The organism is uncultured Tateyamaria sp. (assembly GCF_947487805.1).
Taxonomy (GTDB): Bacteria; Pseudomonadota; Alphaproteobacteria; order Rhodobacterales; family Rhodobacteraceae; genus Tateyamaria.
Genome location: NZ_CANKXW010000004.1, coordinates 227000 through 339563, shown reverse-complemented (window position 1 = coordinate 339563; position 112564 = coordinate 227000). Strand labels below are relative to the sequence as shown.

At 61.8% G+C, this 112564-nt stretch carries 115 protein-coding genes (1 of these 115 only partly in view); 61 read left to right on the top strand and 54 right to left on the bottom strand.

What is annotated here, in order from left to right; all coding sequences use genetic code 11:
- Positions 1–186 precede the first annotated feature (186 nt).
- The 4 genes from Q0949_RS12870 (at position 187) to Q0949_RS12860 (ending at position 3832) form a co-directional block, all read left to right on the top strand.
- Positions 187–960 carry a hypothetical protein gene (locus Q0949_RS12870; RefSeq protein WP_299372752.1) on the top strand — a complete coding sequence of 258 codons (774 nt, stop codon included), beginning with the start codon at positions 187–189 and terminating at the stop codon, positions 958–960.
- Positions 961–1129: 169 nt separating this feature from the next.
- On the top strand, positions 1130–1762 hold the full coding sequence (locus tag Q0949_RS20620) for a tyrosine-type recombinase/integrase (RefSeq protein WP_366524032.1): 633 nt from the start codon (positions 1130–1132) through the stop codon (positions 1760–1762).
- Between the two features lie 280 nt (positions 1763–2042).
- Positions 2043–3311 (top strand): HD domain-containing protein, encoded by a 1269-nt coding sequence (locus Q0949_RS12865; protein WP_299372749.1) that lies wholly within the window; start codon positions 2043–2045, stop codon positions 3309–3311.
- Positions 3308–3832, top strand: a complete 525-nt coding sequence (locus Q0949_RS12860) for a hypothetical protein (protein WP_299372746.1) — start codon at positions 3308–3310, stop codon at positions 3830–3832. The genes Q0949_RS12865 and Q0949_RS12860 overlap by 4 nt, the downstream gene beginning before the upstream one ends.
- 236 nt (positions 3833–4068) lie before the next feature.
- On the opposite strand, the gene fliP is transcribed toward Q0949_RS12860, so the two are convergent.
- From fliP to fliF, 4 genes are read right to left on the bottom strand one after another with little or no spacing between them, the layout of a single operon-like run.
- Positions 4069–4794 (bottom strand): flagellar type III secretion system pore protein FliP, encoded by a 726-nt coding sequence (fliP, locus tag Q0949_RS12855; protein ID WP_299372743.1) that lies wholly within the window; start codon positions 4792–4794, stop codon positions 4069–4071.
- 3 nt (positions 4795–4797) lie between these two features.
- Positions 4798–5091, bottom strand: a complete 294-nt coding sequence (locus Q0949_RS12850) for a FliM/FliN family flagellar motor C-terminal domain-containing protein (RefSeq protein ID WP_299372740.1) — start codon at positions 5089–5091, stop codon at positions 4798–4800.
- Entirely contained in the window at positions 5084–5683 is a 600-nt protein-coding gene (locus Q0949_RS12845; RefSeq protein WP_299372737.1) for a hypothetical protein, read from the bottom strand. The genes Q0949_RS12850 and Q0949_RS12845 overlap by 8 nt, the downstream gene beginning before the upstream one ends.
- Positions 5683–7308, bottom strand: coding sequence for a flagellar basal-body MS-ring/collar protein FliF (fliF, locus tag Q0949_RS12840; protein WP_299372734.1), 1626 nt, complete (start codon positions 7306–7308; stop codon positions 5683–5685). Before fliF ends, Q0949_RS12845 begins: the two co-directional genes overlap by 1 nt.
- Before the next feature lie 122 nt (positions 7309–7430).
- Between fliF and Q0949_RS12835 the strand changes: the two genes are divergently transcribed.
- From Q0949_RS12835 to Q0949_RS12795, 9 genes are all read left to right on the top strand, one after another.
- Positions 7431–7919, top strand: coding sequence for a flagellar basal body-associated FliL family protein (locus tag Q0949_RS12835; protein WP_299372731.1), 489 nt, complete (start codon positions 7431–7433; stop codon positions 7917–7919).
- Positions 7920–7928: 9 nt separating this feature from the next.
- Positions 7929–8306 carry a hypothetical protein gene (locus tag Q0949_RS12830; RefSeq protein ID WP_299372728.1) on the top strand — a complete coding sequence of 126 codons (378 nt, stop codon included), beginning with the start codon at positions 7929–7931 and terminating at the stop codon, positions 8304–8306.
- A complete protein-coding gene (locus tag Q0949_RS12825) occupies positions 8303–8908 on the top strand; it encodes a hypothetical protein (RefSeq protein ID WP_299372725.1) in 606 nt (201 codons plus the stop codon). The genes Q0949_RS12830 and Q0949_RS12825 overlap by 4 nt, the downstream gene beginning before the upstream one ends.
- Before the next feature lie 67 nt (positions 8909–8975).
- A complete protein-coding gene (motA, locus tag Q0949_RS12820; protein WP_299372722.1) occupies positions 8976–9845 on the top strand; it encodes a flagellar motor stator protein MotA in 870 nt (289 codons plus the stop codon).
- Entirely contained in the window at positions 9842–12148 is a 2307-nt protein-coding gene (locus tag Q0949_RS12815; RefSeq protein ID WP_299372719.1) for a hypothetical protein, read from the top strand. Before motA ends, Q0949_RS12815 begins: the two co-directional genes overlap by 4 nt.
- 128 nt (positions 12149–12276) lie before the next feature.
- Positions 12277–14373 carry a flagellar biosynthesis protein FlhA gene (gene flhA, locus Q0949_RS12810; RefSeq protein ID WP_299372716.1) on the top strand — a complete coding sequence of 699 codons (2097 nt, stop codon included), beginning with the start codon at positions 12277–12279 and terminating at the stop codon, positions 14371–14373.
- Positions 14370–15137, top strand: a complete 768-nt coding sequence (locus Q0949_RS12805; protein ID WP_299372713.1) for a flagellar biosynthetic protein FliR — start codon at positions 14370–14372, stop codon at positions 15135–15137. The genes flhA and Q0949_RS12805 overlap by 4 nt, the downstream gene beginning before the upstream one ends.
- The gene (locus Q0949_RS12800; protein ID WP_299372710.1) at positions 15137–16225 is read left to right on the top strand and encodes a flagellar type III secretion system protein FlhB; all 1089 of its coding nucleotides are present in this window, start codon (positions 15137–15139) and stop codon (positions 16223–16225) included. Before Q0949_RS12805 ends, Q0949_RS12800 begins: the two co-directional genes overlap by 1 nt.
- A 20-nt stretch (positions 16226–16245) precedes the next feature.
- Positions 16246–16632 (top strand): hypothetical protein, encoded by a 387-nt coding sequence (locus tag Q0949_RS12795; RefSeq protein WP_299372707.1) that lies wholly within the window; start codon positions 16246–16248, stop codon positions 16630–16632.
- On the opposite strand, the gene Q0949_RS12790 is transcribed toward Q0949_RS12795, so the two are convergent.
- Genes Q0949_RS12790 through Q0949_RS12750 form a run of 9 tightly spaced genes read right to left on the bottom strand, consistent with a single transcriptional unit; the run spans position 16626 to position 21179 of the window.
- On the bottom strand, positions 16626–17111 hold the full coding sequence (locus Q0949_RS12790) for a flagellar basal body-associated FliL family protein (protein WP_299372704.1): 486 nt from the start codon (positions 17109–17111) through the stop codon (positions 16626–16628). The two genes, Q0949_RS12795 and Q0949_RS12790, sit on opposite strands and share 7 nt — an antisense overlap.
- Positions 17112–17120: 9 nt before the next feature.
- Positions 17121–17846 (bottom strand): flagellar basal body L-ring protein FlgH, encoded by a 726-nt coding sequence (flgH, locus tag Q0949_RS12785; RefSeq protein ID WP_299372789.1) that lies wholly within the window; start codon positions 17844–17846, stop codon positions 17121–17123.
- Positions 17847–17869: 23 nt separating this feature from the next.
- The gene (flgA, locus tag Q0949_RS12780) at positions 17870–18286 is read right to left on the bottom strand and encodes a flagellar basal body P-ring formation chaperone FlgA (protein WP_299372701.1); all 417 of its coding nucleotides are present in this window, start codon (positions 18284–18286) and stop codon (positions 17870–17872) included.
- Positions 18283–19068, bottom strand: coding sequence for a flagellar basal-body rod protein FlgG (flgG, locus tag Q0949_RS12775; protein ID WP_299372698.1), 786 nt, complete (start codon positions 19066–19068; stop codon positions 18283–18285). Before flgG ends, flgA begins: the two co-directional genes overlap by 4 nt.
- 10 nt (positions 19069–19078) lie before the next feature.
- Complete coding sequence (locus tag Q0949_RS12770; RefSeq protein ID WP_299372696.1) at positions 19079–19798, bottom strand: flagellar hook-basal body complex protein; 720 nt, start codon at positions 19796–19798, stop codon at positions 19079–19081.
- 2 nt (positions 19799–19800) lie between these two features.
- On the bottom strand, positions 19801–20070 hold the full coding sequence (locus tag Q0949_RS12765) for a flagellar biosynthetic protein FliQ (protein ID WP_299372693.1): 270 nt from the start codon (positions 20068–20070) through the stop codon (positions 19801–19803).
- Between the two features lies 1 nt (position 20071).
- Entirely contained in the window at positions 20072–20356 is a 285-nt protein-coding gene (gene fliE / locus Q0949_RS12760; RefSeq protein ID WP_299372690.1) for a flagellar hook-basal body complex protein FliE, read from the bottom strand.
- A 26-nt stretch (positions 20357–20382) separates the two neighbouring features.
- Positions 20383–20775 carry a flagellar basal body rod protein FlgC gene (gene flgC, locus Q0949_RS12755; protein WP_299372687.1) on the bottom strand — a complete coding sequence of 131 codons (393 nt, stop codon included), beginning with the start codon at positions 20773–20775 and terminating at the stop codon, positions 20383–20385.
- A gap of 11 nt (positions 20776–20786) precedes the next feature.
- Positions 20787–21179, bottom strand: a complete 393-nt coding sequence (locus Q0949_RS12750) for a FlgB family protein (protein ID WP_299372684.1) — start codon at positions 21177–21179, stop codon at positions 20787–20789.
- A gap of 100 nt (positions 21180–21279) precedes the next feature.
- On the opposite strand from Q0949_RS12750, the gene Q0949_RS12745 reads away from it, so the two are divergent.
- Positions 21280–22629, top strand: coding sequence for a FliI/YscN family ATPase (locus tag Q0949_RS12745; RefSeq protein ID WP_299372786.1), 1350 nt, complete (start codon positions 21280–21282; stop codon positions 22627–22629).
- 46 nt (positions 22630–22675) lie between these two features.
- Here Q0949_RS12745 and Q0949_RS12740 read toward each other — a convergent pair whose 3' ends face one another.
- The 6 genes from Q0949_RS12740 to Q0949_RS12715 all read right to left on the bottom strand — a co-directional run bounded on the left by Q0949_RS12740 (position 22676) and on the right by Q0949_RS12715 (position 26421).
- Complete coding sequence (locus Q0949_RS12740; RefSeq protein WP_299372681.1) at positions 22676–23464, bottom strand: DUF1217 domain-containing protein; 789 nt, start codon at positions 23462–23464, stop codon at positions 22676–22678.
- 3 nt (positions 23465–23467) lie between these two features.
- Positions 23468–23869 carry a flagellar biosynthesis repressor FlbT gene (gene flbT, locus Q0949_RS12735; protein WP_299372678.1) on the bottom strand — a complete coding sequence of 134 codons (402 nt, stop codon included), beginning with the start codon at positions 23867–23869 and terminating at the stop codon, positions 23468–23470.
- Positions 23866–24243, bottom strand: coding sequence for a flagellar biosynthesis regulator FlaF (flaF, locus tag Q0949_RS12730; RefSeq protein WP_299372675.1), 378 nt, complete (start codon positions 24241–24243; stop codon positions 23866–23868). The genes flbT and flaF overlap by 4 nt, the downstream gene beginning before the upstream one ends.
- 72 nt (positions 24244–24315) lie before the next feature.
- Positions 24316–25593, bottom strand: coding sequence for a flagellin (locus Q0949_RS12725; protein WP_299372672.1), 1278 nt, complete (start codon positions 25591–25593; stop codon positions 24316–24318).
- 203 nt (positions 25594–25796) lie between these two features.
- Positions 25797–26153: a flagellar biosynthesis protein FlgN gene (locus Q0949_RS12720; RefSeq protein WP_299372669.1), complete on the bottom strand. Its 357-nt coding sequence runs from the start codon at positions 26151–26153 to the stop codon at positions 25797–25799.
- On the bottom strand, positions 26146–26421 hold the full coding sequence (locus Q0949_RS12715; RefSeq protein ID WP_299372666.1) for a rod-binding protein: 276 nt from the start codon (positions 26419–26421) through the stop codon (positions 26146–26148). The genes Q0949_RS12720 and Q0949_RS12715 overlap by 8 nt, the downstream gene beginning before the upstream one ends.
- Positions 26422–26536: 115 nt before the next feature.
- Between Q0949_RS12715 and Q0949_RS12710 the strand changes: the two genes are divergently transcribed.
- Both Q0949_RS12710 and Q0949_RS12705 read left to right on the top strand, forming a co-directional pair.
- Positions 26537–28723 carry a flagellar hook-length control protein FliK gene (locus Q0949_RS12710; RefSeq protein ID WP_299372663.1) on the top strand — a complete coding sequence of 729 codons (2187 nt, stop codon included), beginning with the start codon at positions 26537–26539 and terminating at the stop codon, positions 28721–28723.
- A 4-nt stretch (positions 28724–28727) separates the two neighbouring features.
- Positions 28728–29387, top strand: a complete 660-nt coding sequence (locus Q0949_RS12705; RefSeq protein ID WP_299372660.1) for a flagellar hook capping FlgD N-terminal domain-containing protein — start codon at positions 28728–28730, stop codon at positions 29385–29387.
- A 3-nt stretch (positions 29388–29390) separates the two neighbouring features.
- On the opposite strand, the gene Q0949_RS12700 is transcribed toward Q0949_RS12705, so the two are convergent.
- The 5 genes from Q0949_RS12700 to Q0949_RS12680 are packed head-to-tail and all read right to left on the bottom strand — an operon-like array spanning position 29391 to position 34652.
- Entirely contained in the window at positions 29391–30704 is a 1314-nt protein-coding gene (locus tag Q0949_RS12700; protein WP_299372657.1) for an FAD-binding oxidoreductase, read from the bottom strand.
- Positions 30701–31519, bottom strand: a complete 819-nt coding sequence (locus Q0949_RS12695; protein WP_299372654.1) for an ABC transporter permease subunit — start codon at positions 31517–31519, stop codon at positions 30701–30703. The genes Q0949_RS12700 and Q0949_RS12695 overlap by 4 nt, the downstream gene beginning before the upstream one ends.
- Positions 31516–32391: an ABC transporter permease subunit gene (locus tag Q0949_RS12690; RefSeq protein ID WP_299372651.1), complete on the bottom strand. Its 876-nt coding sequence runs from the start codon at positions 32389–32391 to the stop codon at positions 31516–31518. Before Q0949_RS12690 ends, Q0949_RS12695 begins: the two co-directional genes overlap by 4 nt.
- Positions 32388–33509, bottom strand: a complete 1122-nt coding sequence (locus Q0949_RS12685; RefSeq protein WP_299372648.1) for an ABC transporter ATP-binding protein — start codon at positions 33507–33509, stop codon at positions 32388–32390. The genes Q0949_RS12690 and Q0949_RS12685 overlap by 4 nt, the downstream gene beginning before the upstream one ends.
- A gap of 60 nt (positions 33510–33569) precedes the next feature.
- Positions 33570–34652 carry a polyamine ABC transporter substrate-binding protein gene (locus Q0949_RS12680; protein ID WP_299372645.1) on the bottom strand — a complete coding sequence of 361 codons (1083 nt, stop codon included), beginning with the start codon at positions 34650–34652 and terminating at the stop codon, positions 33570–33572.
- Positions 34653–34801: 149 nt separating this feature from the next.
- Here Q0949_RS12680 and Q0949_RS12675 point away from each other — a divergent pair, with 149 nt between their 5' ends.
- A complete protein-coding gene (locus Q0949_RS12675; protein ID WP_299372642.1) occupies positions 34802–36199 on the top strand; it encodes an aspartate aminotransferase family protein in 1398 nt (465 codons plus the stop codon).
- A gap of 245 nt (positions 36200–36444) precedes the next feature.
- Here Q0949_RS12675 and Q0949_RS12670 read toward each other — a convergent pair whose 3' ends face one another.
- A complete protein-coding gene (locus Q0949_RS12670) occupies positions 36445–37596 on the bottom strand; it encodes a M24 family metallopeptidase (protein ID WP_299372639.1) in 1152 nt (383 codons plus the stop codon).
- Between the two features lie 189 nt (positions 37597–37785).
- On the opposite strand from Q0949_RS12670, the gene Q0949_RS12665 reads away from it, so the two are divergent.
- From Q0949_RS12665 to Q0949_RS12645, 5 genes are all read left to right on the top strand, one after another.
- Positions 37786–38886: an ABC transporter ATP-binding protein gene (locus Q0949_RS12665; protein WP_299372636.1), complete on the top strand. Its 1101-nt coding sequence runs from the start codon at positions 37786–37788 to the stop codon at positions 38884–38886.
- 79 nt (positions 38887–38965) lie between these two features.
- On the top strand, positions 38966–40075 hold the full coding sequence (locus Q0949_RS12660; RefSeq protein WP_299372633.1) for an extracellular solute-binding protein: 1110 nt from the start codon (positions 38966–38968) through the stop codon (positions 40073–40075).
- A gap of 95 nt (positions 40076–40170) precedes the next feature.
- Positions 40171–40458, top strand: a complete 288-nt coding sequence (locus Q0949_RS12655; RefSeq protein WP_299372630.1) for a DUF1330 domain-containing protein — start codon at positions 40171–40173, stop codon at positions 40456–40458.
- 3 nt (positions 40459–40461) lie between these two features.
- Entirely contained in the window at positions 40462–42096 is a 1635-nt protein-coding gene (locus tag Q0949_RS12650) for an ABC transporter permease (protein ID WP_299372627.1), read from the top strand.
- A gap of 6 nt (positions 42097–42102) precedes the next feature.
- Entirely contained in the window at positions 42103–42987 is an 885-nt protein-coding gene (locus tag Q0949_RS12645) for an ABC transporter permease (protein ID WP_299139989.1), read from the top strand.
- Positions 42988–43103: 116 nt separating this feature from the next.
- On the opposite strand, the gene Q0949_RS12640 is transcribed toward Q0949_RS12645, so the two are convergent.
- Positions 43104–44471, bottom strand: coding sequence for a lytic murein transglycosylase (locus tag Q0949_RS12640; protein WP_299372624.1), 1368 nt, complete (start codon positions 44469–44471; stop codon positions 43104–43106).
- Between the two features lie 57 nt (positions 44472–44528).
- Positions 44529–45248: a YafY family protein gene (locus Q0949_RS12635; RefSeq protein WP_299166189.1), complete on the bottom strand. Its 720-nt coding sequence runs from the start codon at positions 45246–45248 to the stop codon at positions 44529–44531.
- 87 nt (positions 45249–45335) lie between these two features.
- Between Q0949_RS12635 and Q0949_RS12630 the strand changes: the two genes are divergently transcribed.
- On the top strand, positions 45336–46028 hold the full coding sequence (locus Q0949_RS12630) for a glutathione S-transferase family protein (RefSeq protein ID WP_299372621.1): 693 nt from the start codon (positions 45336–45338) through the stop codon (positions 46026–46028).
- Here the strand turns inward: Q0949_RS12630 and rnr are convergent.
- From rnr to dapE, 4 genes are read right to left on the bottom strand one after another with little or no spacing between them, the layout of a single operon-like run.
- Positions 46025–48277: a ribonuclease R gene (gene rnr / locus Q0949_RS12625; protein ID WP_299372618.1), complete on the bottom strand. Its 2253-nt coding sequence runs from the start codon at positions 48275–48277 to the stop codon at positions 46025–46027. The genes Q0949_RS12630 and rnr overlap by 4 nt on opposite strands.
- A 31-nt stretch (positions 48278–48308) precedes the next feature.
- Positions 48309–48878, bottom strand: a complete 570-nt coding sequence (locus Q0949_RS12620; protein ID WP_299372615.1) for a TIGR04282 family arsenosugar biosynthesis glycosyltransferase — start codon at positions 48876–48878, stop codon at positions 48309–48311.
- Positions 48875–49297, bottom strand: a complete 423-nt coding sequence (locus tag Q0949_RS12615) for a GNAT family N-acetyltransferase (RefSeq protein ID WP_299372612.1) — start codon at positions 49295–49297, stop codon at positions 48875–48877. The genes Q0949_RS12620 and Q0949_RS12615 overlap by 4 nt, the downstream gene beginning before the upstream one ends.
- Positions 49294–50439 carry a succinyl-diaminopimelate desuccinylase gene (dapE, locus tag Q0949_RS12610; protein WP_299372609.1) on the bottom strand — a complete coding sequence of 382 codons (1146 nt, stop codon included), beginning with the start codon at positions 50437–50439 and terminating at the stop codon, positions 49294–49296. The genes Q0949_RS12615 and dapE overlap by 4 nt, the downstream gene beginning before the upstream one ends.
- Before the next feature lie 243 nt (positions 50440–50682).
- Here dapE and Q0949_RS12605 point away from each other — a divergent pair, with 243 nt between their 5' ends.
- Both Q0949_RS12605 and Q0949_RS12600 read left to right on the top strand, forming a co-directional pair.
- Positions 50683–52284, top strand: a complete 1602-nt coding sequence (locus tag Q0949_RS12605; RefSeq protein WP_299372606.1) for a Hint domain-containing protein — start codon at positions 50683–50685, stop codon at positions 52282–52284.
- A complete protein-coding gene (locus tag Q0949_RS12600; protein ID WP_299372603.1) occupies positions 52281–53357 on the top strand; it encodes a Hint domain-containing protein in 1077 nt (358 codons plus the stop codon). The genes Q0949_RS12605 and Q0949_RS12600 overlap by 4 nt, the downstream gene beginning before the upstream one ends.
- Here the strand turns inward: Q0949_RS12600 and Q0949_RS12595 are convergent.
- Positions 53354–53710: a hypothetical protein gene (locus Q0949_RS12595; protein ID WP_299372600.1), complete on the bottom strand. Its 357-nt coding sequence runs from the start codon at positions 53708–53710 to the stop codon at positions 53354–53356. The two genes, Q0949_RS12600 and Q0949_RS12595, sit on opposite strands and share 4 nt — an antisense overlap.
- Before the next feature lie 157 nt (positions 53711–53867).
- Between Q0949_RS12595 and Q0949_RS12590 the strand changes: the two genes are divergently transcribed.
- Entirely contained in the window at positions 53868–54923 is a 1056-nt protein-coding gene (locus Q0949_RS12590) for a transporter substrate-binding domain-containing protein (protein ID WP_299372597.1), read from the top strand.
- Between the two features lie 15 nt (positions 54924–54938).
- On the opposite strand, the gene dapD is transcribed toward Q0949_RS12590, so the two are convergent.
- Positions 54939–55766: a 2,3,4,5-tetrahydropyridine-2,6-dicarboxylate N-succinyltransferase gene (gene dapD / locus Q0949_RS12585; RefSeq protein ID WP_299372592.1), complete on the bottom strand. Its 828-nt coding sequence runs from the start codon at positions 55764–55766 to the stop codon at positions 54939–54941.
- A gap of 122 nt (positions 55767–55888) precedes the next feature.
- On the opposite strand from dapD, the gene Q0949_RS12580 reads away from it, so the two are divergent.
- From Q0949_RS12580 to Q0949_RS12570, 3 genes are all read left to right on the top strand, one after another.
- Positions 55889–56731, top strand: coding sequence for a TIGR00730 family Rossman fold protein (locus Q0949_RS12580; RefSeq protein WP_299372590.1), 843 nt, complete (start codon positions 55889–55891; stop codon positions 56729–56731).
- Between the two features lie 70 nt (positions 56732–56801).
- A complete protein-coding gene (locus Q0949_RS12575) occupies positions 56802–57722 on the top strand; it encodes a 2-oxoglutarate and iron-dependent oxygenase domain-containing protein (RefSeq protein WP_299372587.1) in 921 nt (306 codons plus the stop codon).
- Positions 57719–58495: a creatininase family protein gene (locus Q0949_RS12570; RefSeq protein ID WP_299372584.1), complete on the top strand. Its 777-nt coding sequence runs from the start codon at positions 57719–57721 to the stop codon at positions 58493–58495. Before Q0949_RS12575 ends, Q0949_RS12570 begins: the two co-directional genes overlap by 4 nt.
- Here Q0949_RS12570 and Q0949_RS12565 read toward each other — a convergent pair whose 3' ends face one another.
- The 4 genes from Q0949_RS12565 to Q0949_RS12550 form a co-directional block, all read right to left on the bottom strand.
- Positions 58496–58708, bottom strand: coding sequence for a hypothetical protein (locus Q0949_RS12565; protein WP_299372581.1), 213 nt, complete (start codon positions 58706–58708; stop codon positions 58496–58498).
- A 123-nt stretch (positions 58709–58831) separates the two neighbouring features.
- Complete coding sequence (rlmN, locus tag Q0949_RS12560) at positions 58832–60007, bottom strand: 23S rRNA (adenine(2503)-C(2))-methyltransferase RlmN (RefSeq protein WP_299372578.1); 1176 nt, start codon at positions 60005–60007, stop codon at positions 58832–58834.
- Between the two features lie 165 nt (positions 60008–60172).
- Positions 60173–60742 (bottom strand): carboxymuconolactone decarboxylase family protein, encoded by a 570-nt coding sequence (locus Q0949_RS12555; RefSeq protein ID WP_299372575.1) that lies wholly within the window; start codon positions 60740–60742, stop codon positions 60173–60175.
- 134 nt (positions 60743–60876) lie between these two features.
- On the bottom strand, positions 60877–61407 hold the full coding sequence (locus Q0949_RS12550) for an invasion associated locus B family protein (protein WP_299372572.1): 531 nt from the start codon (positions 61405–61407) through the stop codon (positions 60877–60879).
- A gap of 176 nt (positions 61408–61583) precedes the next feature.
- Here Q0949_RS12550 and Q0949_RS12545 point away from each other — a divergent pair, with 176 nt between their 5' ends.
- Positions 61584–62576 (top strand): asparaginase, encoded by a 993-nt coding sequence (locus Q0949_RS12545; RefSeq protein ID WP_299372569.1) that lies wholly within the window; start codon positions 61584–61586, stop codon positions 62574–62576.
- Positions 62577–62581: 5 nt separating this feature from the next.
- On the opposite strand, the gene Q0949_RS12540 is transcribed toward Q0949_RS12545, so the two are convergent.
- Both Q0949_RS12540 and serB read right to left on the bottom strand, forming a co-directional pair.
- On the bottom strand, positions 62582–62896 hold the full coding sequence (locus Q0949_RS12540) for a YciI family protein (protein WP_299372567.1): 315 nt from the start codon (positions 62894–62896) through the stop codon (positions 62582–62584).
- 67 nt (positions 62897–62963) lie between these two features.
- Positions 62964–63842 carry a phosphoserine phosphatase SerB gene (serB, locus tag Q0949_RS12535; protein ID WP_299372565.1) on the bottom strand — a complete coding sequence of 293 codons (879 nt, stop codon included), beginning with the start codon at positions 63840–63842 and terminating at the stop codon, positions 62964–62966.
- A 159-nt stretch (positions 63843–64001) separates the two neighbouring features.
- On the opposite strand from serB, the gene Q0949_RS12530 reads away from it, so the two are divergent.
- The 4 genes from Q0949_RS12530 to Q0949_RS12515 all read left to right on the top strand — a co-directional run bounded on the left by Q0949_RS12530 (position 64002) and on the right by Q0949_RS12515 (position 68393).
- On the top strand, positions 64002–65168 hold the full coding sequence (locus tag Q0949_RS12530; RefSeq protein ID WP_299372562.1) for a phosphoserine transaminase: 1167 nt from the start codon (positions 64002–64004) through the stop codon (positions 65166–65168).
- A gap of 84 nt (positions 65169–65252) precedes the next feature.
- Entirely contained in the window at positions 65253–66848 is a 1596-nt protein-coding gene (gene serA, locus Q0949_RS12525; protein WP_299372559.1) for a phosphoglycerate dehydrogenase, read from the top strand.
- Positions 66849–66963: 115 nt separating this feature from the next.
- Positions 66964–67584 carry a LysE family translocator gene (locus Q0949_RS12520; protein WP_299372556.1) on the top strand — a complete coding sequence of 207 codons (621 nt, stop codon included), beginning with the start codon at positions 66964–66966 and terminating at the stop codon, positions 67582–67584.
- Between the two features lie 74 nt (positions 67585–67658).
- Entirely contained in the window at positions 67659–68393 is a 735-nt protein-coding gene (locus Q0949_RS12515; protein ID WP_299372553.1) for a metallophosphoesterase family protein, read from the top strand.
- A 227-nt stretch (positions 68394–68620) separates the two neighbouring features.
- On the opposite strand, the gene tdh is transcribed toward Q0949_RS12515, so the two are convergent.
- From tdh to Q0949_RS12500, 3 genes are all read right to left on the bottom strand, one after another.
- The gene (tdh, locus tag Q0949_RS12510) at positions 68621–69658 is read right to left on the bottom strand and encodes an L-threonine 3-dehydrogenase (protein WP_299372549.1); all 1038 of its coding nucleotides are present in this window, start codon (positions 69656–69658) and stop codon (positions 68621–68623) included.
- A complete protein-coding gene (locus Q0949_RS12505; protein WP_299372547.1) occupies positions 69658–70842 on the bottom strand; it encodes a glycine C-acetyltransferase in 1185 nt (394 codons plus the stop codon). The genes tdh and Q0949_RS12505 overlap by 1 nt, the downstream gene beginning before the upstream one ends.
- Positions 70843–70939: 97 nt before the next feature.
- Positions 70940–71500 carry an XRE family transcriptional regulator gene (locus Q0949_RS12500; protein WP_299372545.1) on the bottom strand — a complete coding sequence of 187 codons (561 nt, stop codon included), beginning with the start codon at positions 71498–71500 and terminating at the stop codon, positions 70940–70942.
- Positions 71501–71595: 95 nt separating this feature from the next.
- On the opposite strand from Q0949_RS12500, the gene Q0949_RS12495 reads away from it, so the two are divergent.
- Positions 71596–72777 (top strand): acetyl-CoA C-acyltransferase family protein, encoded by a 1182-nt coding sequence (locus Q0949_RS12495; protein WP_299372543.1) that lies wholly within the window; start codon positions 71596–71598, stop codon positions 72775–72777.
- A 39-nt stretch (positions 72778–72816) separates the two neighbouring features.
- On the opposite strand, the gene ubiB is transcribed toward Q0949_RS12495, so the two are convergent.
- Both ubiB and ubiE read right to left on the bottom strand, forming a co-directional pair.
- Positions 72817–74349, bottom strand: coding sequence for a 2-polyprenylphenol 6-hydroxylase (ubiB, locus tag Q0949_RS12490; RefSeq protein WP_299372541.1), 1533 nt, complete (start codon positions 74347–74349; stop codon positions 72817–72819).
- 64 nt (positions 74350–74413) lie between these two features.
- Positions 74414–75160 (bottom strand): bifunctional demethylmenaquinone methyltransferase/2-methoxy-6-polyprenyl-1,4-benzoquinol methylase UbiE, encoded by a 747-nt coding sequence (ubiE, locus tag Q0949_RS12485; protein ID WP_299372539.1) that lies wholly within the window; start codon positions 75158–75160, stop codon positions 74414–74416.
- A gap of 91 nt (positions 75161–75251) precedes the next feature.
- Between ubiE and mutM the strand changes: the two genes are divergently transcribed.
- The 12 genes from mutM to Q0949_RS12425 all read left to right on the top strand — a co-directional run bounded on the left by mutM (position 75252) and on the right by Q0949_RS12425 (position 87364).
- The gene (gene mutM / locus Q0949_RS12480) at positions 75252–76103 is read left to right on the top strand and encodes a bifunctional DNA-formamidopyrimidine glycosylase/DNA-(apurinic or apyrimidinic site) lyase (protein ID WP_299372536.1); all 852 of its coding nucleotides are present in this window, start codon (positions 75252–75254) and stop codon (positions 76101–76103) included.
- Positions 76104–76166: 63 nt separating this feature from the next.
- Positions 76167–76943 carry an enoyl-CoA hydratase gene (locus tag Q0949_RS12475; protein WP_299372533.1) on the top strand — a complete coding sequence of 259 codons (777 nt, stop codon included), beginning with the start codon at positions 76167–76169 and terminating at the stop codon, positions 76941–76943.
- 81 nt (positions 76944–77024) lie between these two features.
- Entirely contained in the window at positions 77025–77288 is a 264-nt protein-coding gene (gene rpsT, locus Q0949_RS12470) for a 30S ribosomal protein S20 (RefSeq protein ID WP_299139909.1), read from the top strand.
- A gap of 496 nt (positions 77289–77784) precedes the next feature.
- Positions 77785–79143: a chromosomal replication initiator protein DnaA gene (gene dnaA / locus Q0949_RS12465; protein WP_299372530.1), complete on the top strand. Its 1359-nt coding sequence runs from the start codon at positions 77785–77787 to the stop codon at positions 79141–79143.
- A 178-nt stretch (positions 79144–79321) separates the two neighbouring features.
- Positions 79322–80440, top strand: coding sequence for a DNA polymerase III subunit beta (gene dnaN / locus Q0949_RS12460; protein ID WP_299372526.1), 1119 nt, complete (start codon positions 79322–79324; stop codon positions 80438–80440).
- A 48-nt stretch (positions 80441–80488) separates the two neighbouring features.
- The gene (recF, locus tag Q0949_RS12455) at positions 80489–81589 is read left to right on the top strand and encodes a DNA replication/repair protein RecF (RefSeq protein ID WP_299372523.1); all 1101 of its coding nucleotides are present in this window, start codon (positions 80489–80491) and stop codon (positions 81587–81589) included.
- Entirely contained in the window at positions 81586–82206 is a 621-nt protein-coding gene (locus tag Q0949_RS12450; protein ID WP_299372520.1) for a LysE family translocator, read from the top strand. Before recF ends, Q0949_RS12450 begins: the two co-directional genes overlap by 4 nt.
- An 80-nt stretch (positions 82207–82286) precedes the next feature.
- Complete coding sequence (gyrB, locus tag Q0949_RS12445; protein ID WP_299372517.1) at positions 82287–84704, top strand: DNA topoisomerase (ATP-hydrolyzing) subunit B; 2418 nt, start codon at positions 82287–82289, stop codon at positions 84702–84704.
- Positions 84705–84827: 123 nt separating this feature from the next.
- Complete coding sequence (locus Q0949_RS12440; protein ID WP_299372514.1) at positions 84828–85517, top strand: nitroreductase family protein; 690 nt, start codon at positions 84828–84830, stop codon at positions 85515–85517.
- A 3-nt stretch (positions 85518–85520) separates the two neighbouring features.
- Positions 85521–86234 (top strand): extensin family protein, encoded by a 714-nt coding sequence (locus Q0949_RS12435; RefSeq protein ID WP_299372511.1) that lies wholly within the window; start codon positions 85521–85523, stop codon positions 86232–86234.
- A gap of 73 nt (positions 86235–86307) precedes the next feature.
- Complete coding sequence (locus Q0949_RS12430) at positions 86308–86838, top strand: PRC-barrel domain-containing protein (protein ID WP_299372508.1); 531 nt, start codon at positions 86308–86310, stop codon at positions 86836–86838.
- Between the two features lie 184 nt (positions 86839–87022).
- Positions 87023–87364, top strand: coding sequence for a DUF2853 family protein (locus tag Q0949_RS12425; RefSeq protein WP_299372505.1), 342 nt, complete (start codon positions 87023–87025; stop codon positions 87362–87364).
- A gap of 233 nt (positions 87365–87597) precedes the next feature.
- Here the strand turns inward: Q0949_RS12425 and Q0949_RS12420 are convergent, their stop codons facing one another.
- From Q0949_RS12420 to tsaD, 5 genes are read right to left on the bottom strand one after another with little or no spacing between them, the layout of a single operon-like run.
- A complete protein-coding gene (locus tag Q0949_RS12420; protein ID WP_299372502.1) occupies positions 87598–87996 on the bottom strand; it encodes a DUF1761 domain-containing protein in 399 nt (132 codons plus the stop codon).
- Between the two features lie 60 nt (positions 87997–88056).
- A complete protein-coding gene (locus Q0949_RS12415) occupies positions 88057–88476 on the bottom strand; it encodes an EVE domain-containing protein (protein WP_299372499.1) in 420 nt (139 codons plus the stop codon).
- Positions 88473–88748, bottom strand: coding sequence for a YciI family protein (locus tag Q0949_RS12410; RefSeq protein ID WP_299372496.1), 276 nt, complete (start codon positions 88746–88748; stop codon positions 88473–88475). Before Q0949_RS12410 ends, Q0949_RS12415 begins: the two co-directional genes overlap by 4 nt.
- Before the next feature lies 1 nt (position 88749).
- Positions 88750–89688, bottom strand: coding sequence for an NAD(P)H-dependent glycerol-3-phosphate dehydrogenase (locus tag Q0949_RS12405; protein ID WP_299372493.1), 939 nt, complete (start codon positions 89686–89688; stop codon positions 88750–88752).
- Complete coding sequence (gene tsaD, locus Q0949_RS12400; protein WP_299372490.1) at positions 89685–90779, bottom strand: tRNA (adenosine(37)-N6)-threonylcarbamoyltransferase complex transferase subunit TsaD; 1095 nt, start codon at positions 90777–90779, stop codon at positions 89685–89687. The genes Q0949_RS12405 and tsaD overlap by 4 nt, the downstream gene beginning before the upstream one ends.
- Positions 90780–90828: 49 nt before the next feature.
- On the opposite strand from tsaD, the gene Q0949_RS12395 reads away from it, so the two are divergent.
- The 4 genes from Q0949_RS12395 (at position 90829) to Q0949_RS12380 (ending at position 95711) form a co-directional block, all read left to right on the top strand.
- Positions 90829–91533: a uroporphyrinogen-III synthase gene (locus Q0949_RS12395; RefSeq protein ID WP_299372487.1), complete on the top strand. Its 705-nt coding sequence runs from the start codon at positions 90829–90831 to the stop codon at positions 91531–91533.
- 98 nt (positions 91534–91631) lie between these two features.
- Entirely contained in the window at positions 91632–92981 is a 1350-nt protein-coding gene (locus tag Q0949_RS12390) for a hypothetical protein (protein WP_299372485.1), read from the top strand.
- 14 nt (positions 92982–92995) lie between these two features.
- Positions 92996–94465 carry a heme biosynthesis HemY N-terminal domain-containing protein gene (locus Q0949_RS12385; RefSeq protein ID WP_299372482.1) on the top strand — a complete coding sequence of 490 codons (1470 nt, stop codon included), beginning with the start codon at positions 92996–92998 and terminating at the stop codon, positions 94463–94465.
- A gap of 133 nt (positions 94466–94598) precedes the next feature.
- Positions 94599–95711 carry a polysaccharide biosynthesis/export family protein gene (locus Q0949_RS12380; RefSeq protein WP_299372479.1) on the top strand — a complete coding sequence of 371 codons (1113 nt, stop codon included), beginning with the start codon at positions 94599–94601 and terminating at the stop codon, positions 95709–95711.
- A 97-nt stretch (positions 95712–95808) separates the two neighbouring features.
- On the opposite strand, the gene ahcY is transcribed toward Q0949_RS12380, so the two are convergent.
- Complete coding sequence (gene ahcY, locus Q0949_RS12375; RefSeq protein WP_299372476.1) at positions 95809–97197, bottom strand: adenosylhomocysteinase; 1389 nt, start codon at positions 97195–97197, stop codon at positions 95809–95811.
- 74 nt (positions 97198–97271) lie between these two features.
- Positions 97272–97571 carry an S-adenosyl-L-homocysteine hydrolase gene (locus Q0949_RS12370; RefSeq protein ID WP_299372473.1) on the bottom strand — a complete coding sequence of 100 codons (300 nt, stop codon included), beginning with the start codon at positions 97569–97571 and terminating at the stop codon, positions 97272–97274.
- Positions 97572–97642: 71 nt separating this feature from the next.
- Between Q0949_RS12370 and Q0949_RS12365 the strand changes: the two genes are divergently transcribed.
- Entirely contained in the window at positions 97643–98239 is a 597-nt protein-coding gene (locus Q0949_RS12365) for an HD family hydrolase (protein ID WP_299372470.1), read from the top strand.
- The gene (locus Q0949_RS12360) at positions 98236–98724 is read left to right on the top strand and encodes a GNAT family N-acetyltransferase (RefSeq protein WP_299372467.1); all 489 of its coding nucleotides are present in this window, start codon (positions 98236–98238) and stop codon (positions 98722–98724) included. Before Q0949_RS12365 ends, Q0949_RS12360 begins: the two co-directional genes overlap by 4 nt.
- A gap of 4 nt (positions 98725–98728) precedes the next feature.
- Here the strand turns inward: Q0949_RS12360 and Q0949_RS12355 are convergent, their stop codons facing one another.
- Both Q0949_RS12355 and Q0949_RS12350 read right to left on the bottom strand, forming a co-directional pair.
- A complete protein-coding gene (locus Q0949_RS12355) occupies positions 98729–99283 on the bottom strand; it encodes an ActR/PrrA/RegA family redox response regulator transcription factor (protein ID WP_299372464.1) in 555 nt (184 codons plus the stop codon).
- 83 nt (positions 99284–99366) lie between these two features.
- Positions 99367–99984 (bottom strand): SCO family protein, encoded by a 618-nt coding sequence (locus tag Q0949_RS12350; protein ID WP_299372461.1) that lies wholly within the window; start codon positions 99982–99984, stop codon positions 99367–99369.
- Between the two features lie 79 nt (positions 99985–100063).
- On the opposite strand from Q0949_RS12350, the gene regB reads away from it, so the two are divergent.
- The 8 genes from regB (at position 100064) to trxA (ending at position 111928) form a co-directional block, all read left to right on the top strand.
- A complete protein-coding gene (gene regB / locus Q0949_RS12345) occupies positions 100064–101461 on the top strand; it encodes a sensor histidine kinase RegB (RefSeq protein ID WP_299372458.1) in 1398 nt (465 codons plus the stop codon).
- 84 nt (positions 101462–101545) lie between these two features.
- Positions 101546–103054, top strand: coding sequence for a PAS-domain containing protein (locus tag Q0949_RS12340; protein WP_299372455.1), 1509 nt, complete (start codon positions 101546–101548; stop codon positions 103052–103054).
- Positions 103055–103099: 45 nt separating this feature from the next.
- A complete protein-coding gene (gene tsaE / locus Q0949_RS12335) occupies positions 103100–103573 on the top strand; it encodes a tRNA (adenosine(37)-N6)-threonylcarbamoyltransferase complex ATPase subunit type 1 TsaE (protein WP_299372452.1) in 474 nt (157 codons plus the stop codon).
- Entirely contained in the window at positions 103566–104585 is a 1020-nt protein-coding gene (locus Q0949_RS12330) for a phosphotransferase (protein WP_299372449.1), read from the top strand. The genes tsaE and Q0949_RS12330 overlap by 8 nt, the downstream gene beginning before the upstream one ends.
- Complete coding sequence (locus Q0949_RS12325; protein ID WP_299372446.1) at positions 104561–105253, top strand: nucleotidyltransferase family protein; 693 nt, start codon at positions 104561–104563, stop codon at positions 105251–105253. Before Q0949_RS12330 ends, Q0949_RS12325 begins: the two co-directional genes overlap by 25 nt.
- Positions 105246–108179: a double-strand break repair protein AddB gene (addB, locus tag Q0949_RS12320; protein ID WP_299372443.1), complete on the top strand. Its 2934-nt coding sequence runs from the start codon at positions 105246–105248 to the stop codon at positions 108177–108179. The genes Q0949_RS12325 and addB overlap by 8 nt, the downstream gene beginning before the upstream one ends.
- Positions 108176–111466, top strand: a complete 3291-nt coding sequence (gene addA, locus Q0949_RS12315; RefSeq protein ID WP_299372440.1) for a double-strand break repair helicase AddA — start codon at positions 108176–108178, stop codon at positions 111464–111466. The genes addB and addA overlap by 4 nt, the downstream gene beginning before the upstream one ends.
- Positions 111467–111607: 141 nt before the next feature.
- Positions 111608–111928, top strand: coding sequence for a thioredoxin (gene trxA / locus Q0949_RS12310; protein WP_299372437.1), 321 nt, complete (start codon positions 111608–111610; stop codon positions 111926–111928).
- A 36-nt stretch (positions 111929–111964) separates the two neighbouring features.
- Here trxA and Q0949_RS12305 read toward each other — a convergent pair whose 3' ends face one another.
- A protein-coding gene (locus tag Q0949_RS12305; protein ID WP_299372434.1) for a hypothetical protein crosses the window boundary here: on the bottom strand, positions 111965–112564 show its 3' portion. Its footprint extends 312 nt past the window's final position; 600 of the gene's 912 nt are visible here — the last part of the coding sequence; its start codon lies beyond the right edge, outside the window; its stop codon occupies positions 111965–111967.

Below are 112564 nucleotides of genomic sequence, written 5' to 3'. Positions count from 1 at the left end.
GCTCTCTGCTTTGCCCGATTTTCTACCATAAAGTGAACGGCGCGCCGCACATTGTAACAATTTCGTGATGCTTCGGGCATCTGAGAATGTGACAACGCCTGATGGCCTATCAACTGTTTGGGGGCCTTGATGCATGAAGTTTAGTGTGTAAAAAGATGCGCCGGGGAATGTGACTGGACGAATGGAATGAATAAAAAAAATAGCTCTCGCCGACAGGGGTGGGTGGATCGCTGGCAATCGGTTATCGAATGGAAAGAACAACCGAGTGTAAAAGTAGCTTTCTATGCTGTAATAAGTGCACTGGGTTATGGGTTGGCAGTGTCGGCCTACTTTACCATCGTTTCAGCTATGGGCGGTGAAGCAACCCTTAGCGGTGCAGTAGATGTTATGAAATTGGCATCGTTCAGCGTGATACTTTGGGCTGGAGGGGAGTTCGTTTGGCGAGAGCAAGATCTCTCATCATTGAGCCCGTTTGTTTCTGACACAGTTTTTCGAAATATTAGGCGGCTACTCCTGGCATTAGTCGTATTTGTTTTGGTGGGTATGGTTGTCAAGTTCGGCATATCAAAAGGCATAGTGCTGCTTTCTGATGCGTGGAAAGATACTTGGATCTCATGGTTTTTAGATGCGTTACCTTATCTGGCAACTTTTCCAATTTTTTCATATGCGATTTTTCACTTTGCGATTGCTGTATCTAGACCTAAAAATTTCGGCAGTATGTCAAGCCGAGAAGTACAATCGATCTGGCGGATGAAGAAAGCTGCATCAAGGTACTGCGTTATTTCGAGCCTACCTGCAATTGTATCTCTTGCTTGGCTTTTTTGCCTGCTTTCGCTCGAAAATTTCGATGCGTCAAAGTATGATAAGAATTTGTTTCTGAGCGGCGCAATCGTCGTAGTCTTGATTACTGGTTCAATTACCGCCAAGGCGGTTGAAGAGTACTATGACTTTGGTGAGTGATCAAATGCCAAGCATACAATTTCGGAACTGAATCTTCCTTCGAAAATCTCTAGAATAACTAGTTTGAAGGTATCTTCGGTGATGTCCAACTTACGTCAGTCATCTGCTCTATACAGCCAATAACATGGCCGTTTCTGTATAGAACCGGCCATGTTACACTTTGGGGTGTATGGAAAATCAACGCTCAAACCAGGACGCAGCCCAAACCCCCAACAGCAGTTTTCGGCCATGTTTTGACCCAACTGGCCCTGTTGATGCCCACGCGCGTCCAAAGATTGATTACCTGACAGAGAACGAGGTGATGAAGCTGATCGCCGGTGCGAAGGCATCGCGGAACCCGGAACGTGACCAGCTCCTGATCTTTATGGTCTTCCGTCATGGCTACCGTGAAAGCGAAGCGATCATGGCGCGGCGCGATTGGGTTGATCTCGAGAAAGCGGTGATCTGGGTGGAGCGCCTGAAGCGTGGCATGAGCCGATATCATCCAATGGCTGGTGACGAACTCCGTCGGATGCGAAAATACCTGAGGTCGCGGAACGACGACTTGCCCTGGCTGTTTGTGTCCGAGAGGTGCCAACCTCTGTCGCCTCGTTCAGTTCGGAGGGTCGTCGCGGATGCGGCCCGGGCAGCAAAGCTGCGGCACGTCCATCCACATATGCTAAGGCACTCGTGCGGGTTTCACTTGCGTGAACGAGGTCACGACATCCGTATGATCCAAGAGTATCTAGGTCATGCTTCGATCACTAGCACCCAGTTGTATACGAGGTTGTCTGCGAGGGCGTTTGATGGGTTGTGGCGGTAGATTTAAGCTGAATGGCTTAGCCAATACGTTCACAAGGCTACACAACTGGTGCTGCATTGCACCATATTTTGTGTGCATACACACAAGGCACTTCACATGTCGTTCGGCAGTTAGTAGTGTCGTATAACTGAGCAGTTGAACAAAACAAGAACATATGGCAAAGTACTCTCCTCAACGAATACGAGACCCGCTGCATGATCTCGTTGAGTTTAACGATGACAAGTTCGAAAACGTGCTTTGGGAGGTCTTGCAAACTCGCCCGTTTCAAAGACTTAGGAGAGTGAAGCAGCTTGCATTTTCTGAGCTTGTATTTCCTGGCGCAACGCATACTCGCTTCGCACACAGCGTGGGCGTCTTCCACATTGCGCGTCAACTGATGTCGATTATTAGAGATCATCTGGGCAACGATATTGACGATGACCGGGCGAAGGTCGCGCTTGCCGCTGCATTGGTTCATGACATTGGCCATGGCCCTTTCAGTCATTCCTTTGAAGAGGCTGGGGAAAAACTAGACATTCCCTATTCAAAGCACGAAGCTGTTAGCGCTGACTTAATTAAGAATAGCGAAGTTGCTGAGGTTCTAGCGAAAGTTCACAAGGGTTTTCCTGAAGAAGTTGCAAACCTCATAGCAATCGATGGACCAACTGACATCTACAGCGCGGTCGTATCCAGCCAGTTTGATGCTGATCGATTGGATTATATTCAACGCGACCCTCTAATGGCGGGAACCCAGCACAGCCAGATTGATTTTACCTGGCTTCGGTCAAACCTAGAGATTGGCACGCTACAGTATGGTGTGGATGATGAACCAGTTGGAGAAACGGAAACGTTTGTTCTTGGTTCAAAAGCATTTTTTGCGGCAGAGACCTATATTCTTGGGCTCTTCCACTTGTACCCTACGGTTTACTTTCACAAGGCCACAAGAAGCGCTGAGAAGCTGTTCACATATCTAATGGTGCGCCTTCATGATCTAGTGAAGAACGGTGACGTTGACCGGACCGGCCTGAACTCTCAGCACCCTTTGGTAAAGTTCTTGGAGCATTCAAACCAAGAAAACTTCTTACCGATGGATGATGCTCTCATCTGGGGAAGTATCCACCAAATGGTTGACGCCGAAGATAAGTGCTTACAGGAAATTGCACAAAGGCTGCGCGACAGAAAGCTCCTAAAGTGCATTGATGCTAGGGGCGACCGCTTCCCACGGCATCTTTCCGTGCACGTTACCGACGAAATTCTAGATGTTGCTTGCGCTGAGCTCGTCAAAGCCGTCGATGTGTGGAACTTAGAAAATGAAACGATTACGCCCCGTATCATCTTGGATGACGGCAAGCGGCCAACCTACAAGCGGTTTTCGGAGGGCAAAGGTCCGCTCAATCGTATCCACATTAACATGAACGATGAACTGGTCGATGTCAGCGAAGTATCGCGTGCCGTGAACGCGAGCGGGACATTTAAATTCCTTCGCGCATACATTGATGAAAACGATGCTGACGCGCGAAAATTTTTAGAACAGAAGATCGAAGATATCGCCAAGGGAGTGAAGACATGACTTCAGCCAATGTAGTTGATAGTGTTGCGGAGCTAGTTGACATTGTAGCTTCAGCAGGCGGAGAGTTAATCGGTAGAACTCGCCTACAAAAAACAGCATTTCTTTTGTTAGCCACTGGATTGGGTGCGGAACAGTTCAAGTTCCGCTACAAGCACTATGGACCTTACAGTGAGAGCCTCGCTTCAACTTCCGACATGTCGAAGATACTTGGCTCGTTGACGGAGGAACAGCGCCCTTCGACTTGGGGTGGCACATTTTCGGTTTTTCGAACTGAAACCGCGCCGCAATTTGAAGGCAGTTCGCCCCGCGTGAAGCTGATCAAAATTGCAAAAGCAGCAAACCCTATTGACCTTGAACTGGCGGCAACATCCGCATTTCTTGCCTTCGAAGGTCATTCTGATCCGTGGAAGGAAACCGCTGCAAGAAAACCCGATAAGGCAAGCCGCATTGACAGCGCCAAGAACCTCTATGCTGAGCTAATGAGCGTCAACACGCCCAAGAAGCTTCCAAGCATAGTGTAATTGCGACCTCGTCCTTCGCTTTGATTTAAGGCTCATAGCAAGGTGGCCCAAAGGGTGGTCTGAAAAAATAGCAATACCTCTTTTATATTGCTATTATTGTATTTTTTCAGCTTTCATTGTGCCTCTTCTGGGCACCAATTTTCTTCGAAAAAATCGACCGACTGACACCGCTTTGCGTGACCCCGTGCCTTTTGCCGTGCCGCTGCGATTCCAGATGGTGCAGCACCGCAATCCGGTCAGAAATAACTACGGACGAGGCTGCCTGCGATCAGACTCCAGCCGTCGGCGACCACGAAGAACGCGAGCTTGAAGGGCAGGGAAACGATCGCTGGAGGGACCATCATCATGCCCATGCTCATCAGCACCGCGGCGGCGACAAGGTCGATGATCAGAAATGGCAGGAAAATCAGGAACCCGATCTGAAAGGCGCGCGAAATCTCAGACAACAGGAAACTGGGAATGAGGACCGACAACGGCGCGTCAGGTGTGAGTGGAACCCCTTGGGTATCGGGGCGCAGATCTGCCATCGCAGCGAACGTGTCTGCGTCCAGACGTGCCGCCATGAAGTCACGAAAGGGTGCCAAGGTACGAATGAACGCGGTTTCCGGGTCTATCTCTTCGTTGGTGAGCGGGCGCAAACCTTCTGTCCAGGCCTGCACGAAAACCGGCTCCATCACAAAATACGTCAGAAACAGTGCCAGACTGACAATCAACATGTTTGGCGGCGACTGCTGGAGGCCGATGGCCTGTCGCAAGATGGACAATACGGTCACCAGAAACGGAAAACAGGTGACCATGATGGCCAGCCCCGGTGCAAGGCTAAGCACCGTGATCAGCGCAATGAGCTGAAGTGTCCTGGCGCTGATCGAGTTTTCATCACCCAACGATATAGCGATGTCCTGCGCAAAGGCGGGCAGCGGCAAACAGAACAAAACCGCGAGAAGGATCAGCCGTAGCGCCATGAGCTAGATACTGGATCCCAGATCAAGAATTTCCGTGAGTCGCACCACAAGCTGCCCATCGTCAGCCCCTTCGGCTTCTTCCAGCTTGCCGCGCGCGATCAGCTTTTCTCCGACGAACAGGTCCACCGGATCATCCACACGTTTGTCCAATGTCAGCACCGCATTGGCGCCGAGCATCACGAGGTCCCGCACCAGCGGACGCGCACGGCCAACCGATACCGTGATTTCGATGGGAACAGCGGTAAACGGATTGTGGGCATCCGATGCCAGGCTTTGTGTGTCAGGCAGGTCAGCCATCGCGCACCTCCAGGTTTTGCGTGTGGAAATAGGCTTCGATCGCGGCCGCGATCTCCGCGATCATCTTGTCGAGGTTGATCTCGGTTTCCTTGTCGCCCAGGCGCAGGAGGACCTGGCTGGGCGCCAGAAGCGGGTCAAGCGACAGTTCGAACGGATCTTTCAACTGCTCCCCCAGAAGACCGGTAACGGCGGCCTCGGCCTCGGGAGCGACCACGACCTCGATGGGACGGTCCAATGCGCTCCGAGACGCGGCCGTGATCTGTTCGCAGATATGGGCACCAAGGCTGGCGCGGGCCATTTGCGGAAGCAGGACCGACACGACCCTGTTCAAAATGGTCTGCACCGATCCGTTCAAAGATGAGCGCATTTCGTGGTAGTCAAAACTCGCCTCCTGCAGGCTGGTGGCGAGGCCGGAAGACACATGGGTCAGCGTACTTGCCTGCGCTTTTACCGCATCGTCCCACCCGGCCTGATAGCCGTTTTCGAACGCCTCCAACTTCAAGTCTTCAAGCTCTTCCGCGCTTTTGACCAACCTGTCTGTCTTGACCGGCTTGGCGGCGCCGAAATCCTGAAACAGTTTCTCGGCACACATCACGCGCGCTCCTCGGACTCTTCAAGCCAGCTTCTGAGGATTTCGACGGTTTCCTCCTGCCTGTCTCCGATCATCGCGCGCAGTCGGTCAACCGGATCATCGGACACCGCAGCCGAGCCGCCGGACATGTCGCCAAAGCTCAACGCCGGGAGGGTTTCGTCGCTGCCCCCCATCATGGGGATGTCTGGGAACTCATCCGATGCCGACGCGATCTCTCCAGACAGGCTGGCAGGGGTTGCGGCATCTGGCGCGGCCGGCGGCAAACTGATTGTGGGCTGCGCGCTTTCAGGCGGCCGGGACAGAACCGGGCGGACAACGAACAACCCGAGCACCAGCGCGACGACTGCGAGAACTGCCATCTGGATTGCCGACATGATGTCGAGGTTCACACTGTCCAAGAGCGATGACTGTGCTTCGGTTCCGGCGGGTACAACGGATTGCAATGCCATCGACTTGATGGTGATCACATCGCCCCTGCTTTCGTCGAACCCCACGGCTGACGCCACCAGTTCACGCAACGCGTCAATCTCTGCATCGGGCCGAGGCTGCGATGCCTCGCTGCCTTCGGTTTCCACCACCGCTTCGTTGACCAGCACCGCGACCGTCAGACGTTTGATCGCACCCGCCGATCGGGTGATGGCGCGTTCGGTTTCCGACACTTCGTAGTTGATGCGTTCGCGTGTTTCCGAGTTTTGCGACGAGGCGCTGTCCGATCCTCCGGCCTCGCCATCGGGGAGGTTGGACGCCACTGTGACGTCGCCATTGCCCGCCTCGTTTGAGTTGCTGGTGCGCTCTTCGGTATCCGTGCTGATCACCACCCGCCCTGCCGGATCGAACCGCCTTTCGCGGATTTCCTCGGACTCCGTGACGGTATCCACGCTGACTTCGACAATAGCGTTACCGTGGCCGACGCGCGCTTCGAGAAGCCTCTCGACCCTTTCGCGCAACATTTGCGCCTTGTCATCGGCACCAGAAGCTGGTGCAGCCTCGTCGGCCGCGCCAATCAAGGTACCGTTTGAATCGATCACCGCCACATCATCCGGCGACAACCCAGCCACCGCAGAAGCCACGAGAAAGCGGATGGATTTGGCCTGTTGCGCGGACAGACCTGCACCATTGGGCGTGACCGCCACGGACGCAGTCGGCGTCACACTTCGCTGAAACGGGTTGGATCCCGTCGAGGCAATGTGCACGCGCGCGTTCGAGATATTCGGGCTGGATACGATTGTGCGCGCCAGCTCACCTTCCTTGGCGCGCCAATAGGCTGCATCAAACATCTGGGAGGTTGTGCCAAAGCCCGACAGGGTATCCAACAGTTCGTAACCGCGACTGCTGTTGGCAGGCAGCCCCTCGCTTGCCAATGTCATCCGCAGTTCATCGCGGTCCTGCGCATCAACGAAAATCGATCCGCCCCGCACGTCGAAGGGCACGCCACGTTGTTCGAGCGAACGCACAACTTCGCCCGCCGCACCATTTTCCAAACCCGCATAAAGCAGTGTCATCGACGGTGCCGATGCGATTCGAGACATCGCCAGAACGGCGAGAAAGACCGCCACGGTCGCGGCCACGACCGTAATCTGACGTTTCACATCCAGTGCCATCCAGACATTTAGTAATTGCTGCACAATCGCCTCCGTCCTGTTGCGCGTTCTACGCAACCTTGGGCACAGCAATGACCGAACAGCCTTAACAATCGGTTAGTTCATCTGTGCCAATCTTCATTTCGACATCAATGGATGAGTTGCACATGACAGACGCCGTGGCAGATGCCCCAGAAGAGGGACAGAAGTCGTCAAAGCTACCGTTAATACTCGGTCTTTTGGCCGCGTCGATCGGTGCGGGCGGCGGATTTTTTGCGACCTATTCCGGCATGATACTGGGCAGCGAATCGCATGGCGAAGTATCTGCCGAAGTGCAGCGTCCGAACGCGATTCCCGACGTTGCCTTTGTGGCGGTTGATCCGATGGTTGTCTCGCTTAGCCCGGCTGCGCAGGGTCGGCATCTGAGGTTCCGCGCGCAGCTCGAGGTTCCGTCGCAATATGCGTCGGATGTCGAAACATTGCTTCCACGTGTTGTCGATGTGCTCAACAGTTATTTGCGCGCGCTGGAGACGAAAGACATCGAGAGCGCGTCCGCTCTGACACGACTGCGCGCACAGATGCTGCGTCGCGTTCAGATTGTTGCCGGGCCTGGCCGCGTCAACGATCTGCTTATCATGGAATTTGTACTGAACTGAGGGTGAGACATGGAATTGATTGCTGACATATTGCTCGCTGCAGGTGCGATCGGGGCCGGCTTTTATTGTTTTGTCCTTGGTCGCCGGCTGAACCGGTTCAACAATCTTGAAAAAGGGGTGGGCGGTGCGGTTGCCGTCCTGTCCGCGCAGGTCGACGACCTGACCAAGATGCTTGCTGCGGCGCAATCAACGGCGTCCCAATCAGCGGAAACGCTGAGTGACCTGACCTTTCGGGCCGAGCAGACGGCAAAGCGCCTGGAACTGCAGATGGCATCGCTGCATGATATTCCCGATGTGCCGAAGGCCAGGGTTGATGCGCCACAACCCGCGCCGGAATCGCCATCCGAGCCGATGTTCACGCGGCGCACTGTCGGAGCCCGCAAATGACCAAACGAAAAAGTCTGAAACGACGACTGGTCGGACGTGGATCCGTCTTGTTGATCGCCACGCTGCTTATCGGGTCCGCCGGCATCCGGATCGCCATCGGGGCAGGTGCCGCGTTTGCAGAAGCGGATGCGGAACCGGAATTGATGCTGCCTCAGGGCACCACGCCTTTGAAAACAACCGAAGGCAGTCATGAGATCGAGGTCAGGTCCTTGCTTGACGCGCTGCAGGCCCGTGAAAAACGTGTCGAGGAACGCGAGATGGCCGTTGCCACGCGCAACAAGGCACTTGAGGTCGCACGCAGCGAAATTGACCGCAGATTGGCCGCTCTGGAACAGGCGGAAAAAGACCTCGCTGCGACCTTGGCCCTGGCGCAAACGGCCGCAGAGGACGACCTGGCGCGTCTGACCACCGTGTATGAGAACATGAAGCCGAAGGACGCCGCGGAATTGTTCGGCGCAATGGAGCCGGAATTCGCGGCGGGGTTCCTTGCCCGGATGCGCCCTGAGGCAGCGGCCAAGGTGATGTCCGGCCTTGATCCTCAGGCCGCGTATTCGATCAGCGCGATCCTTGCCGGGCGAAATGCCCGCGCACCCAAGAGCTGATCAGGCAACAGCCTTTGTTAACCGGTATCTGCGAGATTGCAGCCAACAGTCATGAGGGATTCTCAAAATGGTCGGTATCATCGGGATCGTCACAATCTTTGTCATGGTGTTCGGCGGTTATCTCGCCGCTGGTGGCAAGATGGGAATCATTCTCAAATCGCTCCCCTTCGAGATGACCATGATCCTGGGGGCGGCGGTTGGCGCCTTCCTGATCAGCAACTCGATCTCCGAAGTCAAACAGACGATCAAGGATCTCGGCAAGGTTTTCAAAGGGCCTAAATGGGCCCATGAGGACTATAAGGACTTGCTGTGTCTGCTTTTCGAGTTGATCCGGCTCGCCCGCCAAAACCCTGTGGCCATCGAAGAACACATCGAAGACCCGGAAAATTCATCAATTTTTTCCCGGTATCCAAAGATTGTGGCAGATAAGGAAGCGACCGCCCTGATCAGCGATACAATGCGATCTGCATCGATGAACTATGATGACCCACACCAGGTCGAAGAGGTGCTTGAAAAGCGCATGGATGCAAACATGCACCACGCCTTGCATTCCAGCCATGCTTTGCAGACCGTGGCCGACGGCCTGCCCGCTCTTGGCATTGTTGCGGCGGTACTCGGCGTCATCAAAACCATGGCTTCGATCGATCAACCGCCTGAAATTCTCGGCAAACTCATTGGTGGCGCCCTTGTCGGCACCTTCCTCGGCGTGTTCCTCGCCTATGGGTTGGTCGGCCCCTTCGCCGCCAAAGTCAAAGCTGTCGTTGAAGAAGATGGACATTTTTATCAACTGATCCGCGAAGTGTTGGTGGCCAACCTGCACAACCATGCAACCAATATCTGCATCGAAGTTGGCCGGCAAAACACACCCTCGCACTGCCGCCCGTCCTTCTCCGAACTCGAAGAAGCATTGAAAACCGTGAAGCAAAACGCCGCATGAGGATTCTGTCCGCTCTCACGGCGTTCATTTGCCTCGCCTGCGCGGCAAATGCGCAAACGATCAACGTACGTTCGGGCGCGCATGACGGCTTCGCGCGGCTTGTTCTGGACACCGCGATTGAACGGGACTGGTCCCTGCAGCCAACACGAAACGGGGCTCGGATCACCATCGCCGACCACAACGGCGGTTTCGACGTCAGTCGAGTGTTTGAGCGGATAGATACCAGTTTCATCTCTTCTGTCTCCGCCGATACTGGCAGTATTTCACTGGCATTTTCCTGTGACTGTACTGCTGACGTTTTTCGGCAAGGCGCGCGGATGATCGTGATCGATGTGTCGGAAACCGCAGTGACGGACGCAGCAGCGCCAGTTAAGGCCCCTGATCGCTTTGTCGGCAGCGCGCCGCTTCGTTTTCAATTGCGAGACGCCCCGACGCCCGTGACATCCAGAACGACGTCCCCGCTGCCATTGACAACGCGGGAGGCAGACGCAGTGCCGGCCGAGGTACAACTACCGCTTCTCGCGCCGCGCACACCTGTGGTGGACCGCGGCGAGGACGGGATCGCGCGACTGCAACAGGCGCAACAGAAAATCTCTGAACAGATCGGGAACGCGGCAACGCGCGGGATATTGCGGACGACGCCAGGCACGATGAATTTGCCACTTGGCAACCAGTCACCTCAGATCGACACGACCATCTTCGATTCGTCCGCAGGTGAAACGCAGGTGAGCATTGGCGCGAAACCCATTGGCGGAAATGTGCGTGTCACGAGCAGTTCCGATATTCCCTTTGTAGAGAATTTGTCCACGTCACCGTCGACCACGCTTGGCGTGCGTTGCATCGATCCAGCCCGGGTAGCAGTCGCGTCATGGGCGCCGGAATCGAACTTTACCACCCAGATCGCGCGCATGCGGGGTGACCTGTACACCGAATTTGACCGGTTGGACAAAGAAGTCGCAGTCCAGTTGGCCCGCACCTACCTGTATTTCGGGTTTGGCGCCGAAGCACATCAGGTCCTGCTACTGGACGACGCATTGATGGACCAGCAGCCGGAACTGGCAAGTCTGGCCAGAATCATGGAGTTCGGAGACGAGAGGGACACGGAGTTTCTCGCACATTTTGTGGATTGCGATTCTGACTTGGCCCTCTGGGCCGTTCTGGCCCAAAAGAAAATTGACCCCGCGCGTTCCATCGACAGTGATGCGGCACTGCGCGCGCTGACCGGATTGCCGATGCATCTGCGAAAATTCGTTGCGTCCGAGCTTAGTCGGCGTTTCCTCGACTACGGCGACGAACGCGCCGCCGCCAGCGCATTGCGGAGCCTTGAACGAACGGATCAGCCGCTGACGCCTGCGGCCAATCTCGCAAAGGCCAAGCTTGAAATCAGGCAGGGTGATGTTGAGCGTGCACAGGAAAGGTTGGCTGACGTTGTGTCATCCAATGCCGAGCAGTCAGCAGAGGCACTGATCGCGTTCGTCGATTCGCAGCTGAATGAAACCGGGCAGATTGGTCAGGACGTTGCAACGTTGGTCGAGGCCTATGCCCACGAGATGCGCGATGATCCTTTGGGCGACCAGCTGAGCCGGACTCATGTTCTGGCGCTGGGCAAATCAAATCAGTTCGACAAGGCGTTCGAGACGCTTGCACGCATTCGAAGTCGCGCGGAAGCCCCTGAGGAAGATAATCTACGCTCTTCTGTTCTGGATCTGATGACCTCGAACGCAGACGAAATGGTATTCTTGCGCCACAGCTTCGAACAGATGTCGAATGCACCGGGCTCAATACTTCCAAAAACCCGGTACCGTATGGCGCGTCGGCTGGTGGATCTTGGCTTTGATGGTCAAGCGGAAAGGATCATGACTGCGCAGGATGACATTCCCCGCACGACCGATGAGAGGCTTCTCCGCGCCGAAATCGCCCTGAACCTGTCACGCCCATACGAGGCAATTGCATTGCTGTATGGCGAAGCAGGAGAGCCTGCGAACAGACTGCGCGCGAGAGCAAAGGAGCGGGCAGGTGACTTTGACGCGGCGCACGTTCTATTTTCGGAGATCGGTGACGCCGAGAACGGCAACCGCGCGGCGTGGTTGTCCGAGGACTGGATAAATCGCGTTGATGAAACCGGCACTGTTTTTGCGCCCGTTGCGCAGGTTGCACAAGCGACACTTGACCCATCCACAAGCCTCGAAGGCATGTTGTCCCGGGCGTCCGAGGCCCTGACCGAAAGCGCGCAAGCGCGCGAGACCCTGGAAGCCCTGCTTGCAGATCCGAGCCTTGACGACACACAATTGGAGACGCGGTAACCCGCGCTTGGTTACCGGATGTAAACCATACCGGGCTTAACACTGTCGCATCACAGAACGTGATGAGGACACAGAGTGGAACAAGACCATCCCAACCGTAAATCCGGAACATCGGGCGCTGCGCGACCATGACTGGTAAATCGATTTCCATGAACGCACAGGCGCTGTTCAACCCGACCGTCCTGCTCGCCGTGGCGTTGATGGCGATTATTGTCATGATGATCCTTCCCATGCCAGCCTGGGTACTGGACATTGGCCTCGCAGCCTCATTTGCCTTGGCTATCCTGATCTTTACCATCACGCTGTTCATCGAGCGGCCCCTCGATTTCTCGGCATTTCCGACGATCTTGCTCGCGTCGCTCATGTTGCGTCTGTCGTTGAACGTGTCCTCAACCAAGCTGATCATTGGCCAGGGGCATACGGGTACTCAAGCCGCTGGCGATGTCATCCAGGGGTTCGCCCAATTCATCATGGGTGGAAGCGTTTTTCTCGGTCTGGTTGTGTTTTGCGTTCTGCTGATCGTCAATTTCATGGTGATTACCAAAGGTGCGACCCGCATGGCCGAAGTGGGCGCGCGCTTTGCTCTGGACGGTATGCCCGGCAAGCAACTGGCCATCGACAGTGACATGTCGGCCGGCGCGATTACCCACCAGGAAGCCAAGGAACGCCGGGAGCTGGAGCAGGCTGAAACGACGTTTTTTGGCTCGTTGGACGGCGCTTCCAAATTCGTCAAAGGCGACGCGATTGCCGGGCTCTTGATCACTTTGCTCAACCTGGTCGCCGGGCTGGTCATGGGCATCGTCGTGCATGGTATGCCCCTGGCCAACGCGTTTGAGACCTATGCGATCCTGACGGTTGGCGACGGGTTGGTATCGCAAATCCCAGCCGTCGTGATCTCCATTGCATCCGCGCTGTTGCTGGCACGCGGCGGCGCAAAGGGCGCGACCGATACAGCCGTTTTCGACCAGCTTGGCAAGCACCCCGCCGCCCTCGCGACGGTTGCGGTCCTGATGATGATGCTGGGCCTTTTCCCCGGGCTGCCGTTCTTGCCTTTCATGGCAGGCGGTGTCGGCTTGGGTGTCGCATCGTTCCTGATGCGCAGGGCGCTCAAACACAAAACCAATGCGGCGGCAGAAATCGTTGAACCAGAAGAGCAACCGATGGAAAAGTCACTGGGCGACGTTCTCGAGCTGGACGACATCCACGTTGAATTTGCGCCGGACCTGGTCAACCTTGTCCTTGATCCGGGCACGGGGCTGGACGCCCGTATTGCAAATATGCGGACACATGTCGCTTCGGTCTTTGGCCTTATCCTCCCGGAAATCCGGCTGACCGACAATGCAGGTCTCCCGACCGGCGGATATGTCATCCGCATTCAAGGTGTCGAACAGGCCAAGGGAATACTGCGGTCGACGGACATCCTCGCTTTGACGCCCGAAGACGACCGCAACCTGCCGATGGGAGAAGACACGACCGAGCCGGTCTACGGTGCTCCGGCGCGCTGGATCTCCAAGGCAGATCAGGAGACTGCGGCGTTGTCCGGTGTGACCATGGTCACACCGACGGAGATTCTGGCCACGCATTTGCTGGAGGTGGTGAAGCAGAACTTCAGCCGGTTGCTCACTCTCAAATCCTTGCGCCGTCTGCTTCGGGAAATGACCAATATCAGCGATCCGGCCCGCGCGGAGGCGAACCAGAAACTGCTTGATGAGTTGATCCCGGACAAGGTTCAGATCGATATTCTTCACGCCGTTCTCAGGTTGCTGCTCGATGAACAGGTCTCGATCCGGAACCTGCCTCTCATCCTCGAAGCCACAGCCGAGGCACGCGCCGTCAATGCGCAACCCGAAGCCATTTGCGAACATGTAAGGCAGCGTCTCGGCTTCCAGCTGGTGGCCGAGATCCGGCGCGGAGACGGAAGCCTGCCCTTGGTGCAACTGGCGCCAGAATGGGAAGATACGTTTGCAAATTACCAAGTGGATGCCGAACGCGGGCTCGATGTCGCGTTGCCCCCGGATCTGTTCAACCGCCTCGCGGAAAACATGTCCGAGAAGTTGCAGGATGCAAGCGAACAAGGCGTCTACCCGGCCGTGGTAACCAATACGCGCCGTCGGCGATTTGTGAAAACCCTGATGCGCGCCAAGGGCATTTCCAATCCGGTTCTGTCGTTCGAAGAGATCGGAATTGACGCCCGTCCCGCGCTTGTCGGGGTCGTCGCGGCATGAGCGATGCCGCCCAGCTGCTGTCGAGCATCCAGGACAGCCTTTGGCTGGGTTTCATCGTCTTTTTGCGTGTTGCCGCAACGGCTTCGCTGCTGCCCGGTTTCGGAGAGCAAAGCGTGCCGAGCCGGATCAAGCTGGTGATCGCCATCGCCTTTACGTCGATTGTTGCACCTGCCCTGTCCGTCGAACCACCGGCCTATTCCCTCAGTGTGTTGGCCCAGGTGGCGCTGACGGAGGTTCTGGTGGGCGCCTTCCTTGGGATCGGCATTCGTCTTTTCATTCTGGCGTTGCAAACGGCCGGATCGATCGCGGCACAATCGACATCGCTGTCCCAGATCCTCGGCGGCGCTTCGATCGAACCCTTGCCCGCCATGGGATACGTCCTGACCGTTGGCGCGGTCGCCTTGGCCGTGATGGCCGGATTGCATGTCAAGGCGGCGCAGCTTTTGATCCATTCCTACATACTTTTCCCAATCGGGCTGTTTTCCAGTGGCGCGGATCTAGCGGACTGGGGTTTGGCACAGGTTGCACGTGCCTTCGAGCTGGCATTCGTGTTGGCCGCCCCGTTCGTGTTGATGTCCATTCTCTACAATCTGGCCCTTGGCGTCATCAACAAGGCCATGCCCCAGTTGATGGTAGCCTTTGTCGGTGCGCCCGTGATCACCTTGGGTGGATTGTTCCTGTTGTTTCTCGCCGCGCCGACAATGCTCGAAGTCTGGCTGGCGGCGCTTGACCGGTTCATCGCAAATCCAACTCAGGTGCCATGATGAGCGGGCAGGACGAAGATACCGACAAGTCATTTGACCCCACGCCGCAGAAATTGCTTGACGCGCGCAAGAAAGGGGAAATCGCGCGGTCGGTGGATCTGCAAACGGCGGCGGGATATGCCGGTTTGACCGTCGCGCTGCTTGCCGTCGGCACGCAATCGGTCGTTTCTCTGGGCACGCATATGCAGGTTCTGCTCGACCAGTCTTCTGGTTTTGCCGATGCCTTGTTCAATGGCGGCACCACCGCCGTCATGGGCGGTGTCCTTTGGCAAACCGTCTTGTCGATGATCCCGATCTTTGCATTGCCGGCCCTCGCCGTATTGGGTGCAATCCTGGCGCAACGCGCCTTCGTCGTTGCCCCTACCAAGCTTCAACCGAAACTCTCCCGCATTTCGCTTTTGCAGAACGCCAAGCAAAAATTTGGACGCGGCGGATTTTTCGAATTCGGAAAAAGCTTTACCAAGCTCATTCTCTACTCCGCATTTCTGGCGATCTTCCTGGAAAGCCGTCTGCCGGAGATGGTGACGGTGATTCACAGCAGTCCCGGCACGGTGGTCGCCTTGCTGGCAGAGCTGATCGTCGCCTTCCTGCTGGTGGTCGTATTGATCAGCTTTTGCCTCGGTGCCATCGATGCGGTGTGGCAACATCAGGAGCACATCCGAAAAAACCGTATGTCGCGCAAGGAAATCATGGATGAAACCAAGAACTCCGAAGGCGACCCACACCTCAAACAGGAACGACGTGCCCGCGCGCAGGCCATCGCCACGCAACAAATGATGGCCGAGGTGCCGAATGCGGACGTCATTGTCGTCAACCCGACACATTACGCGGTTGCCCTGAAATGGACGCGCGCCGCCGGCACTGCTCCGACCTGTGTCGCAAAAGGTGTTGACGAAATTGCGCTGCGCATGCGGGAAGTCGCCGCCGAGGCGGCCGTTCCCATCCACAGTGACCCTCCGACAGCACGAGCGCTGTTCGCCACAACTGAAATCGGCGCCGAAATTTCACCGGATCACTACCAGGCCGTGGCGGCCGCGATCCGATTTGCCGATGACATGCGCGCGCGGGCGAAGCGAGGGTTTCAATGACTGACCTCGAGGACATCAAGGTGTTGAGCGCGCTCAAATTCCAGAAGCGCCAACAGCAATTGGCCGATCTCACCGCGCGGGAATCTGCATTGCGCGCAGAGCTCGCGCGACTGCGTGAGTTGGCCTTCGAAACGCACGCGCAACCGGCAGACCAGGCGCAGTTGCGTGCCATCGGAGGGGATGTCATCTGGTTGCGATGGCTGGGGCAGGCACGGCAACGCCTGAACCTGGATCTGGCACAGGTTCTGGCCCAGAAGGAAGCCTACATGGCGCAGTTCAAGCGTGAGCATGGCAAGAAACTGGTGTCCGAAGCCTTGTGCGACGCGGCGACAAAGGAAAAAGCCGCACATCGAAATCAAAAGCAGTTGGACGAAGCCATTCGCGGAGCGCTTGGGCGCAATCAGTAGTCCTGACGCGCGATTTCGACAATCAATACGTCCGTCACAGTGTCGCCCATGTCTTTCTGAGCGACTTCTCTCAGCGCCCCGCGCAGGACGGCAAGGTTGTTGGCATTCGTGAAGGCTCCGTCAAAGCCGCCGATATTGGCGTGGTCGAACAGAACCTGCAGAAACGAGTCCCGCAGCTTTGGCTCGCGTGCATAAATCGCGTCTTTCTGACCATTCGCGACCTCCAGGCTCAGCGACATGACCACCAGGCCCTGGACGTGCTCCCCGTTCACGATTGGCACGACAAACTGGTTGTTCATCTTGACATATTCGCGGTCCAGATTGGGCGCCTCGTCCGGCGCCTTGTCGACGACCATGGCCGGTTCCGCCGTGACATTTGCGGATGACATCTCCGGCGCCGGTCTCATAAAGATGCCTGCACCGACACCGGCACCAAGACCGATCAGGAGCAAAACAAGCGGCAGAAGTTTTTTGATCATCTCGGTTTCCTAAAAGGGGAGAACAGCGTCCAGTACCTGCTGTCCGAGCCGGGGTTGCTGTACGTCCGTGATCTGTCCGCGACCGCCATAGGACACACGCGCGGAAGCGATCTTGTCATAGGTGATCTCGTTTTGGCGCGAGATGTCTTCGGGGCGCACGTACCCGGAGACCAGCAATTCACGCATCTCGAAATTCACGCGCAACTCTTGTGAGCCGGAGATCGACAGAACGCCATTCGGGAGAATGTCGACAATTGTGGCGGCGACCCTCAGTGTCAATTTCTCGTTCCGCTTGACCGATCCATCCCCGCTCGAACTGCTGTTCGAGTTGATCGAAACCAACTCGGAGGTTGACGCCCCGTCCGGCAATTTCTCATCCAGCCTTTGCGGCAATCCGCCCAGCTGGGGGATGCCAAGTGTTTCGGACCCGCTGCGCGACCGATCTGTCTCATTCGAAATTTCGGCTCGTTCGTCGATTTCAATCACGACGGTTAGGATATCCCCCTGCCGTACCGCGCGCCTGTCGCCCAAAAGCGAGGACCGTTGACCGCTCCATAGGGACGCTTCGTCCAACGGCGTCCTGGTTTCGATGACCGTTGGAAGGGCCGTGGACACCATCGCCGAATGTTCCTGCGTGGCAAGCGGGTTTGAAAACGACGGTGCTTTTCCAAGGTGATCGGACCGTCCGCACGCGCTTGCCATGGCAAGGATGGCAATAAGGCCCACGCTGCGCATGGCCCGACTGTTCAGGGAATGTGTCATTGTCTCACCTCTATTGATCCGTCTTCCTGAACAAATCCGAACAGAATGGATCGCGAACTCAGGTTCATGATGCGGACCCGGTCGCCGATGCCGCCCCGTTCGAGCGACCTGCCTTCGGACGTGATCGTCAAAACTCCGGTTTGAAACCGCAGCGGCACGATCTGGTTGCGATCCACCAAAGCCGGCGGGCCGATATTTTCGTAGGGGATGGGCCGCCCGGCAAAAAGGGCCACACGCGCTTCCTGACCGACCAGATCCTGAACGCGGTCAAACATTCCCGCTTGGGTTCCTGCACGCAAAGTCAGATCCGCGGGGCCGATCAGCGTGCCAGGCCGCAAGGTGCGCGTCGGCACAACGACGTCCGCCATCGCCATCGGCGCGGTCACAAGAAGAATGCAAAGCCACTTCATCATCGGATTTGCGTCATCGCGCTCATCATCTGATCTGCGGCTGAAATGACCTTGGAATTCATCTCATACCCTCGTTGCGCCGCGATCAGATGGGTGATTTCGCGCACCGCATCCACGGAGCTTTCCTCGAGAAACCCTTGACGCAGCGTGCCCAGACCGTCCTGACCAGGCGTCGAGACGATCGGCGGGCCCGACGCTTCGGTTTCGACAAACAGGTTGCTGCCCACCGCTTCGAGACCTTTGGAGTTCGTGAACCCTGTCAGGTTGAACTGCCCGATCAACTGGCCCGCAACGGCTTCGGCGAAATAGGCATAGATCTCACCATCACCATTGATGGAAATGCTGCGCGCATCCGCGGGAATAACCACATCAGGCGCGACCGGGTACCCATCGGATGTCACGATCAGGCCTTCACCGGTGCGTTTGAGGCCGCCATCGCGGGTATAGGCCGTCTGGCCAGACGGCAGCGTCACCTCGAGATACCCGTTCCCGTCAATTGCAACATCCAGATCGCCGCCCGTCGCGGCCAAGGACCCCTGGGCAAGGTGCACGGATACCGCTGCAGGCCGCACCCCAAGGCCAAGCTGTACGCCTGTCGGCAAAACCGTTCCGTCAGAGGCGTTGATCGCGCCCGGCCGGGTCATTTGCTGGTAATGCAAGTCCGCAAATTCGGCGCGTCGGGTGTTGTATCCGGTGGTGCTCATATTTGCGAGGTTGTTCGAAATCGTCTCGACCCGCATCTGCTGGGCAAGCATCCCGGTGGCTGCAATTTTCAGGGCGCGCATTGGCGTCTCCTCAGTTAGATTTCAACATGGCGTCCATGGCGCGGCGCACCCGTTCGTCTTCGGAATCAAGAAAGCTCTGGCCCATTTCATAGGCCCGCTGGATTTCGATCATGCGGGCCAACTGTCCAATCGGGTTCACATTCGATTCTTCGACGAACCCCTGCATCATCCGCGCCCCTTCGGCGGGTTCGAACCCACCAGCCGCGTCAAACATCAGGCCCGATTGCCGCGTCATGTCACCGGACTCAATCGGACGGACAAGCCCGATCTGCCCAACCAGATTTCCGTCCGCGCTGATCATTCCGTCCGGCGAAACCGAGATGGACCGCGCGTCAGGCGGCACAAAAACCGGGGCGCCACCGGCGTCCAGAACACTGTGCCCGTCCGGTGTCACCAGATCCCCCGCGGCGTTAGGCGTGAAGCTGCCGGCACGGGTCAATCGCTCACCCTGCGGCGTGTCGATCAGGAAAAATCCGTCACCCTCGATCGCAAAATCGAAGGTGCCGCCGGTCTGGGACAACGTACCCTGATCAAACAGCGTGCGCCGCACATTGCCCTGCCCCATGGAAAGCGATGCGCCACCTTCGATCCCCTGCACATATTCGGAGAATATGATCCCTTCCTGGCGATATCCGGTGGTGGCGGCGTTGGCGATGTTGTTGGCGACAACCTGCATCTCGCGCATCAGGCCAGATTGTCGGGTGAGCGTGATATATCCGGTGCTGTCCAAGGTTAACCTCCGATGATCAGGGGAATGATGCGGTCGTGGAAAAACGACACCATCGTTTGTGTCATGAAGCCCATCGACATCCAGAAGACGATCATGATCGCCGCCAGCTTGGGCACGAAGGTCAGCGTCATTTCCTGGATGGACGTCAGGGCCTGAACCAAACCGATCGAGACACCGGCAACAAGCGCCATGGTCAGGATCGGGATGGACACGATCACCGCGACCCAAAGGCCCTGACGCATCGTGTCGAAAAAGATGACCTCATTCAGCATCTCAGACAGGCATCCGCAGGATTTCCTGATACGCTTCAACGACCTTGTTGCGCACGGTCACCGCCGTCTCCACGGCCAATTCTGTCTGCGCCAGTGCCTGCACCAACGCATGCGGATCGGCATCGCCCACCATGGCCTGCTGGGCCACATGCTCACCTTGGGCAAGCGTTTGCGCGAAATCCGACACGACGCGGCCAAACATGCTGTCCCCCGGCGTGGTCCCCGGGCGGGTTGCAGATTTGGATGCGGTATAGTTCTGGACGGCTGAAAGTGCTGCTGAATCCATTCTGGATCTCCTGGGTAACGCGTCGCTTAGCGACGCAACAACTGCATGAGCCCGGACGACATCTGCCGGGCCTGTTCAAACATCTTGAGGTTGGCTTCATAGCTCCGCTGTGCTTCGCGGGCGTCGGCCAGTTCGATCAACAGATCCACATTGGATCCGTCAAAATGACCCGTGTCATCGGCCATGGGGTGCGAGGGGTCATACACCCGCTCCAAAGGCCGGTCATCCAAGGACATGCGCCCCACCTCGACCCGCGCCACCCCTTGATCCGCGTTGAATGCGGTTTGGAAAGGAATGGTCTTGCGCCGATATCCCGGCGTGTCCGCGTTGGAAATATTCTCGGACAGGTGCCGCAACCGCGATGCCTGCGCCTGAAGCGCACTGGTCGAGACGGACAGGGCTTTGGAAAACTCGTTCATTTCAATCGCTCCTACTGTCGGCCAAGGCTTGATCGAAGGATGCTGAGCGCGGATTTGTAGATCGCCAGTGACCGGTCATGTTGCCGCTTGGCTTCGGTGGCGCGCATCATTTCCGTCTCGATCGAAACGGTGTTGCCATCGGGTGCTGCAAAACTGCGATCTTCGCGCATCATGCCATCGACGCCGTCGGCCGTAACGCCATGCAGGTGCCCAGGCCGCGTCGCTCGCTGCAGCGTGCCTGTGCCATCCTTGGGCGCGTATATATCCTGAAAGCTGGGCAGATCGCGGCCGACGAATCCGGGTGTATCCGCATTAGCCACGTTCTGAGAAATCACGGCCTGGCGCTGTCCTGCATGGACCGCCATCGCGTGTGCCGTTTCAAAAACGGTGAGGTTCTGGAACATCGGGGCTTCTCCCTCGAGCAATTTCAACCAAGGCTTAACTGTGATTCCCTAAGAATTTGTTTGCAGCCATCAGGAGGATCCGATGCAGCAATCCGCACGCATGAAATCGCTGGAACAGCATTTGTCAGGTTTGACGCATGTGCGCCCGATCGGTCGCGTCATCTCGGTTCAGGGTGGCACGATGACCGTATCCGGCCTTGGACACTGCGCGCGGATTGGCGACCGTGCGGAGGTCACGCGTGCCGACAACACCACGCTTCTTGGCGAGGTGGTGCAACTCTCTGATACATTTGCCATCATTCTGCCGGACGCGCCTGTGGCCGGCATCGCGCTGGGCGACCGTGTGACATTGGACCGGAACGCGGGGATATCGCCTGATTTTTCATGGTTGGGGCGTATCGTGGATCCCGATGGTACGCCGTTGGACGGAAAGCCATTGGTTCAAGGGTTCGACCTGCGCCCGCTTCAATCGTCCCCGCCGCCAGCCGCGGCACGCCGACCGCTGGGTGCGCGACTGGATTCCGGGCACGTGATATTCGACACGATGCTGCCCATTGTCCGCGGTCAGCGTATCGGCCTGTTTGCCGGGTCCGGTGTCGGAAAATCCAGTCTCATGGGCAAACTCGCCACGACCGTGACCGCCGATGTCGTGGTGATTGCCATGGTCGGGGAACGCGGACGGGAGGTGCGCCATTTCGTTGACAACACGCTGAGCCCCGAGGGCCGCACCCGCACGATCGTCGTCGCCGCGACGTCTGATCAGGCACCTCTGGTCCGCCGACGTTGTGCATGGTCGGCCATGGCAATTGCGGAATATTTTCGGGATCAGGGCCTTTCGGTGCTGTTCCTGGCTGATTCCATCACACGGTTTGCCGAGGCGCACAGGGAGATTGCCGTCGCCGCAGGAGAAGCACCCGTTCTGCGCGGATTTCCCCCCTCAACGGCACATCTGATCATGTCATTATGCGAACGGGCAGGCCCCGGCATGTCAGGACAGGGAGACATCACCGCAATCTTCAGCGTTCTGGTTGCAGGTTCGGACATGGACGAGCCCATCGCCGATATTCTGCGCGGCGTTCTCGACGGCCACGTCGTCCTTGATCGCGACATTGCGGAACGAGGGCGCTTCCCCGCAATCGACGTTCTAAAGTCCGTCTCGCGCAGTCTGCCCGATGCCGCCAGCGCAGACGAGAACAGCGCGATCGCCGAGGTGCGCAAGCACCTGAGCATCTACGAAAGAAACAGGATGATGATTTCGGCTGGCCTCTATTCGGCTGGCACAGATGCCGACATCGACACGGCCATCGCGATCTGGCCGGCGCTGGATGAGCTGATGGCACAGACACATGGTCATGGATGTGCGCACAGCTTTGATCAGTTGCGCCTTGCACTTCGACGCGGCAAGGCAGGCGCGTCCACGCATCGCCAGCCATCGGTGCGGCCACGCTAGTGCGATCTGTATTCCGCGACCATGGCCGGGTCTGTCCCGGTCTTGGTCAGCCCCCCAAGAGCGTCAATGCGATGGCAGCACCGGACGCGCCAGCGCCGCCGTTCTGTAACTGTGTTCGCGCAAAATATGTTGTGACCAGGCGGTCAAGGACTTCCGGGTCGGCGAACTCCGCCGGATCACTGACACCAAAGGTGCGCTGGGCCCGTTCCTGAAACACGGTCAACTGCAAATCGATATCCGCCTGGCCAAAGGACGACGGCAATCCGAATGCGGTTTCAAACAATGTCCGCAAAGGCGGCTGACCCATGATCGAGAACCATTTCTGAGCCTCGCTGCCCGTGCCGCCGACAACGTCGGACAGGGTCCGCTCGGCGTATAAAGCGACGCGCATGGTATCATCCTGCGCACCGGCGGCGACTTCGAAACTGTTGGCTTGGTATTTCGCAATGATCTCATCCGCGAAACCGGGTCGCAGACTGCCGCGGATCTCGCCGGGTCCCAGCCCGAAAGCGGCGGAAAAGTCGCTGTACCGCTCGTCCGTGAACCGATTGGCGAGCGCGTCGTCAGCAGTTGTGCCATCTTCGAGCATCTTCTGAATGAAGAACCGGTTGTCGATGTCGTCTTGCAGCCCAAACGCACCCAGGGCCACCGTCAACATCTGCCGGTCCGCGACAAGGTCCTCGGCACTGGTCACGGATTGGATATTTTCGCGAAAGTGATCAGTGTCTCGTTTCTGCACATTGGACTCGGAGAACGTCGCCAATTGCTGATCGTATGTGCGCTGCAGAAACTGCCATCCGACCAATCCCGACGAGACAAGAACAGGTTGAAACATCGCTCAAGCACCCGCCGCCAACAGCCGTTCTTCGCGCGGTAACAGGCACCGCAACGCCTTGAGACAGCGATAATGATCGTCCTGGACAAGGGCATGTGAGGCGATATCAAGGTGCTTGCGACTGTCCGGGTCGACAAAAACCTGGCTCAGCTCTTCGATATTGCGCAGCAGAGCAGTTCGCACGTCGTCTTTTGGACTGTCCCCGGACAAAACCAGTTGCACGGCATAGCAGACACGACGGACAGGAGTTTTCGCATCCTCCGGGTGGATAGCGTCCCGTAGACGCAAGATATTGGCATCCGGCGTCATGATAGCCAGCCGGCTCCGCCGGTCGCCGTTTTCGATGACCGCGCCATTGATCAATATCCGCTCTTTCGGGCTCAGTTTCAGGACAAGGCCGCTCATGTTGCACCGCTTTCCGTTTTGAGGCCGCGCAAAAGCGCCATATTCACTTCCAAAAGGGGAAGCACCGACGCGTTCTTTCTCAGGATCTGACCCGTCTGATGCCGGGTAAAGTCGGACAAATAGACGATGCGGGCTTTCAGATCCGGCGGCAGCGGGTTTGCATCGTCGAGGACGTCCACAACAAGGGCCGTCCACAGTTTCTGATTGGTGTGCAGGGCCGAAGCAAAAGCCGAGAAGTTTGACTTGCTGTTCACCGCGGCATCGCGCAGTTGCTGGGTCACACGCGCGATGACCTCGTATTCTGCGCGGCGATCACTGCGTGTCGACGCTGCATGTTCTGAGTAACCGCGAAGGGCTTGGGATGTCGCGTTCACGCTGTCACCTGTATGATTTGGGGCCTCAATGGGGTGGTGGGGCGCAAGATTTCAGCGCCCCACCGTTTCAGATTACCGGAACAGCGACAGGATGGTCTGCGGCGCCTGGTTCGCAATCGAAAGCGATTGCACACCCAGCTGCTGCTGTGTCTGCAGCGCCTGAAGCCGTGCAGACACTTCTTCCATGTCCGCGTCGACCAGCGAACCGATCCCCGATGTCAGCGAGTCGGTCAGCTTGCTGACGAACTCACTCTGGGTCTCGATCCGGCCTTCGACTGAGCCAAAGGAGGCAGCGGCATCGATCGAAATGTCGATCAGCGCTTCAATCGATGTCAGCGCAGCGGTTGCACCGGAGTCGGTCGTTACATCAATGGCTTGCAAGGCCGCCAAACCGCCGGAGCTGGTGCCAGCAGTGTTGCCGGTCGTATCCGCCTCAATCGTCACTTCCAGCTCGTTACCGGCATTTGCACGCGTCAGGCGCACCGTGTCACCGTCGAGCGAAACGGTATAGTTCGTCTCGTTTGTCGCGGACAGGAATGTGTTCACCTGGTTGTAGAGGTTGTTTGCAACGTCCTCGGTGCTGTCATTGGCGTTGGCCACATACTCGAATGTACGTGTGCCAAGGCTGTTTGCGTCAGCCGTATCATCCAGAACCAGCTGATAGCCGAACCCATCACCAACCGATGCAATTGCGACGTCGACATAGGACGCTGTACCGGTTGTCGGCACGCCGGTGCCGGAAACAACCGCCGAACCGCCTTCGGCTGTTGCGTTCACGATGTTGGTCGATGTGTCTGCGCCTGTGGCACCGTCATAGACCTGTGTGGTGACCGAGCCGGACACCGACAGGTTCTGGCGTTCGACCGTGATCTCGGACGCGGTCACGTTGCCAGAGGAATCGCGGTCCAGAGACGACAGGATGGTCACATCGGTCGAGGACGAACCATCAACGAGGTTCAGGCCGTTGAACTGCGCCGCGCCGACCACGCTTTCGATCTGTTCGCGCAGGGCCGTGATATCCGTCTGGATCTTGTCGCGGTCCACGTTGCTTTCCTGTGCCGCAGTGATTTTGCCTTTGATATCTGTCAGAAGGTCGGTGACCGTCTCGGCCGCGTTTCGTCCGACCGCCACAGTCGATTCACCAAGGCTCAGGCTTTCGGAAATGGCCTTGAACCCTTTGACGTCCGACTCCATGACCTTGGAAATCGCCCAAACCGCCGAATTGTCCTTTGCGCTGGAAACGGATTTACCGGTCGAGATCTCGTTTTGAGTCATCGCCAGGTTTTTGTTGATCCCTTTGAGGGTTTGCAGCGCAACCATTGCGCTGTTGTTCGTAAGAATGCTCGACATGTGCATGTCCTTTTGTCACGGCGCTTTGCGCCAGGGGTTTGTCTGACCCGGTCGGGGCAGATCGGGTGCCGTTCTGACAAATGCACTCCCTTTGGCAGGGGCATGCGCCACTCGTTTTGAGTGCCTGCACACCATGCCGTCGATAGACTAACTGAAACCTTAACCGCCGCGGGCAGCTTGCGTAGGATTTGATTCAATCCCTATCACGCCCGCTTTTCGACCGATGTTTCGGAGCGAATCTCGACCGTGCGTTTTTCACCCTTGGCGTCATAGGTCTCCAGCGATTTGCGCACGCGCCGGATCGCCGCCAGACGTCGTGCAACCGACCGCACACCCTCCAATGCCGAATTCAGCAGGTCCTGATTGCGCTCGACCTTGTCTTTCAACGGGGCCAAGGCCGCGCGATCCAGGGCGTCCGCTTTGTTCAACGCATCGATGAGCCGTTCCTTGCGGTCGTGCAGACGTGTGACGTCATCCAGATCACCGCGCAGCAGCGCAGTGCGCTCCGCTTCGAGCAGATCATCGAGACTGTCTATGATATCGCCAATTGCTTCAGACATTTTCCTGCCGCTCCTTCAATGCATCAAACAACGCCTCGGCCAGACCGATGCCGCCGGCCTCGACCATTTCCGTGGCCTGCGCCTGTACCAGAAAGGACGAAAACTGGTCCTCGCCTGCACCACCGCCAAGGCTTTCCCGAGATTTTCCGAAACCCGCAGATTTCAGCATCTCGGCAAGGAACGTGGCCTCGAGCTTCTTTGCGGCATCCATGAGGGCCGCATTCTGCACCTTCGCTTGCGGGATCGGCCCGGCATTCACGACATCCATTCCAGTTCCTCTCAATTCGAATGATTTTTCCCAGCATGGCGGACGTTTGGTAAAGAACCGGTAACCACCATGGCGCCATGTTCGGTCAAACGCGGAAGAAATCCCGGAGACTTGTATGGATCTGCCACTTGCCACTGATCTGAAATCCACGGCCGTACCGCCGCCAAAAGATACGCCAATCGTGCATGTGTCGGAGCCGGTCGAGTTTCTGGCCGTCTTCTCAGGTCAGGATCCCGCGGCGCAGGTGATCAACCCGCCACTGCCGAAAAGCGCCGCGCCTACGCCGCGCGCATCGGAGAATGCGGACACCGAACGTGCGGCTCCCGCGGATGACACGGCCGTCCCGCACGTCAAATCCGACACTGCCCCTGGTACGGAACACCCCACATACGCGCCCGCGCAAACCCGCCCCAGAGACGGCGATCCGATTGCGTTGCCCACGCGTTCCGACGGCGACACGCCAAATGAACCGGCGGCGCAGGACGATGCCAGACGCGTGGCGGCCGACAGAACCGAAATTGCCGAAACACCGGCGCGGGTTGTGCGGCGGTCCGTTGACGAAATTGCGGTCATGGCCCGGTCCGAATATCGCGCCGCATCGCAAACCGACACGGCACCCTCAGGCGTTGTTGTCGACACCTCAGGGCATAAGGAACACGCTCGGCAGGAATCCGTCACACGCGACAGGTTACCAACCGATCTCGCGGCGGCCACGGTGCGACGTGAAACCGGCCCGCCAGACACGCCGGTCGGACGCGCACCTGCTGCGGCTCAACCCGACGGGACACCGCCTCTCACCGGACCAGCCGACAAGGCAACACCCCAACCCGTCGCGAGCCCGCTTGGGCAGACGCCTGCGATGTCACGAGAACAGCCAGTGGGCCGTATTCTGACCGCCCCGCCCAATTTGCCTGTGCAGTCCGAAGTGCCGCAGCCGGAATACGGAAAACCAGCCGATCAACCGCCCGCCGTTTCGTCAACGCCGGCGCGCAATCAGACTGTGCCCGCCGCGCCGAACCACCCGTCGGCCAAGCCGGATATTCCGTCGCAAGGGGTCGCACGACATGCTGAAACCGCCGTGACGCATGTCCAAGCTCCCGGTTTCCGAAACGACCCGACACACCTTGCGGAGGCACCTGCGACAGACACAGCGCGCGCTCCAAGTGCCACCGCTGTCCCGTCCGACCGGCAACTTGGCGTGGTCAGGCATGACCCGGATCAGGGGGCACACCCACCGACCGTCTCACCTGCGCCAGCGTCAAGAACTGACCTGTCGCCAGAGCCTCAACTCTGGTCCAAGGGGACGATTGAGCCAAACGGTGACAAGCACACACCCGCGTTGCAAGGCGGGCCCGCAGCCTCTGTTATCGATCGCCATCTGTCGGGGCAGCCGATCTTGTTGCAACCGGTGGCCGCGTCAATGGGCCCCGCGACGCTCCAGAACATGTTCGATGTGGCCATGCCAACCGAAGCCGCGCAATCTCCCTTGGTCGTCAAACGATCCGCCGGGCAGAATGCGGATGGTGATCTGCTGCGCTGGAACACGCCGCAAAACAAATCGAAGACGACCCTGTATCAAACCGTCCACGTCGCCAGCCTGACCCCACATGCGCCAGAGACAGCCGCGTCAACGCCAGCGCGCGCGGTTCCAACAGAGCCGCACATGGGGTCTCGGATGACCAGCGATACTCACGTGATGTCCACGCCGCAAAACGCGGCGGTTCAGGTCAGCCCGTCCGTCGTTCTGCACAATCGGGTCCAGTCGCAAGCCATGTCTGCCGGGATGGACATCACAGTTTCGGAACGGACCCAGACGCTGGCCGAGCCGGATGTGATCTGGGACCTCAAGGTCACCCCCAATCAACCGGCAACGCCTGCACAAGCGGCACGGGTTGAAACCGCGCCCCCTCTCCCGCCTCAGATCGCCGAAGCGTTGGTCAAAACTCCGCACAAACCGATCGAAATTGCATTGAACCCCGCAGAGCTGGGGCGCGTGCGCATGGTGCTTGCCCCCTCCGAGACGGGCATGGTCGTCCTGATCCAGGCAGACCGTCCAGACACGCTCGATCTGATGCGGCGCAACGCGGATGACCTGGGGCAATCGCTGGCCGATCTGGGATACGAGGACGTGTCGTTCTCCTTCGACCAGGGCCAGCAACAGGAAACGTCCGAGGATCCATCGCCGCATGGGTCCGCGCAGGAAATGCCCCCTGACCCCGGCGCGCCCGGCGCAATCGACAGTGCCATCCCCCCTGCCCCACGTCTGGCAATCGCGCCCGACGCAATCGACATGAGGTTCTAGTGTCATGCAAATTCTACCTTCAGCCACAGCCGCTTCCGGCGGGGCCGCCTCGGCTTCCAACAATGCCAGCGTGCTCAGTTCCGATTTCGAGGTTTTCCTCCAGATGTTGACCGCACAGGCGGAATACCAGGATCCGCTGGAACCCATCGATTCCTCGGAATACGCAGCTCAGCTGGCGCAGTTTTCCATGGTCGAACAGCAGGTCAACACCAACGACCTGATGGAACAGATGTTGCAAGCGCTTGGCGCGAACGACATGGCGAGTGCCGCGAACTGGATCGGCATGGACGCCCTTGTCCAGGGCCCCGCGAAATTCGATGGCGACGCGGTCACAATCGCGCCCAACCCACCGCTTGCCGCTGACGAGGTATCCTTGATCGTCACCAATGGCCAAGGCACCGAGGTCCAGCGCTTGCCCCTGCCGGTCAGCCCGGATTTGTACGACTGGGACGGCAAGGCCACGGACGGCTCGTCCTTGCCTTATGGCGAATACAGCTTTCAGATCGAAAGCCGCGCCAATGGCCAGGTGCTGCTGACCGAACCCGCATCGGTTTATTCCCGCGTGACCGAAGCCCGCATCGACGGCGGTACGACCCTCCTGCTGTTGGACAGCGGGTACATGATCGGGGCGAACAATGTCACGGGGCTGCGCGCGCCTATCTAGGGCTCAGCGATCCAGCACGTTCAGCGCCGCATAGACGGGTGGCATGACAATGCGCCGTGCCGCGCCAAACGGAAACCTGCGCGCAGGCGTACGCATCGCCTGCGGATAGAGCGCCGGCGCGCGCCCCAACGCAAGATCCGCCAGGATCGAGCCTGAGAACATGCCCATCGCCACCCCGTTCCCGTGATAGGCAAAGCCCGCCAGCACACCAGACTGCCCCGGCAAGGCCCCGACAAACGGCAGGAGGTTGCGCGCAAGGCACACCATCCCCGACCAGCAATGAGTAACATCGACACCTGCCCACTCTGGAAACATAGCGCGAAAGTCGCGCATCAGCGCGCGCCGCGCGGCATCCTCTGCCGCCGGGGATGACCGCAGCCCGCCCCGCATCCCGAACAGGAACCGCCCATCCGGCATCAGCCGGAAATAATGCAACAGGTTGCGACTGTCATAGGCCATCTGATCACTGGTCCACCCCTGTTGCGCGCGCTCTTGCGCTGTGATGGGCCGGGTGACCAGAACGGTGGATTGCGCGGGCATGTAGCGCGCCGCCATCGCCGCAGGGATGTCTTCGCTGGAATACCCGTTGGTGGAGACAATCACGCGGTCGGCATGCACCCGGCCACCGGGCGTCTCGACCGTCGTGCCAGCGACGCGGGTCGCGGGGCTTTGATCATAGATCTGCGCGCCTGCGGACAGCGCGGCGGACAGAACGCCACACAGCAACTTGCCCGGGTTCAGGCCAAAGCCGACGGGAATTGTCATCGCCCCGTGAAAGGGCCCGGCCATGCCCGCATCGCGCATCTGATCGGCACCCAGAAACGTCGGCACCACACCATAATTCTCTTCAATCCGCGCCGCTTCGCCTTCAAACACCGGCAACAGGCCGGGCTTGTGCAATACGCAGGTTTCACCTTGCGAATGTCGGTCGATGTCCAGACCGAGGGACGCCGCCAATTGCCCCACATACGCGACCGCCGCAACCTCGGCGCGACGCCACTCCAGACGCCCCGCGCGGCCAAACCGGCGATCAAGGCTGGCGTCAGACGCCATCCCGCCGCCGAGGCAGCAGAACCCGCCATTGCGCCCCGATGCCCCCCACCCGGCACGGTTGGCGTCCAGCACAACAACCGACGCGCCCGCGCGGGCCAGCGTCAGTGCCGCCGACAGGCCCGTGAACCCGGCCCCGACGATGGCCACGTCGCATCGGACGTCCCCGCGCAGCACGGGATGTTCAACCGGCGCGACGGTCTCGTCCCACCAGCACCCGGCCCGCGGGCCATCGCCATAGGCAAAATCGGGAAAAATCCGCTTCATGCGGTGCGGGCGGCGGTCTGTTCGTCCCGTTTGGCCCGCAGCGCCGCCTGCTTGCTGCCCAGCGACGCCGCGATGACACCCACCGTCACCAGCCCGATCAGGATCGTACTCAGCGCGTTGATCTCCGGACTCACACCCAGCCGTACCGACGACCAGATCTTCATCGGCAAGGTCGTCGCCGACGGCCCCGAGGTGAAGGACGCGATCACGAGGTCATCAAGGCTGAGCGTGAAGGCCAGCAGCCACCCGGAAATGACCGCAGGCGCAATGATCGGCAAGGTGACAAGGCGGAACGCGTCAAAGGCCGAGGCGCCAAGGTCAAGTGCTGCCTCTTCGAGCGACCGGTCAAAGGTCATCAGGCGCGAAGACACGACGACGGACACGAAACACATGGAAAAGGTCGTATGCGCCAGAACGATCGTCAGCACCCCGCGATCCAGACCGATGCCAATGAACAGCAACAGCAGCGACAGGCCGGTGATCACCTCGGGCATCACAAGCGGGGCATAGATCATCCCCGAAAACAGCGTCCGGCCAAAAAACCGCCCCCCGCGCACCAGCACATAGGCGGCCATCGTGCCCAGTACTGTGGCAATCGTGGACGAAATGACCGCCACCCGCAGCGTCACCCACGCCGCGTCCAAAAACGCGTCGTTGGACAACAGCTCTCCGTACCACTTGGTCGAAAACCCGGCCCAGACGGTCACCAGCTTGGATTCGTTAAAGCTGTAGATGATCAGAATCAGCATCGGCACGTAGAGAAACACAAACCCCAGCGTCAGCGACACGACATTGAAAGGGCTCAGCCGGGTCATTGCTCGGCCTCCGCCTGCCGCTGTTCATTACGCTGGAACAGCACGATGGGGATGATCAGGATCAACAGCAGGATCACCGCCACCGCCGACGCCACAGGCCAGTCGCGGTTGGAAAAGAACTCTTCGAACAGGACCTTGCCGATCATCAGTGTCCCCGACCCACCCAAAAGCGACGGAATGACAAACTCGCCCAGCGCCGGGATAAAGACCAGAAAACAGCCCGCGATAATCCCGTTCTTGGACAGCGGGATCGTGATCAGCCAGAACGCCTTGATCCGCGAACACCCCAGATCTTCCGCCGCCTCAATCAGCGACCCGTCCAGACGGTCCAGGGCGGAGTAGATCGGCAGGATCATGAACGGCAGATAGGTATAGACGATGCCGATATAGACGGCCGTATTCGTGTTGAGGATGGTCAGCGGGTCACTGATCACCCCCGTCCACAGCAAAAACTGGTTCAGGAACCCTTCGCCCGACAGGATGCCCACCCACGCATAGACGCGGATCAGGAACGAGGTCCAGAACGGCAGGATCACCAGCATCAGCAAGGTGGGCCGCCATTCACTCGGTGCACGCGCCATGGCATAGGCCATCGGGTATCCCACAATCAGCGTCAGGATGGTCGAAATCACCGCGATCCGCAGCGAACTGACATAGGCTTTCCAATACAGATCGTCCTCGGTGAGGAAGACAAAGTTCTCGAAATCCAGCTGCGTCAGCATCGTCCAGATGCCGTCCTTGGCCGTCGGCGTATAGGGCGGGATCGCCAGCGCGATGTCGGACAGCGAAATCTTGAACACGACCGCAAAGGGGATCAGGAACAGCGCCAGCAGCCAGACATAGGGCACTGATATGAGAACGGCGCGCCTCATTGGTCCAGCAGAACCCCCGCGGTCTTGGTCCAGCTGATCCAGACGGTGTCTTCCCACGTGATATCACGACGCGACAGGCGGCGGGTGTTGGCGGTTTGCGCCTTGATGATCTGACCGCCGGGCAATTCCACGTGATAGGTCGACAGATTGCCGAGATAGGCAATATCGAGCACCTTGCCCTGCAACAGGTTGTCGGTACCCTCGGGGGCGGTTGTGTGGATCGCAACCTTTTCGGGCCGGATGGCCAGATGGGCGGTCTGCCCGTCAGAAAACGGTCGTTCCGACATGGCCGTCACCGTGCCGTTCTCAACCCCCAGCGCATAGGTATGGTCGCCCGTTGCCTTGACCGTCCCGGCCAGGATGTTCACGTCACCAATGAAATCCGCCACATAAACGGACTCCGGCGCTTCATAGATCCGGTCCGGCGTGGCGACCTGCATCACACGCCCCTCGTCCATCACCGCGATGCGGCTGGCGACGGTCATCGCCTCTTCCTGATCGTGGGTGACGATGACAAATGTCGTGCCGGTCTTTTCCTGAATGTCCATCAGCTCGAACTGCGTCGCCTCACGCAGCTTGGCGTCCAGCGCGCCCAGCGGTTCATCCAGCAGCAGCAACTTGGGTGCCTTGGCCAAGGACCGGGCCAGCGCCACACGCTGACGCTGCCCGCCCGAGATCTGGTGCGGCTTGCGGCGGGCAAATTTCTCCAGCCGGGTCAACTTCAGCATCTCTTCGACACGGGCGGAGATGGCCGCCTTGTCACTGCTCTCGCGGCGCAGACCAAAGGCGATATTGTCCCAGATCGACAGGTGCGGGAACAGGGCATAGGACTGGAACATCATGTTTACCGCCCGCTTGTTCGGCGGCACACCCGCGATGTCTTGGCCCGCCAGTTCAATCGACCCATCGGTGGGGTTTTCAAACCCCGCCAGCATCCGCATCATCGTCGTCTTGCCACAGCCCGATGGCCCCAGCAGGGCAAAGAATTCGCGCTCAAAAATGTCGAGGGTCAGATCGTCAATCGCGGTGAAATCGCCAAAGCGTTTGGTGACGTTGCGAAACCGGATCAGCGGCGTCTCGTTCGGGTCGTCCCAGGGGGCGAAAACAGTCTCTGCCAAAGGGGAATCCGTTCAAAATGAAAAGGGCGCAGGGGATGTCCCTGCGCCCGGATATCAGGCTCAGGTGCCCGACTTGACCTTGGTCCACATGCGCGTGACCGTCCGCTGAACGCGGGCCGGATAGGGCGTTGTGGTGTACAGGTTTTCCAGCGTCGCGGCATCCGGATAGATCGCCGGATCGCCGATCACATCCTCTACCAGGAATTCCTGGCTCGCGAGGTTGCCATTGGCGTAATAGACATAGTTCGACGCCTGCGCCATGTTCTGCGCATCAAGGATAAAGTTCAGGAACTTGTGCGCCCCCTCGGGGTTGGGCGCATCGACCGGAATGGCCATCTGGTCGAACCACATCAGCGCTCCTTCGCTGGGCGCATTGTAGGCCACCTCGACACCGTTCTCGGCCTCTGCCGCACGGTCCCGCGCCTGCAGAATGTCACCGGACCAGCCAAAGGCCACGCAGATATCCCCATTGGCCAGCGCGTTGATATATTCCGAGTTGTGGAACTTTTGCACATACGGACGCACCGCGGTCAGGATCGGCTCCGCCTTGGCCAGAACGTCCGGGTCATGACTGTCGGGGTCCTCGCCGATGTATTTCAGCGCGGCGGGAATCATCTCGGTCGGGGCGTCAAGGAAATGCACGCCACAGGCTTGCAGCTTTTCCATATTGGCCGGATCAAAGATCAGGTCGAGCGAGCCCATGGGCGCGTCCTCGCCCAAAATCTCCTGCACCTTGCCGACATTCACACCAATGCCCGTGGTGCCCCACATGTAGTTGATCGAATACTCGTTGCCGGGATCGTATTGCGCCGTGCGCGCCTCGACCACATCCCACAGGTTTTCCGCATTGGACAGTTTCGAGGTGTCCAGTTTCTGGAACGCGCCCGCGCTGATCTGGCGTTGCAGGAACGTGCCCGACGGTACGACAACGTCATAACCCGAGGATCCGGCCAGCATCTTGGTTTCCAGAACCTCGTTGCTGTCGAACACGTCATAGATCAGCTTCAGGCCGGTCTCTTCTTCGAACTTGGTCAGCAACTCTTCGTCGATGTAATCGGACCAGTTGTAAACGCGCACTTCGTCGGCCATCGCCGCACCCGTCAGGGCCACGATCGCCGCAGTGCTCAGCATCATCTTCTTCATGGTGTACTCCCGTATCACGCCCGGTAGGCCCGGGTCAGCGTGCATGAAATCAACTTTTGTCTCACGCGTCCAGCGACATTGCAGATGCCGGATTGACGGCGACGCGGTTGCCCATATTCTCGGCATGTTCTCAAACACCCGAGGTTTCCATGGCCACCATCACCAACCATCTGCCCACGTCCGAGCTTCAGGCGCTGGATGCGGCACATCACATGCACCCGTTCACCGCGGGCGGTGAGCTGGCGGAAAAGGGCGCGCGCGTCATCACGCGGGCCAAGGGCGTGTACCTGAACGACAGCGAAGGGAACGAGATCCTCGATGGCATGGCGGGCTTATGGTGCGTGAACATCGGCTATGGCCGCACCGAACTGGCCGACGTCGCCGCGCGCCAAATGCGCGAGCTGCCCTATTACAACACGTTCTTCCAAACGACCCACGTGCCCGCCATCGCACTGGCGCAAAAGATCGCGGAACTGGCACCGGGTGATCTGAACCACGTGTTCTTTGCCGGGTCTGGGTCCGAGGCGAACGACACCAACATCCGCATGGTCCGCACCTATTGGGCGACCAAGGGCAAGCCCTCGAAATCCATCATCATCAGCCGCAAGAACGCCTATCACGGATCCTCCGTCGGCTCAGGCAGCCTGGGTGGCATGACCCCGATGCACGAACAGGGCGGCATGCCGATCCCCGACATCGTGCACATCGACCAACCCAACTGGTGGTCCGAAGGCGGCGACAGCACGCCAGAGGCGTTTGGTCTTGCCCGCGCGCAGCAGCTGGAACAGACGATTCTCGCACATGGCGAGGACCGCATCGCCGCCTTTATCGCCGAACCCATTCAGGGCGCAGGCGGCGTCATCATCCCGCCCAGCACCTATTGGCCGGAAATCCAGCGCATCTGCGACAAGTACGAAATCCTCCTGATCGCGGACGAGGTCATCTGCGGCTTTGGCCGCACCGGCAACTGGTTCGGCGCGCAAACCCTTGGCATCAAACCGCACATCATGACCATCGCCAAGGGTCTCAGCTCCGGCTACCAGCCCATCGGCGGATCCATCGTCTGTGACGAGGTGGCCGAGGTCATCGGCTCGGGCGAATTCAACCACGGCTACACCTATTCCGGCCACCCGGTTGCGTCGGCAGTGGCGCTGGAAAACCTGCGCATCCTCGAAGAGGAACACGTGCTCGACCACGTCCGCGACGTCGCCATGCCCGCGCTGCACGAGATGTGGCACGGGCTGGCCGATCACCCGCTGGTGGGCGAGACGACAATCGTGGGCATGATGGGATCGCTGGCCCTGACGCCGCACAAGGACAGCCGCGCCAAGTTCGCCATGGACGCAGGCACCGCAGGGTTCATGTGCCGCGAAAGATGCTTTGCCAACAACCTGATCATGCGCCACGTCTATGACCGCATGGTGATTTCGCCGCCGCTGGTGATTACCCCCGAAGAAATCGCCGAACTGGGCCGCCGCGCCCGCACCGCGCTGGACGAATGTTACGCCCAGCTCAAGGACGGCGACATGCTCAAACCGGCCGCTTGAGCTTTCTGTCAGGCAGCGAGGGGCCAGCCCCTCGCGCTCCCCGGGATATTTATAGCCAAGAGAAAGGAATTATTAAGGTTAATCGCTTGAACTGAACGCACGGTACAGGCGGGGACGCCGATGACCGTGCCGGGAGAAGTGATTGCTTCTTTCTTGTGGGAAGCACCCTTGGCGGCGCTTCCCACATTTCTTTCGGCCTAAAATATCCTCGGGGGGAGGCGAAGCCGGGGGGCAGACAGCCCCCCTCAGCCCTTCACAATCATCCCCCGCGGTCGATCACAAAGGCACTCCGCCGCGCCGGTCTCCGTGATCCGGATGCTTTCCGTAATGGCAAGGCCCCACCCGTCCATCCAGAGCCCGGGCATGAAGTGGAACGTCATGTTGGGCTCCAAGACCGTTTCATCCTCTGCGCGGAATGACATGGTCCGCTCCCCCCAATCAGGTGGATAGCTCAGGCCAATGGGGTAGCCGCAGCGGGCCTCTCGTGTGATGCCGATCCTGTTCAGCGCACCGTTCAGCGCCGCCGCCACATCGCGCGCCTGGTTGCCTGCCCGCGCGGCGTTCAGCCCGGCCTCCAACCCTGCGATAATCGCGTCCTCTGCGCGCTTCATCTCGTCGGGCGGCGTGCCAAGGAACACGGACCGGCACAGCGGCGCGTGATAGCGGCGGTAACATCCTGCAATCTCGATTGTGGTCGCCTCGCCGCGCTGGAACGGGCGGCCATCCCATGTCAGGTGCGGGGCCGCCGCATCGGCGCCCGACGGCACCAGCGGCACGATGGCCGGGTAATCCCCCCAATCGTCGCCAACACCCGCGATGGCCTCGCGGAAGGCTTCGGCGACAACCGTGTTCTTGGGCACATCCGGCGCGATCCGTTCGGCCATGCCATCCACGACCTTTTCCGAAATCCGCGCCGCCTTGCGCATATAGGCGATCTCGGTCTCGGACTTGACCGCCCGGCACCAGTTCACGAGGCCGGTGGCATCCACACTGTCCACCCCGCCTTGCACCAGCACCGCGTGGGCCTTGGCCGAGAAATAGTAATTGTCCATCTCCACGCCGCACCGGCCCGACAGATACCGCGCACAATCCTCCATCGGGTGGCGGAGCGGCGTCTGGATGTAGTGTTCGGCATAGCCAACCGCGCGATCCTGCGCCATCCACATGGTGCGGTGCGCGCCTGCTACATCCTGCATCCGGCCCCACCACAGCGGGTCGGCGTCATGGGTCACGATCACCCCCTGATGCACGTAAAAGGACCAGCCGTCATAGCCGGTCAGCCAGCACATGTTCGACGGATCCGTGATCAGCAAACAGTCGAGGTCGGCGGCCCCCATCGCCGCACGCACACGGGCCAATCGATCCACATATTCACTTTTCCCAAAGGCAGTCTGCATGATTCCCAAACCTTTTTCCCGTTTTGCTGCAATACAATGACCCACCGCGCGCTGATTTCGCAGTGAAATCGACCAGATTGCGCTATCGGGCCGCCAAATCACACCTTCTGTGTTGCAACATGGGGATCGTCCCGTTTTACATGTGGCGAACGGCAATCAACTGCCGACGATAAAAACGGGGAGCCAGATTTGGCTGATACTGCGACCGACCAGGCGTTCGTCGAATTCGAGCGCGTGCAGAAAAGCTATGATGGCGAGATTCTCGTCGTCAAAGACCTGAACCTGTCGATGCCCAAGGGCGAGTTCCTGACGATGTTGGGACCATCGGGGTCGGGCAAAACAACCTGTCTGATGATGCTGGCCGGGTTCGAAACCGCCACGCACGGCGATATTCGGCTGGGTGGGACGTCGATCAACAACATCCCGCCGCACAAGCGCGGCATCGGCATGGTGTTCCAGAACTATGCGCTGTTCCCACACATGACGGTGGCCGAAAACCTCAGCTTTCCGCTGGAGGTTCGCAAGATCGGCAAATCCGAGCGCGAGGAAAAGATCATGCGCGCTCTTGGCATGGTGCAAATGCAGGATTTTGCCGGGCGGCGCCCTGCGCAGCTCTCCGGGGGGCAGCAACAGCGCATCGCCCTGGCCCGTGCGCTGGTGTTCGAACCGGAACTGGTGCTGATGGACGAACCGCTGGGCGCGCTGGACAAACAGCTGCGCGAAACCCTGCAATTCGAGATCACGCGCCTGGCGCATGATCTGGGCATCACCACCGTCTACGTCACGCACGACCAGACCGAGGCCCTGACCATGTCTGACCGCGTCGCCGTGTTCGACGATGGCCGCATTCAGCAACTGGCCCCGCCCGATCAGCTCTATGAAGAGCCGCAGAACAGTTTCGTCGCCCAGTTCATCGGCGAGAACAACACGCTGTTGGGCGTCATCGAAAAGATCAAGGGCGACACCTGCGAGGTCCGTCTGGATGATGGCAGCATCATCGACGCCAAGCCGATCAACGTCACCGAAGTGGGCCAGCGCACGCGCGTGTCCATCCGCCCCGAACGGGTCGAGATGGACAAGTCGCGCCTGAACCCGGACGCACACACGCTCAAGGCCGAAGTGCTGGAATTCATCTACATGGGAGATATCTTTCGGACACGGTTGCGCGTGGCCGGCAACGATGACTTCGTGATCAAGACACGCAACGCACCCGATCAAGTGCGCCTGACACCGGGCACGCAGATCGACATCGGGTGGATGCCGAACGATTGCCGGGCGCTCGACGCCTGAGCACGTCAAGAAGGCCGGGGCGACGCCCGCGTCTGGCCTTCCACACTCAAATCCGGGCGTAAACAGTGGGAGTAATACCATGCAAATGACCAAGACACTCTTGGCAACCACGGCACTGACGGTCGCCTCAGGCACCGCATTTGCCGACGGCCACATGGCCAGCGACATGACACTCGTCAGCTGGGGCGGCGCCTATCAGTCCAGCCAGCAAAACGCATATGTCGCGCCTTACATCGAAATGAACCCCGGCGTCACAGCCGTTTGGGACGAAAGCTCGGCCGAAGCCGTGGCCAAACTGCGCGCCATGAACGAAGCGGGCAATGTCACATGGGACGTCGTTGACGTTGTGGCCGCCGACGCGATCCGTCTGTGCGACGAAGGCCTCGCGCTGGAAATCGACGCGGACGAACAACTGGCCGCAGCCCCTGATGGCACATCCGCATCCGATGACTTTGGCGACCTGCTGGTCTCCGACTGCTTCATCCCGCAGATCGTCTATTCGACAACATTCGGCTACCGCACCGACCTGGTGGGTGACACAGCACCGACATCCGTCTGCGCCGTGTTCGACACCGACGCCTACCCCGGCAAGCGCAGCCTCGAAAAGCGCCCGATCAACAACATGGAATGGGCCCTGCTCTGTGACGGCGTCGCCAAAGAAGACGTCTATGACGTTCTGGGCACAGCCGAAGGTCAGGATCAGGCTCTGGCCAAGCTCGACACAATCAAGGACGACGTGATCTGGTGGTCCGCCGGTGCCGACACACCCCAGCTGCTGGCTGACGGTGAAGTTGTGATGGGCTCGACCTATAACGGTCGCCTGTTCGCCGCCATCGAAGAGCAGAAGCAGCCCATCGGCATGCTCTGGGACGCGCAGGTGTTCGACCTCGACGGCTGGATCATCCCCACGGGCCTGAGCCCCGAGCGTCAGGCACGCGCACTGGACTTCGTCAAGTTCGCGACCGACACGCAGCGTCTGGCCGATCAGGCCAAGTACATCTCGTACGGTCCGGCCCGCCTGTCCTCCGCTCCGCTGGTGGGCAAGCACGAATCGCTGGGCATCGACATGGCACCGCACATGCCGACCGACCCGGAGAACGCCAAGAACACGTTCCTCTACAACTACGAGTTCTGGGCGGACTACCGCGACGACATCGACGCCAAGTTCCAGGCGTGGCTGGCTCAATAAGAACCAAAGGTGCGCCGTAAAGGCGCACCCTACCCCCCCTTTGCGTAGGGTGCGCGCCTGACGCGCACCCTATGCCAAACCGAACGAGGCGCGCGATGCCCAAGGGCTACATCATCGGTCACATCACCGTAAACGACCCCGAGGCGTATAAGGAATACGTCGAAAAGGACACGCCGATCCTGTTGTCCCATGGCGCGGTTCCGCTGGTGCGTGGCGGCGATGCGCATTCCATGGAAGGGCCAGAATTCTCCCGCCACGTCGTATTCGAATTCCCCACTTACGAAGCCGCATTGGCCGCCTATTACGACCCCGCATACCAGGAGGTCATGAAGATCCGCCACCGCACAGCGACGTCCATGATCGTTGTCGCAAAGGGAGCCTGATCCATGGCCGAGACGATGCTGGCCGCCGACGGCACCCCCCTCAAACGCAGCCTTGCGCGCGCACTGCGCCGCCAGAAACTGCGTGCGCTTGCGCTGATCGCGCCGCTGCTGATCTTCGTGCTGATCACCTTCATCGTCCCGATTGCCTCGATGCTGTTCCGTTCGGTCGAAAACGAGATCGTCCAGAACACCCTGCCCTACACGGTGCAGGAACTCGCCTCCTGGGACGCGGCCACCGGCGAGGTCCCGGACGAACCTGTGTTCGAGGCGATGTATTTCGACATGTTCATCGCCGCCGAGGCCAAACGGCACACCCGTCTCGGCACCCGCCTGAACTATGAACAAACCGGCCTGTCGTCCCTGTTCCGCCAATCCGGGCGCAAGCTGGACGATCTGGGCAAGGACATCCAGAAACCGCTCGAAAAACTGAACAGCGACTGGAAAGACGGCGAAACCTGGTACGCCATCTTCAACGGCGCGCCCGCCGACACCGCGCTGCTCGCCACCCAACGGGCTCGCGTCGCCGCGTTGACCGACAACCCGACCGAAGGTGACGTCAACTTCGCACCGCGCGCGGACATCGCACAGCTTCTGCCAAAAACCGCTCGCGCCTACACCGCCTGGGCCGTGTTCGAGGCCACCCAGGATGGCCGCGATCCCGCCACCCGCGATCCGTGGGAGGCCCTGCCCGTCGCCCTCGCCACTGACCTGCAAACCGCCGACCTGTCCGCCTATTCCGGCCCCGGCGCCGACCTGCTGCGCGCCGCACAGTCCGCCGACCTGCCGACGCCCGACTTTACCGCGGCCTTCACCGATATGGACGAAGACTGGGCAACCATCATCCCGTGGCAAACGATCCAGACCCATTCCAGCACCTATACCGGCGGCTATTTCCTGAACGCCGTCGATGCCCAGAAAACACCCGAAGGCATCGCCTGGCAGCCGGATGACAAGCAGATCCTGCTCAAGCTCTTTGGCCGCACCATCTGGATGTCGCTGCTGATCACCTTCTCCTGCATCGCGCTCGGCTACCCCGTCGCGTGGCTGCTGGCCAACCTGCCGATGCGCAAGGCCAACATGCTGCTGATCCTCGTCCTCCTGCCCTTCTGGACCTCGCTCCTCGTGCGGACCTCCGCGTGGAAGGTCATGCTGCAACAACAGGGCGTCATCAACGACGTGCTCGTGTGGATCGGGCTGGTGGATGACGCCAACCGGCTGATCATGATCAACAACCAATTCGGCACAATCGTCGCCATGACGCACATCCTGCTGCCCTTCATGATCCTGCCAATGTACTCGGTCATGCAGACGATCCAGCCGTCCTACCTGCGCGCCGCAAAATCACTGGGCGCCACCAACTGGACAGCCTTCTGGCGGGTCTACTTCCCGCAATCGGTGCCCGGCATCGGCGCGGGGTCCATCCTCGTCTTCATCCTCGCCATCGGGTACTACATCACCCCCGAAATCGTCGGCGGCACCAAGGGTGTGTTCATCTCGAACCGCATCGCCTACCACATCTCGTCCTCGCTCAACTGGGGCCTCGCCGCTGCCTTGGGCTCGATCCTGCTGGCCGCCGTGCTGGTGCTCTACTGGGCCTATGACAAGATCGTGGGCATCGACAACGTCAAGCTGGGATAACAGACCATGGGCCTTCCTCCATACGCCACGCTGGGTCAGCGCATCTGGTACTACAGCTTCCGGGTGATCTGCGGGCTGATCTTCTTCTTCCTCGTGGCCCCCATCGTGGTGGTCATGCCCCTGTCCTTCAACGCACAGGATTTCTTCACCTTCACGCCGGAAATGCTGCGCCTCGATCCCGCGGGCTACAGCCTCAAACACTACGAGGATTTCTTCACCAACCCGCAATGGCAACTGGCGCTGAAAAATTCGCTGATCATCGCCCCCATCGCGACGGTCATCTCGGTCAGTCTCGGCACCCTCGCCGCCATCGGCCTCAGCCAATCCCACGTGCCGTTCAAAGGCACAATCATGGCCATCCTGATCTCACCCATGATCGTCCCACTGATCATCTCGGCCACGGGCATGTTCTTCTTCTACTCGTCCTTAGGCAACTGGATGGAAAGCGTCCTTGGCCTGAACAAGGGCTTCGTGGGCTACGTCAAGGTCATCCTCGCCCACGCGGTCCTCGGCATCCCCTTCGTGATCATCACCGTTACGGCCACACTGGTGGGCTTCGACCGCTCCCTGACCCGCGCCGCCGCAAACATGGGTGCAGGCCCGGTCACAACCTTCTTCCGCATCCAGATGCCACTGATCCTGCCCGGTGTGATCTCGGGCGGCCTCTTCGCCTTCATCACCTCCTTCGACGAGGTGGTTGTGGTCCTCTTCGTGGGCTCCGCCAGCCAGAAAACCCTGCCCTGGCAAATGTTCATCGGCCTGCGCGAACAGATCAGCCCGACAATCCTCGCCGTCGCCACCATCCTCGTGGTGATCTCCATCGCCCTGCTCACCACGGTCGAACTCCTCCGCCGCCGCAGCGAACGCCTGCGCGGCATGTCACCGGGCTAACCCTTCCTTTCGCCGAAAATACCTCGGGGGAGTCCGTAAGGACGGGGGCGGAGCCCCCTAAAACATGACGTCGCCCGGCACGGGCGCCCGTCAGGTCACGAAAGGCGTCCGCCGGATCACCGCAACCGCTTGAGCAGGCTCAAGGTCGCAAACCCGTCCGCAGGCAGGCCAAGGCTCTGTTGGTACGCCCGCACCGCCTTCAACGTGTTCGGACCCACTTTCCCGTCCACCCCTTGGGTGTCATAGCCCGCGCGGGTCAACCGCCGCTGCAACTCCTTGCGCTCACGCAGGGTCAATGGACGCTCGCCCTCGGGCCAGTTTCCAACCAAAGGCGCACCGCCCTTGATCCGGTCACTCAGATGCCCCACGCCAATCACATAGGCATCCGCCGCATTGTACCGCTCGATCACGGCAAAGTTCCGGAACACCATGAACGCCACACCGCGCCCGCCCGCCGGCAACAGGATCGACCCCGCACCATAGTTCGGCACCGCGCGCCCATCGACACCGCGCACACCCAGATTGGCCCATTCCGCCGGCGACTTGGTGATCTTGCGGCTGGCCAGACCATAGTTGAACCCCTGCGGCAGCTTCACTTCCACGCCCCAGGGCTGACCCTTCTGCCAGCCGAACCGCTTGAGATACGCTGCCGTCGACGCCAGCGCATCCGTGGGATCATCCGACCAAATGTCGCGCCGCCCGTCCCCGGTGAAATCCACCGCATAGGCCAGGTAAGACGTCGGAATGAACTGCGTATGCCCCATCGCTCCAGCCCAGGATCCGGTCATGTTGCGCGGGCTGGTATCACCGTTCTGCAAGATCTTCAGCGCGGCCACCAACTGCCCCTCGAAAAACTTGCCGCGCCGCCCGTCATAGGACAGCGTCGCAAGGCTCTGGATCACATCATCCTTGCCGCGAAACTCGCCATAGCCGCTCTCAAGGCCCCAAACGGCCACGACGACCTCTTTCTCCACACCGTACCGCGCCTCGATGGCGTCCAGCGTGCGGCGATGCTTGCGCAGGGCATTCTTGCCATTGCGCACCCGTTTGTCAGACGCGGCACTGGCCAGATAATCCCAGATCGTCTTGGTAAACTCGGACTGGTTGCGATCCCGCTTGATCACCTCGGGGTCGTACCGCACCCCGCGAAAGGCGCGGTCGAACACCGCCGGGCTGATCCCCTGCGCCAGCGCACGGCCCCGAAACCCCTGTATCCAACGCTGAAACCCCGCATCGGCGGCCGTCTTCTGCACCGGCGGCGGCGCAGGCTCGGCAATCTCAAGGGGGCGCAACTGCGGGCGCATCACCGGCGCGCTGGCAAAGGCCAGAACAGGCGCCGGATCGGCGCGCGTGACATCCCCGAAACCGGGCCGCAACTCGGGCCGTTTCGACTGGCTGACGGATTGCGCCGCCACGGTCTGTGCAAGGAAAACGGCGCTGCACATCGCGCCAAGGGTGACTGCCCACCGCATATTGTGCCTCATGGTCGCTTGTTTCGCGTTGTTTCCAATCTAGCGACAATAGTGCTGCCACGAAAGGGATCAATCCGCGCGCGCGCGGTCCTTCGCCACATGATCCACCTCTTCCCGGATCCGTGCCAGATGATCGCGCAGCAATGGCACCCGGTGCGGGCGAAAGCTGTCGTCGGTCACAACCAGATCATCCATGCGGTCCAACCGGAACATCCGGAAATCCTCGCGCAGGTGGCACCACGCCAACAACACGTTGGTGTTTTCCATGTACACGATGCCCAGCGGCTTGACCTTGCGCTCGGTCTGGTCGCCCTTGGCGTCCTCATAGGCAAAGCGCACGCTGACCTCGTCCCACGCCGCCTGCCGCAGGTCCACGACATCAATGCGCGGCGGCTCGGGCCGCCAATACCGGCGCGCATCCAGCACCGCGTGTTTCAGCCGGTGCGCCTGTTTCGGCGGCACCCGCGCCTGTATCTTGGCCAGCGCGGATGTCGCCGCCTTGGCCAGCGCCGGATCGGCAATCACCGCCACATCCCGCAGGCCCAGAACCAACGCCTCCAGCTCGTCATCCTCGAACCCCAAGGGCGGCAGCGTCGCATCCTCGATCAGGGTAAACCCGAACCCCGCCTCCCCATCAATCACCGCGCCAAGCCCGCGCAATTCGTCAATGTCGCGGTAAATCGTGCGCAGCGACACATCCATGTCATGAGCCAGCGCCTGCGCGGTCACGGGCGGCGTCATCCGGCGCAGGGTTTGCATCAACTGGAACAGGCGGTGTGTACGTGTCATGTCCTCACCATAGCACAGGTACTGTCAGAAATTGACAACAGGCATCGTTAATCACTGGGTCCACAGTTTTCTCATACGGAGACACCGATGCTTACCCTGGTCACCTATCCCCCCGCATTTGGCCAACCCAGCGGCAGCCCCTTCTGCGTCAAGGCGCTGTACCTGCTGAACCTGTCCGGCCTGCCCTGGCAGCGCAAGGACACGCCGGATCCCCGCAACTGGCCCAAGGGCAAACTGCCCGCGCTCTGGGTCGATGACGAGATCATCGGCGACAGCGACAACATCCGCACCTGGCTCGAAGAGCACGGCGCCCGCTTTGACGAAGGGCTCAGCGATCTCGACCGCGCCACCAGCCGTGCCTTTATCCGCATGGCCGAGGAACACATGTACTTCCACATCGTCATGGACCGTTGGGGCGACAAGGCCGTTTGGCCCTTGGTCAGAGACACATATTTCTCCGCCATCCCCGCCCTGATCCGCAACTGGATCACCCGTGGCATCCGCCGGATGCTGCTCAAAGGGATGGACACCCAAGGCCTCGGGCGGCTGACAGCGGGCGAACGTCTGGACCGGATCGAACCGGATTTGCAGGCAATCACCGACCGTCTGTGGCACGGGCCGTTCCTCTTCGGACCCACCCCCACAGCGGCAGATGCCAGCGTCGCGGCAATGCTGGGCGCCATGGCAGGCACACCGGGTGGCACCGCCCTGTCGCGTCGTGTGCGAGAGGATCTGATCCTGACCCAATACATGGCCCGCGTGGCCGAGGCCCTGGGCTAACGCTTGCGGCTGACCTTGCGCTTGGCCTTGTCACTGCGCCGCTTGGACTTCACCGCCTTGCGGCGCGGGCTGCGCCCCGCAGGCGATTGCCGCCCCTTGGGCAGCGATTGCCCATCCAGCGCCAGCAGCTCCAGCGCGATCCCACCCGTCACCGGCACCGCCTCGGCCAGACGCACGGTGGCGCGCTGACCCAGACTGATGATCATGCCCGTGTCCGACCCCATCAGCGTATTCGCCTCGCGGTCATAGTGGAAATACTCCGCCCCGATCGCCCGCATCGGCACCAGCCCGTCGGCCCCGCTGTCATCCAGCTTCACAAAAATCCCGAACTTCGCGATGCCCGAGATGCGCCCCTCCATCTCGTCGCCCACCCGTTCGCTCAGGTACGCGGCAAGGTAGCGGTCGGTCGTGTCCCGTTCGGCCACCATCGACCGGCGCTCCGTGTCCGAGATATGCGTGCCGGTCTTTTCCAAGCCCTCCACATCCTCCGCTCGCAGCCCATCCTTGCCCCAGCCATGGGCGGTGATCAGCGCGCGGTGCACGATCAGGTCGGCATAGCGCCGGATGGGCGAGGTGAAATGCGCGTAACTCTTCAACGCCAACCCGAAATGCCCGAAATTCTGCGGCCCGTAATAGGCCTGCGTCATCGACCGCAGGGTCGAGATGTTGATCAGCTCCGCGTCCTCGGTCTCGGACGCCTGCGCCAGCAACCGGTTCAGATGGGCGGTCTTCAGCACCTGACCCTTGGCCAGGTTCAGCCCCGCCGCCTGTGCCGTCTCGCGCAGAGCATCCAGCTTGTCGGGCGACGGCTCCTCGTGGACGCGGAACAGCAGCGGCTGCGATTTGGCGATCAGCGTCTCGGCGGCGGCAACATTGGCCAGAACCATGAACTCTTCGATCAACCGGTGCGCATCCAGCCGGTCCTTGAAATTCACCGACCGCACGGTGCCATCGTCGTCCAGCACGATCTGCCGCTCCGGCAGGTCCAACTCCAGCGGCTGCCGTTTCCTGCGCGCCTCGACCAGCGCGGCATAGGCGGCGTACAAAGGCTTCAAAACAGGCTCTAACAAGGGCGCAGTACGCTCATTCGGCGCGCCATCCATGGCGGCCTGCACCTCTTCGTAATTCAGCGACGCAGGCGACCGCATCAACCCCCGGTGAAAGCTGTGCCCGATCTTTTCGCCCTGCGCGTCGATCTGCATCCGCACGGCGATACAGGCGCGCGGCACACCCTCGTGCAGCGAACACAGGTCGCCCGACAACCGATCCGGCAGCATCGGCACCACCCGGTCGGGGAAATAGGTGGAATTCCCCCGCTTGCGCGCCTCGCGGTCCAGCGCAGAGCCGGGCGTGACATAGGCCGCCACATCCGCAATCGCGACCCAGATCACATGCCCGCCCGCGTTCTTGGGGTCCTCATCCGCATGGGCATAGCACGCATCGTCATGGTCGCGTGCATCCCACGGGTCAATCGTGACCAACGGCATCTCGCGCAGGTCCTCGCGCCCCTTCAGGCCCGCAGGTTTCTGCGCATCCGCCTCGGCCACCACATCATCGGGGAAACTGTCCGGTATGCCGTGTTCGTGGATCGCAATCAGCGACACCGCTTTGGGTGCCGACGGATCGCCCAGCCGGTCCACGATCCGCGCACGCGGCAGGCCGATGCGCGTCTTGGGCCCCGCCTGCTCGGCCTCGACCAGCTCGCCATCCTTGGCCCCGCCGGTTGCATCCGCCGCCACGGTCCATTCGCGGTCACTGCCCTTGTCCACGGGCACGATCCGCCCGCCCTCGGCCCCCTTGCGAAAGACGCCCAGCACCCGGCGCGGGTTGGTCCCGATCCGCCGGATCAGCCGCGCCTCGTAATGGTGGTCATCCCCCTGCACCAGCGTCAGCCGCGCAAGGATCCGGTCCCCCGCGCCCAGCGCCGGGTCGGACGCGCGCGGCACGATCAGAATGCGCGGCTCCACCCCCGTGCCATGCCACTCCATCGGGCGGGCAAACAGGTCCCCGTCCGCATCCGGCTCCACCACCTGCAACACGCTCACAGGCGGCAGGCGGTCGGGATCTTGATAGGTCTTCTTGCGCTTTTCCAGATGCCCCTCGGCCTCAAGCTCCTTGAGGATGCGTTTAAGGTCGATCCGCGCCGCGCCCTTGATGCCGAACGCCTTGGCGATGTCACGCTTGGCGGTCAGGGTGGGATTGGCGGAAATCCAGTCGAGGATCTCGGGTTTTGTGGGGATACGCGTCATGCGTTCTGGGTATCACGCGGGTCTGGGGCCGTCATGGCAAATCGTAGGCGGTGTCCACATCCGCAAGCGTCTGCACAAACGCCACGCGTGGCAGATCCATCGCCACACGGCTGTCCGCCAGCGCATGTTCGGTCGACCAGCGCACCCCATCAAGGGCATTTTTGCCCAGTTTAGAGCCTGTTTTCACCCCGATCAGCCAATATCCCCCATCCGGCGCCGGCCCAAACACCGCGTCATGGCGACCCAGCGCGGCAAAGGCCTCGGCCACCCGCTGCCGGGTGACGCCGGGAATGTCCGCACCGATCACACAGACCGGCCCGCCCGCCTGCCGCATCATGCGGATCATCCGATCCCCAAGCGACCCGCGCCCCTGCGCCCAGCGCGTGAACCGCGCGGGCCAGACCCGCGATTGCAAGCCCTCGGCGTCGGGTGCCACCGCCAGCACCGTGTCCCAACGCGGGTCCTCGATCCGGCGCAGCAGGCGGCGCACCTGATGGCGAAACCACCACGCAGCGGCCGTCATCCCGATGTCCCGGCCCAGCCGCGTCTTGACCCGACCGGGGCGCGGCACCTTGACCATGATGACAAGCGTGGGTCTCACAAATCGCGGTCCATGTCCCGGTGCGGAATGCCCGCGTCGTCATAGACGGGGCCAAAGGCTGTGAACCCCAGCTTTTCATAAAACGCCAGCGCATGAATCTGCGCGCCCAGTTTCGCCCGCGTCACACCCGGCTGTGCCCGCGCCACATCAAGGCACGCGGTGATGATCGCCGCACCCAGCCCCGTGCCCCGCGCCTCTTGCAGCACACAGACCCGCCCGATCTTGGCCACGCCTTCTGCAACCAGAATACGCGCACATCCCAGCGCCACACCGTCCCGCGTCGCCAGCACATGCAGCGCATCGCCGTCGCGCCCGTCGCGTTCATCGGCCTCGCTGACGCCCTGTTCCTTCATGAACACGACGCGCCGCAGTTCAAGGCAGGTGGCCAGGTCATCCGTCTGTGCAATCACCCAACTCATGCAAAATAGTCCTTCAGGATTCGCGCATAGACCCCCTTGAGCTGCTGAATATGCGCGACCCGCACGTGCTCATCCACCTTGTGCATCGACTGCCCTACAAGGCCGAACTCCACCACCGGGCAGTGATCCTTGATGAACCGCGCGTCCGAGGTGCCGCCGCTCGTGCTCAATACCGGAGTCACGCCCGTCTCTGCGGTCACGGCGGCGGCCACGATGTCCGACAGATCACCGGGCGGGGTCAGGAAACTTTCGCCCGACACCTTCACCCGCATCTCGATCTCGACACCGTAGGCCACGGCCACCGCATCGGCCTGCGCCTGCAACCACGCGGTCAGGCTGTCGCCGGAATGGATGTCGTTGAACCGGATGTTGACCGCCGCCGTCGCCTGCGCCGGGATCACATTGGTCGCCGGGTTGCCCGTGTCCACCGTGACCACCGCCAGCGTCGAGGCGTCAAAATGGTCATTGCCCGCGTCCAACTCATGGCTCGCCAACTGGTCCATCAACCGCATCAACGGCGGCAGCGGGTTCTTGGCCCTATGCGGATAGGCCGAATGCCCCTGCACACCCGTGACGGTAAACCACGCGGTCATCGACCCGCGCCGCCCGATCTTCATCATCTCGCCCATTGTCTCGGGGCAGGTCGGCTCGCCCACCAAACAGACCGACATCGCCTCACCCACCTTGTCCATATGCGCGAGCAACGCGGTGGTCCCATCCTGCGCGTCGCCTTCCTCGTCGCCCGTAATGGCGATGATGATGGCCCCGTCGGGCGGCGTGTCCCGCACGAAATCCACCGCCGCGGCGGCAAAGGCGGCAACGCCTGACTTCATATCCGTCGTGCCGCGCCCGTACATGACACCGTCCACGATGTCGGCACCAAAGGGCGCCTGCGTCCACGCGGCCTCGTCGCCAATCGGCACCACATCCGTGTGCCCATTGAACCCGAACGTGCGCCCATGCCCCTGCGCGCCCCAGCGGGCAAAGAGGTTGCGAATGCCGCCCCGATCCGCCCACACACAGTCAAACCCGGCCCCCGCCAACAGATCATGCAGCACATCCAGCGCCCCCTCATCCGCAGGGGTAACAGACGCGCACCGCACCAGATCGGCGGTCAAGGCAACGGGATCAACGGGGGTCATGGCGGCTCCTACGATAGGTTGTGGCGAAAAGGACGCGATTCCAGCCCCTTGCACCGACAAGAGAGTTAACAGCCCATCAATAGCTGTGCTAGGGTGGGCGCAATAATATGACCCGAGGCAGGGCATCAGCAGTCCGGCCGCCAACGTGCGGCCAGTAAAAGTGCAAAAAACAGCACACCGAGACACGTGGGTGAACCGCGTGCGCTGCTTTCGTTCTGCCGTCAATTTTGGGGTGGGCAGGCTATGGTTGCAGCATCGGAACTTCCGATCCAGACAGTGCGCGAAGGCGTGGACGCGACGGATATGGCAAACGCCATATTCGGCAACGGGGTACAGGTCGTCTCGGCGTCCTATACCGGGGACCGCGACAGCGCGGGCATCTATTCGAACGGCGACACCGTATCGCCCGGTGTGACACCCGGTGACACAGGCGTGATCCTGTCCACGGGCGACGCCGAGGATTTCACCAACTCGTCCGGATCCTCGAACCAGTCCAACAGCACGTCCACCAACACCTCCGGCCAGAACAACAACGGCCAGTTCAACGCCGCAGCCGGGGCGCGCACCTATGATGCCTCGTATCTGGACGTGGACTTCATCCCCGACGGCAACGTGATGACGATGCAATTCGTCTTCAGCTCCGAAGAATACCCGGAATTCCAGAACTCGATCTATCAGGATTTCGTGGGCGTGTGGGTCAACGGCCAGCAGGTCGAAATGGATGTGGGTGACGGCGACACCGATCCCGGCAACATCAACACCACGAACAACATCAACATGTTCGTCGACAATTCGAACGACGACTACAACACCGAGATGGACGGGTTCACGATCACGCTGACCCTGACCATGGTGGTGAACCCCGACGTGGTAAACTCCATCCGGATCGGCATCGCGGATGTGGGCGACAACCGCTACGATTCCAGCCTGCTGATCGCGGGCAATTCTGTCCAGACGCACCTCGTGGCGATCTCGGACGATGTGAACGTCTATCCCGACGGGACCACGTCGTTCAACGTGCTCAACAATGACGTCAGCCAGCCCGGCACCACGCTGACCATCACCCACATCAACGGCCAGGCGGTCAGTTATGACCCGGTCACCGGCATCGGCACCACGATCACCCTGCCCACGGGGCAGCTGGTCACCATCGGTGCCAACGGCCAGCTGACGGTTGTGGGCGACGGGGACGAGGAAAACTTCAACTTTACCTACACGGTCACCGATGGCACCGACACGGACACCGGCTTTGTCAACGCGACGTCCATCCCCTGTTTCGTGGCCGGCACGCTGATCGAAACCACCCGCGGGCCCGTGCCCGTCGAAACGCTGCAGCCCGGTGATCTGGTGATGACCGAGGATGACGGCCCGCAACCCCTGCGCTGGATCGGCACCCGCACCGTCGCCGCAGAGGCGGATTTCGCCCCCATCCTGATCCGCGCGGGCACCTTCGGGTCGCAGGCGGATGTCATGGTCTCTCCGCTGCACCGCGTGCTGGTCCGCGACAGCCTGGCCGAACTGCTCTTTGGCGAGGCCGAAGTGCTGGTGGCCGCCAAGGACCTGATCAACGACCACTCCGTCCTGCGCCAGACCGGCGGCACCGTGACCTACGTCCACCTGATGTTCGACAAGCATCAGGTCGTCTTCTCCGAAGGGCTCGCCACCGAAAGCTTCCTGCCCGGTCCGCAGACCACCAAAAGCTTTGAAAAAGAGATCGTGGCCGAGATCTGCGCCATCTTCCCCGAACTCGACCCGCGCACCGGCGACGGCTACAGCCCGTCGGCCCGGCGCACCCTGCGACGATACGAGGCTGACCTGTGGCGCAAGGCGCAGGCGGCCGCATGAACTGGGTCGGGCTGACGGATCACCTCGACGGGCGGTTCGCGCCCAAAGGGTTCAAACCCGCAGGACAGGCGCGCACGGGTCTCCTTATGGAACGCGGCACGCTGATGTTCGAGACGCGGTTTGCGGGCAATGTGCGCCCCCATGACCTGCTGGGCGTCACCCACACCACCCCCCTCCCGCGCGAACTGGCCTTTCGCGCCATTCCCGGCGGCGGCATCGCGATGGTGCACCGCCACCACAACGACCTCAGCCACGCCGCCATCCGCTGGGCCGGGGACGGGCGCGCGCACACGCTGCGGGTGACCTATGCGTGGGATGCGCCCTCCGGCTGGGCGCGGCTGGCACTGGAACAACCCGAACGGGCAAAGGTCACCACAAATCAGGTCCACGCGCCCCGGCCGCAAACCACCTCTGATCTGCGTGACCTGATGCTGAACCACGCCGCGCGCACCCTGTCCAAGGATGTCCTCTTTGCCGCGCTCAGCACCGACATTTCCCCCCTTGGGCCGTTGCCAACGCTGCACCCGGACACGCCGATCGCAACGCCCACCGGCTACCGCCCCGCAGGCACCTTGCGGCGCGGCGACACAATCGTATCGGACAATGGCGACATCGTGCCCGTTCTGCACGCCGTCCGGCACAGCGTGCCCGCCCGCGGCAGCTTTGCGCCCGTGCGGCTGCGCGCGCCCTATTTCGGCCTGACCCGCGATATCGTCGTGGCCCCGGACCAGCGGCTGGTGCTGCAAGGCACCGAGGTCGAATACATCTTTGGCCAGGAGGCCGTCCTCGTGCCTGCGCGTCACCTCGTCAACGGTCATGCCGCAACGTGGTCTGCACCGCGCAACGTCGCCGAATATGTGCAGGTCGTCCTGCCCGGTCACGAACTGCTGGTGGCGGCGGGATGCGCACTGGAAAGTCTCTATATCGGGCGGATGCGCCGGAACGAGGCCCGCCTCGACGCCAGCGTTCTGGCCCATGTGCCCAGCCGCCTCTTGCCCGAACACGCGCGCCCCATCCACCAGGTCCTCGACCCGTTCGAGGCGATCACCCTGATCGACCAGCGCGCGGCCTAGGCTTCTTCGTCGCCAAAGAACGGGGTGACATGCGCGACGATCACCGCGTTTTCATCCAGCGCCCGCTGCATCAGCGCGCGTTCCTCGCCGCTGATCTCGTGCCCCTCGGCCTGCCGTTCCGCCAGCGTGCCGTACCCCGTGACGTCCAACGGCGCCGTGTCCGCCTGTTTCAACAGCGCCACGGTCTCGCGCACCGCCTCGGCCTCGTCCACGCCGCTGGCAAAACACATCAGCGCCGCCCCGGTCGCATCCTCGGGCAATCCGTCGCCCGCCTTGCGCCCGATCTCGACCAGCAGGGTATAGACCTGCTGCGGCTTTTTGGGTGACTTCCTGTCCGATTTGGCCTGTGCCATTGCGCATACCCCCGCGTTGCGCCCCCGCCATACACCGCGCTGTGCCGAAAAAGAAGCAGTCCGGCCCAAACTGTGACGCAAACCGTAACGTGACTTGGACCCTGACGACATTCGGCCTAAGCCCGTGCCCGACCAAGCCGTCAGGACAAACAAGACCATGCGCACCCTGCTGCTTTCCGCCCTCTGCCTGTTGTCACTGGCCGTGCACGCCATGGCCCAATCCACCACGCTCAACTTTTCCACGGTCGAACGGCCCCCCTTTGCCTTCTACACCGACACCGGCATCGACGGGTTCAGTGTGGATCTGATGCGCGCCATCGGCCGCGAGATCGGCGCCGAGGTGGAATTCGAAATGAAGACCGGCTTTACCGAAATGCTCAGCGACGTGGAAACCGGCCTCGTGGACGGCGCCATCGCCAATATCTCGATCACCGGCGCACGCGAGGCGGTGATGGATTTCTCGCTGCCGATCTTTCGCAGCGGCCTGCAGATCATGATCCCCGTGGACGACAACGCGCCCAGCCTGTGGGGCGCGATCCTGAACCGCGAACTGGGCATCGCCCTGCTGGTCGCACTTGGCGTGCTGATGGGGATGGGCATGCTGATGTGGGTGTTCGAGCGCAACAAACAGCCCTATTTCGACCGCGGCGCGGGCGAGGTGGCGTTTCCCGCCTTCTGGTACGCGCTCAACCTCGTGGTCAACGGCGGCTTTGAACAGAACGTGCCGCGCTCCGGGCTGGGCCGTCTCTTTGCCGTGCTGATGGTGATCTCCAGCCTGTTCATCGTGTCGTTCTTTGTGGCCAACATCACCACGGTGATGACCGTGCGCGCGCTGGGCGATCACATCGACAGCATCAGCGACCTCGAAGGGCGCGAAGTCGCCACCACCACCGGCTCAACCTCCAGCGAATTCCTCGCCCAGCGCGAGATCCCGCACCGGACGTTTTTTGACTTCTCGGCCCTGCTCTGGGCGTTCGAGGACGGGGAACTGGACGCCATCGTCTTCGACAGCCCGCTGCTGGCCTACTACGTCGCCAACGAAGGACGCGGCAAGGCGCGGCTGATCGACCGGGTGTTCCGCCCCGAGGACTACGGCATCGCCCTGCCCCAAGGCAGCGCCCTGCGCGAACAGATCAACGTGGCCCTGCTGCGGTTGCAGGAATCGGGCCAGTATGACGAACTCTATCTGAAATGGTTCGAGGCAGGGCGCTGACCGCGCCCCACCGCCTCAGTCGCGCAACAGCTCGTTGATCGACGTCTTGGACCGTGTGCGTTCGTCCACGCGCTTGACGATCACTGCGCAATACAGGTTCACACCGTTCTTCGATGGCATCGACCCGGCCACAACGACGGACCCGCTAGGCACTTCGCCATACATGACCTCGCCGGTCTCGCGGTCCACGATCTTGGTCGATTGGCCGATGAACACGCCCATGCCCAACACGGATCCTTCGCGCACGATACAGCCCTCGACAACCTCGGACCGCGCCCCGATGAAACAGTTGTCCTCGATGATGGTCGGACCCGCCTGCATCGGCTCCAGCACACCGCCAATGCCCACGCCACCGCTCAGGTGCACGTTCTTGCCGATCTGCGCACAGCTGCCGACGGTGGCCCATGTATCAACCATCGTGCCCTCGTCCACATAGGCGCCAAGGTTCACGAACGATGGCATCAACACCACGCCGGGTGCGATGAACGCCGACTTGCGCACCACACAGTTGGGCACGGCCCGGAAACCGGCCTCTTTCCACTGGTCGTCGCCCCAGCCCTTGAACTTGCTGTCGACCTTGTCCCACCAGCCGCCGCCCTGCGGGCCGCCATCCTGCTGTTCCATGTCCTTGATGCGGAAGCCCAGCAGCACGGCCTTCTTGGCCCACTGGTTCACATGCCAATCACCGCTGTCCTGCTTTTCCGCCACGCGCAGCTTGCCACTGTCCAGCGCGGCCAGCGTGTCTTCGATGGCCTCGCGCGTCTCGCCCTTGGTGGCAGGCGTAATGGTGTCCCGCGCCTCCCAGGCTGCTTCGATGGCCGTTTCAAGCTGTGCATTGGACATGCCGTGGTCCCTCCAAAATGATCGTCGCGCTTAGACAACAATACGTGCTCTCATGCAATCACATCTGGGCAAGCCCTGCGGGTCGCGTTACCCCTTGGGCCAGCCTCAGGGAGCACAAGTACATGAAAGACGACCACCGCAGCCCGTTTCGCGATGCACACACGGACCGCAAGGCCGCCGAAGGCGTGCCGGACACGCCACAAACCCGGTCACCCGCCTATACACTGGCCTTTGCCGACGACGAATTCCTCTGCCGGGACGAATTGCGGCCCGTGCGGCTGCAACTGGAATTGCTCAAGCCCGAGATGCTGATGAACGAGGCGGGGATCAAATCCACCATCGTCCTCTTTGGCGGGGCGCGCATCCCTGACCCCGAACACAAGGAAACGGCCCGCACCAAGACGCTGGCCGACCTGTCGCACTACTATGACGAGGCGCGCACATTCGCCCGCCTGATGACCGAAAAATCCATCGCCAGCGGCGGCACTGAAAACGTCGTCGTCACCGGCGGCGGCCCCGGCGTGATGGAGGCGGGCAACCGCGGCGCGGTCGACGCGGGTGGCGCGTCCATCGGGCTCAACATCGTGCTGCCCTTCGAACAGGCCCCCAACGCCTATGTCACCCCGGACCTCAGCTTCAACTTCCACTACTTTGCCATCCGCAAGATGCACTTCCTCATGCGCGCCCGCGCCATCAGCGTCTTTCCCGGCGGGTTCGGCACGCTGGACGAATTGTTCGAGGCCCTGACCCTGATCCAGACCGGGCGGATGGAACGTGTGCCCTTCCTGCTCTTTGGCCGCGCCTTTTGGGAAAGCATCATCAACTGGGATGCGCTGTCGGATGCTGGCACGATCTCGGCCGACGATCTGGACCTCTTCCGCTTTGTCGACACCGCCGAAGAAGCGATTGAGATCATCGACAACTGGGGCCCCACCGAAAAACGCGGGGCCGTGCCGGGCCGCTGATCCGGGCGCTTGCCAAACGCGGGGCAAGGGTGGACCATATCGCCGTCCACCCCTTGCCAAAGGTCCGCGTATGATTCCCCTGATCGACTGGTCCGAAAACGCCGCCGACCCCGCAGGCTTTGCCAAACAGGTCGGTACCGCCTGCCGCGACACCGGGTTCTTTGTCCTGAAAAACCACACGGTGCCCGGCACCCTGCGGGCGCGGGTGTTCGCACAGGCCGACGCGTTCTTTGCCCTGCCGCAGCAGGACAAGGCGCGCGTCTCGATCCTCAACACCCCGCATTTTCGCGGCTGGGCCAAACCGGGCGATGAAAGCCTCGATGAAACCACCGCACAGGTCGACACCAAGGAAACCTTCAACATCGGCCTCGACCTGCCCACCGACGACCCCCGCGTCGTTGCGGGCGAACCCTTTCGCGGGGTGAACCAGTGGCCCGACCTGCCGGGGTTTGCCGAAACGATGCTGGCCTATTACGACACCGCACAGGATCTGGGCATCTCCCTCCTGCGCGTCATCGCCCGCGATCTTGGGCTGGCAGAGGATCACTTCACGCCCGCTTTCCACGATCCCCTCTCCGCCCTCCGCCTTCTCAGCTACCCACCCGGCACCGGCGCTGACAACGAAATCGGCGCAGGCGCACACACCGACTACGGCGCCATCACCCTGCTGATGACGGATGGTGAGCCGGGCCTACAGGTCCGCCCCCGCGGCGGCGACTGGATCGACGTACCGCATGTGCCGGATGCCTATGTGGTGAATATCGGCGACTGCATGATGCGCTGGACAAACGACATCTACGTCTCCACCCCGCACCGGGTCATTCCGCCCAAACGCCGCCGCCGGTCCGTCGCCATGTTCATCGAGGCGAACCCCGACACCGTGGTGCAGGCCCTGCCCGGCACCGGCACGCCCAAATACGCCCCCATCCGCGCGGCGGACTACCTGATGTCTCGCCTCGACGCGACCTACGCCCCAAAGGATCTCCAATGACCCGCCGCCTCGACTGGGCCGACCACCGCGCCCACGAATTCACCGACATCAACCCGATGGATACCATCGCCATCCTGCCCACCGCCGCCATCGAACAGCACGGGCCGCACCTGCCCGTGGGCACGGACACGATGATCGCCGATGGCATGCTGGACACATTCCGCGCCACCTGCCCCGATGATCTGGACGTGCGCATCCTGCCCGTGCAGGCGGTCGGCAAATCCAACGAACATCTCTGGGCACAGGGCACCCTGACCCTGACGGCCACAACGGCGCTGGCGGCATGGACGGAACTGGGTCTGTCGGTGGCGCGGGCAGGCATCCGCAAGATCGTCATCGTCAACAGCCACGGCGGCAACCTTGACCTGATCTCGATCCTCGCGCGGGAACTGCGGGTGCAGGCCAATATGCTGGCCGTCAAATGCCAATGGGGCAGCTTTGGCGCACCCGATGGCCTCTATTCATCAGCCGAAGACACCTACGGCCTCCACGGCGGCGACGTGGAAACGTCACTCATGCTCGCCTTCAGGCCCGACACAGTCGACATGACGGCGGCACGCAACTTCCGCTCAACTGCGGAAACAACGGCACTCTCGCCCATCGGACCGATCAGCTATGGCTGGATCGCATCCGACCTCAATGATGCAGGCGTCGTTGGTGATGCCAGCCTCGCCACAGCGGACAAGGGGCGCGCAACCGCACAGCACCAAGTCGCGGGGTTCATCGACCTGCTCTACAAGGTCAAATCCACACCGCTTTTTTCAGACGATTGATCAGGCCGACAGTGCCGCAGGCAAGGTGCACACAGCCACACCATGCGGCAGCGTTTCCACAACATCCCCGACGGATGTCTCGCGGATACCGTACCCATAGCCCGCCAGACGGTGCTTCCACTCGCGACGCGACAGCGCCTTGGCCCGCTCACGGTTCACCAGATCAAGAACCTGCGCCTCGACGAAACGGTCCTGTGCAATAAAGATCGACATGTTTTCCACTCCAGTTGGATTTCGACTGGAGGCACATTTGCCGGTCAGCGTGGCATCAATCGTTCACGATCTGGAAATTGTTGGGGCCAATTGTGGCGCGCTTGGGAACAGTGCGACAAGCGCCTAGCCCAATCCCGCCTCCGCCGCGATCTCCTTGCGCGACTTGCGCGCGCGTTCCGTGGCCGACTTCAACTGCCCGCAGGCCGCCATGATATCCTCGCCCCGCGGCGTGCGGATCGGGCTGGCATAGCCCGCCTGGTACACGATGTTGGCAAAGGCACGGATGCGGTTGTTCGACGACCGCTTGTAGGGCGCGCCGGGCCACTCGTTGAACGGGATCAGGTTGATCTTGGCCGGTATCCCCTCGATCAGCTTGACCAGACGATGCGCATCCGCATCGCTGTCATTCACCCCGTCCAGCATCACGTATTCAAAGGTGATGCGCTCCGAATTACGCCCGCGCGGATAGGCGCGCAACGCCTCCAGCAGCACGTCGATGTTCCAGCGCTTGTTGATCGGCACCAGCCTGTCGCGCACCTCATCCGTGGTCGCGTGGAAGGACACCGCCAACTGGCACCCGATCTCGTTCGCCGTGCGCTCGATCTCCGGCACCACGCCGCTGGTGGACAGGGTGATGCGGCGACGGCTCAGCTGAATGCCTTCCTCGTCCATCGCGATCTTCATCGCGTCGCGCACGTTCTCGAAATTATAGAGCGGCTCGCCCATGCCCATCAGCACGATGTTCGACAACAGCCGCGTCTCGTCCTTGGGCGCGCCGGGCACCGGCCACTCGTCCAGATCGTCGCGCGCCATCATGACCTGACCGATGATCTCTCCGGCGGTCAGGTTCCGCACCAGCTTCTGCGTGCCCGTATGGCAGAACGAACAAGTCAGCGTGCACCCGACCTGAGACGAAATGCACAAGGTCCCGCGCCCCTCCTCGGGGATATAGACAACTTCGACCTCATGCCCGCCCGCAATCCGTACCAGCCACTTGCGGGTGCCATCGGTGCTGACCTGCTTGGACACCACCTCGGGGATCTCGATCACGAATGTCTCGGCCAACTGCGCGCGATACACCTTGGACAGGTTCGTCATGGCGTCAAAATCGCGCACGCCCCACTGGTAAATCCACTGCCAGATCTGGCCCACGCGCATCTTCGCCTGCTTTTCGGGCGTGCCATGGGCGATCAACGCGTCGCGCATCGCCGCGCGGGTCATACCGACAAGGTTCACAGGCCCCTCCGGCAATTTCCGGGGGATCGTCAATACATCCTGCGTGATCGGCGCGTCAGCCATAGCGGTATCCAGTCCTGGGGTGATGCGCCCCTATATAGGAAAACCTTCGGCAATCAAAAGGTTTGTGCCCAATGAAAAAAGGCGCAGCACCGCAGCACCGCGCCCGTCATCTTGCCAGATAAACTCCGGGGGGCCCGAAGGGCGGGGGCTGGCCCCCTCAACGCCTCATTCCGCGGCGACGGGTGCCTTTGGCTCCCACGCAAACGGGGCAAAGGCCGCATCGGTAGGCGTTTCGAACAGCGCATTGGTGAAATTCGACATCACCTTCTGCGCATAGATCAGAACCGTGTCGAGGATCGCACGCTCGCCATATCCCGCCGCCTCAAAGGCCGCGATGGCTTGCGCGCCGGGGCGGCCATGGGTCTCGCGGATGGCCAGCGTGAACGTGCGCAGCGCCTCCAGCTTTTCGGGCAGCGGTGTCTCGTCCCGCAGGGCGTTCACGACGCCTTCGTCGATCTTCTCCATCTTGGCGATGCCCGTGTGCGCCGGCACACAATAGTGGCAGGCATTGGCCACGTTCACTGTCATCCAGACCACTGTGCGTTCTTCGGGTGTGAACGCCGTGCCGTTGATCGCCAACCGGTGCAGATGCTGATACCCTTCCAACAGGCCGGGGCTCTCCGCCATCACGCCATGCAGGCTGGGCAGACGGCCAAAGGCCTTGATCGAATTTTCCAAAAGCGGCTTGGACGCCTCGGGTGCGGTCTCAAGCGTGTGAACTGTGGTCGTGACCATGTCGGGTTCCTTTCGTGGCATGATGCGCCCTACTTAATTGGGAACCGACTGGAACCAATCTCCCCAGATGCACGAAGGGGCCGTGCACCGCTGCACAGCCCCTCTCGCCAAATTGATTTGCGATCGCGCGGGCGTTACCCGCCGCACCGGCCCTCGGCATCCTCGACCGCAGCGGTAAAGCCCAAAAGCGAGAACGTGTCCTTGGTGGTGGTGCCCCGGCTCGACACGCCGGTCACAACCGCCTCGGCGCCACGCTTCATCGCCGTCACGATCTTGCTGTCATCGGCGACGGTCGCGGGCCAGGCCCATTCGCCGTCGGTGAACAGCTCGAACTCATTGCCGCTGATGTTCACGTTCACCGTCGACCCGGACCGGAACGGGTAACCGCCGGTAAAGGCAACCTGCCCCTTGGCCCCAGCGCTCGGACGGTAAAACACCATCAACAGGATCTGCCCGCGTGTCGCCGCCACAACGCGGCCCTCGCGGGTGTTCACCGTCTCCTTGGGCGTGGCCACGCCCCAGCACTCGGTCGGGTTGTCCTCGACGAACACGCTCCAGTCGGTCTTGGCCGCGACGCGGTTGGTGCTCTGCTCCTGCGCAAGGGCCATGCCCGCGCTCAGCGACAATGCGCCCAAACCCACCACGAAATTCTTGATCAGTCCCATAGTCACAGCCTCCAAGCTGTCCAAACCTCAACACCTGCACCGCACCTCGGGCGCGCCATTTTCGGCGCATTCTCTTGCAAGGGCGGCAATTCTTCTCGACAAGTGCCACATTAGCGCGAAACGCGCGATGCAGGAAACCCGAATTGGCGGGATTTCGCGCAGAAGTGAGGGAAAAGATGACGCATCCAGCCCACGGGGCCGAAACCCTGGTCGAAATCTGGCGCGGCCCCTTTCTGGAAAGCGCGCATCAGGGCCACGCCGTGGTCTGCGATGCCAGCGGCCAGATCGTGCAGGCCTGGGGCAACCCGGACGCCGTTGTCCTGCCCCGGTCCTCGTCCAAGATGATCCAGGCCCTGCCCTTGCTGCGCAGCGGTGCCGCCGACGCCTACAGCCTCGGCTCCGAACACCTGGCACTGGCCTGCGCCTCGCATCAGGGGGCGGCGATCCACACGAACAAGGTCGGCGCATGGCTCGACCATATCGGCTGCGGTGACGACGATTTCCGCTGCGGCCCGCAGGTGTCGCGCGACGACGATGTGCGCGACGCGATGATCCGCGCGCATGAGGCGCCCTGCCGCATCCACAACAACTGCTCCGGCAAACACGCGGGCTTTCTGTCGCTGGGCAAACATCTGGGCGCGGGCCCCGACTATGTCGACCCCGCCCACCCGGTCCAGACCGCCTGCCTCGAGGCGTTCGAAGAGATGACCGGCGAAACCTCACCCGGTTTCGGCGTCGACGGCTGCTCGGCCCCCAACTACGCCGCCACCATGCACGGCATGGCCCGCGCCATGGCGCGCTATGCCGCCGCCGACAACGACAGCCCCCAGGGCCAGTTGCGCAACGCGATGGCGCAGCACCCCGACCTTGTCGCGGGCGAGGGGCGTGCCTGCACCCGCCTGATGCGCGCTATGAACAACGGCACCGCGATCAAAACAGGTGCCGAAGGGTACTTTGTCGCCATGCTGCCAGAGCAGAAACTCGGCGTCGCGCTCAAGATCACCGACGGGGCCACCCGCGCCAGCGAATGCGCGATTGCGCAAATCCTCGTGAAACTGGGCGCGCTCGATGCCGACCACCCCGAGGCGCTGGCCTTTACCAGCGGACCCATCCGCAACTGGGACGGGCTGGTCACGGGCACCCAAAGGGCCGCGCCGACCCTGCTCTGACGGTGCTACATCTCGATGATGGGTGCCACTTCGACCGACCCGGACCCGTCCGCAACCATCGGGCATCCCTTGGCCATGGCGCACGCGGCCTCGGCCGTGTCCGCCCGCACGATCGTGTAACCTGAAATCGGGTTCGCGCCGCCATTGTCGGCCACGCCCCCGGCTGTGACCGTCATGGATTTTCCAACCGGATTGCCCCCGTTCACGACGGCCTCACCCATGTCTTCAAACCACTTGCCCCAGGCCGCCATGGCCTTTTCGCCCTCTTCCGGGCTCTCCGGGATTGTGCCCCCGTGATAGGCAAATACGAAATCCGGCATAACCTGTCCCTCCCTATTGGCTGGAGGCAGGGTACCACGATTCGACCCAAAGACAGAGAATGGCGGATCAGGGCGTCACGAACTCGGACCGCGCATAGCCCTGAACATAAAGCAGCGCGGTCAGATCGCCAAAGTTCACCCGCACATCACACTGCGCCGCAACCGCAGGCTTCGCATGCAGGGCCACCCCCATCCCCGCGCGTTTCAGCATGCCCAGATCATTGGCCCCGTCCCCCACGGCCAAAACATCCGCCTCGGCAATGCCAAGGCGCGCGGTGATCTCCTCCAACGCATCGACCTTGGCCTGCTGGCCCAGGATCGGCACACCCACCTCGCCGGTCAAAACACCCTTGTCCGTCACCAGCGTGTTGGCCCGGTTTTCATCAAACCCCAACTTGCCCGCCACCGCCGCGGTAAAGGCCGTGAACCCCCCCGACACCAGCGCCGCATAGGCCCCGTGCGCCTTCATCGTGGCCAGCAGGACCGGCCCGCCCGGCATCAAGGTAATCCGCGTGTCCAGAACCTGGCCAATCACCGCCTCGGGCAGGTCGCGCAACAACCCGACCCGCTCGCGAATCGCCGCCTCGAAGTCCAGCTCTCCGTTCATGGCGCGGGCGGTGATGTCCTTGACCCGCTCGCCCACACCGGCGACATCGGCCAATTCGTCAATGCACTCCTGCTGGATCATCGTGCTGTCCATATCCGCCAGCAACATGCGCTTGCGCTGCCCCGCCAGCGGCGTGATGACCAGATCAACGCCCAGCTCTTGCAGGTCCGCCCAGACCGCCCACCGGTTGTCCGGCACATGCTCCAGCGCAAAGGCCGCCGCCTCGTCCACCGCCAGCCACTGCACATCGCCGCCACCCCACGCATTGCGCAGATTGTCGATCAATGCAGGCTCCAGCGCGGGGGCCAACGGGTCGGTCAAAAGCGTGCAAACAAACATGAGGTGTCGTTTCCGATAGGCGACGCAGATGTCGCAATTTAATGTTCAAGCGGCGCTATAGCCCCGCTTTGCCTGTTGCACCACCCCACCGGCCCCCGTACATGCGGCAGTGGGACACCCTTCCCCAACGAAGGGCGATTATCTGTAAGGATACCAGACATGGCTATGACTCAACCGGCGACGCGGCCGGACACTCTTTTACCGTCGACGAAACCGTCGAACCCGCGTTTTTCCTCTGGCCCCTGTGCCAAACCCCCCACCCACAATCTGACCGCTCTGGCTGATGCGCCCCTTGGCCGCTCGCACCGCGCGGCCGTGGGCAAGGCCAAGCTCAAGCAGGCCATCGAAGACACCCGCGACATCCTCGGCGTGCCCGCCGACTATCGCATCGGCATTGTGCCCGCCTCCGACACCGGCGCCTATGAGATGGCGATGTGGTCGCTCCTGGGCGAACGCCACGCCGACATGGTCGCCTGGGAAAGCTTTGGCGCAGGCTGGGTCACCGACGTGGCCAAACAGCTCAAGATCGAACACACCGTCCACACCGCCGCCTATGGCGAGATCGTGGATATGGCCGCCCTGAACTACGACAACGATGTCTGCTTTACATGGAACGGCACCACCTCCGGCGTGCGCATGGCCAACGGCGACGCGATCCCCGCCGACCGCGCGGGCCTGACCCTGTGTGATGCCACCTCTGCGGCCTTTGCCATGGACCTGCCGTGGGACAAGCTCGATGTGACCACGTTCAGCTGGCAAAAGGTGCTGGGTGGCGAGGCGGCGCACGGCATGCTGATCCTGTCGCCCCGCGCCGTGGAACGGCTGGAAAACTACACGCCGCCATGGCCCCTGCCCAAGATCTTCCGCCTGACCAAGGGCGGCAAGCTGATCGAAGGCATCTTCGTCGGCGAAACGATCAACACGCCCTCCATGCTGGCAGTCGAAGATTACCTGTTCTCGCTCAACTGGGCGCGCGACGTGGGCGGGCTCAAGGGCCTCATCGCCCGTGCCGACGCCAATGCACAGGCGATCTGGGATTTCTGCGACGCCCATGACTGGATCGACAACCTCGCCGTTGATCCTGCAACACGGTCGACCACGTCCGTCTGCCTCAAATTCACCGACGACCGGATCACCGACGGTGCCGCCTTTGCCAAGGCCATGGCCAAACGGCTCGCGGATGAAAACGTGGCCCTTGACATCGGTGCGTACCGCGACGCCCCTCCGGGCCTGCGCATCTGGTGCGGCGGCACGGTCGAGACATCGGACATCCAGGCGATGCTGCCCTGGCTTGCCTGGGCGTTCGAGGCCGAAATCAACGCATGATCATTGGTGGGCAGATTGCCCACCCTACCCCATCCCGTAGGGTGGGCAATCTGCCCACCGCCGACCCGCAAAAGGACCACCACAATGGCCCCCAAAGTACTCATCTCCGACAAACTCTCCAAAGCCGCCGTCCAGATCTTCCGCGACCGGGGGATCGAGGTCGACTTCGAACCCGATCTCGGCAAGGACAAGGACAAACTGGCGCAAGTCATCGGCCAGTATGACGGCCTCGCCATCCGCTCCGCCACGCGCGTGACCCCGACGATCCTCAAGAACGCCACCAACCTCAAGGTGATCGGCCGCGCAGGCATCGGCACCGACAACATCGACAAGGACGCCGCCTCGAAAAAAGGTGTGATCGTCATGAACACGCCCTTCGGCAACATGATCACGACGGCGGAACACGCCATCGCCATGATGTTCGCCGTCGCCCGCCAGATCCCCGAGGCCTCGACCTCCACCCATGCGGGCAAGTGGGAAAAGTCCAAGTTCATGGGCACCGAACTGACCGGCAAGACGCTGGGCGTGATCGGCGCAGGCAACATCGGCGGCATCGTCTGCGACCGCGCCCGTGGCCTTAAGATGAAAGTGCTGGCCTACGACCCCTTCCTCGGCGAGGAAAAGGCCGACAAGATGGGCGTCGAAAAGGTCGAGCTTGAAGACCTGATCAAGCGCGCCGACTTCATCACCCTGCACGTCCCCAAGACCGAACAGACCGCCAACATGATCACCGCCGAGCGCATCGCGATGATGAAACCCGGCGTGCGCATCATCAACTGCGCCCGTGGCGGCCTCGTGGACGAAGAGGCCCTTGCCGAAGCGCTCAAATCCGGCCACGTCGCCGGTGCCGCCTTTGACGTCTTCGCCGAAGAACCCGCCAAGGAAAACGCGCTCTTCAACCTGCCCAACGTGGTCGTCACACCCCACCTCGGTGCCGCCACCACGGAGGCGCAGGAAAACGTCGCCCTGCAAGTGGCCGAACAGATGGCCAACTACCTGCTCACCGGTGCCGTGGAAAACGCGCTCAACATGCCTTCCGTCACGGCCGAAGAGGCCAAGGTCATGGGCCCCTGGGTCAAGCTCGCCGGCCACCTGGGCAGCTTCATCGGCCAGATGACGGACGAGCCGATCAAGGCGATCAACATCCTCTATGACGGCGTCGTGTCCGACATGAACCTCGAGGCGCTGAACTGCGGCGTGGTCGCGGGCATCATGAAACGCGCCAACCCGGACGTGAACATGGTCTCCGCCCCAGTGATCGCCAAGGAACGCGGCATCCAGATATCGACCACCAATCAGGACAAATCCGGTGCCTTCGACGGCTATATCAAGGTGACAGTTGTGACCGACAAACGCGAACGCTCGGTGGCAGGCACCGTGTTCTCGGACGGCAAACCGCGCTTTATCCAGATCAAGGGCATCAACATCGACGCCGAGATCGGCGCGCACATGCTCTACACCACGAACGAGGACGTGCCGGGCATCATCGGCCTCTTGGGCAACACGATGGGCCACAACGGCGTCAACATCGCGAACTTTACCCTGGGACGTGCCGCCGTCGGGGGCGAGGCCATCGCGCTTCTCTATGTCGACAACCCGATCCCGGCGGACGTGCTGAAAACACTCGAAGGCACCGGCCAGTTCACGCAGGTCAAACCGCTCGCGTTCGATGTGGCATAGGGTACGCCGTCGCGGCGCATCTCTGGCGAAAGGTGCGCAGTAAATGCGCACCTTACACTGCGGTGCAGGCCGACCCACGGCTTGCACCAACCGCGTCCGACGCTAAGCTGACAACATGCCCTCCATCGAGCACCTGATCCCGTTCCTTCTCGCCACTGCCGTCTTTGCCTATGTGCCGGGCCCCGCGACGCTTTATGCGACGGCGCAAACACTGGCAGGCGGGTATCGCAATGGATTGATGGCGGCGCTTGGGCTGCATGTCGGCGGATATGCCCATGTGATCGCCGCAACCTTTGGCCTGGCCGTTCTGCTCGAACTGGTCCCGCCCCTCTACCTGGCACTCAAACTTTTGGGGGCGGCCTATCTTGTCTGGCTCGGCGTCCAGATGATCCGCACCCGCCACCTTGGCCGTGCGGCCAGCGCCCCGCCCGCGCCCAAGCGGACCTTTGGGCAAAGCGTCACGGTCGAGGTTCTCAACCCGAAAACCGCCCTGTTCTACGTGGCGTTCCTGCCGCAATTTTCCGACCCCACAGCCCTGTGGCCAATCTGGGCGCAACTGCTGACCCTCGGCGTCGTCGTCAACGTGATGTTTTCAAGCGCGGATCTCATCTGTGTCGCGCTGGCGCATCGGCTGTCGCGCGCTCTGTCGTCGGGCGGGCGCGCCGCCGCACGGCTGCGCGTCCTAAGCGGCGGCACCCTTGTCGGGCTTGGTCTGATCACCGCTCTGGACCGCTGATCCCGACCCCGGTGGCAGACCCGGCTCAAACCCGTTATGGCACCCACAATCGCCCCTGATCCGAAAGGCTGCCCATGACCCCGCTCTATGCCATTGGCGACATCCATGGCCAAAAGGCCGAACTGGACCGTGTGCTGGACCTGATCCAGACCGATGGCGGGGCGGGTGCAGAGATCGTCTTTCTCGGCGACTACGCCGACCGTGGCCCGGACAGCCGCGCGGTGATCGACACGCTGATCGACGGGCGCGATGCCGGGCGCAACTGGACGTTTCTCAAGGGCAACCATGACCGCATGTTCGACTGGTTCATGTCCGACCCGCTGCGCCACGACCCCTACATGATGGTCGAACTTTATTGGCTGCATCCACGCCTTGGCGGTGACACCACACTCGCCTCCTACGGCGTCGACGCGGGCGGGCGCAGGCGCGAACAGGATGTGCAGGCCGATGCACTGGCCGCCGTTCCCGCCAGCCACCTCAGCTTTCTCCGCGATCTGCGGATGACCCATGTGCGCGGCGACCTGATGTTCGTGCACGCGGGCATCCGCCCCGGCGTCGCAATCAAGGACCAGACCGAAGAAGACCTGCTCTGGATTCGCAAGGAATTCCATGATCACACCGCGCCGCACCCCAAACTGATCGTGCACGGCCACACGCCCGTGGATGCGGCGACGCATTACGGCAACCGCGTGAACCTCGATACCGGCGCAGGCTACGGCAAGCCGCTGACCGCCGCGGTGTTCGAAGGGGGCAAGGTCTGGACCCTGACGGCAGAGGGGCGCATGCCGCTCGACGTCTCACCTGCGTAACCCGCGACATACCGCCGCGGATTAACCATTCGAATCAGTGATTTAGGGCCGCTGTCCGCAAAACGTAAGGTTTCAGGTCGAAACTGTACGTTTTCGCCAAATCGACGTGAAACGCCCGCCGGATGCGGCATCAAGACTGCGCAGTTTCCCAGCCAAACTGCACATTTCCACACACGATCGGCCCCGCACACACCGCGCAACACCATGGTTAACGCAGCGCACGCGCCTCAGGTCCAGTCCAGCACAACCTTGCCCGACGACCCCGATTTCATCGCGGCAAATCCCGCCTCAAATTCCTGCACCTTGAACCGGTGTGTGATGACGCCAGACACATCCAGACCGTTCTGCAACATCGCAATCATCTTGTACCAGGTCTCGAAAATCTCGCGGCCATAGACGCCCTTGATCGTGATCGCCTTGAACACGATCCGGCTCCAGTCCACCGGCGACTTGCCGGGCGGAATGCCCAGCATCGCAATGCGCCCGCCCATGGTCATCGCCTCGACCATCTGATCCAGCGCGGCCTGATTGCCCGACATCTCAAGGCCCACGTCAAAGCCTTGCGTCATCTTCAGCCCCGGCATCACATCGGTCAGGTTTTGCTTGGCCACATTGACCGGCACCACGTCCGCCACACGCGCCGCCAGCGCCAGACGATCGGGGTTGATGTCCGTGATCACCACGTTGCGCGCGCCCACATGCCGCGCCACAGCCGCCGCCATGATCCCGATAGGCCCGGCCCCGGTGATCAGCACGTCTTCTCCAATCAAATCAAAGGATAAGGCGGTGTGTACCGCATTGCCCAGCGGGTCCAGAATGGCGCCGATATCATCGCTGATCTCATCCGGCAGCGGCACCACGTTGAACGCAGGCAGGCGCAGGTATTCGGCAAAAGCCCCCTGCTCGTTCACCCCGATCCCCCGCGTGGCGGGGTCCAGATGAAACTTGCCCGCACGGCTCTGGCGCGATGTCTTGCCGATCAAATGCCCCTCGCCGGAACACCGCTGCCCCAGCGCCAAACCCTCAACGTTAGAGCCTGTTTCGACGATCTCTCCGGCAAACTCATGCCCGGTGATCATCGGCGTCGGCACGGTGCCTGCGGCCCAGTCGTCCCAGTTCCAGATGTGAATGTCAGTGCCGCAAATCCCGGTCTTGTTCACCCGGATCAGCACGTCATCCGGACCGATCTCCGGCACCGGGGCAGTCACTTTCCACAATCCCTCGCGGGCGTGGGTTTTCTCAAGCGCGAGCATCGTGTTCCGCATCAGATCACCCCCAACGCCGTGCCGACTGTTTCAAACGCGGCCAACCCCCGGTCCAGATCCGCGCGGGTCAGCGCGGCATTCATCTGCGTCCTGATCCGCGCCTGCCCGCGCGGCACTACGGGGAAGAAAAACCCGGACACATACACACCCTCATCAAACAGCCGCGCGGCCATGTCCTGCGCCAGCTGCGCCTCTCCCAGCATGACGGGGATGATCGGATGCTCACCGGGCAGCAGTTCGAACCCCACCGCCGTCAGACCCGCCCGCCAATAGGCGGCGTTGTCGAACAGCCGCGCACGCAGGGCGTCGCCCTCTTCGACCAGCCGGATCGCCTCGATCCCCGCAGCCACGATTGCGGGCGGCAGGGAGTTGGAAAAGAGGTACGGCCGCGCCCGCTGGCGCAGAAGGTCGATCACAGGCTGCGGCCCCGCGATATAGCCGCCAATGGACCCGCCCAGCGCCTTGCCCAGCGTGCCCGTCAGCAGATCAACCTCGACACCCGCATGAGCCGGGGTGCCCGCGCCCTTTGGCCCCATGAACCCCGTGGCGTGACAATCATCCACCATCACCAGTGCACCGTATTTCTGGGCCAGCACGTTGATTTCCGGCAGCTTTGCCAGATAGCCATCCATCGAAAACACACCGTCCGTCGCAATCACGATATGCCGCGCGCCCTCGTCGCGGGCCAGCTGCAATTGCCCCTCCAGATCGGCCATGTCGGAGTTGGCATAGCGATACCGCTTGGCCTTGCACAGACGGATGCCATCAATGATCGACGCATGGTTCAGCGCGTCCGACACAATCGCGTCCTCGGGGCCGAACAACGGCTCGAACAACCCGCCATTGGCGTCAAAACACGCGGCAAAAAGGATCGAATCGTCCTTGCCCAGAAACCGCGCCAGCCGTTGTTCCAGTTCGCGATGCAGGTCCTGCGTGCCGCAGATGAAACGCACGCTCGCCATGCCAAACCCGTGGCTGTCCATCGCAGCGCGCGCCGCCGCAACCAGATCGGGGTGATCCGCCAGCCCAAGGTAATTGTTCGCACACAGGTTCAGAACCGCGCGGTCACCCACATCGATCCGCCCACCCTGGGGCGAGGTGATCATGCGCTCGCGTTTCATCATCCCGTCGGCCTCGATCCGGGCGAGGGTGTCGGCAACATCGGTCAAAAACGCTTGGGTCATGTCAGGGCTCCTTTGATGGGAGCATCTAACATGCCGGATGTGATTCCGAAATACAGGATTTCATGATACCGGACAAAAATCCGTGAAAGCGGACGCCTTATGCGTCCTGCACAACCAGAAACGCGCGCGCGGGTGCATCAGCGGCAATCCGGTGCACCACATCCGCCGCGTATCGCGCCGTGTCGCCCGGACCAATCACATCCGTCGCGTCGCCGCTGGTGATGGTCAGGGTTCCGTCCACCACGGTCAGATGTTCGCGCGCACCACGCCGGTGCGGCTGGCTGTCCAGCGCGCCGCCAGCGGTAAACCGCAGCTCGTACACCTCGTGCCGCCCGGCATCTTCGGGCGGGCTGAGAATGCGGATGGTGCAGCCGGTGCCGCGGTTTTCAATGCTGGGCACATCCGCGTCGCGCAGCACCTCGATGCTGCTGGAGGGCCCGTCCTCAAGAAGGCCCGCGAAATCCACCTGCAAGGCGCGCGTCAGGTTCCAGAGCGTCGCGATGGTGGGCGAGGATTCGCCGCGCTCGATCTGGCTGACCATGGACCGGCTGACACCGGAGAGTTTCGCCACCGCGTCCAGCGACAGGCCTTGCGCGCGCCGCGCCTCCTTGAGGCGGGCGGGCAGCAGGGACAAGATTGCGTCTGTTTCATCCGTCATGACGGAGAGATGCCCGTGCCGTTGCGTCGAAGTCAAGCCATGGGGCTGACTTTGCCCGCGCCCCCGGCCATATCGGACCAAAGGGAGAAAGCACCATGACCCAAGACATCGTTATCCTCGACGGCGCGCGCACCGCCATTGGTACATTCGGCGGATCGCTGGCCGGAACCAGCCCCATCGACCTGGGCACCGTGGCGGCCAAGGCCGCGTTGGAACGGTCCGGGGTCGAAGGCGGACAGATCGGCCATGTTGCCTTTGGTCACGTGATCAACACCGAACCGCGCGACATGTACCTGTCCCGCGTGGCGGCGATGCAGGCGGGTGTGCCGGACACAACACCGGCGATGAATGTGAACCGTCTGTGCGGGTCGGGCGTTCAGGCGATTGTGAGTGTGATTCAGTCTCTGATGCTGGGCGATGCCGACTTTGGCCTGGCGGGCGGGGCCGAGAACATGTCGCGCTCGCCCTTTATCATTCCCGACCAGCGCTGGGGCGCCAAGATGGGCGATGTCCGCACGCTGGACATGATGCTGGGCGCGCTGAACTGCCCCTTTGGCACAGGTCATATGGGGGTCACGGCAGAGAACGTGGCCGCCGAGCACGGGATCAGCCGCGCGGATCAGGACGCCTTTGCCCTGCAAAGCCAGGAACGTGCGGCGGCGGCCATCGCGGATGGTCGTTTCGACAGCCAGATCGCGCCGGTCGAGGTGCGCGTGAAACGCGACACCCTGCAATTCGCCACGGATGAGCACCCCAAGGCGACGAGCCTCGAGGCGCTGGGCGGGTTGCGCCCGGTGTTTCAGAAGGACGGGTCGGTGACGGCGGGCAATGCGTCCGGGATCAATGACGGTGCGGGCGCGGTTGTGCTGGCCACGGCGGACGCGGCGGAGAAGGCCGGTCTGACGCCCCGCGCCCGCGTTCTGGGCTATGCCCATGCCGGGGTGCGCCCGGAGGTGATGGGGATCGGGCCGATCCCCGCAGTGCGCAACCTGCTGGACCGGACGGGGTTGTCGGCGGGCGACTTTGACGTGGTGGAATCGAACGAGGCCTTTGCCGCGCAGGCATTGGCGGTGTCGAATGATCTGGGCTTTGATCCGGCGCGCGTGAACCCCAATGGGGGCGCGATTGCGTTGGGCCATCCGGTTGGAGCGACCGGCGCGATCATCACGGTCAAGGCGCTCTATGAGTTGGAGCGGATCCAGGGGTCGAAGGCGTTGATCACCATGTGCATCGGTGGTGGTCAGGGGATCGCCCTGGCGATCGAACGCATCGCCTGAGGCGGCGTTGCGTTTGCATATTTGAAGAACAATGAAGGGTCAGGCGAACGCTTCGATCAGGAGCGTCAGCCCGCCGCCTGCGGCGAGGCCGATGATGCCCGTGAGGATGATCCAGCGCCAGAAGCCGTGACGTTTTTCCGGGGCCGGGTTGGATTGCGCGATCAGGGCCTGTTCGACAAGGCCTGGCAGGCGCGGACCGAAACGCGTGAGGACGCGTGCGGTCTTGTAGAGGTCGGTGATCACGGCCTTGGGACCGATGGATTTCTGGATGTAGTCGGTGACGACCGGTGAGGCGACCTGCCAGATGTTGATGTTGGGGTTGAGGGAGCGGGCCACGCCCTCGACGACCACCATGGTGCGTTGCAGCAGGATCAGTTCGGTGCGGGTTTCCATGCCGAAGCGTTCGGTGACCTCGAAGAGGTAGTTGAGCAGACGGCCCATGGAGATCTTGGACGCGTCCATGCCAAAGATCGGCTCGCCCACGGCACGTAAGGCACGGGCGAATTCGTCGACGTCCTTGTCGGCGGGCACGTAACCGGCTTCGAAGTGAACCTCGGCGACGCGTTTGTAATCCTTGCGGATGAAGCCGAACAGGATCTCGGCATAGACGCGGCGGGTGTATTCATCGATGTGGCCCATGATCCCGAAGTCGTAGGCGATGATGTCCCCGTTGGGCGCGACCTTGAGATTGCCCTGGTGCATGTCGGCGTGGAAGTAGCCATCGCGCAGGGCGTGCAGGAGAAAGAGTTTCAACACCCGTTCGCTGAGGTCGATCCGGTTGTGGCCCGCGGCGTCGATGGCGGCGTTGTCGCCCATGGGCACGCCGTCCGCCCATTCGAGCGTCATCACCCGGCGGGCGGAGTATTCCCAGCGGATCTTGGGCAAGGAGAACCCATCGTCCTTTTCGGTATTGGCGGCGAACTCACCCGCGGCAGAGGATTCGAGGCGCAGATCCAACTCGCCCTGCACGACGCCGTCGAAATGTTCGATCACTTCCATCGGGCGCAGGCGGCGGGCGCCGGGGGCAAAGATTTCGACGATGCGGGCGGCGAGGTAGAAGGCGTCGACGTCCTTTTTGAAGGCGCGTTCGATGTTGGGGCGCAGCACCTTGACCGCGACCGGTTCGCCGCCATCGGCGAGTGTCGCCTTGTGCACCTGCGCGATGGAGGCGGCGGCGACCGGTTCGCTGAAGGCGGCAAAGATCGTATCGGCGGGCTGGCCCAGCGCGCGTTCGACCTCGGCCTTGGCGTCGTCGATGGAGAAGGGCGGCAGTTTGTCCTGAAGCACGCGCAGTTGCACGGCCAGTTCGTCACCGACCACATCCGGGCGGGTCGAGAGAACCTGACCGAACTTGATGTAGGCGGGGCCGAGTGCGGTCAGCGCGCGGGTTGCGGGGGGCATGGACGGATCGCCCTTGTAGCCCAGCCACTGGAACGGTTTGCCCAGCGCCTTGGCGACAAAGCGCAATGCGGGCGGTGCCTCGAACGCGTCGAGGACGACATTCATCGCGCCGGTCCGTTCCAGCGTGGCGCCGGTGCGGATCAGCCGGATGATGTTGTGCGGACCCCTCATGGATGTGTCCCCGCGGGGACACTTGTGGTTACCCGCGCGTTAACCACAGCATGTTGACTGTTCATCAGATCTTCCACCCCGAGTGCAAGGCGGCGATGCCCATGGACAGATTCCGGTACTTGGCGTTTTCGAACCCGGCGCTGCGCACCATCGACAGGAAAGTCTCTTGATCGGGGAACTTGCGGATTGATTCGACGAGATACTGATAGCTGTCGCGATCCCCGGCGATCATCTGGCCCATGCGCGGGATCACGTTGAAGCTGTAGAGGTCATAGAGTTTTTGCATGCCGTCATTGGGCAGTTGGCTGAACTCGAGCACCATCAGGCGGCCACCGGGTTTGAGGACGCGGAACGCCTCATTCAGCGCCTCTTGGGGGCGGGTCACGTTCCGGATGCCAAAGCTGATCGTGTAGACGTCGAATGTGTTGTCATCAAAGGGCAGCGCCATGGCGTCCCCCACCACCCAGTCCAGGCTGTCCTGCATCTGATCGGCCTCGGCGCGTTTGCGGCCCTCGACAAGCATGGGTTCGGTCAGGTCCAGCACGGTGGCGTGGCCGTGGCCTGCACGCTTGAGGAACTTGAAAGAGATGTCGCCCGTGCCGCCCGCGACGTCGAGCAGCTTTTGTCCCGCGCGCGGGGCGAGCCAGTCCATCATCGCCTCTTTCCAGATGCGGTGGATGCCGACGCTCATCACGTCGTTCATGATGTCGTACTTGGAGGCGACCGAGTTGAACACGCCCTGCACGCGCCCGGCCTTTTCGCGCTCTGGCACGGTTTCAAACCCGAAATGCGTGGTGGTGTCGTCGGTCATGGTCCTGGGCGTCTTTCTCTTTACTCAGGCCTTGTTATAGGCCGCTTGCGGGCATACACAACGTAGCCCTTTTGACGCAGGAGCCGCGCCAATGCCCGAACTGCCCGAAGTTGAGACCGTCCGACGCGGATTGAGCCCCGCGATGGAGGGGGCCGTGATTGCACAGGCGGATGTGAACCGGCCCGACCTGCGGTGGCCGTTTCCGCCCGGCATGGCCGAGCGGTTGAGCGGGCAGCAGGTGCTGGGGCTGCGGCGGCGGTCGAAATATATCCTGATCGATCTGAGCAGTGGCGAGACGTTGCTGGTGCATCTGGGGATGTCAGGGCGGATGCTGGTGTCGGGTGATCCGCTGGGCCAGTTCGTGCACGAACATCCGGCGGCGGAAAAGCATGACCACGTGGTGCTCCACATGGACAACGGGGCGCGGATCACCTTCAACGATCCGCGCCGGTTCGGGGCGATGGATCTGATGGAGACGGCAACGGCGGAGCAACACAAGTTGCTCGCGGTGCTGGGGCCGGAGCCTTTGGGCAATGCGTTCAACGAGGATCATCTGGTGAACGCCTTTGAGGGCAAGAACACGCCGGTGAAATCCGCCCTGCTAGATCAGAGAATCGTCGCGGGATTGGGCAATATCTATGTGTGCGAGGCGCTTTTTCGGGCAGGTATCTCGCCCACGCGCAAGGCCGGGCGGATCGCGGCGGGCCGGGTTGCGGCACTGGTTCCGATTATCCGCGAGGTGCTGGCGCAGGCGATCAAGGCCGGGGGATCGTCCTTGCGCGATTTCCGCCAAGCTGATGGAGAGCTTGGATATTTCCAGCACAATTTTGACGTTTACGGGCGCGAGGGGGAACCATGTCGGGCGTCCGGGTGTTCGTCCGATATCACGCGGATCGTGCAATCGGGGCGGTCGTCCTTCTATTGCAGGTCGTGTCAATCATAGCTTGAAACGGGGGACGCGCATGGTAATGCTCGGCCCTCAACGGCAACAGATGAAAGCATTCCCATGGCCTATGAGACGATCATCGTCGACGTCGAAGACCACATCGCCAAGGTGACCCTGAACCGGCCCAAGGCGTTGAATGCCCTCAATGACCAATTGATGCGCGAACTGGCCGATGCCATGGGCGCGGCACAGGCCAACGACAAGGTGCGGTGCATTGTCATCACCGGGTCGGAAAAGGCGTTCGCCGCCGGGGCCGATATCGCGATGATGAAGGACAAGTCCTATGTGGAAGTGTTCACCGAGGATCTGTTCGGGCCCGAGACGGATGCCATCACGCGGGTGCGCAAGCCGGTGATCGCGGCGGTGTCCGGCTATGCGCTGGGTGGCGGGTGCGAGTTGGCGATGATGTGCGATTTCATCATTGCCGCCGATACGGCAAAGTTCGGCCAGCCCGAGATCAATCTGGGCGTGATGGCCGGGATCGGCGGAAGCCAGCGGTTGACCCGCGCGGTGGGCAAGGCCAAGGCCATGGACATGAACCTGACGGGTCGGTTCATGGATGCCGAAGAGGCCGAGCGCGCAGGTCTGGTGAGCCGGGTGGTGCCCGCCAAGAAGCTGATGGACGAGGCGATGGGCGCTGCGGCCAAGATCGCGGAGAAGTCGATGATCTCGGCCATGGCGGTCAAGGAATCGGTGAACCGGTCGTTTGAGGTGCCGTTGCGCGAGGGTCTTTTGTTTGAACGGCGGCTGTTCCATGCGCTGTTTGCCACCGAGGATCAGAAGGAAGGCATGGCGGCCTTTCTGGAAAAGCGCGAGGCGCAGTTCCGCGACCGGTAGGGGTGGCTTGACTCGGTTCCCGGTCGGGCCTATGGACGCGACTTCTGAAACTACCGCACCAATAGATTGGGACGAGATAACATGGCAAATTCGCCTCAGGCCAAAAAGCGGGCCCGTCAAAACGAAAAACGCTTTCAAGTGAACAAGGCGCGTCGTTCGCGCATCCGGACATATCTGCGCCGTGTCGAAGAGGCGATTGCCTCGGGTGACAAGGACGCCGCAACCGAAGCATTGAAGGCGGCACAGCCCGAATTGATGCGCGGTGTGACCAAGGGTGTGTACCACAAGAATACCGCGTCGCGGAAAATGTCGCGCCTCTCCGCTCGGGTGAAATCGCTCGGCTAAAGGTGTTGCAGCACAGTGACACAAAAGCGTCGCAATTTTGCGGCGCTTTTTTTGTTTTTCTTATGAAAACAAGGGCCGCGGCGATTCTTGTGTGAGTCAACATCGAAGTTCAGTGGACGGCCTGTGGACGAAATTGCTACCACCGAACATGCGATCAGGAATCGCTTGGGGGGACAGGCCCGGCGCTGAAACGAACATGTTCGTGGCGGCAATGGGTGCGGTAAAAGCGCTGAGAAGCGCTCTGCATTTGGGACATGACGCCATGCGTCACGGACCGACCTGTCGTTAAATTTTGGTGTGCGGACGGCGAGTGCGTATTGTCTGGTTTTGGCCAGGGGATCGGTCGCTTCATCTGTAAAGTACCGAAGGGATCGGACCTGCGGCCATATGGCAGTGGGGTGGGACCGGTTTGCCCCATGTTGGGACAGGTAAGGCCATTCCGGCGGGCCAAGGTCGTCGGACACGGGATGATAGGCAGCGGGGACAAAGAACGCTTATGACGCAACAAGAATGGGGACAGCTGAGACAACGGCTGCTCAAGACCGTCGGTCAAAACAACTACAAGAATTGGATCGAACCGCTGGAGTTTCGCGCCTTGGCAGACGGGATCGCATCCTTTGACGTTCCGACAAATTTTCTGGGCAATTACGTCAGCCAGAACTTCTCTGATCTGATCCTGCACGAGCTGAAATCGGATGATCACGATGTGCGTCGCCTGAACTTTTCCGTGCCGGCCAACGCGCAGTCGCGCCCTGCATCTGCTGCTGTCGCCCCCGTGACACAAGCCGCGACCGCACCTGCGGCGCAGAACGGTTTGTCCGCGGCCCCGCTGGACAAACGATTTACCTTTGACAGCTTTGTGGTGGGCAAGCCCAACGAGCTGGCCCATGCCGCGGCCAAGCGCGTGTCCGAAGGCGGCCCCGTCACGTTCAACCCGCTGTTCCTTTATGGTGGGGTCGGTCTGGGCAAAACGCACCTGATGCACGCCATCGCATGGGAACTGCGCAGCAACCGTCCCGACCTGAACGTGCTGTACCTGTCGGCGGAGCAATTCATGTACCGCTTTGTGCAGGCGCTGCGCGATCGCAAGATGATGGATTTCAAGTCCATGTTCCGGTCGGTCGACGTGCTGATGGTGGATGACGTCCAGTTCATCGCGGGCAAGGACAGCACGCAGGAAGAATTCTTTCACACGTTCAACGCGCTGGTGGACCAGAACAAGCAGATCATAATCAGCGCCGACCGCGCCCCCGGCGAGATCAAGGACCTTGAGGACCGCGTGAAATCCCGCCTGCAATGCGGTCTGGTCGTGGACCTGCACCCCACGGATTACGAACTGCGTCTGGGCATCCTTCAGTCCAAGGTCGAACAGCAGCAGGCCGTCTATCCCGATCTGGGCGTCGAGCCGGGCGTGCTGGAGTTCTTGGCCCACCGGATTTCGACCAATGTGCGTGTTCTCGAAGGAGCGTTGACCCGGCTGTTCGCCTTTGCATCCCTTGTGGGCCGCAAGATCGACATGGATCTGACGCAGGACTGTCTGGCCGATGTGCTGCGCGCGTCCGAACGCAAGATCACCGTCGAAGAGATCCAGCGCCGCGTGTCGGAGCATTACAACATTCGCCTGAGCGACATGATCGGGCCCAAGCGGCTGCGCAGCTATGCGCGTCCACGGCAGGTCGCCATGTACCTTTCCAAACAGCTGACATCGCGCAGCCTGCCCGAGATTGGCCGCCGCTTTGGCGGGCGCGACCACACCACAGTGATGCACGGTGTGCGCCGCATCGAAGAGCTGAAGCAGTCGGACGGTCAGATCGCCGAGGACCTCGAATTGCTGCGCCGCGCGCTCGAGGCATAAATCTGCGCCAGATCGAACACAGCGGGCGTCCTTTGGGGCGCCCGTTTTGGTTTTCCGGCCCCGACCGCTTGACGCCACGCGCCCAGCGCCCGACAAGCAATAAAATGCTTGTGATGTGCCGCAGTTGGGATAGTGTGCCCGTCCCGGTGCAAGGGTCAGACGTGTGGGGAGACAGGCCATGAAAATCAGTGTCGAACGCGGTGTGTTGCTCAAGGCGGTCAGCCAGGCGCAATCGGTGGTCGAGCGTCGCAACACGATCCCGATCCTTGCCAATGTATTGATCGAGGCGGAAGGGTCCGATGTGACCTTCCGCGCGACGGATCTGGATATTGAGGTTGTCGACAAGGCCCCCGCACAGGTGGAACGCGCCGGTGCCACGACGGTGGCGGCCACCACCTTGCACGAGATTGTGCGCAAGCTGCCCGACGGGGCGCTGGTGACGCTGACGGCGGACGCGGCCTCGGGTCGGTTGACGGTCGAGGCGGGGCGGTCGAATTTTTCACTGGCGACCCTGCCCAAGGAAGATTTTCCGGTCATGGCTTCGTCGGAATATGCGTCGAATTTCTCGGTCGATGCGCCCAAGCTGCGCCGGTTGTTCGACAAGTCGAAATTCGCGATTTCCACCGAAGAGACGCGGTATTACCTGAACGGTGTCTACATGCATGTGGCCGATGGCGACGACGGCCGCGCGCTGCGCTGTGTGGCGACGGACGGCCACCGGTTGGCGCGGATCGACAGCGACCTGCCCGAGGGTGCGGCGGATATGCCCGGCGTGATCGTGCCCCGCAAGACCGTGGGAGAGTTGCGCAAGCTGCTGGATGATGACGACATGAAGATCGCGGTGTCCGTGTCGGAGACCAAGGTGCGTTTCGCCACGCCGGAGATCACGCTGACGTCGAAGGTGATCGACGGGACGTTCCCCGACTACACCCGCGTGATTCCCGTGGGCAACACGCGCAAGATGGAAGTGGACGCCAGCGATTTCGCCAAGGCGGTGGACCGGGTGGCGACGGTGTCGTCGGAACGGTCGCGCGCGGTGAAGTTGCAGCTGGACGAGGACCGGTTGATCCTGTCGGTGAATGCGCCTGACAGCGGTGCTGCCGAGGAAGAGCTGGCCGTGGCCTATGGCGACGAGCGGCTGGAGATCGGGTTCAACGCGAAATACTTGCTGGAGATCGCATCCCAGGTGGACCGCGAGAACGCGGTGTTCATGTTCAATTCATCCGGTGATCCGACGCTGATGCGTGAGGGCAATGACCAGTCGGCTGTCTATGTCGTCATGCCGATGCGCGTGTGATTTTCTCGCCTCCGGCGGGCATATTTTACGAACAATGAAGGGGCTTTCGTGGTGTTGCATCTGACATCGCTGGCCCTGTCGCATTTTCGCTCGCACAAGCTGGCGCGGCTGGCGCTGGATGGGCGGCCGGTGGCGATTTACGGGCCCAATGGCGCGGGCAAGACCAACATTCTGGAAGCGGTGTCTTTGATATCGCCCGGGCGCGGGTTGCGGCGTTCGTCGGCGGAGGACATGACGCGGCGGCCCGAGGCGGTGGGCTGGAAGCTGTCCGGGTTGTTGCAATCGTTGCATCAGGTGCACGAGGTCGAAACGTGGTCCGAGGGGGGTGCGGCGCGGCAGGTGCGGATTGACGGCAAGGCGGCGGCGCAGACGGCCCTCGGGCGGATTGCGCGGGTGTTGTGGTTGATCCCGTCGATGGACCGGTTGTGGATCGAAGGCGCGGAAGGACGGCGGCGGTTTCTGGACCGCATGACGCTGTCGTTCATCCCCGATCACGCGCAGGTGTCGCTGGACTATGACAAGGCGATGCGCGAGCGGAACCGGTTGCTCAAGGACATGGTGCGGGATGCGCATTGGTATGCCGCGCTGGAGACGCGGCTGGCCGAGACGGGGATGGCCATTCATGCCAACCGGGTGCGGGCACTGGCGGAGTTGGCGCAGGCGCAGGCGGGGGCGCAGACGGCCTTTCCTGCAGCGGATCTGACGTTGTTGCCCGGAGAGTTGGGGATGCCGGACACGGTGGAGGATCTGCGCGCGGCGCTGGCCGGGGGGCGGGCACGCGATCTGGCGGCGGGGCGGACGTTGATCGGGCCGCATCGGGCGGATCTGTTCGGGGTCTATGCAGCCAAGGATATACCGGCCAAGGATTGTTCGACGGGCGAGCAGAAGGCGCTGTTGGTGTCGCTGATCCTGGCCAATGCGCGGGCGCTGGCGCGGGATTTCGGGGCGCCGCCCCTGTTGCTGCTGGATGAGGTGGCGGCGCATCTGGATGCGGACCGGCGCGCGGCGCTTTATGACGAGATATGTGCCCTGGGCGCGCAGGCGTGGATGACGGGGACCGAGACGCAGCTGTTTGAGGCGCTGGCGGACCGGGCGCAATATGTCGAGGTCACCGAGACGGACGGGATCAGCGAGGTTCGGGGACCGTGACCCTCGCGCCGTGGGACATTGCGCTTTATGCGGGCGCGCTGGCGGTATTGTTCCTGACGCCGGGGCCTGTCTGGGTCGGGCTGATTGCGCGCAGCCTGTCGGGCGGGTTTCAGGCGGCGTGGCCGCTGGCCTTAGGCGTTGTGGTCGGGGATGTGCTGTGGTCGCTGCTGGCGATCTTTGGCATCACGTGGATCCTGTCGGTCTATGGCGGGTTTCTGGCGGTCCTGAAATGGGTGGCTGCGGGGATTTTCCTGCTGATGGGGGTGATGGTGATCCGTGCCGCCGACGCGCAGATCAGCACCGACAGCCGGTTGACGCGGCCGGGCATGTGGGCGGGGTTTCTTGCGGGATTGGCGGTGATCCTTGGCAATCCCAAGGCGATCCTGTTCTACATGGGGATGCTTCCGGGGTTCTTTGATCTGACGCAGCTGACAGCGTGGGATGTCGCGGTGATCGTGCTGTTGTCGATGATCGTGCCGCTGGTCGGAAACCTTGTCATGGCGCTGTTTATCGATCGGGCGCGACGGCTTTTGACCTCTGCGCGCGCCTTGCGTCGGATGAACCTGATTGCGGGCGGTTTGCTGATCTGTGTGGGCCTGATCATCCCCCTGACCTGACACGCAAAATCTTGTGTCAGTTGCGTGACATTCCCCCTGAAAAACCGTATATTTGGTGCAACCACTCAAGGGGCCCATAAATGGCAGATAACGAGCAAATCCCCGAAGAATACGGCGCGGATTCTATCAAGGTTCTCAAAGGCTTGGAGGCGGTACGCAAGCGTCCGGGCATGTATATCGGCGACACCGACGACGGCAGCGGCCTGCACCACATGGTGTACGAGGTTGTCGACAACGGGATCGACGAGGCGCTGGCCGGTCATGCGGATGCCGTGACGGTGACGATCCACGCGGATTCATCGGTGTCGGTCAGCGACAACGGGCGCGGGATTCCGGTGGGGATTCACGAAGAAGAAGGCGTGTCGGCGGCCGAGGTCATCATGACCCAGCTGCACGCGGGCGGGAAGTTCGACAGCAACTCGTACAAGGTGTCGGGCGGTTTGCATGGGGTTGGCGTTTCGGTGGTGAACGCCCTGTCTGTGTCGCTGGACCTGCGGATCTGGCGCGATGGCAAGGAACACGTGGCGCGCTTTGCCCATGGGGACACGGTGGAGCATCTCAAGGTTGTGGGTGACGCCGGTGACCGCACCGGGACCGAGGTGCGGTTTCTCGCCTCGACCGAGACATTTTCGAACCTCGAATACTCGTTCGACACGCTGGAAAAGCGGCTGCGCGAACTGGCATTCCTGAACTCGGGTGTGCGGATCATTCTCGTGGATGAGCGGCCAGTGGAACACCTGCGGTCCGAGTTGTTCTATGAAGGGGGCGTCAAGGAGTTCGTGAAGTACCTTGATCGGTCGAAGTCTTCGGTCATGTCTGAGCCAATTTTCATTCAGGGCGAGCGCGACGAGATCGGCGTCGAGGTCGCGATGTGGTGGAACGACAGCTATCACGAGAACGTCCTGCCCTTTACCAACAACATCCCGCAGCGCGATGGCGGCACGCATATGGCGGGCTTTCGCGGGGCGTTGACGCGGACGATCAACAACTATGCCCAGTCGAGCGGGATCGCGAAGAAAGAAAAGGTGAGCTTTACCGGCGATGATGCGCGCGAGGGTCTGACCTGTGTGCTGTCGGTCAAGGTGCCTGATCCGAAGTTCTCGTCTCAGACGAAGGACAAGCTGGTGTCGTCCGAGGTGCGCCCGGCGGTTGAGGGGTTGGTGAATGAAAAGCTGGCCGAGTGGTTCGAGGAGAACCCCAACGAGGCCAAGATCATCGTGGGCAAGATCATCGAGGCCGCACTGGCCCGTGAGGCGGCGCGCAAGGCGCGGGAGCTCACACGGCGGAAGACCGCGATGGATGTGAATTACCTTGCTGGCAAGCTGAAGGATTGTTCGGAGAAGGACCCGAGCAAGACCGAAGTGTTTCTCGTCGAGGGGGATTCGGCTGGTGGATCGGCGCAGACGGGTCGGGATCGGCGGACGCAGGCGGTGCTGCCCCTGCGCGGCAAGATCCTGAACGTGGAGCGGGCGCGGTTTGACCGGATGCTGTCGAGCCAGGAGATCGGCAACCTTGTCATGGCGCTGGGGACGGGCATTGGTCGGGACGAGTTCAATATCTCGAAGCTGCGTTACCACAAGATCGTCATCATGACGGATGCGGACGTGGATGGTGCGCATATTCGGACGCTGCTGCTGACGTTCTTTTACCGGCAGATGCCGGAGCTGATCGAGGGCGGGTACCTCTATATCGCGCAGCCGCCGCTCTACAAGGTGGCGCGGGGCAAGTCCGAGGTGTACCTCAAGGACCAAACAGCGCTGGAGGATTACCTGATCGAGCAGGGCACCGAGGGTGCGATGCTGCGCCAGGGGAACGGCGAAGAGATCGTGGGCCAGGATCTGGTGCGGGTGGTCGAGGAGGCGCGGCAGCTCAAGCGGGTGTTGCAGGCCTTCCCGACGCATTATCCGCGGCACATTCTGGAACAGGCGGCGATTGCCGGGGCGTTTGTGCCCGGCGCAGTGGAGGCCGACCTGCAAGGTGTGGCCGACAAGGTGGCGGAGCGGCTGAACCTGATTGCGCTGGAATGGGAGCGCGGCTGGGTCGGGCGGATCACGCAGGACAAGGGCGTGCGGCTTGCACGGATCCTGCGCGGTGTCGAAGAGGTGCGGACGCTGGACGGGCCGATGCTGCGATCCGGTGAGGCGCGCAAGACCGGGACGTTCACGCAGTCCTTGCAGGATGTGTACAGCCTGCCCGCGACACTGCATCGCAAGGACCGCAGCCAATTGATCATGGGGCCAATGGACCTGTTGGATGCGATCCTCGAAGAAGGGGAGCGCGGCCTGTCGTTGCAACGCTACAAGGGTCTGGGCGAGATGAACCCGGATCAGCTGTGGGAGACAACGCTGGACCCGGATGCGCGCACGCTGTTGCAGGTGCGGGTCGAGGATATGGCCGAGGCGGACGATCTGTTCACCAAGCTGATGGGCGACGTGGTGGAGCCGCGCCGCGAGTTCATCCAGCAGAATGCGTTGAGTGTCGAAAACCTCGATTTCTGAGTACCCGCCCGGCGGACACGCCGGGCAGCGCCGACACGCCCCCCCCCGGGGCGGCGCTATAGCACCACCCCGCGTGTCGGCCCTCCCCTCGGCACAAGATCAGGATCGAAAAGGACACAAACCATGTTCTCCAAGGACCAGCTTGAATACACGCAACTGCCGCTGCCGGACCGTCAGGACCTGAGCGATGCGGAGATGCTGCAACAGGCCGAAGCCTATCGCGACATGATGGCCAAGCGGCACACGGTGCGTGACTATTCCACCCGTCCGGTCGATCAGTCGGTGATCGAGGCCTGCGTGGCCGCGGCGGGCACTGCGCCGTCGGGGGCCAACCACCAGCCATGGCATTTCGTTGCCATTCAGGACCCCGCGATCAAGAAACAGATCCGCGACGCCGCCGAGGAGGAAGAGCGCAAGTTCTATGGCGGCGGGGCCAGTGACGAGTGGATCAAGGCGCTGGAGCCCATTGGCACGAATGACCACAAACCGCATCTGGAGGATGCGCCATGGCTGGTCGTGGTCTTTGCCCAACGCTATGGCAGTTTTGACGACGGGACGCGGTACAAGAACTATTACGTGCCGGAAAGCGTGGGGATCGCGACGGGCATGTTGCTGACCGCGTTGCATATGGCGGGGCTGGTGACGCTGACCCACACGCCGAACCCGATGAAGTTTCTGGGCGAGTTGCTGGGGCGGCCCGACAGCGAGAAGGCGACGATGATCATCGCCGTGGGCCATGCCGCCAAAGACGCAACCGTGCCCGCCGTCGCCAAGATGAAAAAGCCGCTGAGCGAAATCCTGTCCGTCCGCTGACCGATGCGTCTTGCGTCTCTGCTCTATGCGCTTTTGACGCTGTTCATCATGGCCTGCGTCGCGGGCTTTCTGCTGATCTATGCGCCGGGCACGCCGCTGCCCGATGCGCTGAACCCGATCAAACCGCTGAACGTGACGGATCCGCTGTCGCCGCTGACCCGGACCAAGATGGCGCAGGCGCTGGCCAGCGGTGCCACCTGTCGCGCCGCATTGGGCACGGGGGCGGAATTCGAGCCCCTGCCCGACCTGACGACGCCATCGCAATGCGGCATTGCAGACCGGGTGACCCTGCGCAGTGTCGGCGGGGCGCGGATGACGCCGGTCGAGACGCGATGCCAGACCGCGCTGCGGCTGGCGATGTGGCACCGGCACGGGGTGATCCCGGCCGCGCGGACACATTTCGATCAGGAGGTCACCGCGATCCAGCACGCGTCGAGCTATAGCTGTCGCCAGATCAGGACACCGCAGGGATCGTCCGGGCGTTTGAGCAGCCACGCCACTGCCGAGGCCATCGACATTTCCGGCGTGACCCTCGGCGATGGGCGCCGCCTTCGGCTGTTGAGCGGGTGGAATGACGCAGGCACGCAAGCTGCGTTTTTTCGCGATCTGAGGAACAGCGCCTGCACATGGTTTCGCGTGACGCTTGGCCCCGACTACAACAGTCTGCATGCGGATCATTTCCATCTGCAACACAGCGGCTGGGGGCTGTGCCGCTAAAAAATCCGGGCGGTTGCCGGAACCCTTTTGCCTGATCGCCGTTGGTTCACCAGATGAAACAATGGAGGTCACTATGACACGCAACGTACTGAAAACAACCGCTGCCATTGCCGCCTTGATTGCCACACCCGCCTTTGCCGGGTCGATGTCGGACAAGCCGGAAGACACCGCAATCGACAGCCAGGTGGGCACTGCGACACTGGCCACAGCCGAGATGCTGGCCAATGAAACCCAAGAAGGTTTCGAGACTGCAATCGACACCGCGGATGCCGCGACGAGCGACATGGATGACATGGACGCCGAGCCCATGACCGTGGCCGAAATCATCGGCACCAACGTGCTGACCGCGTCGGACGAGACCGTGGGTGAGATCGACTATGTCATCAAGTCCGCCGACGGTTATGCCGCGGTGATCGGTATCGGTGGTTTCCTGGGTCTGGGCGAGTACACCGTTGCCCTGCCGCTGGAACAGTTTGACCGTACCGGCGACGGCGAACTGCGTCTTGCCACATGGTCCGAGGCCGAGCTGGAAGCCCTGCCCGAGATCGACGAGAGCGAGCTGGAAAGCCTGCCCAGCGACTACGAGATCAACATGTCCTCGTAATCGGTGACAGCAATTGCGCGGAAAGGGGTGCCGATCAGGCGCCCCTTTTTGCGGTTTAGAGCCCAATTTTCCCCGCCGAAATTGTTTGTCCTTTGCCGTTTTGTCGTTATCGTGCCCGCACAAGACTGAAATGCCTTGCGTCAGCTACAAAATATGGACGCAAACCAACGGTGGGAGACCAGATATGGGCAAACGGGACGATTTGATCGCACAATATGCTGACGATCTTAAGAATAAATGCGGGATGACGCCTGACATGGACCTTTTGACAAAGGTGACCATCGGATGCGGCCCCGCGATCTATAACTCCGACGCGTCCACCGTCGCCGGGAGCCAGCCTTCGGAACTGGAAACCGTCAAGAACAACTTTCTCATCAAGAAGCTGGGCCTGGCCGATGGCCCGCAATTGATGGAAGCGATCAATTCCGTGATCGAAACCTATGGAAAATCCGAGCGCAACAAGTACCGCGCCGTGGTCTATTACATGCTGACCAAGCATTTCGGCAAAGAGGCCGTCTACGGCTGAACCTGAGCCTTGGATTGGACGATTGGAGCACCCGCAAGTTAAGCGGGTGTTTCTGTTTTCAGGGCAATTAAAAATACTATAGATTTGCAAATTTCCGGGGCGCTGCGTATGCAGTACATGTCCGACCAGAACGGTCAGACCCGAAATTCAAGCAAACGTGCGGTGGCTCTGTGGAGTGCACGCTGGGGCGAGAGAGGGGTCTGACCACGCAGGTGGTCCGGCCCCTTTTCGCATCAGAACAGCATCAGAACCGCGCCGATCACGGTACAGCCAAACGTGGCATATCCGCTGTCGATCAGCGTCAGCCGGAAAGGCCGTGCGCCAAAGGCGTAGAACGTGGCGATCCATGGGCTGACAAGGAACAGGCCGACGCCAAAGCCGGAGACGAGCCCCTCGCCGAATGTGTCGATATTGCTGAGCGCAAAGACGTGGCGCATCATGCCCGCCACGAGGATCGCGCCCACGATGCTGGTGATATAGGGCACTGGGTTCTTCTGGTTCGCGGGCGCGTCACCTGCGTCGTTCAGAGGCACGCCCGACGCCGCCATCCACGGCTTTGCGAAGACGGTGTACCACACCGCGCCGAACATGAACCCGGCCACCCCGGCCACGACCACTGCCAAAAATCCCATCTGACCCTCCATTATGCGATTTACTGCAAGCCTACAGAGGTTCGGGCGAAACCCTAAGAGTTATTCCGGGATCCCGGCCATCTCGCAGACGATCCGCCATTCATCCGCCGTTACGGGCTGCACCGACAAGCGCGAATTGCGGATCAGTGCCATGTCGGACAGACGTTCATCGGCCTTGACCATGTCCAGCGTCACGGGCGTCTTGACCGGCTTGACCGCCTTGATGTCCACGCAGTCCCAGCGGTCGTCGTCGGTGGTGCTGTCGGGATGGGCCTCGGCGCAGACCTCGACGATCCCGACAACCGCCTTTTCCTTTTGCGAGTGGTAGAAGAACCCGCGGTCACCCACAGCCATCTCGCGCATGAAGTTGCGGGCCTGATAGTTGCGCACACCGTCCCATTCTTCGCCCGCATCGCCCTTGGCGACCTGCTGGTCCCAGCTCCAGGTGGAGGGTTCGGATTTGAACAGCCAGTATTTCATGCGCCGATCACCTGGTTCCACGCGGTGATTGTCACCTCGCGGAACAGGCCCGCCTTGGCATAGGGGTCGTTGTCGGCCCAGTCCTGCGCGGCGGCCATGTCGTCCAGTTCCAGCACGATCAGCGACCCGCAGGGTTTGCCGTCGGCGTCGAGGAACGGCCCTGCCTTGCGCACGGCATCAGAACCCTTGAGGTAGTCGAGGTGCGCGGGCCGGTTTTCCATCCGCAGGTCCAGCGCGCCGTCCTTGTCCCAGGCCATCAGTGCAAAAATCATCTCATTCCTCCTTGAGAGGGCGGGCCAGCAACTGGTCCATCGCCCCTGTCATATCCGTTTTTCCCGCGACCAGATCCGCCACGGCGCGGCAGACCGGCAGATCCAGATTGTGCCGCTTCGCGACCTTGCGCAGCGCTTGTGCTGTCGCCGCCCCTTCGACGGTTATGCCCGCATCAAAGTCGTCGCCACGGCCAAGCGCAAGACCCAGACGGTAATTCCGGGACTGGCTTGACGTACATGTGAGCGTCAGATCACCAAGCCCGCTGAGGCCCATCAACGTGTCCGGTTGTGCACCAAAGGCGGTGGCGACGCGCTGCATCTCGGCGAAACCGCGGGTCATCAGGGCCGCGCGGGCGCTGTCGCCGAGGCCCGCGCCCATCACCGCGCCGCAGCCGATCGCAATCACGTTCTTGAGCGCGCCGCCCAGTTCCGCGCCGACCACATCCGACGTGCGGTAGAGGCGCAAGGTGGGCGTGGACAGCCTCTGTTGCAGGGACTTGGCAACCGCGGCGTCGGTGCAGGCAAGGGTGAGGGCAGTGGGTAGACCCCGCGCGATATCGGCTGCAAAGCTGGGCCCGGTCAGCACCGCGCTTTGGGTGGCGGATGGCACCATCGCGGTCGGCCCGTTGCCTGTCTCAAGGTCGATCCCTTTGCAGCAGGCCACGACCGTTTTTCCGCTCAGGTCATGGGCGCGCGCGAACCCACCCAGCGCCTGCATCGGTACGGCGAGGAGCAGGATGTCGGAACGGAAAACAGTATCTAATTTGCCTGAAACCGCCAGTTGATCCGGGAACCGCACACCGGGCAGACGGGCGGTATTCTCGCGCGCTGTGGCCATATCGCGGGTGTCGCGTGCCCAGAGGGCCACGGGTTGGCGGTGGGCGAGTGTCACGGCAAGGGCAGTACCAAAGGCGCCTGCTCCGATGATGCCGACACTCATGCTTTGGCGCCCTTTTTGCCGGACCCCAGCATCGCGGCACTGCGCGTGTCGAGTGGCATGCGTGGCCGGGCGGCAAGGTCCATGCCGTCCGGTGTACGGCCTGCCATCTGTTCGATGCCAGCGGCGGCGATCATCGCGGCATTGTCCGTGCACAGCGCCAGCGGTGGGGCGAGGAAACGGCAGCCTTTATCGGCGGAAACAGTCTCTAACAGGCTGCGAATGTGCATGTTTGCCGCCACGCCCCCAGCCACGCAGAAGTTGGGATCGGACGGCGACAGCGCCAGATATTGGTCCAGCGCGCGGCGGCTTTTTCCCGCCAGACTGTCGGCAACCGCCGCTTGGAACGATGCAGACAAGTCCGCCTGATCCTGCTGACGCAGCCCACCCGCTTCGGCCACCAGTGTATCGCGCGCCCGGAGCACGGCGGTCTTGAGGCCTGAAAAGCTCATGTCGCAGCCTGGTTTGTTGGCCAGAGGGCGGGGAAAGGCAAAGCGCGTAGCGTCGCCGCCACGCGCCGCCGCTTCGACTGCGGGACCGCCGGGCTGGCCCAGACCGATCAAGCGCGCGACCTTGTCGAACGCCTCGCCCGGTGCATCGTCGATAGTGCCGCCGAGCCGTTCGAACCGGTCCGGCCCATGGGTAATTAGGAACTGGCAATGCCCGCCGGACACCAGCAACATAAGATAGGGAAAGGCCACGCCATCCGACAGGCGCGGCGTCAGCGCGTGCCCGGCCAAGTGGTTCACGCCATAGAGTGGCAGACCGGTCGCCGCCGACAACGCCTTGGCCGTCATCACGCCCGAGACGACCCCACCAATGAGGCCCGGTCCGCAGGTGACCGCGATCGAATCGAGATCACCGAACCCGACACCCGCCTGATCCAGCGCGCCTTGCACGCTGACATCCAGACGTTCGGCGTGGGCGCGGGCGGCAATCTCGGGCACCACACCGCCAAAGGCCGCGTGCAGGTCGGTTTGACCAAACACGACAGAGGACAAAACGGTCATATCGCCGGGCACACCGCGCACAATCGCGGCCGCGGTGTCGTCACAGCTGCTTTCTATTCCGAGGCACGTGATCGGGCGGGTCATGGTGTTGGTCCGTTGCGCGGCAGGCTGCGTCCGGGTAACAGTTTCGCCCGTGGCAAACAATGCACCCAACCCACAGATCCCCTTGATCCTGACGCGGCCGCTGACGCGGGCGCGGACGTTCTATGACGGGCTGCCTGCCGAGATGCAGGCGCGCCTGTTGCCAGTATTCAGCCCGCTGGTCGATATCGTGCCGCGTGACGTGGCCGTTCCCATCGGGTCTAAGGATGCCGCGATTTTCACGTCGCAATCCGCAGTGGCCGCCGGACCGGACGGTGCGGGGCGTGTCGCCTATTGCGTTGGTCCTGCGACCACACGCGCGGCAGAGGCGAGGGGATGGCAGGCGCAGCAGGTGGGCCATGACGCGAACAGTCTGGTTGCCGGTCTGATTTCGCATCCGCCCGCTGCGCGGCTGGTACATGTGTCAGGTGCGCACACGCGGGGGGATGTTGCAGTCCGCCTCGGGCGCGCGGGACTGACGGTGGACCACATCGTCGTCTATGATCAGGTGCTGCGCCCGCTGAAGCCCGCCGCATGCGAGGCGATCACGCGGGAAAGTCGTGTGATTGTTCCCCTTTTTTCGCCTCGGACTGCAATCCAGTTTGCCAAGACGGCGCCGCGCGCCACATCCATCTGTGTGGCTGCGCTCAGCCCGACGGTGGCGGAGGCAGCGGCACCCATCGCGCTGGGGGGCTTGAGGATCGCATCTGCGCCAAACGCCTCCGCATTGTGCGACGCCATACGCGGCCTGCTGTGACGGCGGCAATTCGCCCAGATCGGGTTGAGAGGCGGACAGGCGCGGGGTAGTGTTCAACGCGGTGGATCAACCGCCAGAAGAATCGGGAGGGGGAGACCTTGGCCAAACGCAAAAGCCCGGATGAGGTGCCCCAGGACAAGACCGAGGCGTCGAAGGATGCCGTGATCGAGGGCACAGCCAAGGATGTGACCGACGCGGTAGACGAGGCAAAGGACGCCGCAGCCAATACCGAAAATTCCGACGCAGATGCGGTCACGCCCGAGGCGGAAGACACGTCCGGTGCGGACAGCCTGCCGGCCGAACCGGCGGCCGTTGATCTGATGGAGCAGCCCGAGGACGCGGCCGCGGCGGCAACGGATGCCGAGCCTGAGCCAGAGCCAGAGCCAGAGCCAGAGCCAGAGCCAGAGCCAGAGCCAGAGAAATCGGCGACCCCGGCACCGACACCTGTCCAGCCAGAGCCGCAGCGTCCCAGCACCATGCCGCTGATCTTTGCCGGGATTATCGCCGCGATGGCTGGCTTTATTGCCGCACGTGCCGAAGTTCTGGATCCGATCCTTCCGCCCAGCATGCGCAGCACTGCCGACGATACGCGACTGGCCGAGGATCTCGACCTTGCGACTGTCCGTCTGGCGGCGCTCGAAGAGGCGGTGGAAAACTTGCCCGAACCAACCGCGCCAGCCGCCGCGGCAGAGGTTGATCTGTCGCCGCTCCAGTCGGATCTGAGTGCGGTGCAGACGTCCCTGGCCGATATGTCGGCGCAGGTTGATGCGCTGGCAGAGCGGATCGTTGCGCTGGAGAACCGGCCGGTGGCGGCACCGACTACCGAGGTGACCGTTCCAACCGAAGCGATTGACGCGGCGCTTGCCGATTTGCGCGCAACAGCAGAGGCGCAACAGGCAGAGATCGATACGCTTTTGGGCAACCTGGAAGCCGCCCGGACGGATGCGCAAGCGGCGGCGAATGCCACCCTTGCCCGTGCGGCAGCGGCCCGCGTGGTTGCCGCGATTGATTCTGGCGCTCCATTTGCAGACGCGCTGGCCGATCTGGCGGAGGCCGGTCAGACAGATGTGCCCGAGGCGCTGCAATCGGTGGCGGATACCGGTGTGACGCCGCTGGCCACCTTGCAGGCTGAGGTGCCGGATGCCGCACGCGCGGCGCTGTCGGCGGCGCGGTCTGCGGATACCGGGGGCGGGGGCCTTGGCGGGTTCCTGCAACGTCAACTGGGTGTGCGTTCGGTCGAGCCGCGCGAGGGGTCGGACCCCGACGCCGTCCTGTCGCGGATTGAAGCGGCGGTGCGCGAAAACCGTCTGGCTGATGCACTGACCGAGGCAGAAGCACTGCCCGAACCCGCCCGCGCGGCCCTTGGCCCGTGGTTGAACCAGGCGCAATCGCGTCACGATGCTGCGACAGCGGCGAATGCGTTGGCTGAACGCCTGTCGGCACTCTAAGAAGGGGCCTTTTCATGATCTGGTCATTGGTAAAAATTATCGTCTTCGTTGTGGCCGTCGCCGCGCTGGCCCTTGGGGCCGGGTATCTGCTGGAGGCCGATGGCGGCGTGCAGGTGGTCGTTGCGGGCGACGAATACAACTTTGGGCCGTTTGAATCGGTTGTCGCACTGATCGTGTTGGTTCTGGTGATTTGGATCGGTCTCAAGCTGCTAGGCTTGCTGGTCGCCGTATGGAAATTTCTGAACGGGGACGAAACCGCGCTGTCGCGCTACTTTGATCGCAATCGCGCGCGGAAAGGGTTTGACGCACTGGCCGAAGGGATGATGGCGCTGGCCTCAGGCGAGGGGCGCGTTGCCTTGGCCAAGGCGGAGAAAGCCGACAAATATCTCAATCGCCCCGAACTGACCAACCTACTCACGGCGCAGGCTGCGGAGCTGGCGGGGGATCGCCGGAAGGCCGAGGAAACATATCGCAAGTTGGTGGAGAACGATGCCACCCGTTTCGTCGGCGTGCGCGGGATCATGAAGCAAAAGTTGGCCGATGGCGACACGGACACGGCGCTCAAGCTGGCGGAAAAGGCATTTGCGCTGAAGCCCAAGCACGAAGAGACACAGGATGTTCTGCTGAAGCTGCAAGCCGACAAGGAAGATTGGGCCGGAGCCCGGCAAACCCTTTCGGCCAAGCTGAAACACGGGGCGCTGCCGCGTGATGTGCATCGCCGCCGAGATGCGGTGTTGGCGCTGAGCGAGGCCAAACAGGTGATGGCAGAAGACGAGACCATCGAGGCGCGCGAGACGGCGATCGAAGCGAACCGCCTGTCACCCGATCTGATCCCTGCGGCGGTCATGGCCGCCAACAGCTATATCGAGCAAGGTCAGAAGAAATACGCGACGCGTGTTCTCAAGAAAGCGTGGGAGGCGCGACCACACCCTGATCTAGCCGCGGCCTTTGCCGCGATTGAACCCGACGAGACGGCAAGTGAACGGTTGAAGCGGTTTGCCCAGCTGACGCGCAGCCATCAGGACGATCCCGAGACCAAGATGCTGTTGGCGGAACTGAACATCGCTGCCGAAGATTTCCCGGCTGCGCGGCGGGCCTTGGGCGATCTGGTCGAGACCGATCCGACAACCCGGTCGGTGACGCTGATGGCGGCCATCGAAAAAGGGCAGGGCGCATCCGACGCGGTCATCCAGGGCTGGCTGGCGCGTGCGCTCTCTGCGCCGCGTGGTCCGCAGTGGGTGTGCGACAATTGCCAGAACATCCACGGCGAGTGGGGGCCGACCTGCTCAAATTGCGGGGCGTTCGACACGTTGGAGTGGAAACGTCCGCCCGCGAATGAAATCGCTATGCCGGGCGGGACCGAAATGCTGCCACTGCTTACGACGTCTTTGGCACAGGATGCAGGGAACGCAGTGACTGTTGTCGACGATTCAGAGGTTGTGGAAGCAGAAGATCTGGGCAATCCTCCGCCCAAAGGAGACTAAACCCTCCGACATATTGTGTATGAGCAACGCTTTTGGTGATCATGGGCGTTGTCTGTGTATTTGTTTTTGAACGACCGGGTTTTCCGGCTACACCTTCGGAAAAAGGGTCGCTGGGCGGCCAGAGGGACATATCGTGCATAAAACCGTTCGCATTTTCATCGCGTTTCTGGCCATGTTCGCCGTCGCAGCTTGCAGCCTTCCGCGTGGTGCTGCCATTGAGGGCGAAGTCATCCGGAGCGCGGATGACGAAGACGCGCCATTCTCTGTCGTTCCGATCACGCAGAACACGATTGCGCAGGTCCATCGGTGGCCTGCCACCGGCTGGGCCGGACATTACCATTGGTTCAGCGGGACAACGGGCCCGAAGTCCAACCTGATCCGTATCGGCGACATGATCGATCTGGTCATTTGGGATAACCAGGAAAACTCCCTTTTGACCGGGCTGACGCAAAAGAATGTCGAGATGCGCGGCCTGGTCGTTTCGCCATCCGGCACGATTTTTGTGCCTTACATTGACGAAGTGCGCGTGACCGGCATGTCCCCCGACCGCGCCCGTGGCGAAATTGAACGGCGACTGGAGCAGGTTGTTCCCGACGCACAGGTGCAGTTGCAGCTGACGTCCGGCCCCGACAACTCGGTCGATGCGGTGAGCGGGTTCAATTCACCAGGCACCTATCCGCTGCCCAACCGCAACTTTAGCCTGCTGAGCCTGATTTCGAATGCGGGCGGGATTTCTCCGCAACTGGAAAACCCGCTGGTGCGTTTGCAGCGCAGTGGTCAAAGCTTTGAGATCCGCGCCGACACACTTTATGAACGTGCGTCGGCGAACGTGGTCTTGCGCGGCGGTGACAAGATCGTTGTGGAAGAAGACGAACGGTATTTCGTGGCGCTGGGCGCGACCGGGTCCGAAACCATCGTGCCGTTTACCCAAGAACATATCAACGCCATCGAGGCGCTTGCGCTGCTGGGCGGTATCAATGACACCCGCGCGAACCCCGAGGGCATCCTTATCCTGCGGGAATATTCGCGCAAGGACCTGCGCAGCGATGGGTCTGGCCCGCTGCGGACGCAGGTGGTGTTCACTATCGACCTGACATCGGCCGAAGACATCTTTGCCGCGCGCAAGTTCCGGATCAATCCCAAGGACCTCGTAATGGCCACCGAAAGCCCGGTTGGCAATGTGCGGACCATCTTTGGCCTGATCGGATCCGTGGTTGGTGTGGGCAACGCGATCAGCAACAACTGATCCATCGGATCACCTGATGTAAAAAGCCCCGGCGCAGAGATGCGACCGGGGCTTTTTCATGTGCGTGGGTTGGGCGGCGTCATCCCCGCCCGCGCTGTCAGTAGCGGTAGTGTTCCGGTTTGAACGGGCCCTCGGGTGTGACGCCGATATAGGCCGCCTGTTCGCTGTCCAGCTTGGTCAGCTTGACGCCGATGCGGTCCAGATGCAGGCGCGCGACCTTTTCATCCAGATGCTTGGGCAGGATGTACACGTCATTCTTGTACTCGTCGCCCTTGGTCCACAACTCGATCTGGGCCAGCACCTGGTTGGTGAAGGACGCGGACATCACGAAGGACGGGTGACCCGTGGCGTTACCGAGGTTCAGCAGGCGCCCTTCGGACAGCAGGATCAGACGATTGCCATTCGGCATCTCGATCATGTCCACCTGTTCCTTGATGCTGGTCCACTTGTGGTTCTTAAGCGCGGCAACCTGGATCTCGTTGTCGAAGTGGCCGATGTTGCCGACGATGGCCATGTCCTTCATCTCGCGCATGTGCTCGATGCGGATCACGTCCTTGTTGCCCGTTGTCGTGATAAAGATGTCGGCGTCGCTCACCACGTCCTCAAGAACGACAACCTCGAACCCGTCCATCGCCGCTTGGAGCGCGCAGATCGGATCGACCTCGGTCACCTTGACGCGTGCGCCAGCGCCGCGCAGGGATGCCGCGGAACCTTTGCCGACGTCGCCGTAACCCATCACGACGGCAACCTTGCCGGCCATCATGGTGTCGGTGGCACGGCGGATGCCGTCTACCAGCGATTCCTTGCAGCCGTATTTGTTGTCGAATTTCGACTTGGTGACAGAATCATTCACATTGATTGCGGGGAAGGGCAGCTGGCCCTGTTTCACCAGATCATAGAGGCGGTGCACACCGGTTGTGGTTTCTTCGGACACGCCCTTGATCTGGTCGCGGACCTTGGTAAACCAGCCGGGGCTTTGCGCCATGCGCTTGGCGATCTGTGCCTTGATCACGGCCTCTTCCTCGGACGTCGGAACGGGGATGATTTCTTCGCCCGCCTCGGCACGTGCACCCAGCAGAACATAGAGCGTTGCGTCGCCACCATCGTCGAGGATCATGTTGGGGCCGTCTTCGAAGTCGAAGGACTTGTCCAGATAATCCCAATGTTCTTCAAGGCTTTGACCCTTGATCGCAAAGACGGGTGTGCCGCCTGCGGCAATCGCCGCCGCCGCGTGATCCTGGGTCGAGAAGATGTTGCAGGACGCCCAGCGCACATCCGCGCCCAGCGCCACCAGCGTTTCGATCAGAACGGCCGTCTGAATGGTCATGTGCAGCGACCCGACGATCCGCGCACCGCTAAGCGGTTTGCTTTGACCGTATTCCTCGCGGCAGGCCATCAGCCCCGGCATCTCTGTCTCGGCGATGTCCAGTTCCTTGCGGCCATATTCAGCCAGCGCGATGTCTTTAACGATGTAATCATTCGCCATGTGCGTCATCCTTTTCAAGTTGGGGATGCGCTACCAGTTTCTGGGCAAAGGCTCAATGCGGCGATGCGACGAACTTAGGGTTGTTCCGTCAACGCGGCCACAACAAGGTCTTCGCTGACCTCAGCGCCCCAATCGTAGCCCTGCGCCAAGACACAGCTTTGCCCGTCAGCGAGATACTGGACCAGTGTCCACGTACCGGTTTGTTCAGAGGCCCAGATGGTTGTGGTGTCGGTCTGCGATCCATCCACGGGCTGTTCACCGTACCAGTCCTTGAGGCTGGCCTCCAGCTCTGGCGCGGACATGCAGACATCCTGCGCAGCAGCGGACGTAGCGGACATGGCGATTGCGGCGGCGAACAAAATTGCGGGTTTCATAACGATCTCCTTCGTGGAAAAAACGCGATTGACCGCAAATGGTTCCCGCCAAAGATACGAGGCATTCCGAAATGGCCAAACAACCGCGCGCATGGCAGCGTATGCTGTCCGGTCGCAGGCTGGACCTGCTGGACCCGACGCCGATGGATATCGAGATCGAGGATATCGCCCACGGTCTGGCCTTTGTCGCGCGGTGGAACGGGCAGACGCGGGGCGATTTTGCCTATTCGGTGGCAGAACATTCTTTATTGGTCGAGACGCTGTTCGGGCGGATCGCGCCCAAGGCCCCGGCCAAGTGGCGGTTGGCCGCGTTGCTGCATGACGCACCCGAATACGTGATCGGCGACATGATTTCACCTGTAAAGGCGGCGGTCGGGCCGGGCTATGGCGCGCTGGACGAACGGCTGGAGGCCGCGGTGCACATCCGGTTTGGCCTGCCCGCCAAAGTGCCCGCTACGATCAAGCGACAGATCAAGAAGGCCGACAAGATCAGCGCCTGGATGGAGGCCACGCAGATCGCGGGGTTTACCCGCGCCGAGGCCGACAAGTTCTTTGGCAAGCCTGATCCGACGCTGATCACCGACCTTGAAATCGTGCTGCGCCCACCGCTGGAGACGCGCCTCGCCTTTACCGCGCGCCATGCCGAATTGCTGGAGCAATGCCCATGATCACCGTCCGCCCCGCCATTGCGCTTGATGCCGCATCGATGGCCTCCCTTTTGAACGAGATTATTGCACAAGGTGGGACAACTGCGCTGACCACCCCCGTCACGGGCAAGGACATGGCCGACTGGATGGCGGAGAAATACACAAGGACCGCGTGGCACGTCGCGGTGAACGACGCAGAACAGGTGGTCGGGTTCCAGTGGATTGCACAGGGTGGCGATTACCTGCCAGAGGCGGCGGCGGAAATCGCGACCTTTGTTCAGCTGGGTCAAACCGGGCTGGGGATCGGGTCAAAACTCTTTGACGCCACGCGCCAGGCGGCCAGGGATCTTGGCTATGGCTGGATCAACGCCAATATCCGTGCCGATAACGAGGGCGGTCTGATCTATTATCAGTCGCGCGGATTTCAGGACTACGGGCGGATCGAAGGGTACGAACTGGCCGACGGTCAGACCGTCGACAAGATCCTCAAACGCTACGATCTGTGACGCGTCAGCGCGGCGAACGCTTGGCCAGAATACGTTGCAGCGTGCGGCGGTGCATGTTCAGACGCCGCGCCGTTTCAGACACGTTCCGATCGCATAGTTCATAAACACGCTGGATGTGTTCCCACCGCACCCGGTCCGCGCTCATCGGGTTTTCGGGAGGCGGTGGCAAATCGTCGCCACGCGCCAGAAGCGCATTGGTAATGTCGGTCGCATCAGCAGGTTTCGACAGATAGTCTGTGGCCCCGATCTTGACGGCAGCGACGGCGGTGGCGATGGCGCCGTACCCGGTCAGTACAACCACCCGCGCATCGGGACGTTTTTCGCGCAGCACCTCGACCACGTCGAGCCCATTGCCATCCTCGAGCCGCAGATCGACCACCGCATAGGCAGGTGGGCGCGCGGTGGCGATGGCCTTGCCGGCGGTCACGCTGTCGGCTGTCTCAATCTCGAAACCGCGTTTTTCCATGGCCTTGGCGAGGCGTCGCAGAAACGGTTCATCGTCATCGACAAGCAAGAGAGACTTGTCTTCGCCCAACTCGTACTGTGCTGCTTCCGGCATCAGGTTCTCCCGTTCCCGCATAATTTTTTGGCTGAGGCTGAATATGGCGCGGTCATGGGGTGTGGTCAAATTATTCCGCTTTTTCAGGCGTTTTCGACAAAGCATCCAACGCGGTCTGCCATGGCCTCTGCGGTGACGTCGCGGCGGAAGAATTCGACAAATCCCTGTTCCGGCAGAACGAGGTAAGTGAAGGTCGAGTGGTCCACCAGATAGAACTCATCGCTTTTGTCATGGTGCTTGTAATAGGTCCGGTAGGCCTTGCTGGCCGCATCCGTCTGTTCCAGCGTACCGGTCAGCCCGATCATCCTTTCATGGAGGTTGAAGGCGAAGTCGCCGACCAGTTCCGGCGTGTCGCGTTCCGGGTCAACGGTGATGAAAACGGGCGTCACGGACATGCCGCGTTCGGCGAGGATATCAACCGCTTCGGCGTTGCGTGCAGTGTCGAGCGGGCACACATCCGGGCAGAACGTATAGCCGAAATAGATCAGCGACGGTTCGGTGATCACGTCCTTGTCGGTCACGGTCTGACCCTCGGCGTTGACCAGTTCGAACGGGCCGCCGATCTCGTTGCCATCGCCCGCGATCTTGGTGGCGGTGCACTGGCCGATGCCTGCGCTTTGCCCGCCCTGCGTGGCCCACCAGATGCCGCCGATAAACAGGGCAGCGACAAGAGCGGCGACAGGTGCGATGATGCGGGTCATGGTGTCCTCGGGGTTGAGATGCGCTAGGACACTAGCTAACGATCCTCTGGCCCAGTGCAATAAACGAAGTAGTGACACAATGGCGCAACCCAATATCGGCCTTCTGACCGGGCAACAGCGGTCCAACTGGATCCGTTTGCGGACGATGATCCTTTTGCGTTGGGTGGCGATTGTCGGCCAGCTTGTCGCACTGACCGTGGCGCAGCGGATGTACGGGCTCCAGCTTGAGCTTGGGCTGTGTTACCTCGCGGTTGGCGTGTCGGTGATCGGCAACCTGATCGCCATTTTCGTCTTTCCGGAAAACAAGCGTCTGACCGAACGCGAGAACCTGCTGATGGTTCTGTTCGATCTGTTGCAGCTGGGATTCCTGCTGTTCCTGACCGGTGGGCTGAACAATCCGTTTGCGCTGTTGATGCTGGGGCCGGTGACCATTTCCGCCGCTGTGCTTACGACGCGCTCGACGGTTCTGGTGGCGGCGACAGCCATTGTGATCGTGACCTTGCTGTCGGAATATCACCTGCCATTGCGGACAGAGCTTGGATATCTGCTGCGCATTCCGGATCTGTTCGTGTTCGGGAACTGGATCGCGCTAGTGATCGCGATTTGCTTTATCGGCCTTTATTCGCGCCGCGTCACGTCCGAGATCCATTCGATGTCGGACGCGCTGGCCGCGACGCAAATGGCCCTGTCGCGCGAACAGAAGCTGACCGATCTGGGCGGTGTTGTTGCTGCTGCCGCGCACGAACTGGGTACGCCGCTGGCGACGATCAAGCTGACCAGCGCCGAACTGATCGAAGAGTTGTCGGACATGCCGGAGTTGCGCGACGATGCCGCGTTGATCCGTGAACAGGCGGACCGCTGCCGTGATATCCTGCGGGATATGGGTCGCGCGGGCAAAGACGATCTGCACCTGCGGCAGGCCCCGTTGATGACCGTGGTTCAGGAGGCCGCAGAGCCGCATGAACACCGCGGCAAATTGGTGGAATACACGCACGACCCAGACGCCGGTGATGCCATTGACCAGCCCGCCATCCTGCGCCAACCCGAGATCATCCATGGGCTGCGGAACCTCGTGCAGAACGCGGTGGATTTTGCCCGCTCGACCGTCTGGATCGAGGCGCATTGGAATGACGACATCATCACGTTGCGCATCATGGATGACGGGCGGGGGTACCCGCCGCAATTGCTGGGCCGCATCGGTGATCCCTTTGTCCGCCGACGCAAGACGCAGACCGACAATCAACAGCGCCCCGGCTACGAAGGGATGGGGCTGGGCCTCTTCATAGCCAAGACGTTGCTGGAACGGTCGGGGGCGGAGCTGTCCTTTGCCAACGGTGCGGATCCCTACAGCAGCGCCAGCCCCGAGGGCCATCACGTCGGCGCAATTGTCGAGGTGCAGTGGCCGCGCAGCAAGATTGACGCCCGCACAGGCGACAACGCATTGCCACAAGGACGCAACGAGCCCATTACCTCCTGATTACTAAAAAATTCATAGAGGTTAACCGCGCATTAACCTTGGTGAAGGTACATAGGATCTGGGTTGGCGATAAGGTGCAGGTGCGTGACTGCTGTTGAAATTATCACTGTCATCGGGTCCGCGGCCGTTTCGATTGCGGTCGGGCTGATTTTCCTGAACAGGCAGGTGGCGCCGCGCGCTGCGCAGGTGCCACCGGGCAATGGCGGGCTGCATTTTCTGTTTTCTGATCTGGATTTGGAACACGCGTCGCACCATGCACGCGCCCTGTTGAACCGCGATGCGGCTGAAACCGATTGGCAGGCCCTGCGCGCCGGTCTTGTTTCGCGCTTTCCGGGATTGCCGGACGCCGATGCGTTGCCCGATGCCACGTCGATGACACTGCCTTCGGTGGCCGACGACGACCCCGCCTTGCTGCGCCTCACCCGTGAGAACGGGATGACCCGCGTGGTCATCGAACAGGACGATGCCACCGATGCTGGCACCATCCACATGGTCAAATCGCTGGAGGCCGAGCTGGATACGCTGCGGCTGGCGGCGACGGACGCGCCTTATCCCATCTGGCTGGCCGATGGGCATGGCAACATCCAATGGCACAACACGGCCTACGCAGAACTGGCTGACCTGACCAACGACAATGAGGACGCGACCCCCCTGTTCGATCTGGATCAGAGCGGGTTTGACGGCAAGAACATGGTGCGCGTTCCGGTTCATATCGACAGCACCGACAGCACCGAATGGTACAACGTCACCGCAACCCGCGCGGGCAGCGACAGCATCTATCACGCTGTCAACATCAACGCGGTGATCCAGGCCGAGATTGCCCAGCGCAATTTCGTCCAGACACTGGCCAAGACCTTTGCCCAGCTGTCCATCGGCTTGGCCATCTTTGACCGCAACGGGCAACTGGCGCTGTTCAACCCGGCGCTGGTCGACCTGACATCCCTGCCTGCGGAGTTCCTGAGCGCGCGGCCTGACCTGCTGTCCTTCTTTGACCGGTTGCGCGACAACCGCGTGATGCCGGAGCCCAAGAATTACAGCTCGTGGCGGCAGGAGATCACCGAGATGATCGCCGCCGCCAGCCATGGCAGTTACCAGGAGACCTGGACGCTGGATACCGGTCACACATACCGGGTGAACGGGCGGCCGCATCCCGACGGGGCCGTCGCCTTTTTGATCGAGGATATTACGGCCGAGATTTCCCTGACCCGTAACTTCCGGGCAGAGCTGGAGCTGGGTCAATCGCTGATGGACACGTTCGAGGACGCGCTGGCGGTATTCTCTTCGGCGGGGGTGCTGACATTCTGCAACGCGGCCTATCGCGAGATGTGGAAGATGGATCCCGACAACAGCTTTGCCGACGTGACCATCGTGGATTGCCTTAGAGAATGGCAGGCCAACGCAAAGCCCCATCCCGCATGGGGCGACATGCGTGATTTCGTCATGCGGCTTGGCGAACGCGTGTCCTGGGAGGCCGATGTGGAGCACGTAACCCACGGCGCCTGTCAGGTCAGGCTGTCGCCCATCGCCTCTGGCGCAACCGTCATTCGGTTTGCGCTTGCTCCGCAGGCAGTGCCTGTTGCCGCCAAGGGCTAGGGTCATTCTGCTTGCAGCGCCCGGCGATGCAGATAGTTTGGCCCCATGATCCAAAGCCCCCAGTCCATTTCTTGGCGCGATGCCGATGCCGCCGCCGCCTGTGCCGCACGGATTGCGCCGCGGCTGGCGCCGGGCGACACCGTGCTGCTGGACGGTCAGGTGGGGGCGGGAAAGACACATTTCGCGCGGTCCCTGATCCAGTCCATTCTGGATGTGCCAGAGGACGTGCCCTCTCCGACATTCACGCTTGTCCAGACATACGACACCGCGCAGGGTCCGCTGTGGCACACCGACCTCTATCGCGTGACATCGGATCAGGAAATCGATGAACTGGGCCTGGTCGAGGCGTTCGACGATGCGATCTGTCTGGTGGAATGGCCGGACCGGTTGGGGCCTGTGACGCCCGCGGATGCGCTGCACATGCAGATTACCGTCGATGATATGGCGCGGCACGTTACGCTGCACTGGACGGACGCGAAATGGTCCGCACGACTGACGGGGGTGCTGGCAGATGGATGATCGATCGCAGGCGAGCATCGTGTTTCTGGACGTTGCGGGCTGGGGGGGTGCACCGCGCAAGCTTGTAGCGGGCGATGCCTCCAACCGCCGGTATGAACGGCTGCGCAAGGGCGATCAAACCGCCATTCTGATGGACGCCCCGCCGGACAAGGGCGAGGATGTCCGACCATTTGTGCACATCACGCGCGTCTTGCGCGCGGCGGGTCTGTCCGCGCCAGACATCTTTGCGCAGGACGAGACCAACGGTTTTCTGCTGATCGAGGATCTGGGCGACGATCTGTTCGCGCGGGTCATGGCCGCCGATCCGGCGTGCGAAGCCCCTCTGTATGACGCGGCCACGGACGTGCTGGTGCACCTGCATCGCAGCTCTCCGCCGGACCTGCCCCGATACGATGCACGGGTGATGACGGATTTGGCCTGCCTTGCGTTTGATTGGTATCAGCGCGGCACAACCGGCGAAATCGATACAGACCAAAGGGCGCAATTTGCCGAGGCGTTTCACGCGGTTTTGTTGCCGATGGATGCGGTCGAGCCTGTGCTGATCCAGCGCGACTATCACGCCGAAAACCTGATCTGGTTGCCGGAGCGGACGGGCGTGGCGCGCGTGGGGTTGCTTGATTATCAGGACGCGATGCTGGGCCACCCGGCCTATGACCTCGTGTCGATTGCGCAGGATGCCCGGCGCGACGTGCCACCGACGGTGGCGGAGCGGATGGTTGCCCGTTATGTCGCGGCGACGGGCACGGATGCCGCCGCGTTCAGAGCCGCCTATGCACTCCTCGGTGTGCAGCGGAATATGCGCATCCTTTGCGTCTTTGCCCGGTTGTCGATGCTCTATGGCAAGCCGCACTATGTCGACCTGATCCCCCGCGTTTGGGACCATTTGCAGACTGATCTGACCCATCCGGCGCTAAGCGATATTGCACCGCTGGTGCAGGCCGCGATGCCCGTGCCCACCCCTGCCCTCCTTCAAAGGCTCAAAGATCAATGCGCAACGATCCCCCGGCCCTGATGCTCTTTGCGGCGGGGTTTGGCTCGCGGATGCGCCCCCTGACCGACACGCGCCCCAAACCGTTGATCGAGGTGGCCGGGCGGCCCTTGATCGACCACGCGCTGGCGCTGGGCCGCGCGGTCGGCGCGCAACCGATTGTGGTTAACGCACACTATTTGCCTGACCAGCTGGAACAGCACCTGGCGGGGACGGATGTGACCGTGCTGCGCGAAGCGCCCGATATCCTCGACACCGGCGGCGGGTTGCGCAACGCGCTGCCGCATCTGGGTGCGGGGCCGGTTTTGACGATGAACACGGATGCGGTATGGGCCGGGCCCAATCCTGTGGCGCAACTGCTGGCGCAGTGGAATCCCGCGCGCATGGACGCCCTGCTGACCTGCGTGCCGATGACCCATGTGCTGGGGCGGCAGGGCGGCGGCGATTTCGACATTGATGACCAAGGCGCGCTGCATCGCGGCAGCGCGTATGTTTACGGCGGTGTTCAGATCCTCAAGACCGACCTGCTGCATGACGTGGCAGAGCGGGCGTTTTCCCTGAATGTCGTCTGGAACATGATGGCGGACCGTGGCCGTCTGTATGGCGCGCGCTATGCCGGGCGCTGGTGCGATGTAGGTCATCCCGGCGGGATCAAGGAGGCCGAGGAGATGCTGGCCCAGTACCATGTTTGAAGACCGGGGCCGCCCGCGCCTTTTTGGCTGCCCCATCGGGGTGGATTTCCCGGCGGCGGTTCTGCGCGGCCTAGAGCAACGCTTGGACGGAGCTCCGCCCGATGCGTGGGCGCGGATTACCCTGTTCGTGAACACGCGGCGCATGGCGCGGCGCCTGAGGGATCTGTTCGATGCAGGCCCGCCACGGTTGCTGCCGCAGATCCGCCTGTTGACTGACCTTGATACGCTGCTGCCGGGCACCGCCCTGCCGCCTGCGACATCCCCCCTGCGGCGGCGCCTGGAGCTGGTCAACCTGACCCAGCGCCTGATCGCGCATCAGGACAATCTGGCCCCGGTGACCGCCGGATTTGACCTGGCGGACAGTCTGGCCGCGTTGATGGACGAAATGCAGGGCGAAGGCGTGGATGCGGACACGATTGCGCGGCTCGACGTGTCGGACCAATCCGGCCATTGGGAACGGGCGCAGCGGTTCTTCGGCATCGCGCAATCCTATATCGACGACACCGCCACCGCGCCCGACCCGGAGGCACGTCAACGAGAAACAGTGCTGCGGCTGGCCGCGCACTGGGCCGATACGCCACCCAGCGATCCGGTGCTTGTTGTCGGCTCCACCGGATCGCGGGGCACCACGCAATTGCTGATGCAGGCCGTCAGCAGGTTGCCTCAGGGGGCCGTGATCCTGCCGGGTTTCGATTTCGACATGGACACCGTCTGGGCAACCATGGCCAAGGACGCCATGGGAGAGGACCACCCACAATTCCGGTTCCTCAAATTGGCGCAATCGCTGGATCTGTCACCAGGCGACATTCTGCGGTGGTCGCCTGATACGCCCCCGTCGCCTGCGCGCAACAGGCTGGTGTCGCTGGCCCTGCGACCGGCGCCTGTGACGGATGCGTGGCGGCGCGAGGGGCCGCGGCTGACCGATCTGGACGACGCGCTGCGCGATGTCACTCTGGTGGAGGCAGACACTCCGCGCGCCGAGGCCATCGCCATTGCCCTGCGGTTGCGCACCGCCGCAGAAACCGGCGAACGCGCCGCCCTGATCACGCCGGACCGGATGCTGACACGGCAAGTGACGGCGGCGCTGGACCGTTGGAACATCCTGCCGGACGACAGCGCGGGCACGCCCCTGCACCTGTCACCACCGGGCCGGTTCTTGCGCCATGTGGCACGCCTGTTCGATGCACCGCTGGATGCGGAGGCGTTGCTGACCCTGCTCAAACACCCGCTGACCCATACCGGGGCCGACCGCAACCTGCACCAGCGGTTCACCGAACGGTTGGAGTTGCGCATTCGCAAGGACGGGCTGCCTTATCCAGATGCCCAGGGCTTGCTCCGGCTGGCGGTCAGGGAAGGCGTCGAGGGTATGGAAGACTGGGCCGCGTGGCTGGGCACGGCGCTGTGCGGGATGCATCACCCGGCCCCGATGCCGCTTGAGGATTGGGTCGCGCGGCACATCCGCGTGGCAGAGGCCATTGCAGCGGGTCAGACAGGCACCGACCCCGGCGGACTGTGGCAGAAAAAGGCGGGGCAAAAGGCGCAGGCGGCCATGGCGTCACTGGCCGAACATGCCCCCCATGGCGGCGAGATGTCGGCGGCGGATTACAGCGCCCTCGTCGATGGTATCCTGCAACAGGAAGAGGTCCGCGACCGCGACGCCCCCCATCCAACGATCATGATCTGGGGTACGCTCGAGGCGCGGGTGCAGGGTGCCGATCTGGTCATCCTTGCCGGGCTGAACGACGGAACCTGGCCCGAGGCGGCACAACCGGACCCGTGGTTGAACCGCAAGATGCGAAAGGACGCGGGCCTGTTGCTGCCGGAGCGGCGTATCGGGTTGTCGGCCCATGACTTTCAACAGGCGATTGGCGCGGGCCATGTCTGGCTGACCCGGTCGATCCGGTCGGATGATGCCGAAACAGTGCCATCGCGCTGGATGAACCGGATCCAGAACCTTGTGACTGGCCTGCCGGGTGGAGAGGATCTTTGGTCCGACCTTGGCAATCGCGGCGAACACTGGCTGCGTCTGGCGGACCAGCTTGACGCCAGCCCGGATGCGCCCAAAGCCCAGCGGCCCAGCCCCTGCCCGCCCGTCTCGGCCCGCCCGCGACGGTTTACCGTCACCGAGATCAAGACGTTGATCCGCGATCCCTATGCGATCTATGCCAAGCACGTCCTGCGGCTGCGCGCCTTGTCGCCGCTCGTTCAAACGCCGGATGCGCTGCTGCGCGGTATTCTCGCCCACGAGGTCATGGAACGCTTTGTCCGTCAAACACTGGACAACCCCGGCGCGCTGACCGTCGAGACATTGATGCGCCACGCGGACGAGGTGCTGGCGGGCGAGATGCCGTGGCCCGCCGCGCGGGCGCTGATGTACGCGCGGCTCGCCCGCGCGGCCGAATGGATCGTGTCCACCGAACAGGCCCGCCAGATGCGCGCCACCCCGACCCTGTTCGAGGACGAGGCAATCGGAAGGCTGGACCTGCCCAGCGTGCGCACCACGCTGGAGGGTCGCGCCGACCGCATCGATCTGGACCCCGTGGGTGATGTGATCATTTATGACTACAAGACCGGGCAACTGCCATCAAAGGACGTGCAAAAACACTTCGACAAGCAGCTGCTGATCGAGGCGGCGATGATCGAACAGGGCGGCTTTGACGCGCTGGGCGTGCGGGCGGTGCGGGCGGCCCAGTTCATCGGCATTGGATCGACCCCCAAGGTCGAGGACGCCCCGCTTGATGAAGAACCGCCCGCCAAGGTTTTGGCGGAACTGGTCAGCCTGCTGTCCGCCTATCTGGAAGGGGACAAGGGCTATACCTCGCGCCGCGCGGTCGAAAAGGAACGGATCAGCCGCGACTATGATCAGTTGGCGCGGTTCGGCGAATGGGACATCAGCGCCGCGCCCGCACCGGAGGTTCTGGAATGACCGAACTGCACGATGCTACCCGCCGTCAGCACGAGGCCGCGCAACCGCTTGCGTCCACGTGGCTGTCGGCCAATGCCGGGTCGGGCAAGACGCGGGTGCTGACCGACCGTGTCGCGCGCCTGCTGCTGGAAAACGTGCAACCGCAGCACATCCTCTGCCTGACATACACCAAGGCCGCCGCGTCCGAGATGCAGAACCGCCTGTTCAAACGGTTGGGCGCGTGGGCAATGCTGGGTGATGACGATCTGATTGATGCGCTGGCCGAACTGGGCCTCGACCGCAAGCCAACCGAGGATGACCTGCGCGAGGCGCGCACGCTGTTTGCACGCGCGATTGAAACCCCCGGCGGTCTGAAGATTCAGACGATCCACTCGTTCTGCGCATCGCTGTTGCGGCGGTTCCCGCTGGAGGCTGGGGTGAGCCCCCAATTTACCGAGATCGAGGATCGCGCGGCGGACATGCTGCGCGCGGAATTGGTCGATCAGATGGCCGAGGGCACGGATGCGCCGATCCTGACCGCGCTGGCGGGGCAGTATAATGGCGAGGATTTCCTGAAGCTGACCAAGGAGATCGCCGGACGCGCCGATGCATTCCGCGACCTGTCGCTGGGCGATGTGCTGGAGGTCTTTGGACAGCCCCGCGATCTAAGCCATGACCGGATCGTCGCGGACACGTTTGCGCCGGGCGACTGGGAAATGTTGCAGGACCTGATCCCCATCCTGCTGGCGCAGGGCGTCACCGACAGCGCGGTGGGCGCGACGCTGCAAACCATCGTGTCGCTGGACCCGCACAGCATTTCCATCGCCGAGGCCGCGTTCCTGACCCAGGCAGGCACGCGCAAAAAACGGTTCCCGACCAAGGCCACGCAGAAAGAGGCCGCGCATCTGCTTGCCCAGATGGAAGCGCTGATCGACCGGGTCGAGGCCGCGCGCGCCGCACGGCTGGCACTGGAGGCGGCAGAGCGGACAGTTACGCTGCACCGGTTCGCGCATCGCTTTGCCGCGATGTACAAACGGGCCAAGGATCGGCGCGGATGGCTCGACTTTGACGACCTGATCCAGAAGGCGCGCTTTCTGCTGGGCAACAGCGCTGTGGCGGCTTGGGTGCTCTACCGCTTGGACGGTGGCATCGATCACATTCTGGTGGACGAGGCGCAGGACACCAGCCCCGCCCAATGGGACGTGGTGCGCAAGCTGGCCGAGGAGTTTTCCAGCGGTGACGGCGCGCGGGCGGATGTGACGCGCACCATCTTTGTGGTCGGCGACAAGAAGCAATCGATCTATTCCTTTCAAGGCGCCGACCCACGGGAATTCGACCGGATGCAGCTGGAATTCGGCTCTAAACTGGCGGAATCGAACCAGGTTCTGAACAGCAACACGCTGGACCATTCGTTCCGGTCGTCGCCCGCGATCCTTGGGTTGGTTGATGCGGTATTTGAAAATGCCGCTGACGCCGGGTTCGGGCACAACCGCCACATCGCCTTTCACACGGACCTCCCGGGGCGGGTCGATCTGTGGCCCGTGGTGCCAAAGCCGGAGCAAGAACCCGAGCAGGATTGGTTCGATCCCGTCGACAAGCGGCACCCCGAGCATCAGTTCCGGATATTGGCCAAGGCGATTGCCGACCAGATCCGCCACATGATCGACACCCGCGTTCTGATCCCGGACAAGGATGGCGCGCGCCCGGTGCAGCCACGCGATTTCCTGATCCTCGTGCAGCGACGCAGCGGTGTGTTCGGTGATCTGATCCGCGCTTGCAAGGAGGCGGATCTGCCCATTGCGGGTGCCGACAGGCTCAAGGTCGGGGCCGAGATTGCGGTCAAGGATCTGGGTGCGCTGCTGTCCTTTCTGGCCACCCCGGATGATAGCCTATCGCTCGCTACGGCTTTGCGGTCGCCGCTGTTTGGATGGACGGAACAGGACCTGTTTACGTTGGCACATCGCCGTACGGAAAAACATCTGTGGCCCGCCCTGCGCGATCAGGGTGACAGGTACCCTGACACTGTCGCTATGCTGCACGACCTGCGCGACAGCGTGGATTTCTTGCGGCCGTACGACCTGATCGAACGGGTTCTGACACGGCACGGTGGTCGCAAACGATTGCTCGCCCGGCTGGGCACAGAGGCCGAGGACGGGATCAACGCATTGCTGTCGCAAGCGCTGGCCTATGAACGATCTGCGGTGCCCAGTCTGACCGGGTTCCTGACGTGGATGGAAACCGACGATCTGGAGGTCAAACGCCAGGTCGACAGCGCCTCCAACCAGATCAGGGTGATGACGGTGCACGGATCCAAGGGGCTTGAGGCGCCCATTGTCATCCTGCCCGAGTGCGGCAAACGTACGTTCCAGAACCGGGACGAAGTGGTTGAGATGGGGGGCCTACCTGTCTGGAAAGTGCCGAGCGCGAAACAGCCGGATGCAATGAAAACGCGTCTGGAGGAGATGAAGGACGCGCAGGCCGAAGAGTCTCTGCGGCTTCTATATGTGGCTCTAACACGGGCGGAAAAGTGGCTGATCGTTGCTGCCTCCGGTGAATTGGACAAGAATGGCGACGATTGGTACCAGCGGGTCGAAGCGGGGATGAAGGCCTGCGGCACCGAGGACTTGGACACGCCCGTGGGCGCGGGTCTGCGCCATCAAGCCGGGAACTGGGCGTTTGAGGACTGGACCGATGATACCACGACTGCGCCGCCTGATACGTCCCTGCCCGATCTGTTTCAAACCGATGCCCCCGCCCTGACCGTGCCAGAGCCGACGCTGTCCCCGTCGGATCTGGGCGGGGCCAAGGCACTGCCCGGCGATGGCCTGGACGAGGACACGGCCAAGGCCTACGGCACCCTTGTTCATGCGGTGTTGGAGCATCCGCAGAAAGCGGATCACATCCTGGCCGCGTCAACACTGTCTGATGTGTTGAGAGATCAGGCAGAGGCAGAGGCGCGCGCCGTTTTGGACGCACCGCATTTGCGGCACCTGTTTACCGGTGACACTTTGGCGGAGGTGTCCGTCACGGCGCATTTGGGAGCACGGCGTATGCACGGGACAATCGACCGCTTGATCGTCACGCCCAGCGCCGTGCATGTCGTTGATTTCAAGAGCAACCGCGTGGTGCCGGACAGTCCTGCGACCTGCCCGGTTGGCCTGTTGGCGCAGATGGCCGCCTATGACACGGCGCTGCGACAGATTTATCCCAATCGCAGCATCGAAGTGAGTATCCTGTGGACCCGGACGGCCGAATTGATGCTGCTGCCTTATGACCTGTTGGTCAGCGCCTCCAGCCAAGTTTCCTAGGTGGCGCTTGCAGCACGATAATTGCACGCGCTTCCAGCACGATATCGTGACACGTCCCCGCGAACACACGCCATATCTTGACGATGGGCAGGCGGCTACCTAGGTTGCGATCCTACGCTTTATCCTGTCAGGAGAGACGAAATGGCGACCGTGGCCGTAACCGATGCAACCTTTGACGCCGAAGTCAAAAATTCCGATGTCCCCGTTGTCGTGGACTTTTGGGCCGAATGGTGCGGCCCCTGCAAACAGATCGGCCCAGCGCTCGAAGAGCTGTCCGCCGAGATGGAAGGCAAGGTGAAGATCGTCAAAGTCGACGTCGATTCGAACCCGAATTCCCCGGCCCAGATGGGCGTGCGCGGTATCCCGGCGCTGTTCATCTTCAAGGACGGGCAGGTCGTGTCGAACATGGCAGGCGCCAAACCCAAGGCGGCCCTGCAATCTTGGATCGAAGAGTCCATCTGATCTACTGATCGGGCGCCCGCAACGGTGGGCGCTCGATCACACCACCGGCCATCCAGCGGCGGCAAGCTTTGCCCTGATTTTGGCCTCGGCGCTGTCATGGCCTGCGTTGATCGCCATGTTTTGCCAGAACCACCACAGATACGCCGCATAGTCCGCCCGGTGCGCCCGCACCGCAGCAAACGCATCTGCGTCGCGCCCGTCCACCATCACGTGATGAAAATCGGTCTTGCCGAATACTGCCGACGGTTTGCCAAAGAACATGCCGTCAAAGGCGACGCTGGATGTTTGCGTGACTATGAAGCTGCATCGCGGCAGAAGCCGGTCGCGGCCGCCCATTTCGACCTCGAGCCTTGGGTCACCGCCTTGCAGCGCCTCAAGTTCGGCCATGTCACCTTGGGTATAGGTTTCCTTGGGGTGCAGCGTGGCGATAACCCGCATGTCAGGAAAGGCCGCGCGGGTTTTACGGATCATCTCGATAGGGCTACAGGATTGGAAGGAGCGTTGTTCGGTGATCCGCCCCTGAAGCGGCACATAGATGAAATCGTCATCCGCCACATGATCCAGCAGCGGCCCGGCGATACGTTTACGCCAGAAGCCAAAGAACCGGTCCGCCTCTGCGCGCGGACAGGCGGCGGC

What these genes read in the sequence shown, in the direction of transcription:
- Q0949_RS12870 (WP_299372752.1), top strand. Translation starts at nt 187, where the DNA reads ATGAATAAAAAAAATAGCTCTCGCCGACAGGGGTGGGTGGATCGCTGG.
- Q0949_RS20620 (WP_366524032.1), top strand. Translation starts at nt 1,130, where the DNA reads ATGGAAAATCAACGCTCAAACCAGGACGCAGCCCAAACCCCCAACAGC.
- Q0949_RS12860 (WP_299372746.1), top strand. Translation starts at nt 3,308, where the DNA reads ATGACTTCAGCCAATGTAGTTGATAGTGTTGCGGAGCTAGTTGACATT.
- fliP (WP_299372743.1), bottom strand. Translation starts at nt 4,794, where the DNA reads ATGGCGCTACGGCTGATCCTTCTCGCGGTTTTGTTCTGTTTGCCGCTG.
- Q0949_RS12850 (WP_299372740.1), bottom strand. Translation starts at nt 5,091, where the DNA reads ATGGCTGACCTGCCTGACACACAAAGCCTGGCATCGGATGCCCACAAT.
- Q0949_RS12845 (WP_299372737.1), bottom strand. Translation starts at nt 5,683, where the DNA reads ATGTGTGCCGAGAAACTGTTTCAGGATTTCGGCGCCGCCAAGCCGGTC.
- Q0949_RS12835 (WP_299372731.1), top strand. Translation starts at nt 7,431, where the DNA reads ATGACAGACGCCGTGGCAGATGCCCCAGAAGAGGGACAGAAGTCGTCA.
- Q0949_RS12830 (WP_299372728.1), top strand. Translation starts at nt 7,929, where the DNA reads ATGGAATTGATTGCTGACATATTGCTCGCTGCAGGTGCGATCGGGGCC.
- Q0949_RS12825 (WP_299372725.1), top strand. Translation starts at nt 8,303, where the DNA reads ATGACCAAACGAAAAAGTCTGAAACGACGACTGGTCGGACGTGGATCC.
- motA (WP_299372722.1), top strand. Translation starts at nt 8,976, where the DNA reads ATGGTCGGTATCATCGGGATCGTCACAATCTTTGTCATGGTGTTCGGC.
- Q0949_RS12815 (WP_299372719.1), top strand. Translation starts at nt 9,842, where the DNA reads ATGAGGATTCTGTCCGCTCTCACGGCGTTCATTTGCCTCGCCTGCGCG.
- flhA (WP_299372716.1), top strand. Translation starts at nt 12,277, where the DNA reads ATGACTGGTAAATCGATTTCCATGAACGCACAGGCGCTGTTCAACCCG.
- Q0949_RS12805 (WP_299372713.1), top strand. Translation starts at nt 14,370, where the DNA reads ATGAGCGATGCCGCCCAGCTGCTGTCGAGCATCCAGGACAGCCTTTGG.
- Q0949_RS12800 (WP_299372710.1), top strand. Translation starts at nt 15,137, where the DNA reads ATGAGCGGGCAGGACGAAGATACCGACAAGTCATTTGACCCCACGCCG.
- Q0949_RS12790 (WP_299372704.1), bottom strand. Translation starts at nt 17,111, where the DNA reads ATGATCAAAAAACTTCTGCCGCTTGTTTTGCTCCTGATCGGTCTTGGT.
- flgH (WP_299372789.1), bottom strand. Translation starts at nt 17,846, where the DNA reads ATGCGCAGCGTGGGCCTTATTGCCATCCTTGCCATGGCAAGCGCGTGC.
- flgA (WP_299372701.1), bottom strand. Translation starts at nt 18,286, where the DNA reads ATGATGAAGTGGCTTTGCATTCTTCTTGTGACCGCGCCGATGGCGATG.
- flgG (WP_299372698.1), bottom strand. Translation starts at nt 19,068, where the DNA reads ATGCGCGCCCTGAAAATTGCAGCCACCGGGATGCTTGCCCAGCAGATG.
- Q0949_RS12765 (WP_299372693.1), bottom strand. Translation starts at nt 20,070, where the DNA reads ATGCTGAATGAGGTCATCTTTTTCGACACGATGCGTCAGGGCCTTTGG.
- fliE (WP_299372690.1), bottom strand. Translation starts at nt 20,356, where the DNA reads ATGGATTCAGCAGCACTTTCAGCCGTCCAGAACTATACCGCATCCAAA.
- flgC (WP_299372687.1), bottom strand. Translation starts at nt 20,775, where the DNA reads ATGAACGAGTTTTCCAAAGCCCTGTCCGTCTCGACCAGTGCGCTTCAG.
- Q0949_RS12750 (WP_299372684.1), bottom strand. Translation starts at nt 21,179, where the DNA reads ATGTTCCAGAACCTCACCGTTTTTGAAACGGCACACGCGATGGCGGTC.
- Q0949_RS12745 (WP_299372786.1), top strand. Translation starts at nt 21,280, where the DNA reads ATGAAATCGCTGGAACAGCATTTGTCAGGTTTGACGCATGTGCGCCCG.
- Q0949_RS12740 (WP_299372681.1), bottom strand. Translation starts at nt 23,464, where the DNA reads ATGTTTCAACCTGTTCTTGTCTCGTCGGGATTGGTCGGATGGCAGTTT.
- flbT (WP_299372678.1), bottom strand. Translation starts at nt 23,869, where the DNA reads ATGAGCGGCCTTGTCCTGAAACTGAGCCCGAAAGAGCGGATATTGATC.
- Q0949_RS12725 (WP_299372672.1), bottom strand. Translation starts at nt 25,593, where the DNA reads ATGTCGAGCATTCTTACGAACAACAGCGCAATGGTTGCGCTGCAAACC.
- Q0949_RS12720 (WP_299372669.1), bottom strand. Translation starts at nt 26,153, where the DNA reads ATGTCTGAAGCAATTGGCGATATCATAGACAGTCTCGATGATCTGCTC.
- Q0949_RS12715 (WP_299372666.1), bottom strand. Translation starts at nt 26,421, where the DNA reads ATGGATGTCGTGAATGCCGGGCCGATCCCGCAAGCGAAGGTGCAGAAT.
- Q0949_RS12710 (WP_299372663.1), top strand. Translation starts at nt 26,537, where the DNA reads ATGGATCTGCCACTTGCCACTGATCTGAAATCCACGGCCGTACCGCCG.
- Q0949_RS12705 (WP_299372660.1), top strand. Translation starts at nt 28,728, where the DNA reads ATGCAAATTCTACCTTCAGCCACAGCCGCTTCCGGCGGGGCCGCCTCG.
- Q0949_RS12700 (WP_299372657.1), bottom strand. Translation starts at nt 30,704, where the DNA reads ATGAAGCGGATTTTTCCCGATTTTGCCTATGGCGATGGCCCGCGGGCC.
- Q0949_RS12695 (WP_299372654.1), bottom strand. Translation starts at nt 31,519, where the DNA reads ATGACCCGGCTGAGCCCTTTCAATGTCGTGTCGCTGACGCTGGGGTTT.
- Q0949_RS12690 (WP_299372651.1), bottom strand. Translation starts at nt 32,391, where the DNA reads ATGAGGCGCGCCGTTCTCATATCAGTGCCCTATGTCTGGCTGCTGGCG.
- Q0949_RS12680 (WP_299372645.1), bottom strand. Translation starts at nt 34,652, where the DNA reads ATGAAGAAGATGATGCTGAGCACTGCGGCGATCGTGGCCCTGACGGGT.
- Q0949_RS12675 (WP_299372642.1), top strand. Translation starts at nt 34,802, where the DNA reads ATGGCCACCATCACCAACCATCTGCCCACGTCCGAGCTTCAGGCGCTG.
- Q0949_RS12670 (WP_299372639.1), bottom strand. Translation starts at nt 37,596, where the DNA reads ATGCAGACTGCCTTTGGGAAAAGTGAATATGTGGATCGATTGGCCCGT.
- Q0949_RS12660 (WP_299372633.1), top strand. Translation starts at nt 38,966, where the DNA reads ATGCAAATGACCAAGACACTCTTGGCAACCACGGCACTGACGGTCGCC.
- Q0949_RS12655 (WP_299372630.1), top strand. Translation starts at nt 40,171, where the DNA reads ATGCCCAAGGGCTACATCATCGGTCACATCACCGTAAACGACCCCGAG.
- Q0949_RS12650 (WP_299372627.1), top strand. Translation starts at nt 40,462, where the DNA reads ATGGCCGAGACGATGCTGGCCGCCGACGGCACCCCCCTCAAACGCAGC.
- Q0949_RS12645 (WP_299139989.1), top strand. Translation starts at nt 42,103, where the DNA reads ATGGGCCTTCCTCCATACGCCACGCTGGGTCAGCGCATCTGGTACTAC.
- Q0949_RS12640 (WP_299372624.1), bottom strand. Translation starts at nt 44,471, where the DNA reads ATGAGGCACAATATGCGGTGGGCAGTCACCCTTGGCGCGATGTGCAGC.
- Q0949_RS12635 (WP_299166189.1), bottom strand. Translation starts at nt 45,248, where the DNA reads ATGACACGTACACACCGCCTGTTCCAGTTGATGCAAACCCTGCGCCGG.
- Q0949_RS12630 (WP_299372621.1), top strand. Translation starts at nt 45,336, where the DNA reads ATGCTTACCCTGGTCACCTATCCCCCCGCATTTGGCCAACCCAGCGGC.
- rnr (WP_299372618.1), bottom strand. Translation starts at nt 48,277, where the DNA reads ATGACGCGTATCCCCACAAAACCCGAGATCCTCGACTGGATTTCCGCC.
- Q0949_RS12615 (WP_299372612.1), bottom strand. Translation starts at nt 49,297, where the DNA reads ATGAGTTGGGTGATTGCACAGACGGATGACCTGGCCACCTGCCTTGAA.
- dapE (WP_299372609.1), bottom strand. Translation starts at nt 50,439, where the DNA reads ATGACCCCCGTTGATCCCGTTGCCTTGACCGCCGATCTGGTGCGGTGC.
- Q0949_RS12605 (WP_299372606.1), top strand. Translation starts at nt 50,683, where the DNA reads ATGGTTGCAGCATCGGAACTTCCGATCCAGACAGTGCGCGAAGGCGTG.
- Q0949_RS12600 (WP_299372603.1), top strand. Translation starts at nt 52,281, where the DNA reads ATGAACTGGGTCGGGCTGACGGATCACCTCGACGGGCGGTTCGCGCCC.
- Q0949_RS12595 (WP_299372600.1), bottom strand. Translation starts at nt 53,710, where the DNA reads ATGGCACAGGCCAAATCGGACAGGAAGTCACCCAAAAAGCCGCAGCAG.
- Q0949_RS12590 (WP_299372597.1), top strand. Translation starts at nt 53,868, where the DNA reads ATGCGCACCCTGCTGCTTTCCGCCCTCTGCCTGTTGTCACTGGCCGTG.
- dapD (WP_299372592.1), bottom strand. Translation starts at nt 55,766, where the DNA reads ATGTCCAATGCACAGCTTGAAACGGCCATCGAAGCAGCCTGGGAGGCG.
- Q0949_RS12580 (WP_299372590.1), top strand. Translation starts at nt 55,889, where the DNA reads ATGAAAGACGACCACCGCAGCCCGTTTCGCGATGCACACACGGACCGC.
- Q0949_RS12575 (WP_299372587.1), top strand. Translation starts at nt 56,802, where the DNA reads ATGATTCCCCTGATCGACTGGTCCGAAAACGCCGCCGACCCCGCAGGC.
- Q0949_RS12570 (WP_299372584.1), top strand. Translation starts at nt 57,719, where the DNA reads ATGACCCGCCGCCTCGACTGGGCCGACCACCGCGCCCACGAATTCACC.
- Q0949_RS12565 (WP_299372581.1), bottom strand. Translation starts at nt 58,708, where the DNA reads ATGTCGATCTTTATTGCACAGGACCGTTTCGTCGAGGCGCAGGTTCTT.
- rlmN (WP_299372578.1), bottom strand. Translation starts at nt 60,007, where the DNA reads ATGGCTGACGCGCCGATCACGCAGGATGTATTGACGATCCCCCGGAAA.
- Q0949_RS12555 (WP_299372575.1), bottom strand. Translation starts at nt 60,742, where the DNA reads ATGGTCACGACCACAGTTCACACGCTTGAGACCGCACCCGAGGCGTCC.
- Q0949_RS12550 (WP_299372572.1), bottom strand. Translation starts at nt 61,407, where the DNA reads ATGGGACTGATCAAGAATTTCGTGGTGGGTTTGGGCGCATTGTCGCTG.
- Q0949_RS12545 (WP_299372569.1), top strand. Translation starts at nt 61,584, where the DNA reads ATGACGCATCCAGCCCACGGGGCCGAAACCCTGGTCGAAATCTGGCGC.
- Q0949_RS12540 (WP_299372567.1), bottom strand. Translation starts at nt 62,896, where the DNA reads ATGCCGGATTTCGTATTTGCCTATCACGGGGGCACAATCCCGGAGAGC.
- serB (WP_299372565.1), bottom strand. Translation starts at nt 63,842, where the DNA reads ATGTTTGTTTGCACGCTTTTGACCGACCCGTTGGCCCCCGCGCTGGAG.
- Q0949_RS12530 (WP_299372562.1), top strand. Translation starts at nt 64,002, where the DNA reads ATGGCTATGACTCAACCGGCGACGCGGCCGGACACTCTTTTACCGTCG.
- serA (WP_299372559.1), top strand. Translation starts at nt 65,253, where the DNA reads ATGGCCCCCAAAGTACTCATCTCCGACAAACTCTCCAAAGCCGCCGTC.
- Q0949_RS12520 (WP_299372556.1), top strand. Translation starts at nt 66,964, where the DNA reads ATGCCCTCCATCGAGCACCTGATCCCGTTCCTTCTCGCCACTGCCGTC.
- Q0949_RS12515 (WP_299372553.1), top strand. Translation starts at nt 67,659, where the DNA reads ATGACCCCGCTCTATGCCATTGGCGACATCCATGGCCAAAAGGCCGAA.
- tdh (WP_299372549.1), bottom strand. Translation starts at nt 69,658, where the DNA reads ATGCGGAACACGATGCTCGCGCTTGAGAAAACCCACGCCCGCGAGGGA.
- Q0949_RS12505 (WP_299372547.1), bottom strand. Translation starts at nt 70,842, where the DNA reads ATGACCCAAGCGTTTTTGACCGATGTTGCCGACACCCTCGCCCGGATC.
- Q0949_RS12500 (WP_299372545.1), bottom strand. Translation starts at nt 71,500, where the DNA reads ATGACGGATGAAACAGACGCAATCTTGTCCCTGCTGCCCGCCCGCCTC.
- Q0949_RS12495 (WP_299372543.1), top strand. Translation starts at nt 71,596, where the DNA reads ATGACCCAAGACATCGTTATCCTCGACGGCGCGCGCACCGCCATTGGT.
- ubiB (WP_299372541.1), bottom strand. Translation starts at nt 74,349, where the DNA reads ATGAGGGGTCCGCACAACATCATCCGGCTGATCCGCACCGGCGCCACG.
- ubiE (WP_299372539.1), bottom strand. Translation starts at nt 75,160, where the DNA reads ATGACCGACGACACCACCACGCATTTCGGGTTTGAAACCGTGCCAGAG.
- mutM (WP_299372536.1), top strand. Translation starts at nt 75,252, where the DNA reads ATGCCCGAACTGCCCGAAGTTGAGACCGTCCGACGCGGATTGAGCCCC.
- Q0949_RS12475 (WP_299372533.1), top strand. Translation starts at nt 76,167, where the DNA reads ATGGCCTATGAGACGATCATCGTCGACGTCGAAGACCACATCGCCAAG.
- rpsT (WP_299139909.1), top strand. Translation starts at nt 77,025, where the DNA reads ATGGCAAATTCGCCTCAGGCCAAAAAGCGGGCCCGTCAAAACGAAAAA.
- dnaA (WP_299372530.1), top strand. Translation starts at nt 77,785, where the DNA reads ATGACGCAACAAGAATGGGGACAGCTGAGACAACGGCTGCTCAAGACC.
- dnaN (WP_299372526.1), top strand. Translation starts at nt 79,322, where the DNA reads ATGAAAATCAGTGTCGAACGCGGTGTGTTGCTCAAGGCGGTCAGCCAG.
- gyrB (WP_299372517.1), top strand. Translation starts at nt 82,287, where the DNA reads ATGGCAGATAACGAGCAAATCCCCGAAGAATACGGCGCGGATTCTATC.
- Q0949_RS12440 (WP_299372514.1), top strand. Translation starts at nt 84,828, where the DNA reads ATGTTCTCCAAGGACCAGCTTGAATACACGCAACTGCCGCTGCCGGAC.
- Q0949_RS12435 (WP_299372511.1), top strand. Translation starts at nt 85,521, where the DNA reads ATGCGTCTTGCGTCTCTGCTCTATGCGCTTTTGACGCTGTTCATCATG.
- Q0949_RS12430 (WP_299372508.1), top strand. Translation starts at nt 86,308, where the DNA reads ATGACACGCAACGTACTGAAAACAACCGCTGCCATTGCCGCCTTGATT.
- Q0949_RS12425 (WP_299372505.1), top strand. Translation starts at nt 87,023, where the DNA reads ATGGGCAAACGGGACGATTTGATCGCACAATATGCTGACGATCTTAAG.
- Q0949_RS12420 (WP_299372502.1), bottom strand. Translation starts at nt 87,996, where the DNA reads ATGGGATTTTTGGCAGTGGTCGTGGCCGGGGTGGCCGGGTTCATGTTC.
- Q0949_RS12415 (WP_299372499.1), bottom strand. Translation starts at nt 88,476, where the DNA reads ATGAAATACTGGCTGTTCAAATCCGAACCCTCCACCTGGAGCTGGGAC.
- Q0949_RS12410 (WP_299372496.1), bottom strand. Translation starts at nt 88,748, where the DNA reads ATGATTTTTGCACTGATGGCCTGGGACAAGGACGGCGCGCTGGACCTG.
- Q0949_RS12405 (WP_299372493.1), bottom strand. Translation starts at nt 89,688, where the DNA reads ATGAGTGTCGGCATCATCGGAGCAGGCGCCTTTGGTACTGCCCTTGCC.
- tsaD (WP_299372490.1), bottom strand. Translation starts at nt 90,779, where the DNA reads ATGACCCGCCCGATCACGTGCCTCGGAATAGAAAGCAGCTGTGACGAC.
- Q0949_RS12385 (WP_299372482.1), top strand. Translation starts at nt 92,996, where the DNA reads ATGATCTGGTCATTGGTAAAAATTATCGTCTTCGTTGTGGCCGTCGCC.
- ahcY (WP_299372476.1), bottom strand. Translation starts at nt 97,197, where the DNA reads ATGGCGAATGATTACATCGTTAAAGACATCGCGCTGGCTGAATATGGC.
- Q0949_RS12370 (WP_299372473.1), bottom strand. Translation starts at nt 97,571, where the DNA reads ATGAAACCCGCAATTTTGTTCGCCGCCGCAATCGCCATGTCCGCTACG.
- Q0949_RS12365 (WP_299372470.1), top strand. Translation starts at nt 97,643, where the DNA reads ATGGCCAAACAACCGCGCGCATGGCAGCGTATGCTGTCCGGTCGCAGG.
- Q0949_RS12360 (WP_299372467.1), top strand. Translation starts at nt 98,236, where the DNA reads ATGATCACCGTCCGCCCCGCCATTGCGCTTGATGCCGCATCGATGGCC.
- Q0949_RS12355 (WP_299372464.1), bottom strand. Translation starts at nt 99,283, where the DNA reads ATGCCGGAAGCAGCACAGTACGAGTTGGGCGAAGACAAGTCTCTCTTG.
- Q0949_RS12350 (WP_299372461.1), bottom strand. Translation starts at nt 99,984, where the DNA reads ATGACCCGCATCATCGCACCTGTCGCCGCTCTTGTCGCTGCCCTGTTT.
- regB (WP_299372458.1), top strand. Translation starts at nt 100,064, where the DNA reads ATGGCGCAACCCAATATCGGCCTTCTGACCGGGCAACAGCGGTCCAAC.
- tsaE (WP_299372452.1), top strand. Translation starts at nt 103,100, where the DNA reads ATGATCCAAAGCCCCCAGTCCATTTCTTGGCGCGATGCCGATGCCGCC.
- Q0949_RS12330 (WP_299372449.1), top strand. Translation starts at nt 103,566, where the DNA reads ATGGATGATCGATCGCAGGCGAGCATCGTGTTTCTGGACGTTGCGGGC.
- Q0949_RS12325 (WP_299372446.1), top strand. Translation starts at nt 104,561, where the DNA reads ATGCGCAACGATCCCCCGGCCCTGATGCTCTTTGCGGCGGGGTTTGGC.
- addB (WP_299372443.1), top strand. Translation starts at nt 105,246, where the DNA reads ATGTTTGAAGACCGGGGCCGCCCGCGCCTTTTTGGCTGCCCCATCGGG.
- addA (WP_299372440.1), top strand. Translation starts at nt 108,176, where the DNA reads ATGACCGAACTGCACGATGCTACCCGCCGTCAGCACGAGGCCGCGCAA.
- trxA (WP_299372437.1), top strand. Translation starts at nt 111,608, where the DNA reads ATGGCGACCGTGGCCGTAACCGATGCAACCTTTGACGCCGAAGTCAAA.